Genomic DNA, 115,343 nt, shown 5'->3' with positions numbered 1-115,343 from the left:
CTCGCGCGCTGTGCCACAAGGTGGGCGGCTGCATCCAGCGCTGCATGGGGATCGACGCCACCAATGCCGTCTACAATGTCTCCTACGAGGCGGACAAGTTGAACAACGGCACCACTCAGTACCATGAGAACTTTAAGAAGTGGCTGGCCCGGTTTCAGACCGAAGACCTGGTGGGCTGTTGCGCTCAGACCGACGTCAAAGGCGATAGGATGCTGAGGCCCGCGGAGCAGCCTAACCCCGACGCTTATGTCCGGATCAAGGAGAGACGAAGCGACGGTATTGTGGTCAGCGGCTGCAAGCTGCACATTTCCGAGGCCTCTGTAGCCGACGAGGTGCTGGTGGTACCGACCCGCGCTCTGCGCCCCGAGGACAAGGACTATGCAGTGGCTTTCGCCATTCCGGGTGACTGGGACGGACTGAAGCAGGTGGTTACCATTCACAACCTGAGACCTAGAGAGCATTTCCCGCGCGGGTTCATGCAGGGCGCTACAGATTCCTACATGATTTTCGACGACTGCTTCGTTCCGTGGGATAGGGTGTTCCTGGCGGGCGAATGGCAACACGGAGGCGTGTTGGCTCTCCTCTTCGCTCTCTTCCACCGGCATTCCTATTCGGGCTGCAAGCCTGCAATCGGCGACATCCTTTTGGGGACAGCCGCTCTGGCCGCGGAAGTGAACAACGTTCACAAGGCGTCCCACGTCCGCGAAAAGCTTTCCGAGATCATTATGACCACCGAGTTGGGCTATGCGGCCGGATACACGGCTTCCGACCTGGGTAAACCGGAGGTCTACATTCCGGGCATGGGTTTTGTGCCTTACGGGCCCGGATCTTATATCCCGAATTCAATTTACTGTAATGTGGGCCGATGCCTTTCGGGAGAGGCGGTTTACAGGGAAGCCGAGATCCTTTGCGATATCGCGGGCGGCGTAGTAGCCACTTTCCCCCACGAAAAGGATTTCTGCAACCCGGAAGTTAAGGACCTTCTCGAGAAATACACCCAGCGGAATCCAAACATGCCAGTGGAAGACCAGTCTCAGTTCTGGCGGTACTTGGGTGACGTCCTATGCTCCGCTACAGGCGGCATAAGCAAAGTGGGCAATTACCATGGCGGCGGCTCACCGGTCATGGAGCAGATCGCCATCACTAGCCAGTATGACATTGAGTCCAGGAAAAAGCTGGTTAGATACATCGCGGGCATGAGCGGCGGGGACCGAGAAGCCTTGAGCAAGTTGACAAAGAAGTAAACCGAAGCTCCGCATGGACCGTTAAGTCATGGATTGACCGGTCTACGTGCCCCTTCCTGTCTCAGCGGGGAGGGGCACTTCGTTATTGACGCTGATTCTTCAAGTTTCAGGGGGACAAAACCATGGAAACCTTTCCCTGGTGGAACGAAGCACAGATTGAACTTGCCGAAGAAGCGAAGAAATTTACCGACGAGGTCTTAATTCCGATCGGCGAGCGCGATGCCCTCGCGAGAAAATTTCCGTGGGAAGCCGTGAAAGAGATGGGCCGCAAAGGCTGGTTCGGCGCGCTCATACCGAAGAAACACGGCGGCCGGGCTGAAGAGTGGGGCGTCACCGGCGCGGCTATCATCCTTGAAGAGACGTCACGTGCCGGGGAGGTCAGCGGGCCATTGGCAACCACGATGTTCGGCAGCGCCACCCAGCTCATTCACAACGGCAACGAAGAGCAGAAACAAAAGTGGCTGCCGGGGATTAACAAAGGCGAGCTTATCGGCTGCATCACTATGACCGAGCCGTACGCGGGCTCGGATATCGCGGGAATCGAGTCAACCGCCGTGCGCGACGGTGATTTCTATGTCATCAACGGAAAGAAGCGCTTCCAGACAATCGCCGCTGCCGCTGACCTGTATATGTGCTATTTCCTCACAAGCTCAAAGCCGGAGGATCGGAAGGCTTACACCCACCTCAGCGCCTTTGTAGTGGAGAAGGGGGCGCCTGGTTTCCACATTGAGCGAGTCAACGACACAATGGGCTATGACAGCTCTTACAACTGTTATTTGACCTTTGATGACGCCAGGATTCCCGCTTTCAGCCTCCTCGGACGGGAAGGGGAGGGTTGGAAGATCATGATGAGCGGCCTCAACGTCGAGCGGATTCTCAATGCCGCTCCCACGCTCGGCCCCATGCGGGAGTGCATCCGTTACACTCAGCAGCACCTTGAAAGACGCTTGCAGTTCGGTCGGCCGACCGGTGACATCGCCACCAACCAGTTCAAACTCGCGGACATGATCTGGAAGCTTTATCTCGGCAGGCTGGTGGTTTATTACGGCGCCTACTGCGCTGACCTCGGCCGCAACGTTCCGGTTGAAGCGGCAATCTCTAAGATGTTCACCAGCGATTCCGCAATGGAGACGGCCATTGAAGCAGTGCAATGCATGGGAGGCAACGGTATTCTGAAAATTTATCCCGTAGAGCGGATAATGCGTGATGCCAAGCATGCCCAGATAGCCGCGGGAACCTCTGAGGTCCTCAAGCTGCTCATCTACCGCCAGGGCGTGAAGGACCTGAAGCCTGACCTGAGGGTCCCGCAAAGGGTTGTCGATCCGGAACTCAAGACGCCTTTGCCGGTGGGCAAGCCGCTGCCCAAGAAACCGGTTCACGGTGAAGAGGACATACTCGGGGTACTGGCAGAGAACTATAGGGTGAACCCAGGTCTGCACATGACCATGGAGGATATCAAGGAATGGCTCGAGATCTCGGATGCAGATTTGGTCAAGCACCTGGAAAGTCTTGAAAAGCAGGGTCTGGCCGGGCTGTACCGAACCCGAAAGGGCATTTCCCTTGCCAGGGTAACTTACCCGGGCCTGCAAAAAGCCAATCCGCCCGAGTATTACCGTTATATTCCGACGTGGGCCGATCCCAAAGACGTGTTTTAGAGCGCGAAATGGCATCAGGCACCTGCTAATTTGGAGGCAGAATTATGAAGATGGACAAAACCGGCCGACTGGACGGCAAAGTTGCGGTCATTACAGGGGCTGCCAGCGGCATTGGCCGGGCAACGGCAATTCTTTTTTCCAGAGAAGGAGCCAAACTTGTTCTGTCGGATTGGAATGAAGAAGGGCTGAAGGAAACTCTCGAGCTTGTCCTCAAAGGGGGCGGAGAGGCCGTCATGCAGAGAACAAACGTGGCGAATGAAGAGGAGGTCAAGAAACTTATGGAACTGGCCTTCCGAAGCTACTCCGTCATAGACATCGTCTGCAACAATGCGGGAATCACCGGACACTTCGCCACTCTGGACCAACAAGACGGAAATGACTGGCGCGAGGTTTATGGAGTGAATGTTCTGGGTGCGGTCTTCACCACAAAATACGTGTCCGGGCACATGCAGGAGCGTAAGGCGGGCGCGATTGTAAATACGGCTTCGGTGGCCGGAATCCGCTCCGGTGCCGGAGGCAATGCGTACAGCGCAAGCAAGGCGGCCCTCATCAACTTTACCCAGACCGCCGCGTGCGATCTCGGCCTTTACAATATTCGGGTCAATGCAGTCTGCCCCGGGCTGATCGAAACTGGTATGACCAAGCCTGTGTTCGATTTGGCCCGGGAAAAAGGAAAGTTCGATAAACTAGGCAGCCGCTGCGAGTTGCGCCGCTACGGCCGACCCGAAGAAGTTGCCGCGGCCATCCTTTTTCTCGCCAGTGACGAAGCAAGCTATGTTACGGGTCAGGCTTTGCCGGTGGACGGAGGCAACACCGCTTCCCTCAACTTGCCGGGCATGAAATTTTGAAGCCAAGGACTCGATGGACCCGAAAAACGGAATGACTGTCGCACAATTCCGGTTTTGGACCCGCGGAAAGGATCTTCTATAGCCTTTCTCCAAACGTCTTGCCGAATGACGGGAATACAAGATCGGAAATGATTTTCACGAATCGCACCGGGCGCCACAGGCACAATAGGTCCAGACATGTGACATATGAACCGATCATCGGCCACGTAGGGTAGGGCGCGCACGGCCGTGCGCCCCTACAGTTTGCTATAGACATCGATGGGTCTGGTGTAGGGGCACGGCGTGCCGTGCCCTCAGCGCTCCATGAAGAGGTAACTAGCAATGGCAATGAAAGAGGCCGCGGAAGAGCTGAAGCGACGAAAGGCCAAGGCCCTGGAGATGGGCGGCCCTGAAAAAGTGGCTCGGAAACACGCTGAGGGACTTGGAACCGCCCGAGAGCGTGTGGAAAAGTTGCTGGATCCGGGCACCTTCTTCGAGATGGGGGCGCTCTGTCATTCGGACGTCCCCGGCATGGAAGACAAGACGCCGGCTGACGGTAAGATCGCGGGTTTTGGCACGATTGATGGCCGTACGGTTGCGGTTACCGCGGATGATGCCACGGTTCTTGCCGGGACCGGAGGTCGAGTAGGTGTCGAGAAGGAGCATCGCCTCACACGCTGGGCAGCCGAGAAAGGCTATCCTGTAATCAACTTGGGCGAAGGTGGAGGCGCTCGCATACCCGATATAATGGGTTCGGAAGGCCTCAGCTCCATGACCATGAGAAAAGAGATGGCTGTACGATGCCGTCAGGTGCCGTTTGTGGCGACGATCATGGGGGAGTGTTTCGGCGGGCCGTCCTGGTTGGCCGCGCTCGCCGATTTTGTGGTTCAGGTGAAGGGCTCCTGTATGGCTGTTTCCGGTCCCAGGGTACTGGAAGTCGCTACCAGCGAACAGGTTACGAACGAAGAACTTGGCGGATGGAAACTCCATGCTGAAATAACCGGCCAGGTGGACAGGGTAGCGGAAGGCGAAGAGGACTGCTTCCGGATTGTGCGCGAGTTCCTGGCCTATATGCCCTCCAACGCCGGGGAAGTACCTCCCGTCGTGCCCCCGACCGGAGATGACCAGGAAACAAGGCAAGAACGGCTGCTGTCCATAGTTCCGGCCGAGTCTCGTCGCGGTTATGACATGAGCCGGGTGATCAAGACCATTGTGGACGATGAGCGCGTATTCATGCTCAAGCCCGACTTCGACCGGAGCGTGATTACCTGTCTCGCGCGCATCGACGGCCGCAGCGTGGGAATCATTGCAAATCAGCCGATGCATACCGCCGGGGCCATGGGACCTGATGGCTGCGACAAATGCACAAGTTTTATCTGCTTATGTGATTCCTTCAATATTCCTCTGATTTTTCTGCATGACACGCCGGGGTTTTTGGTGGGCAAAGCTGCAGAATATAAGCGCATGCCCGGCAAGATCATCAATTTCATCGAGGCGGTTGCACTGTCCAGTGTTCCGAAGATCTCCCTGGTAATTCGCAAGTCCTATGGGATGGCATACTCCAACATGTGTGGGACAGGCATGGGCGCTGATTTCGTCCTGGCCTGGCCAAACGCGGAAATCAGCTTCATGGCCCCGGAAGTCGCTGCCAACGTTGTTTATCGCAGGAAAATAGACGAATCAGACGACATCAAGGCTGCACGGGATCAAGCCGAACAACAAATCAGGGCCGCGGGCGCTCCTTGGAAAGCAGCAGGTCTGGGCTTGTTGGAAGATGTTATCGATCCACGCGATACCCGAAAGGTCTTGAGCCAAATCCTCAAGTTGGCGAGGGGGCACGATGGAGAGTACCGCAGCAAGCGGCAGCTGGCCAACTGGCCTACGACCTTCTGATAGTGAAGCCAAGCTCCCCCGGGACAGAGTTCTCTTGGGGCTTGAGACCGGTTCGCGATTAAACCTGTAAATCTGAAGCGCTTTCCTAGAGGTGAACATGGCGGGCATGCCGCGTCCCGCGGGACCGCCACCGTATTCTGGTGGGGCCGGCGTCCCTGCCGGCCTTAAATAAAGTCACTGCTTCTTCTCTGGTTCCCAGGCGCTGCCTGGGAACCCATACCTTCCGGACAGAGCCCGGAAGCGAGTGTCATTGCCGCGCGGTTGCGGAGGCGGGGCCTTTCGATATGCGTTCCAAGACAGAACCTCACAACGAGAACCGGCCGGACCCGGGGTTGGTAGGGGCACGGCATGCCGTGCCCGTTTGAGCCATTCCGCGAAATTCAACGCGATTCACATTAACTATCAACGATTGCGCGTGGACAATATAGGCGAGAGTCATGACCAAAAAAAAGAGGATCCAAGTCCCGATACCGTTTCCGGTCAAGTCGGTTAATTGCTATTACATCCCGGGTTCGGTTCCAACCTTGATTGATACCGGGGTGAACCTGCAGGACACTCTGGAGGCCATAAAACGTGGAATAGAAGCTCAAGGCGGGAAACTCGAGGACGTGCGTAGGATAATAGCGACTCACGGCCACGCTGATCACATCGGATTGGCTGGAAGAATTGCCGAAATCAGTGGAGCAGAGGTGTTCGTCCACAAGTGGGATACCGTTCGATGGGCTGATCGTGGAGGCGAGCACGCCGGAGACAAACATGGTGATTTCCGAACGTTCTTCCTGGAAGCGGGATTACCGACGGACTCTATCGATGAACTCGTCGCATCGCTTATATCGGGTTTCAGGAAAATGTGCCACCCTGTATCCACAGAGAGGATGCTGGAACACGGGATGGTTTTCAAATTTGACGACTTCGATCTTGAGGCCATTCATACTCCCGGACACAGCCCCGGTTGTGTATGCCTTTGGAACCGGGCGGACCGCGAGTTGTTCACCGGGGACACTCTGTTGCCAGCCCTAATTTCCAACCCCACGATAGAAAAAACCGGCTCCACAGATTACAAAAGCCTGGTTGGCCACCAGGCCTCACTGGAACTCATCGGCGGCCTGGATGTGAAAAGGGTGTTTCCAGGGCACGGATTGCCTTTCGACAGTCTGGAAGCTCGGCTGAGAGACATCCGGGGATACCACGGTCGGCGCACCAAACAAATACTACGAATTCTCGGCCAAAAGGACGGCTCGGCCGGAAACCACGACGGAAAGACCCAATACATGGTGGCAACGGAGCTTTTCGGTTCAATCTCCGGACGAGAGTTGTTTTTTGCGGTGTCTTCTGCCAGGGCGTATCTGGATGCACTGGAAGAGCAAGGGCTTGCGACAAGGCTCAAAGAAGGCACTCGGCACTTTTACCGATCGAAAGCGTCATAGGCTTTTGCCCGAAAGCCGCGGTGTTTCTCCTTGCCGGAAAGGAAGCTCATGAACGGTGCGGAAATATTAGTCAAAACTGCTTTGGAAGCGGGGATTGAAATATGTTTTTCAAATCCCGGCACAACGGAACTGCCTTTAGTCGCTGCCATGGATTCTATGCCCGGTATTCGAGCGGTGTTGGGCCTGTTCGAGGGTGTCTGTACCGGGGCCGCTGACGGGTACGGGCGAATGAGCAACAAGCCGGCCATGACACTGTTGCACCTGGGCCCAGGGTTAGGTAATGGGCTTGCCAACTTGCATAATGCCAAGCGCGCATTTACACCGGTTTTCAACGTGATCGGCGAACATGCTTCCTGGCACCGTGCCGCTGACGCGCCTCTGACGATGGATATCGAAGCCCTGGCGAGGACCGTATCGGGGTGGCAATGTACGTGTGATTCTGCGGACTCACTGTCAAAAAACACCGCAGACGCAATTGCCGCGGCTATGAGAGGGCAGATTTCCACACTCATTGTTCCTAACGATTTCCAGTGGACCGAGTGCAGCGACACGACGATAAGCGTTCCTCAATCATCTTCAGAGGAAATTGATAAAGCAGCAATTGACGAACCTGCCAAGCTCTTGCGGGCTGGAGGGAAAGCCTTACTGATCGTGGGCGGAAAGGCACTTCGTAAAGCGGGTCTTCAAGCGGCTGCGCGTATTAGAGCTGCTACCGGTTGCGATTTGCTTTCGGAGAGGGTCTTTGCTCGCATGGAAAGAGGCCCCGGAATTCCATCCGTGAGCAGGCTCCCCTATTTTCCCGAACACGCTGTTGCTGTTCTATCCAAATATGAAGCGGTTGTCCTGGCGGGAACCAAAGAGCCGGTGGCTTTTTTTGGGTACAAAGGCATGCCCAGCCTGTTGTTGACGGACAGCCAGAGGACCTTCCGCATGGGTGGCGGGAACCAAGACTTGACCGAGGCCCTGGAGTGCCTGGCTGATTCCCTGAATGCTCCCCTGTACAGTGCTCTCAAAACCGAACCATCCGCGGAAGCCGGCAAGACAGACCTCCCTTCAGGTCCATTGACTGCTGACAAGGCCTCCCTGGTTCTGGCGAGGCTGCAGCCCGAAGGGGCCATAATTGTGGACGAATCCATCACCACTGCGGCTACTTATTATCCTTTGGCTGCGAACGCGGGACCCCACAGTCTGCTTACGATAACCGGCGGGGCAATCGGCCAGGGAATGCCGTGCGCTGTCGGGGCCGCGCTTGCGTGTCCGGATCGCCCGGTGATCAATTTCCAGGCCGACGGGAGTGCAATGTACACTTTGCAGGCTTTGTGGACTCAAGCGCGAGAGTCCCTCAACATAACCACGCTGATCTGCTCAAACAGGAAGTACAATATTTTGCGACTGGAACTTTCCCGGTCCGGTTACACGCCGCCGGGCAAGAATGCCCTTTCTCTTTCGGATCTTTCCGATCCGCCTATCGACTGGGTGAAAATCAGCCAGGGAATGGGTGTTCCCGCTGTGGCCGTAGATACTGCCGATCGGCTGGCCAAAGAATTGCTCAAGGCGATTGCCGAACCCGGACCCCATTTAATAGAAATGGAGCTTTGATACAGATACGCCTTCAAAGAAGTGACATTGGCAATGGCCGGCGGGGACGCCGGCCTCTACCACAACATGGCAGCGGCAGGCGTCTCGTTCGGCCTTCAATAATTAAACCTGATTGATCCCGACACAGTATCAGCCGACGGTAAAAAAGGATTCGTCAAACTCGGCCTTTCCCTCGTATCGTTTCGTGTAAGCTCCAACCACCTTGTCCCTGCCGGTCAAAATTTCCGGGTCCACTTGAATCCCGGCCTCATGCAACGCTTTCACGACCGCTTCAGGGGCCGGCGGGCACGTCTTCACCGCTATCATATGGTTTATGTCGGGATTGTTCTTATTTGCCTCGAACATGCACTTCCCTAAAAGGATGGTGTGCTTGCGCCCGGGTGTGGGCTTCATCATCTTGCCCGTCAGGATTTCGACATCGTCCCAAGCTTTGCCTCCCCACGCGCGACCTACGGCCGTCAACACAACGCCCGTGAGCCCGGAACAATAAGTACACAGACTTAAGTCGTACTTCGGATAAGAGAGTCCCTTTATCCCCATCTTTTCCATCGGCGCGGGCAGATCGCCGCTCGCGCTGTACGCGAAAGTGTACTCCAGATTCATTGCCACATCTTCGATCTTTTCGCCGACTATTTCGAGGTCCGACAGATCCGATGTCCTGCCCATGTCCTTGGCGGCATACGCGAGGTGAGGGATCTGGGAGGGCTTGTACCCTAGTATTGTGGCTCCCACCTTGTCCGCGGAGAGCACATCCCCGGACGCCACCAGTATGTTGCTTCTCCTTATTCTGCCGTCAAAAGAAGGTCCGCGCTCATTGGTATAAATGCCGTCAAGAATGGTGCACGACGGTGGAATTTTGTTGGCAAGCTTCGACACCATGTAATGCAGATCCTTTTCAGGGTCCGCAGAGTGGCATTTCTTGCGGGAGTTAACGTCTATCATCCCTTTGAGATTCTTGATTCCAAGGGTTACGATTGTTTGCGCGTGGGTTTTCAGCACCGGCACGTTCACTACAAAATCGCTATGGAGAATGTCAGTGTTGAAAGCGAGCGTCACCCCGCCGCCGAGGTCAACCTTTTCAAAGGGCCTCTCAAATACGTTTATGCATTTCACCCCGTAGCGCTTTTTGAGGGAACCGTAGCCCAGAGTCTCGAACGCGTGGGCCGCGGTTTCATAGTCCTTCGGGTTGTAAACCACGGTGCCTTCGCCAATGCTGATGTCGTCGATCCCCCGTTCCTTCAGCAAGTGGACCACATCAGCTATTACTCTGGATGTCGTTATCACGCCATATTTGGGAAACGGAACCAAACGTGTCCAGAAGACGATATTAGGTTTCACAAAGACCTTGGCTCCACTGGGGAGATGATCAAGCCCACCCGATAGATCGACAGCTTTCTTAACCGATTCCAGGGGCTTACCGTAGCGAACAATTGCCACTTTCGGCACGCTCATTTGGACAACCTCCATTTTGTTTGTAGTGCCACAGTTCGAGAATGAATCGTGAAACGAATTCACTCATAAGCATTCAGTCAGGCAAGGATGCTTCGTGCAGTAGAGCTGGGGGTCTACCACCGCAGAGATCGCGCAGAGCCATTATAGCATTTGCCGGAAATAATGTCCGTGGACGCCAACGGCTCGCACGTCGTTCCCGCGAAAGGGGTAATCCTGGCAATCCCGTGAGACGCGGAACTCGATGCTTGCCCCGGTTTTCACCGGAGCAAACTTGGGGATCGCAGGAATGACGGAATGTCGTCCTTCCGAATCTGACAAAATTTTTGGCAAATACTGTAGTTGTTCTGTATCTCCGGCATCTCCGCGGTATCTGCGGTGAAATGGTACTACCAGGATCGTCTGTCATACCAAGGCGCGTTCAAACACTGAAGGATCAGGTAAATCCCGCACGGACCTGAGAGACCTCAGGTCCGTGCTGATTTTGGATCAAACAATCTTCACCGTTTGAAATCGATTCCGCATTAGGCCTTCCGCTTCGCCTCTTCCTCGGCCCTCAGGATCTTGCGGAGGACCTTGCCGACCGCGGACTTGGGGAGGGCGTCCCGGAACTCCACTAACTTGGGCACCTTATAGGTGGCGAGTTTCTCCTTGCAAAAAGCGATGATTTCGTCACCGCTCGCGGTTTCTCCCGGCTTTAGCACGACGTAAGCCTTCATTGTCTCACCCCGGTACTCGTCCGCGATGCCTACGGATACAGCATCCAACACCTTGGGATGTTGGTAGAGCACCTCGTCGATCTCTCGGGGATATATGTTGAATCCACCGGCAATAACCATATCTTTCTTGCGATCCACAACGAATAGATAATCGTCTTCGTCACGGACCACAATGTCACCGGTACTCAGCCATCCGTCTTTGATCTGTCCGGCAGTCTCCTCCGGATTGCGATAGTACTCCCTCATGATCAGGGGGCTCTTTATTAGCAGCTCACCCGGCTCACCCGGCTTGACGTCTTCCACTCCTTGCTCCACGTCCACGATCCGGATATCGGTGTCCGGAAACGGTACGCCGATGCTGCCTACCTTCTTCATACCCATGATGGGGTTGGCGACTCCCAAGGAGGTTGTCTCGCTCATCCCCCAACCTTCGCTGAAGAAAATGCCCATGTCCTTGACCTGTTCGATGAGTTCCTGGGGCATTGGCGCCGCGCCCGAATTCAGGAGACCCAGCTTTTTGCCGAGATCCATCTCCGCGGCTTTGGGATGGTTGATAATCGCCGTAATCATAGTCGGGACAGCGGGAAAGAAAGTGATCTCTTTAAAGTTCTCGAGGGTGCCCATGATCTCGTCGATCTGGAACCGGGGGATAACTATTTGGGTGGCGCAGTTGAGCATGGCCCAATTCATGACGACGATGTTCCCGTAAACGTGAAAGTACGGGAGCACAGCCACCACAGAGCGACGTTCCGGAGGCGTGAGAGTAGTGGTTGAAGAGCCCCACAGCGCGCACTGGAAGGTGGCGGCGACGAGGTTGGCATGGGTGAGAACCGCGGCCTTGGGGACGCCCGTGGTTCCTCCGGTGAATTGAATCATGCAAGGGTCCTCGGGGTTCACTTGCACTCGCGGGCGCCGCGTCTCCGTGCAGCCGTCCAGCAACTCCGAGAAATGATACCACTTCGGTTCCAGTTCCAGACTTTCCTTTGTGCTCTGGCCGAGCCCGGTGATGTAGTCGGTCACCTTGGTCACTATCACTCGCTGGATTTCTACCTCTTGGCAAAGCGCGCGGATGTTGGGTAGGACCATGTCGAAGGTGAAGAGGGTTGTCATCCCGGTCTTGTCAGCAGCGTGCTTTAGTTCCGCCGTCGTGTACATGGGGTTCAGGTTCACCACCACAGCCCCTAAAGAGAGAGCCGCGTAGTTGGCGATGAGGTACTGGGGGCAGTTGGGCAGGTTCATCCCGACCTTGTCTCCCTTCTGCACGCCCAGCTTTGCCAGGGCGTTCGCCATGCGCAACACCAGTAGGCGTAGCTCCCAGAAGGTTATCTCGGTCCCGAAGAAGTTGAGGGCTGCTTTGTCGGGGTAAGAATTCGATGGGATACCGATCAAATCGTGGAGTGGGATCCGAGGGTATCGGATTGTGAAGGGGACGTTGTAGTCGTAGTGCCGCTGCCAGGGCCTGGACTCCATGAGCATTACCTCCCGCTTTTGATTTGAATTGGCGGAACGGCACCCGGAAAGGTGCCACGTCCATGATAGCGATAAGTATTACTACATGCTTTATGAAAAAGTCACGCAAAAATATCGCACTATCCCCTGCGCGCAAATTTTATGTTTGACAGCCCGACCCGAATGTTCTATAGAATGCCCTGATCACTAATCGGCCTGCCCTCTTGGAACGGACACGAATGCCTGAGCGGAAGCTCCATCTTCTACCTGGCAAGGAGGGAGAACGAGCGATTCACAAGGAGGGGTCTAGTGAAGATCAGCGAGCTGGTTAAACAGACCCAGGTGTCCAAGGAGACCATCCACTACTACATCCGCGAGGGCCTTCTCCCGCGACCCCGGAAACTGGGGAAGAACGTCGCCGACTATAACGAAAGCTATGTGGAGCGAATTCGCATTATCAAGGAATTCCAGGACCACTGCTTTCTCCCGCTATCTGTGATCAAAAAAATTCTCAAATACGAGAAGGGCTCCCCGGAAAGGGAATGGTACCTCCAACTTCACACCGACTACTTTCGCCCTGTGGACAAGCTTCTCCCCACCGAGATAGCGGGAGAACAAGATTTCCGGAAAGCCACGGGCTTGGGTCGGCGGTGGCTGGCCAAGATGGAGGAATGGCGTATCATAACCCCCCAGATCCGAAACGATCAAAAAATCTATTCCCAGGATGACCTCACGTTGGGGAAGGTCGTCGTGGACATGGACAGGATCGGACTGGGACCTAAGGACGGTTTTGACCCTGAGGCGTTAAAATTTTACAGCGATTTGTTCCGTGATATCGTGGTCATGAGCCATAGATATTACAGGCAAGCGGGGTCGGGGCAGCTTTCGGCTTCTGAATATGCCATGCGATCGGTACAAGCGAGGGAGATAATGAGTGTTTTCTTCTACCATCTCTATCGAAAACTCTCTCGCGAAGAACACGAGAAAATGCCTTTCTTGCCCGTGAATGGCAAAACGGAGGGGAGCGTACAGGCTAAAATATCATTCTCTTCCCGATAGGAAGGAGGTGGCGAGAGGCGGAAACGGGCCTGGAGTTCTGGAGATCGCGTCAGCCTTATCATGTTGTCATAAAGGGAGAAAAGCATGAAAACAATGTTTTGGAAGGTCTTTATTCCCGTAGTCGCTTTCGCTGTAATCCTGGGTTGGGGGCTGCCTCTTGCCGTAGCAGCGGACCTAACGAAGGCCAATGCATCCTTTGAAGTCAACAAAATGGGCGATATGTCCGACTTTGATCCGAACAAGCCCGTGATCCCTACAGGGGATACCATCAAGATCGCCCTTGTGGCTTCATTCTCCGGACCGGCCGCCTTAGTGGGACAGATATACTATATTTCAGTCCTATGGGCAGCCCACGACATCAACAAAAGAGGAGGCATCCTCGTTGATGGGAAAAAGAAGCTGGTCGAGGTCATCAAGGCCGATCACATGGGCAAGCCTGACCAGTGCAAGAAGATATGCGAGAGGATGGTCCTCCAGGACAAGGTCCACGTGCTATGGGGCACTGATGGCAGCCATCTGATGAAAATCATCAATGAAACCGCCAACAAATACAAAGTTATTGCCCATAACACCGCTTCTTTGACCGACGACCTTCAGGATGCCACAAATTTCTCTCGTTATGCCTTCATGTCCTCTTTTTCCACCGACCAGATCGGCCGCGGCCTGGCCAATTACTATGGCCAAAGGAAGAAGGAAAAGAAGTTTTACATCCTCTGCCAAGATTACATGTTCGGCCACGCGATGGCTGCCGGGTTCAAGAAAGGGCTGAAAGAATTCTATCCTGAGGCCGAGATCGTCGGAGAGGATTATCACAAACTGTTCCTCACCGATTTCGCTCCCTACCTGACCAAGATAAAGGCTGCCGGCGCCGAGGTAGTTTACACCGGCGACTGGATTCCCGACGCGGCCAACCTCCTCAAGCAGTCCAGGCAAATGGGGATTACGCTTCCCTTTGCGCATATCTTCCTGGACGAGCCCAACTTCCTGCATGAAGTAGGTGTTGACGGTACGAAAGGTTTGGTCCAGCTTAGCCAGATGTACACGGACAATCCTTACTTCAAGACACCGGAACAAATTAAATACTACAAAATGTGGAACGACCTGTGGAAGACCAAATGGCAGGCGCCTTTCAATACGAAGCTCTTCGAACACGGAGGGGGGAATATAGGCTCCTACAATCAGCAGACCTATTGGCTCCTGAGTGTCATTGAGCGGGCCGCCAGCACGGATCCTGAAAAGATCATCAAGGTCTGGGAAGGCGATACGTACCGTTTTGTGAATGGAAAGACGCTGAAAATGAGGCCTTGCGACCACAAGGCGATCCAGGACCTCTATGTGGCCGAATTTGTGGTACCTGACGAACAGAAAGTGGACTTCAACATTCCTCCTCACCATTGGTTTACGGGCTGTTCCTATGCCGGGCCTTCGGCGAAAATCCCGGCAGACAAAGTGCTCCCCCTCATGGACGAAAAACTCGATCGGTGCAAGGGGAAAAACGGTTGGGGAGAGTGAGTCGGGAGACGAGGAACAACGCATAGCGTAGAGACAACGTCGGAGTTTCTTCTCAAATTCAAGGTTCGGATAGCATGAAGATTGCGGTGGCTTTCGCCGTACGGTTTTCGGTCTGCGTACTCTTCCGCTAAGAGGGCGAAGTGATGGATCCAAAAACTGCAATGTATATTGCCCAGGGCATACACGGGTTAGCCTATGGCATGATCCTATTCCTGGTAGCCTCCGGCCTGAATATCATCTTCGGCATGATGGGGATTCTGAACCTCGCCCATGCGGCTTTCTTCATGCTTTCCGCGTATTTTTGCTTCCAGTTTGTGAGTTTGACCGGCAGTTTTTGGGCGGCTCTGCTCCTGGCGCCGGTTGCTACCGCTTTTTTTGGGATTCTCGTGGAGAGATTTCTTCTTAGACAAGTGCGCGGCCTTGGACATATGGCTGAGCTGATCCTGACAGTGGGCGTCTCTTTGGTTATTCTGGCCGCCGTCAAGATCTTCTGGGGCACAGAGAGTCTTCCGGTCAAGATCCCGCCGTTGCTGACGGGCTTGGTGTCCATTGCCGGCATGGACTACCCTGTGTACAGGCTGTTCGTCATCGGGATGGCCCTCACTGTCTTGGCGATCATGTCTTTACTCCTCTACAAAACCCGTTTGGGCAAAATCGTGCGCGCTGCCGTTTCCGACGCGGGTATGGTGAGTGCTCTCGGCATCAATATCCCCCTGGTCTTTATGTTGGTTTTCGGAATTGGCATATGGCTGGCCGGAATAGCCGGAGTTGCCGTTGCCCCGATACTGACCGTGTTCCCCGGATTGTCGGACCAGGTGGGAATGGATGCTTTCGTGGTGGTGGTTACCGGGGGACTTGGCAGCCTCTCGGGCGCGTTTATAGTAGCCATAATATTCGGCTTGCTGAGTTCCTATGGAGTTCAGTTCTTCTCCCAACTCGCGCCGGTCCTGATGTTTCTATTCATGGCCATAGTCCTGGCGATTAAGCCTACAGGCTTGTTTGGAGAACGGGAATGACGAACAAGGTCTCTAAATGGGTGTTTTGGCTGGTTCTCGTTGTGATCTTGGCCGCTTACCCGAAACTATTCGGGCTTTACTATACGAACCTGTTCGTAACCTTCGCCATCTTCGCCCTCTTTTCAGTCTCCTTTAATTTGCTGCTGGGCTACACGGGGCTTCTGAGTTTCGGACATGCCATGTTTTTTGGCGCCGGAGGTTACGGCACGGCTTTGGCTCTGAAGCATATCGAGGGCCTGGCACTGTTGCCGGCGGTCTTAATCGGTCTGTTATCCGCGGCTGCCCTTGCTCTCATATTGTGCCCACTCGTCGTCAGGGTCAGCGGCACGGCCTTTTCCATGCTACACCTGGCTTTTGGCGAACTCATGCACGTCCTTGCGCTGAAACTGCGAAACATAACAGGAGGTGAGGACGGTATCGGGGGCTTTCCCATCCCGCCGGTAAGTATTCCGGGCATTGTATCCATTGATATAAGACAACCGGAGAACTTCTATTATTTTGCCGTCGTCTGCCTGGGGATCAGCCTTCTCATCATTTGGTTCTTTACAAAGACGCCTTTTGGCCAGATCCAAATCGGCGTACGTGACAACGCTAAGAGGATCGATTACCTGGGGTTCAAGGTGCCCCAGACCAAGGCGGTGGTTTATGTCGTCTCGGCTGCTTTTGCCGGGGTGGCCGGCTCCATGTACGCATTGTTTCAAAACCTCATTTCGTCCGCCGCATTGAACGTCCTGACCTCCTTTGCTCCGATTACGATAACCATGATCGGAGGCGTCGGCAGCTTTTTCGGCCCCATAGTGGGCTCGGGCATCTTTCAGGTCATAGAGGAACTTACGAGCCGCTACACGGAACAGGTTGAGTTGGTGATAGGTCTTATCCTGATTCTGGTCATTATGTTCGCCCCCATGGGATTTATGGGCGCGATAAGCCTTTTGAAACAAACATGGTTTCCGTCCCGGACCGCCAGAGTTGCCTTGAAGGGGGCTTCATGAACATCCTGGAAACCAACGGACTGTATCATGATTTTAGCGGGCTAAAAGTCCTGTTCGACGTTAACCTGCAAGTGGAAAAAGGAGAGCGGCACGCGGTCATTGGGCCCAACGGGGCGGGAAAGACGACCCTGTTCAATATCATCACCGGAACTTACGTGCCAAGGCAAGGACAGGTGCTTTTCAAGAGCAAGAAGGTCACCGGCGCCAAGCCCCATGAGCTGACACGGCTCGGCCTGGGAAGGTCTTTTCAGATTACCAGCACCTTTGACCGAATGACCGCTTTTCAGAATATCCGCCTAGCCATCCTGTCCAAAAGAGGAATACGTTTCAACTTGTTCCGTATGGTGGACAAGATGAAGGACATTACCGAAGAGACCGAAGAGGTCCTGCGGAGGATCGGTCTGGACGGGGAACGGGATTTTCCCGCAGGGGCGTTATCGTACGGCAAACATCGTGCCCTGGAAATCAGCTTGGCCCTGGCGACCGATCCCGATTTGATCATGCTGGACGAGCCCACGGCCGGTATGTCGCGGGATGAAACGCACCATACGGTGGAACTGATCAAGAGGCTTACCGAAGGCAAGACCGTGGTCATAATAGAGCACGATATGGATGTGGTTTTTTCCCTCGCGGACCGAGTGACGGTTCTTGATTACGGGCGGATCATCGCTGTAGGGACCCCCGAGGAGATACAGGGGAACCAGGCGGTTAGGGATGCCTACCTGGGTGATCTGGAGGTCTGAGATGCTGCTCGAAGTCAAAGAACTCAATACCTATTACGGCTCCAGTCACGCGCTTCAAAGCTTCTCCCTGACCGTAGAGAAGGGCGAGATCGTCGGTCTCCTGGGGCGAAACGGCATGGGCAAGAGCACTTCGCTCAAGAGCATCATGGGGCTGGTAAAGCCTCGTTCAGGGACGGTTTCCTTCGAAGGCAAACCTCTCTTCGGGCTGCCGCCCTACAAGATAGCCATGTCGGGCATAGGTTACGTGCCGGAAGAAAGGCGAATTTTCCCCACGTTGTCGGTTTTGGACAATCTGCTTCTCGGAGTAAAGGGCGGGAAGGTGAATTCAAGCGATCCCAACGCCTGGACAGTGGAAAGGATATTCCACCATTTCCCCAGCCTCCAGAAAAGAGCCAACAGCAAAGGGGCCCATCTCTCCGGCGGAGAACAGCAGATGCTGGCCATCGGCCGTTCCCTCATGGGGAATCCGTCACTGCTGCTCGTGGATGAACCCACAGAAGGCTTAGCCCCGATCATGGTGAAAGAGGTCCGCAACGTACTGGCCGAGATCAATAACTTAGGGGTCTCCATCCTTCTGGTCGAACACAACCTCAAGGTCGCCATGTCTCTCGCTCATCGGGTTTACCTCATGGGCAAGGCGCACATCGGTTTCCAGGGGACGATGGATGAACTGAACGCCAACCCGGAGGCACGGGCCAAGTACCTGGAGGTTTAGCGACAAAACGCCGGCAGGTCAGTCAGGCAAAAGCGCAACCTGGCCGACCGTCGCAGGCATCGAGTTCTGGATAGGAAAACTTCACGGCAATTAAGCGAAAGGAGAAGATAGTGATGAGGTACTGGAAAGGTTTCACCGGTTTTGTTTTTTTCTTGGTGGTACTGCTGGCGTCGGTCTGGCTTGCCGCCGACGCCTCCGCACAGGCGGCCAAGGAAGTGGTAATAGGTTATTCCGGGCCCCTCAGCGGTGTGGCAGCGGAGTACAGCCAGGACTGTACGAACGGGCTGGAAATGGCCGTCAATGAAATCAACGCCGCGGGAGGCATCACCGTTGGCGGTGAGAAGCACCTTTTCAAACTCGTCAAGCTCGACGATCGAATTGATCCCACAGAAGCGGTCAGTAACTGCCGCAAGTTGCTGGATCAGTACAAAGCGCCGGCAGTGTTCAATCCGGTCTTTAACACCCTTGCAGCGATGGCCAGAATCAATGAGGAGAAGGGGCACGAGTTCCTTATCATGGCCTATACCAGCACGCCCAAAGTGATCGAAATGGGCAACAAGCTGCTGGCGGCCATACCGCCTCCATTCACGGTTTACGTGAGGAGCTTTTCCGATCTAGCGTGGAAAAAGGGATGGCGCAAGGTTGCCATGGTGGTGACCCTGGGAGCGTACGGGGACGAGTGGCGGTCCGCTTTCAAAGAGCACTGGCAAGCCAAAGGCGGCCAGATCACTGAAGACAAACCGGCCAACTACTACACTGAGACGGACTTCTCCGCTCAGTTGACCGCAGCCGTGGCCACCAAGCCCGATGCTATGCTCATCGGCGGGCCTTCCGGCACCACGGCGCTGGTCATTGAACAGGCCAGAGGTCTGGGGTACAAGGGCGGATTTATCCTCATCGATCAGGCCAAGATGGATTACATCGCCAACATTCTCAAGGGCACCCAACTGATGGGCAACACCATTGGCGTGGCCGCGGTGGCCATGTCGCCCACGGCAGCCGCGCCCGCTTTTGACAAGAAATACGTGAAGGACTACAAGCGCATGCAAACCTGGGAAGTGGCGCTCAACTACGATGCCATGCACGCTTTGGCGCGCGCCATGGCTGCGGCCGGAACCGTGAAGGATCCGGTCGCGATCCGAGCCGCCTTTCCCAAGGCATTCCCTCTGAGCGGGGACAAATACCCTGTGGAGTACTCGGGCATTACGCCGGGAGGCCGCATGGAGGTTGCGGGATCTGTGCAGACGATTGACGAAGCGGGAAAATATGGTCCGGTTCAAATGTGTGCGTGGTGGTTGAAAACGCAAGAGGAATTCAACAAATTTAAGTCCGAGGCCGCGCCGGTCGGCAACGCGACCTGGGAGTTCTACAAGTTCGAGAAGGAAGAGTAGGAAGCTCGGTGCCCCCGCTTCCAAGAGGTGGGGGCATGCTTCCAACGGGGATGACTCGCACGGTATCACCGCCGAAGTGTAAACGCCGGCGCGATCAAGAGTGAATCCCGATTTGACAGAATGAATTAGCAGGACCCCTCCGGAGCGTAGCTTTGGACGGGCCCTATGGACGAGAGGCCAATGGAACTTTTTCTGCAACAGGTATTCAATGGTATCATGCTGGGCAGCACCTATGCGATAGTGGCCTTAGGACTGACCCTGGTTTTCGGCATCCTTAATATCCCCAATTTTGCCCACGGCCATCTTTATATGCTGGGAGCGTACGTCAGTTTCTTCCTGATGACCCTCCACGGATTCGGGTTTTGGTCTGCCCTGGTAGCTTCTATGGTTATCCTGGCCCTCGTAGGCATGCTGGTGGAAAGGGTCGTCTTTCGGCCCTTACAGGACAAGCCTCACATTAACTCTTTTATCTCTGCGATCGGAGCGTTGATGATCCTGGAGACCGGGGTAATCTCTCTTTGGGGACCTCAGGGGCGGCGAATCCCTAATCCTTACCCCGGAATCGTGGAGGTGTTAGGCATCACCATGACCTACCAGCGCCTGCTGGTCATCGTGGCCGCGATCGTTCTCATTGTCCTGCTCCAGGTCTTTATCAAAAAAACCACTCCGGGGACGACCATTGAAGCGGTGGCCCAGAACCGTGAAGGGGCTATGCTGGTGGGGATCAACGTCAACCTGGTCTCCTCGCTGACCTTTGCCATTTCCACCGCCACGGCTGCTGCGGCAGCCTGTTTGGTGGCCCCCATCTTTATGATTTCCCCTACAATGGGCGCTCTTCTGGGGATGAAGGCCTTCATCATAGTTATCCTGGGCGGGCTTGGCAGCATTCCGGGCGCGATCTTGGGCGGCTATATTCTGGGGCTCCTCGAAGCCATCGGCGGCGGCTATCTGTCGGCTGCGTATAAGGATGTTTATGCTTTCGGCGCGCTGATCCTGATCCTGGCCATCAGGCCCACCGGTCTGTTCGGCAGGGGGGAGGTGCACTGATGGCGGAGAAGAACTTCTTGCGTGAGAATTGGCCTTATGTCCTTCTACTCGTGTTGGCGCTGATTCTTCCCTTTGTTATTACTAACCGCTACGCCTTCCAGATCGTAATTATGGGCTGCCTTTTCTCCATCTGCACTCTGAGCTTGAACCTCATTCTGGGCTATACCGGCCAGGCCTCACTGGCGCACGCCGCGTTCTTCGGCATAGGATCTTACGGTGTGGCCATCCTGACGAAGAGCGGTCTCTCTTTCTGGCTGGCCCTTCCGCTGTCAGCTCTGCTGGCGGCTCTGGTCGGCTTTCTGATAGGGCTGCCCACTCTTCGTACACGGGGTTCGTACTTTGCCATTGCCACGCTTTGCTTCGGAGTCATCGTCTCCATTGTGGCCGGCAATTGGATCGACCTTACTGGCGGGCATAACGGCATCGTGGGTATCTCCCTGCCGAACCCGCTCTCGATTCCTTGGGTCGGGACAATCGGTTTTCAAACCATGACTGCCCAATACTATCTGGTTCTTGGTTTCCTGCTCTTTACGCTACTGATCATGCACCGGCTGGTTTATTCTCTCCAGGGACTTAGTTTCATGGCCATTCGGAACAATGAAGTCCTGGCCGAATCGGTGGGGATCGACACCTTCGGGGGCAAGATCCTGTCTTTTGTGGTGGGCAACTTTTTCGCCGGGATGGCCGGTGGTATCTATGCGAGCCTGGTGGGCAGCATCAGCCCAAGCACGGCTTCCATCGAGCTGACCTTTAATTGGCTCGTATACCTCCTTTTGGGGGGAGCGGCTACTTTGGCCGGACCCATTGTCGGCGCGTTCGCTATTCCGGTGCTCATGGAGAACCTGCAGTTTCTGGAAGGATACCGCATGGTTATTTTTGGGGTACTATTGATAGCGGTAATCATTTACTTTCCCCGCGGGATCATGGGCGCAATCAGCGATTTGCGGCAAAGAGTGCGGGCATCTTAGGAGCCAAGGAAGGGAACGAAGAGTGCTGTTGCAGGTTGAGAATCTCACCAAGCATTTTGCCGGCCTCGCGGCTGTGGAGGGCGTGTCTCTGCATGTTCGCGAGGGAGAAATACTGGCCATTGTTGGACCCAACGGGGCAGGGAAGTCCGTTCTTTTCGGGCTGATCAGCGGCCTGATCAAGCCCACGTCAGGCCAAATACATCTTCAGGATCATGCGATTACCGGCTTGAAGCCGCATCGCATAGCCCGTAAAGGGATCGCCCGCACCTTTCAGACCACCGCCCTGTTCGACCAACTGCGGGTCGTGGACAATCTCGCAATCGGCTACCGGCTGCGGACCAAGAGCGGCTTCTGGTCCACTCTCTTTCACAGCCGTGGGTGGAGTGTGGACAAGGCCGAGACCACGGCTCGGGTCATGGAAACCCTGGGCTTCATCGGGTTGGAGCAAAAGGCGTTTCAGTTGGTCTCCACCCTTTCCCAGGCGGAGCAGAAGCGCCTGTCCATCGGGGTGGCCATGATCAGTCAACCCAAGGTGATCCTGCTGGACGAGCCCACCGGTGGTTTAGTCCTGGAGGATACCGAGGAAATCACCAACCTGATCCGGAAGATCCATCAGGTGGCCGGCATCACGGTCTGTCTCGTGGAACACAAGATGCGCATGGTGATGGGTTTGGCACATCGGATCGTAGTTTTGAATTTCGGCAGGGTGATCGCAGAAGGATCGCCTGAGGAAATTGGCAATAATTCTGAAGTGATCGAGGCATACCTGGGAGAAAAGTACGTTGCTTAAACTTACCAATGTCTCCACATTTATTGGTGGATTTGAGGCTGTTCGGGATATCTCCTTGGAGATCCCGCAGGGGGCGTGTTTCACCCTGCTGGGAAGTAACGGCGCCGGCAAAACCACGCTTTTCAGGACCATAGCGGGCGTGTTGAAGCCGTCTCACGGGACCATAGAGTTCAATGGCCGGCGTATCGACTCGATGCCGGCGAACAAAATCGTGGGTCTGGGCCTATCTTTGTGTCCGGAAGGACGGCAGCTTTTCCCGCAACTTTCGGTGTATAAGAACCTGACTCTCGGAGCGTACGCGCGTCGCAAGGATCGAAAAGGCGTGCAGCAATCTCTCGAACAGGTTTACGCTCTGTTTCCTCTCCTGGAGACGCGGAAAAATCAACTGGCCGGCACGTTCAGTGGCGGGCAACAGCAGATGTTGGCTATTGCGCGCGCACTTATGTCCAAACCGGACATGCTGCTGCTCGATGAGCCCTCGATGGGATTGGCGCCCCTTGTGGTCCGGCAGATCATAGGGGAAGTTATTAAAGCCATCCATGAAGCGGGAACCACGATATTCTTGTCCGAGCAAAACGCCAACATGGCCTTGATGGTCACCCAGCGAGGCTACGTGCTGGAAAGTGGAAGAATCGTGCTGGAAGGGCCGAGTTCCGAGTTGATGAACGACGACAAGGTGAAGAAGGCGTACATCGGAACGTGAGCCCCCGTCGGCTGTGCGCGAATGCAAAGCACTCCGCCACCGAACCCATTGGAGAGTGGCCTCAGCTGCACCACATAGAGGCCATGCGAAGCACCAACAGGACAAAATTCTCGCCAGGCCCTATCTCCTCGCTTGGCGTAGTCCGTGCCTCATCGTGCCGGGATCGGTTTGCTCCTTCATGGCTCTGGAGCTGCCCACCTGTAACGGCACACTAAAGTCCTAGTCGCATATAACTACCATTTGCGCCGGTGGTTGGTTGTAGGTAACCGGCAAGTTCGGAAAAAGGACGCCCAGTCAACTCCAACCTAAAGAAAGGGAGGGCAAATCCATGAGGCATTCGAAAGGATTCATCGGTTTTGTGTTTTTCCTGGCGGTAGCTCTGGCTTCGGCCTGGCTTGCCGCCGGCGCCTCGGCTCAGGCGACGAAAGAAGTTGTGATCGGGTTTTCCGGACCCCTCAGCGGTGTAGCTGCGGAATACGGCCAGGACTGCGCGAACGGCGTCGAAATGGCCATCAAGGAAATCAACGCGGCCGGAGGCATCACGGTCGGTGCGGACAAGTGCATGCTTAAACTTGTCAAGCTCGACGATCGAATCGATCCCACCGAGGCGGTCAACAACTCACGCAAGTTGATGGATCAGCACAAGGCGCCGGCGGTCTTCAACCCTGTCTTCAACACCCTTGCAGCGATGGCCAGAGTCAACCAGGAGAAGGGGCAGGAATTCATTCTCATGGCTTACACCAGCACGCCCAAAGCCATGGAAATGGGCAACAAACTGCTGACGGCCATTCCCCCGCCGTTCACAGTCTACGTGAAGGCCTTTTCCGATCTCGCTTGGAAAAAGGGATGGCGCAAGGTCGCAATGGTGGTGACCCTGGGGGCGTACGGGGACGAATGGAGGCATGCTTTCAAAGAATACTGGCAGGACAAGGGCGGCCAGATCTCCGCGGACAAGCCGGCCAACTATTACACTGAGACGGACTTTTCCTCCCAGTTGACCGCGGCCCTGGCGACCAAGCCCGATGCTTTGCTCATCGGCGGGCCCTCCGCCACCACGGCGCTGGTCATGGAGCAGGCCCGGGGCCTGGGGTACAAAGGAGGATTTATCCTGATCGACCAGGCCAAAATGGATTACATTGCCAATATTCTAAAGGGCACCAAACTGATGGGCGAGACCATTGGAGTGGCCGCGGTGGCCCAGTCTCCCACGGCAGCGTCAGCCGATTTCGACAAGAAATACGTTGGCGAGTACAAGCGAATGCTAACCTGGGAAGTAGCCCTCAACTACAGTGCTATGCACGCCCTGGCCCGGGCTATGGTCGCGGCCGGAACAGTGAAGGATCCCGTTGCAATCCAAGCCGCGTTTCCCAAAGCGTTTCCCCTCGAAGGGGACAAGTTCCCCTCGACCTTCTCGGGGATTACACCTGGAGGTCGTATGCAGGTTCCCGGGTCCGTGCAGATGATTGGCGCGGGAGGGAAATACAGCCCGGTCCGATTGGTCACGTGGTGGCTGAAGTCGCGCGGGGAGTTCAATGACAGCTTACAGCAAATGCAAGCCACCGGGCAGCTAGTAGGACAGGTCGTATGGATGTATTACAAATTCGAAGCAGACCTGTAAGAGAAACCGTGTCCCGGTTTGCACCTGATGCTCGGATCGGGTAGCGGTCAAAACATAGTGTATGGAGGTGGTCAGAATTCTTGCCACCTCCATACTTTTTTTGTTCGTATCGAAAAGGTCTCGCCTTGGGCAGGCACGGGGGCCTGCCCCTACGAAGTCAGTCGCAACCCATCATTCTGGTCGCCGGTATATGCATCACGAAGTTTGTGAGATAGACTGCGTAAGGACGAGGACGATAGGTGGGAAGGTCTCCGGCGGGCTTCGCAAATTCCGGAGACATGTCAAATAATTTCGGTCTTATGGAATTCACAAGGAGTAAACAACAAATGGACGACCATCAAATGATCTGGAATGAATTGGTGGCGAAGGAAATAATCCGAAATTTGGAGAAGCGCCGCATGGAAGGGAGCTACGCGCCTAATGTAGCTCAAGCCGTGGATGAAATCGTCGCCATGATACCAGACGGCGCCACGGTCTACCGCTGCGGTTCCATGACAACGGTTGGAATGGGCTTATGGGAGAAGATACGCGATCTGTCCGGCGTGCAGGTGATTGATCCTTTCCTTCCCGGGATTTCGCCTGAGGAGGCTTTTGAACTCCGACGCAAAGGCATGACCGCGGATTTCATGATCGCAAGTTCCAATGCCATCACGTCGGACGGGCAATTGGTGAACCTTGACGCTACGGGAAACCGGGTCGCGGCCATGTGCTTTGGGCCGAGAAGGGTTGTCCTGGTCGTGGGAATGAACAAGGTCGCTCCGGACTTGGACGCGGCCATGGCCAGGGTCAAGCACTATTCCGCCCCTGTTAACACGATCCGGTTGGGCCTCAAGAACCCCTGCAAAGAGAAAGGGTTTTGTGTTGACTGCAAGTCTTCTCAGCGAATCTGCAATATGTGGAGCATAATTGAAGGACACATGGTCAAAGACCGCATTCATGTTAAGTTGGTTGGCGAAAACCTCGGATACTAAACATGGTATGTGCCCGGAACAAACAAATTAACCGCCCACCGGGCATGGACCGGCAGGGACACCTAAACTTACCGGTTTTTTGGAGTGCGACTATTGAATAAGTTCAACAATTTGGGAATGGACGGTTTACTTAACTCCGCACGTTTTCCCTCAGGATGCCAGGCAGGATTGTCATTGCGAGGAGTGAAACGACGAGGCAATCTCATTTTCGGTGGGACCGGCATCTTGCCGGTCATTCTATAGCGGTTCTCGAAAGTAATCACGGATTAATCGAAGGGTGCCACTGCTGGCTCGTCCAGCAGTGCTCCTCCATTCAGGGATAACTTTTGAGAATCACTATAATAGACAGGCTGGAAGCCTGGCCCACCAATGGAGATTGCTTCGGGCTGCGCCCTCGCAATGACATATTATGGTATCCCGTGTCATCAGGCGGAGCTAAAGGAATAATCCATTTGGGAATTACTACAAAAGCGTGTGGAGGTCGCCCATGAAACTATATCGGATCGAGAAAGAATTTGGAATCGATGAGCTGAAACTTGTGGAAGACGAAGTACCGAAACCAGGGCACCAGCAAGTCGTGGTCAAGATGAAAGCAACTTCGATCAATTACCGGGACTTGCTGATGATCAACGGCTTATACAGCCGTAATCTGTCTCTGCCGCTCATCCCTTTCTCCGATGGAGCCGGTGAAGTGGTCGCTATAGGCGACGGTGTGACCCGCTGGAAACAGGGTGATCGGGTCATGAGCACCTTCTTTCAGAACTGGATTTCAGGGCCGATCACGGATGCGGCAGCAAAATCAGCTCTGGGAGGAGCGGTCGATGGGGTGCTGGCGGAAGACGTGGCCCTTCATGAAGATGGGCTGGTTGCAATTCCTGAGCATCTATCCTTCGAGGAAGGCGCAACGTTGCCCTGCGCCGCACTCGCCGCGTGGCACGCGCTCAACACTGGAGGATTCACCTGCGGCGAGACCGTGCTGACCCTCGGCACCGGAGGAGTGTCCGTCTTCGCGGTGCAGTTCGGCAAGGCTGCCGGAGCCAGGATCGTCGGCACATCCAGCAGCGATGAAAAACTCAAGCGGCTCAAAGAAATGGGTGTGGCCGAGGTAATCAATTATAGGACAGAGCCCGACTGGGATGAGAAGGTGCTCGAACTCACCGGTGGCAAGGGCGTGGATCGGGTAATCGAAGTCGGCGGCGCCGGCACGCTCGCCAAATCGCTCAGAGCCGTTCGAGTGGGCGGCCTTGTCAGCCTGATCGGAGTGCTCACCGGCCAGTCGGGTGAAGTCAATCCCCTGCCTGCGATCATGAAGAGCATCCGCATCCAGGGGATTTTCGTCGGTTCACGGGAAATGCAGGAGGCCATGGTCAGGGCCGTCTCGGTGCACCGGATCAGGCCGGTCATAGACAAGATCTTTCCATTCTCGGATGTGAAAGAGGCCCTCCGTTACATGGCGAGCGGCGCGCACTTCGGCAAAGTAGTTGTGCGGTTTTGAGACCCGGCGATGCGAGAAGCCTATCTCTATGAGCGATCGGAACTAGGTGAGGTCAGATGCAGCCTTTGCCACGCAAAGTAAATTGGAATCGGTGAAGGGCTCCACCACGTCTATATCAGGAACACGCCCGGGAGAGACGTAAATGCGACGCACTGTCCTGCATGTTCAATGAAATTGATCGAACGCGAAGGAGGTAAGATCACTGTATTTGACCTCCAGGAAGGTGCCTGTCCTTCCTGGGGTTATTCTCTGGAAGGGATAGAGATCACCGGGTTCGGCATCGCGGGTTAGTCCGGAGAGGCCCTGTGAAATTGCGATTGACGCGTCTACTTGGTGACCGACAACCCTTATTGAACGAGTCCGTTTTCAACTGTGCATGAAGGACAGATACTGGTGCGTTTCTCTCCTGGCATTTGGACGATTTGATCGAATGCACATGTTTCTTCTTGGGTTTCGTTGGCAAGAGCTTTGACCCACTGGTCAAATCGAGCTTTATCCAACGCGTACATGCCTCCTCGTGCCCCTTCAAAACAACAATTCAGGGCGGCCAAAGCCTGACCTAGTTGCAGAGCCTGAATGATCTCTTTCTCTGAACTAGCCCCCAAGCCCGCTGCACCTTCCTGGCCCAAGAAATGGATGATGCCCGCGGTGCACCAATCGCCCGCTCCTGCAGCATCACGCAACTTGCCCGCTTCGATTGCTGGCAAATGCCTCCACGCTGTTGGTAAACCGTTCCTCAGCGTCAATCGGTATCTAAGCCCTTCGGAGCCAAGAGTCTCGACCACCACGGGCACTTCCGATTTAAAGACTAGTGTTGAGATTCCCGCAAGCCGCTCCCGAGAGTACTTGACTATGTGAGCTACCTGCAGTGCCTTTATAAAATCATGCTCTTTTCCCATGCCCGACGGTTCGAACACTACCAAGGCCCCGTTAAACTTGAGGTGGAGGGCCAATTCGAGAATGCCAGACGAGATTCGGTCAAAGTAAAAGGTTCTCGCTTCTGGAAGTCCTGTTAGAATCTGTCTCACAGTCTCCCGTAAAACTGGCCTGAACCGGGGCAGCCATCCGCCACATCGTGGACATTTCCATTCGAAACGATGACTTGGGACCCCGCTCAGCCGTCTAATAATTCGCTCCACAATGATGGGCGTACTCACTCGCTCATCCACGTGAATGAAACGGTCCAATACATCAAATTGGCTCAAGTCTTCCAGAATGGCCGTTGCGGCTGGGTCGTCCCCCAGACGAGCCACTGGAAAAGACCGCCAACCCAAGTAAGAGAGAATGGTAAGGACATTGCCGCACGAGCCCCCTGCCCAGAATCGGAACGTCGAGTTGGCTTGATTGGAGATCACCACGTCGAGCGTTACTAGTCCACTTCCTATGCAAGCAGGCTGGCCGTGAGAAACGGTTTCGCTTATCAGCCTAAACATCCTCAAATTCTCCGGAGAGCCATAAAGTATGCAGCCTGTCCTGGTTGGCCAGACCAGACTCTTTCTTGTTCTTAGAATAGCCATGGGCCTCGACGGTCGCAATCCCGACTCGATAGTCCAAATCGAATTTGCACTCATATGCCGCCAGCAACGCTCCTATGGACAGCAGCTTACTCGATGTTGCTGATACCGCAGCTTTACATCCGCCCAGCCGTTCGAGTGCCTTATCGTATTGTACAATCGTGCGGCGAATTTGCCTATAAACTTCGAAAGGATTCCATTCACATGCGTAAATAATATTACTCGGTTCCACACGAAAAGTCTGGAAAAGTAATTCCCTGTGCTCACCAACAAGATTATCCGCCCGTCTTGGATTGACAGACGGGGATGGCAATACTGGACACACTTCGTCAGGGGCTACAAACCGATAAATCTTCTCCAGTTGCTCGCGCTTCCCCTCTCCAAGAATGGGAATCCACACCTTCGGCCGATCAGCATCCGCCTGCTGATCAAAATCACTTGAAAAACCCATGAGGTACACCGCTTGCAAGCCGGCGGGCTCCTCCTGAATTTGTATATCCAGTTCCACGTCTTCTGATACTAATATGTGAAGGTTGGCAGATCGGAGGTGTTGGTTTTTTCGGCGATCAATGAACCAAAGGATCTTTGTAATGATGGGCGAATAGATGCCTCTTGGCATGGCACTTATATCCACTATAATGTCCGTAAATTGGGACAAAATTGTTTCATCAATTTGATTCGCCGCTCTCCGTGAACCTACCCATCTATCCTCTTGATTCCAAACATCAAAGGACCTCTCTTCAATATCGTGTGGGTCACTCACAAGTCGATTGAGACGTTCTCGATTGTGGCGAACATCATCGTCATGCTTCCGGGAAATCGAGTCCTCTCCCTCTATATATCGAATCAGCAAGCATTTTCGCTTACCTTGGCCGCCAGCGCTGAGGATCATCTCGGGGCCGGTGCACATACGAGGATCAAAGCCCATTCCGACAATCATCAGAACATTTCGCTCTCCTGATAAGTAGTCTTTCCAAAACTTCTTGCACGGATCGTGTTCGTAATAAACATAGGTCTCCCAACGAGGTGGCTTGTATTCGGTGTTGCTCATGATACTGATCCCTTAGGCAGACTTTCGCCTGTCCGGACTTCTTTTGTCCATTCGACCAGTTCCTCAAGGCTCTTCTGTCTCCAACCACCTCGTTGCAAGGGCAATCCGAAATGGACACAGAGCAACCGATTTAGGTATAGTACCAACCAGTCGCGATCTTTACATCGTACATTTGGCTTGGCCTCTAGGATATTGTTGGCAACACATGAAGATATAACAAAAGCCAGCCGTCGCTGATCATCTCCTTTTGAATCTCGAATCGACCGTTGGAGCCTTTCGACATCATCCATTCGAATGCCTATTCCGGTGACCCCTGGGGCATAAGGGGCATTCGGCAAGGTGGACTGCCACCTAGAGAAATTACCAATCGATTCCAATAAATTCTTTGCCTCGCGCACGTGTCTGAGTCCACTGCAGGCATGATCCCAATATTGTTGGGCCTCGGATTTCACGATGCGTTCCTGATCTTCAGGTTCGAGAATGGGCGAACGTTTTAATAGAATGGAAGATATTACCTCCTCAAAAAGGGCACCAGCAATGCTAAGGAATTGCTCAATGCTGCCTGAAGCCATATCAGCAATCCTCTTGAGGCCGTAATAGTATGGCACGTGATATTCCAAAGAAAGGAATAGCTCGGCTGCCGCAGCCAAATTGGAATCTTTGAGTGGTTTTTCGAGAGTATCATTCGGAATGGGAAGATCGAATAATTCTGGTTGAACATTTTGATCGCGCCTTTCGATGAGTATTTCCAGCTTCCTCCACTCCAGGGCGCTCTCTCTTGGGGCAAGATCGTCCTCTTGGCTAATCTGAAAGGACATCCAGTCAGAGTACCGTTGTGACTTTTCCCTTTTTTTCTCCACGCGGTTTCGTATCTCCTCCGCGCAACTCTGAAACTTGCTGTCCCATGAAATCCCGTCAAGAGAGTCTCTGAGACACGTCACTAACGAACTCACCTCAACAACATCAGAACCCTTGACCCGACTATCTGACACATTCGACACAAATTTTTCAAAGGCTCTCCCGCTTTTGTTTCTCCAGTAATCCCCCAGATCGATCGGCTCACTATAATCTCTGCCCAATCTCGCTCCGGGCGATACAAGTTCATTGAAACGCATCGCGTCCATCCGCTCGGCGAACCACACACCGATTTTCGGTCGTGCTGTGATAACCGTCCGTACAAGATACTCACGCTGAGACGTTGTGAGCGTATGAACATCATCGAACATGAGCAAGACGTGAGGGGCAAGGGGCAAACCGCTAAAATTCACAGAATCAGGACCAAGAAAGCGGAGTGGATAGAATTCATCCGCCCCCTGAACATTTGATTCAGTGAACGGAGCAAAGCTGTCCAGTTCACGACATACACTCAGTTCCTGGTTCCGTGCCCATTCATAGAGAATTTCTCCATTGCTTGGAAAGGTAAGCCCTGGCCACTGAACCATGGGATCAGGGGGCACTAACTCGATTGCCCTGAGTTCCTCAATCTTTCTCTTGCCATGAAAAGACAGCACTGCCTTGAGAAAGGCTAACACAATTCGCGCGTTGAAAAGAGTTGTCAGAAAGCGTTTGTGCTTAACTGCTTCCAGTTCCAGATCTCCCAAAGCCGCGTAGCTGTGCGCACAGGAAATCAAGATGCCCAGGACTCTTGGTCCATTATCGTCAACTGCTCCCAGCCGCTTAAGGCGCTTAAACAGATCCTTCACATTATCTTCAGTCTTCCGTAAAACCTGGACGGCCTGAAGGGCTCCAGGGGTCATGAGTCTTAACAACGAAGTTTTGCCCTCACCCGGAGTGCTTCGGATGAGTCTAGGCCGCGCCCACTGATCGTCGTGGCCGAAAATATCAAGGACCTGTGGAGCGAAGAGCCTAACGAAGTCGTCGTCAGATTCCACATGTTCTGAAGCTCTCAAACGAAAAGGATTCCGTCGCGAGTTCATGGCTTTCCACCATGCCTGGGGATGCGGGGAAACAGTCCCCTTGGCTGTCCTTTTTCGTGTCGTCCTGGATCCGCCCAGAGCAGAAACACTGAGTTATTAGGAGTATTATGATTCAGCACCAGCGGCAGTGCACACCCGGCGAACCCCCGCTTGGCATTGGTGCCGCCTTTGCGCATATGCTCGTCCTCAACAGAGCTGTCATAATATCGATCCTGGTCACACAAATTCAGGAAGTCTTGATCGTCATTTCGGCCTCCCTGCAAAGGAACCTTTTCATCAAGCGGGTGCACGCATATTAATTTCCATTTTGCACCCTGGCCTCCCAACAATTCATCCGCCAAATTGTTAATATGGTTAATCGCCTTTTGAGTCGCAACATACAAAACAACGCATATGTGAAGATCTTCTAAGGAAATCAAGTCGGCCCAAGCGCCCTCAGAATTCCGTATCTCTTTATGTATCTTGGCCATTTTTCCCGAAAGTTCATTGGCGCCCCGCTTAATGATACTAGTGCCACTTCCCGAGAAATCATCCATCAAAAACACGATTTGAAAATAGCTGTCCGATGAGTTGCTTCGGCCATTTGATAACTCCGATAAATCCTTTTGAAGTTTTTCTCGGAGATCCCGGGCCTTCTCCTCCGAGATGTCATAGTACTGAAGTATTTGCTCGTGATCCAGCTCATGCTTATTCACTCGTCTGAACAGGTCGGTTCGCGCACCGTCACTCATGCCCAAGAACAAGCATCTTCTCTTCAACTGCTTGAAATCTGGACTCCTGGAGATGCTCGAAAGTTTCCACTCCGGAATCCCCAGTTTTGAGGCAGTCCGGCGAAGAAGCCAAGGTCGGATGGAGTCTTGATAAGCAAGAGAAACAACATGATTCATCTCGGCGTGAGAAATGAACACCAGTCTGTCTTTCACGAATTGATAGGCGATCTGCTTCTCTTCCATGGAAAACTGATCTAACCATAAGGCCAAGGTCTCAATAAAGCGCATACCTGGGGAATACTGTTGATAATCGTTGTATTTATATGTAGCCATGTTCAAGAGCCAGGGACGCTCACTAGCCAGTTCTTGAGGCGTCCAGTGCATGACCTCGCCCAACAATCGCTCTGCCAGATCATCTTTCATGTAATCGTCTCTTGACCCCCGAGAAGTCCAATCTGAATCCATCCTGTTCAAGAATCATACATCTGAAATAATATAGCATCGCTTGAACGCCTCGCGAGCCCAAAGGTGCGAGGTTCCAGCATGTGACCGGGTCGGCTGAAACTTCGTTAACACTCAGGGAATGAGGCTCGCGAAGAAGTTCGAAATCGTTTCCAGGCCAGGCCCCGCGATCACCAATGCACAAAATTTCTGCATCGTCTTCACCGAGGAGCAGGTTTTTGATTCCATGGACTACCGAGAGCTTGCTCACTCCCGGTGCTAGTATGTCGATTGAGTGGTCTGAGGTCAGTACCCTAGTTCCCACTGGACCATGTTGTTCAACAAGCGCACCGACCACCTCTCGGAATTTCTTACACGATGCTGCGGGCCCCGCGCTCAGGGTTATTTGATGCTTTCTCTTTTCAATATTCGAGAAAATAGAGGACCACCATGTCTTCTCTAGAGCAGCAGCGCAGGCGGCAAGCTCGTCACAAGTCGCTTCCGATTTTTGCGGTGAACCCTCATCTGCGAGGAGGGCACACTCTCCTCCATTATAGTATCCCACAACAATTTTGTCCCAGTGGGCTCGCTTCAGCGTTTGCTGGAGTGCTGTTCTGACCGATTTACCTCGCCCTGTGGCTATTCCAACGGCTATGTTATTCGCCAACAATTTCTCTATTTCTTCCCCTATAGACAGACTTAAAGGGCCAAACCGGTCGGAGACATCGCATAACGTTCCGTCATAGTCAAGAACCAAAGCATCGAATTTAATTTTCGTAAGTTTTCTGACAAACCCGCGATAATGGGTGAGCCAGGCATGCATATCCAGCTTCAAAAGAGAGGATTCTAGCAATGCTCCGGTCTTGCGGCGGATAGCTACAGCTGAGCCACTCGTACTCTCCCTGACCACTGAACTGGACTCCATTCGTAAGTTGTAAAGACGTTGCCCGAATTGCGGCACACCAGGCCTCCCAGGGTCAATTCCTTTTGTTTGTCCGGCCGAGGCGACAATGTAAATAACTGTGGTTATGGCAGCGAGAGACGCGATCGGGTCTGGCCCAGGAAAATCCAGTTCGACAATGGGAATGCCTTTCGGAATTAACCGGAGAGTTTTTTGAGCCAATTCTCTGTCCTCCGAACTCGTAAGGGCCAGGATTGCCGAGGAGTCGCCACGTTTTGCCAACCAATGATGACGACCGTGTGCAAAATTGCGATAGTCGGAAATGAGTACTGGGGCTAAAGCTGCTTCCACGCATTTGGATTCAAGGTCGTACGCCGCGGCTCGTGTCGCTCCCCCGTAGAGCACAATCAACGTACCGGCCTGCCAGAGCGGTCGACATCTCGACTGCAGTTTAGCCAGCGAGAACTGCCCGTCTTGGGTTGCGCTCATCAAGGTGGTGAGATCGGCGGGTAATGAACAGTCTTCTCCAAACGCGTTGACATATGCTCGGGTAAAAAGAGTTGAGAAAGCCAATAACGAATTGGTCGCTAGAAATCCATCTGTTCCTGCAGGCAGATCGAATTGAATAGTTTTCGCGTTGAGATTACCTTCAGCTAGTCTTGCCAGCGGACTGTGTTTCCTTGCGCAAGCAACGATAACCTTGTTTGCTTCGACGGACAAAGCGACTTGAAGCGCCTTCCTAATGTCCGAATTGCGTCCCCCCGCGCTCACACATAGGACGGCGGATTCCTTTCTGAATTGTCCGTCTTGGATAAATTGCAGCGGTGTGAGAGCCAAAGCCATACATCTGGTATGGCGATAATGAAGGTGAGCTGCTACCAGAGCCGAAGTAAAAGATCCTCCAGAGCCAATAGCGACCAGTGGAAGACAGTAACAGTCTTCCAACGTCTTTGTAAGGCCACTGATGTCCATCTTCATGCACGCCGCATAGGTCGAATGCAGCTGCTCAAGTTCTTGGGCGTAAGGTTTTCCCACTGGTGTCCTCTGTAAGCACCGTTTCTAGTACATCTGCCGACAATCTTCACTTCCTCGGAACCTTGAAGGCTCGTGTGAAGAATTTCAGCCACGGCAAGCTGCTCCGTACCTACTGATGCGAAACTATGAGATTGGTCGAGAAGACAGAAACACTCCCGAATGCGCGGAATCTTTTTCGGCCAAGTTGGCCCAATTGTCAAGCCTGAATAGGCAGTATTAGTCCGAAACATAATTGATGCGATAGAGTGGAGACGCAGACACGAGGACTTCTCTCATAAGATTTGCGCATCAGCTCGTCCGAACTCAGAATCGCGTGTCCCCCTCTTTCAGCCCTTCTATTTCTTTCTTAACAGGTTCAATTTACAAATTTCGCACGTCTCGGCAGCGACTCTGAATGGCAGCTCATGTGAAAAAAGGTTTGACATATGATTTAGTTTACTAGTAAATAAATTACATGTTCACTAATTTCTGGATGGCGCTCCCGACGCGATAGGAGGTGCATCATGCTCGTGAAGGCTTCCTTGCCAACCGGTAAACGACCAAAGGGCCCGGATCTGCGCCCACAAATTTCTCGACGGACAGGAGGCAGACCGTGAGGTTACCAAAATTCGATCACAATCAGCCGAAGAGCATCCAAGAGGCTTGTGCGATCCTGCTTGATCGCCCTGACGCAAAGGTTTTGGCAGGAGGGACAGATCTCTTGGTAAACATGAAACACGGGGTCGAGAAGCCGTCCATTGTGGTCAGCCTCAGAGGTTTGCCGGACCTCAATTACGTGCGCAAGGACAATGGCGCCCTACGGATTGGCGCACTCACGCCTCTGAAGAGGGTCTATAACGATCCGTATGTGGCGCAGAAGTTGCCGGCCCTGGCCATCGCTGCTTCCTCCGTGGGATCCTATCATCATCAAATCATGGGGACTATTGGAGGAAATCTGTGCCAACAAACCCGGTGCAAGTATTTCAATCAATCCAAGTGGTGGCGAAGCGCCAGGCCCATTTGTTTCAAAGCCGGCGGTGATCAGTGCCATGTCGCGAAGAAAGAGCATGTCTGCTACTCGACCTACTGTGGTGACGTGGCACCTGCGCTACTGGTGATGAATGCGGAGGCGGTTCTGACCCGAAAAGGGGGATCGAGGCAGGTTCCGCTGGAAGACATATTTTCGGGAGCGGGCAAAACACCAATTAAGCTTGAGCAGGGCGAGATCCTTACCGAGATAGTCGTGCCTGAGCAGGCTGCGGACGGGTTCGCCACGTACAAGAAATCCGCCAATCGTGGGAGCATTGATTTCCCAATTGTGGGAGCAGCTTTGTGGACGTCAAGTTCGACCGGAGAATCGAGGATAGCCTTGACCGCAGTCGATCGCAAACCAGTCAGGGCCCGCCAACTGGAGGATTTCCTGAGAGGCAAGCGGCTAGACGAGGAAACCCTCAAAGCCGTGGACAGCCTGGTTGCCAAGGAGGTCCAATTGATGATGTCGTCGATCGATTCCCTTTCATACAAGAGAAAACTAATGGGAGTGTTGGTCAAAGGCGCACTCAGCGAAGCCACGGGAGGTCGTTAAAGTGAAGCAAGCTATCGCTTTGAATGTAAACGGAGACATCTACGAGGTCCTTATTTCTCCCAACCAGACCCTTCTGGAAGTGCTCAGGGACAAGCTGGGACTGACAGGAACGAAGCGAGGATGCGACCTGGGTGCATGTGGCGCGTGCTCTGTCTTGCTCGATGGTGAGGCCTATCTCTCGTGCCTGATGCTGGCCGTGGACGCGGTCGGCAAAGAAATCGTGACAATAGAAGGCCTCGGTGAAGGCGGTGAGCTACACCCGATCCAAAAGTCCTTCGTTGAGGTGGGCGGATTGCAGTGCGGCTTCTGTACACCCGGAATTGTCATGACAGCCAAGGCCATACTCGACGAGGAACCCGAACCCACTGAAGAAAGCGTCAAGAAGAAGATGGCCGGCAACCTCTGCCGGTGCACCGGGTACAAGAAAGTTGTAGAGGCCGTCATGGATGCGTCCGGAAAGATGGGAGGTAAACGCTAGATGGAAAAGCAATTCAATGTGGTAGGCCGTAGATTGCCTATGGTGGATGCCGCGGCGAAGGTAACCGGTTCCGCGCAGTTTACCGACGACCTGGTCTTTCCGGGAATGCTCCACGGGAAGATTCTGAGGAGCCCGCATGCTCACGCTAGGATACTGAATGTTGACGTCTCAAAGGCAATGCGTCTTCCGGGCGTCAAGGGTGTGGTGACAGGCGCGGAAATCCCGGATCGCCAGTACGGAATAGTCCCCAAGGCAAGAGACGAATACGCTATCGCCAAAGGGAAGGTGCGCTACATCGGCGACGAAGTGGCCGCGGTGTGCGCGATTGATCAGGAAATAGCCGAAGAGGCGGTGGAACTCATTGAGGTTGAATACGAGGAACTGCCCGCGGTGTTCGACCCGCGAGACTCGATAAAAGAGGGGGCTCCGGTAATACACGAGGGAGTGACCAACAATACCTCATTCGCCATAAGAAAGGAATTCGGCGATGTGGAAAAGGCATTTGCCGAGAGTGCCTTGGTTTCCGAGGATTCGTTCTATTCTCAGGCCGTGAACCACGCGCCGATGGAGCCTCACGCTGCGGTGGCGCAGTACGATCCTATCAGGGGCCAGGTTGTTTTGTGGTCAAGCACCCAGATACCATTTTTCCTGAGAAGGAATTTGGCTGCCACTCTCCAAATACCTGAAAGCAGGGTTCGCGTCATCAAGCCCAAAGTCGGAGGGGGATTCGGTCAGAAGATCGACATGTTTGCAAAGGACTTCTGCGCTGCATGGTTCGCTATGAAACTTGGCCGGCCGGTCAAATTTGTTTACGAAAGGGACGAAGTCTTCATAGTTACTCGCCAGCGGCATCCGATGTACCTCACGGTCAAGACGGGAATGGCCAAGGATGGGAGAATCCTGGGCCAACAGTTTCTGGCATATGCCGACGGCGGTGCATATAACAGTACCGCGCCCACGATGATGGCTCTATCCTGCTTTTTCCTCATGGTTCCGTACCACGTACCCAATCTGCTCTACGAGGGCTACCACGTCTATACCAACAAGCCTGTCGGAGGCGCGATGCGCGGGCACGGGATTCCCCAGGCGCGTTTCGCTGTGGAACGGCAACTAGATCTGATGGCAGAGCGACTGAATTTGGACCCTGCCGAGATCCGCGTCAAAAATAGTATCAAAGCAGGGGAACCGCATCCCGGAGGATTCGTTATAAATACCTGCGGTTTCGCCGAGAGCGTGCAACAGGCTGCCGAAGGGATAGGATGGAAGGAAAAGCGCGGCAAGCTCCCCTTCGGCCGGGGAGTGGGAATGGGGGGTGCGTCGTTCCCCAGCGGAGTAACCAATATGAGCCATATCAGTTCCGGCGCCGTGGTCCAAGTCGGCCAGGACGGTGGGGTAAATGTGCTCACCGGGGCCGCGGATATCGGCCAGGGAGCCGAGACCGTGATAGCCCAGATTGTCGCGGAGGTCCTTGGCGTCCGATTTGAGGATGTCCGGGTTACAGCGGCTGACACCGGCATCACGCCTCTTGATCCCGGCACTTTTGGAAGCGGAGTAACGGTAAGGGCCGGCAACGCCGCTAAAATAGCCGCGGAATCAGTGAGGAAAAGGCTTTTCGAGTGCGTGGCCGACGAACTGGAAGCCAATCCTGACGATCTAGTGGCCAAGGACGGAGTCATATTTGTCACCGGGTCACCGGAAATCAACATTACTTTCCCCAAGGCCCTGAAAGCATATCAGTACAAGGACCTGCCAATGCCACTCGTGGGGAGAGCTTCCTGGATGGCTGACACCAGCGAGCCGACCACTCTGTTCAACCAGCCGGGGAACTTCTCTCCGAACTACTCCTTCATGACTCAGGCAGCGGAAGTGGAAGTAGACACTAGCACGGGCAAGGTAAAAGTGATCAAAATGGTGACCGCGCATGACTGCGGCCGGCCTATTAATCCCATGCTCGTCGAAGGACAACTGGAAGGCTCCATAGCCGGTGGAATGGGACAAGCCCTATATGAGAACGTAATTACCGAGAAGGGGCAGGTGATGAACCCGTCATTCCTTGATTATGGCTTCCCTACCACGATGGAAGTCCCGGAAATGGAGTCTTATGACATCGAGACCGATGATCCTGTGGGCCCATTCGGCGCGAAAGAGGCCGGCGAAGGCACACAACTGTCACCCGCTCCGGCCATCGTGAACGCCATCTACGACGCAATAGGCGTGAATTTCAATGAACTCCCGGTGACTCCGGAAAGAATCCTGAAAGCTCTGGAGGAAAAGAAGAAACAGGGCGCGTGATTCAAGGGGAAACGTAAGCTTGGGGACCGGTCCCGGTTCGCGTAGGATGTGATGGCCAGGAGCCCGGGAACCGCAACACATTTCAGAAAAAGGGATTTCATGCTGAAGGATAAGACAAAACGCGACATGGCCTTGGACGAAAGGGTCATGATTTTTATCGTCATGGCTTCGGAGATGTTCAAGAAGAAGTCTTCATCCATTTTTAAGCAGTACGGGCTTACTTTTTCACATTACAATGTCCTGAAGTACTTGGTTGCGTGTGAAGGAGGCCTGGACACTGTAGGCAATGTCAGCAGGCGTATGCTGGTGACAGGGGCAAATGTAACCGGACTTGCCAAACGCATGGAAAAGGCCGGCTTGATCGAAAGGAAGAACGACGCGAAGGACGAGCGCCTCACGATGCTGCAAATCACCCCCATGGCGCTGAAGTGTCTCGATGCAATCCGGGAGATCCAGGAACAACATGTGGCCCAATATCTCCAAACCTGCTCCCAGGAGCAGAAAGGGGAGGTCCTCTCGGTTCTTAAGAACATCGTTAGAAAAGGGAAGCAGCTGGGCAAATACAAATAATCAAGACCACGGGCCGGAATTCCACCGAGGCGCCAAAAGGCCCTGTGCCGCGATGGCAAACCGGCCGCGATGCAGGCTCGCTTCAGTAACCACCAACCTCACACATCCCACCAACTTCAAGACTTGCTAAATGTTTGACCTCCGGCTAACCTCAGTAAGGTAGTCAGGTAACCATTCAATCACGCGGGGAAGATCGCAGGTCAACTACTGCCGAAAATCGACCGGCAAGATCCTGGTGCCACTGTGCGGCCTGCCGGTGCCCTCGATTTCTCCCGCGTACCTGACCGGCGTTTGCAGTTCTTTGCGGCACAGTTATGAACTCCGGACGAGGCACTTCCTGCGGAGGCGTTTATCATGGCCGAGGGAAAAGAGCGGAAGTTAAAATTTCTGGATGTAATCAGGGAATTCATTGAGGGCGCGGTGGTTCGTGAACCGATGCTCGTGGCAATCAAGGAAAAAGCAAGTCTGGAGAACCTGCTCCTGCTTGTGATTTTCGGCGATACACTTGGCATTCCCATTCCGCGTTCGTACTATTCTCTCCGACTTTTGCCGTACGTAGTCCCGCGCCTGGAAGCGTGGAAACGCGGGTTGTTGAGGCAGAAAGATTGGACTGACATCGCCTTCGACTAGGCTTCACCCCCATTCTGTCATCGCCGCACCATTGTTTTCCTTTCCTGACCCAGCTTCTTCATTACGACAACGATTGTACAGTCCCGTCTGGGTAAATCGTGGTATATATGAATCAATGGATTCTTATACTGATGGCGAAAAAAAATAATGTCCGTTTGGCCACGGGATGAACAGTGTGGTCGGTGGATCGTAACCCTGCATCCCCGCAATACGCGCTTCTCACGCCCGTCGTTCCCGCGAAAGCGGGAACCTTGTAGGCACCGGCCTCCGTGCCGGTGCACATTTTGGCCGGCAGGGACGCCGGCCCTACGATTCCTGCTTTCGTAGGAATGACGCGAGATCGCCCAGGCAAATCGGAAAAAAAATCTGACAAACGGTACATATTCCCTGAATCGTGCGTCTGTGATCCGAGGTTCTCGAAATGGTCAAGGAACCGGTAATCATCATCGGCGGCGGAGTCGCCGGTTTGTCTGTTGCTAAAACGCTTATCGACAGTGGAATAGACTGCACGATAATTGAGAAAGGCGTCGGCCTCGGCGGCCACGCTCACGATTGGGCCTGCATGGCCACAGATCAATGCCAACGGTGCTTTTGCTGCGTTGCCGAGGACCTTGTTCGCGGCATATGCACATCTGAGAGGGCTCAGGTTCTAACCGGCCGGCAGGTGTCTTCCATCCTCAACGCAGATGGCAATGGGATAGAACTCCTGGTCAGAGAGGATAGCACCGGTACTGAAGTGCGCGCGGCAGCGACGGCTCTGGTCTTGGCCACAGGCTTCGAGCCTTATAACCCCGTTGAAAAGACGTTATGGGGTTATAAGCGGCTGGAGGGTGTGTACACCCTGGCCGAAGTAGACACGCTCCTGCGTGAGGACTTGTTGTCGCGGTTTACTCGCGGGGACAACGGCCTCAGCGTTGCCTTTTTCCAATGCGTCGGATCGAGGGACCCGAGTTCCGGAGCGAATTACTGCTCACAGTATTGTTGCAAAGCTGCGTTGCGGCTGGCCTTGAAAATGATCCACGAATGTCCGCGGACCGAAGTCACCGTCTTCTATATCGACCTGCAACTGGCGGGGAAGTACAGCGGCGAATTGTTGAGAAACGCGGAACAGAATAAGGTCCGCCTTCGCCAAGGTGTGCCAGGGGAAGTCACAGAGGGTCCCGAAGGCCTTCTGGACGTAATAGTGCAACAGGATGGCCGAAACGTGAAACAATCCTTCGACCGTATCGTCTTGTCAGTGGGCCAAAGGCCTGCCCACGCCTTATCCTCGCTGTCCGGACAATTGGGCCTCACCGTCAACGATTTCGGATTCATCGACCCATTAGGGGTAATGGAAAATAGTCGGACAGCGGTTCCACGCGTCTATGTCGCCGGAACTTGCTCCGGGCCAAAAGACATCGAGCAGACACTTGAGAATGCAGGCCAGACCGCTGCGGCAATTATCGAGGATTTTCGACGAGAGGGATTACTGTGATGATGAATCATGCCATCGGAGATGAAGCAAACCCGAAAGATTGCGCACGGTTGCCGCGAGTTCTTGTGGTTGGAAGCGGCATGGCCGCTGAGGTGGCTGCACGTTCCATGGCCGAGATGGGTATTGACGTCACTTTCGCCAGAGTCCGAGGCGCTCAACCTAACGTTTGTTTTGCGCACCCCGGCACCACTATGGAGGAAGCGTCGCAGTTCATGCAACACGACCCGCAAGGTGTCGAAGTGCTGGACGTGGACTCCGCGCCCGTTGTCAATCGAGCCCTGGGTGGCTTCAGAGCAGTATTCGAAGACCACGCGGATGCGCTCTTCGATTGCCTTTTTCTGGCGCCGGGAATTTCGCTGAAGCCCGTGCCGGCCATGCTGCCTGAATCCACGGAGCTGTTTAGCGCCCGGACGGTGGTTGGAACTAATGAGCGGGTAGCCTTCTTGCTGGATTTTCTGGAACCGTCTGATGCAGCGAACGGAATGGCCGCGATCGAACTTGCAGTTCAAAACGTCCTCAATGGCGGGTCATCGGCAGTTTGTTTCAGAAATGTCCCTGTGATGCACCTCTTTGGGGAAACTATATACCAAGGCGCCCGAAAAGCCGGTGTGCAGTTTGTTCGATTCGGGGATCAATTGCCGCATGTGGTCTTTTCGACCGGCGCCGAAGGTCCCGCTCGGTTCCGAGTTTCTGTCGTGGATGTGATTGACGAAGAAAACGAGTGGGCATGGGACTGCGACAGAGTAATCTCGGTTACCGGCCCTGATCCCTCGTCCATTCCGAAATGGGCTGTGGAAATGGCAAAAGGGGAGCTGGATTCCGGCGGTTTTCTTTTGGCGGATAGCGTGCACTGTGCATCGGGGTCTTCGTTTGGTTCCGGGGTCTTCCTGGTGGGTGAGGCTACGGGAAGCCTTGATATGCTCGGCTGTGTTGCCACTGCCAGGGCCGCGGCTGCGAAAGCTGTGGCCGGCATAAGAAGGTCCTCTTTGGAAACGGAAGACCAGGCCGTTTCCGTCAGCACGGCTTGCGCGAGATGTTTGACGTGTTATCGTATATGTCCGCATGAGGCGCTGCTATTGGGAACCGAGTCATCTCAGGGCCGTGTCCAGCCGTGGCTGCCATTCTGCCGAAAGTGTGGCATCTGCGAATCGGTATGCCCGACCATGGCGATTCGGTTGAAAGACAGTCCGGAGGAATCCCTGATCTCAACTATGAGAAGCTCAAGTCCATCCGAAATAGGGGAAACCACTTTCGTGTTCGGATGCCGGCGGTCCGCCGGAGTGATCGCCGAGTCTGCTCAGTTGCCGAAAGACGTTCGCTTTCAAGCCGTCCCGTGCGCAGGTAATGTCTCGGAATACATGATATGGTCCACTCTGGCGGCAGGGGCAAAAGCAGTTCTCCTGGTCGGATGCCACAACGGCAATTGCGCTTCCCGCACGGGCACGCACTGGGCTGCCGCGCGGGTGCAACGGGGTGTGGCCTCGGGGATATTGGGTCAGGAAACGCCGAGAATCGGTTACCTTACCGTCGCTGCTAACGAGCCGGCCCGTTTTCAACGGCTTTTGGGCGAGTTCATCGACCGATGTGCGGCGGCCGGCAATGGCCGGATTGGGCACACAGGAGACTATCATGATTGACCCGTCGTCCGCGCGGGGATGCGGACCTACCACGACGAACCCCTTAATTGCCGACGAGCAGGCGTATCGCGCGTGCATGACTTGTGGCCAGTGCATTTCCCGATGCTTCTTGACCTACGGTTACCCGGAGATGAATCCGAGGAAACTTGTCCACAGAATGGCAACAGGACATGACCAGGAACTGGCGGGTTCCGAGTTTATCTGGGCTTGCACTCTTTGTGCGCGGTGCACCACGGACTGCCCCCAAGGAATCGAAATGGACATCCTTGTGAGGCAATTGCGCCGGATCGCGTGGCAAAAGGGGAATGCGCCGGAGAGAATAGTCGAAGGCGTCAAGAAGGCCGTCGAATTCGGCAATAATTCAGGCCTGGAGGGGGAAGCATTTATTGATATGGCCGAGTGGCTTGCCGAAGAACTGGCCGACGAGATGGAAGATCTGCCTGAAGAGGGTCTCGCTGTTCCAATGGACAAGGAAGGAGCAGAGGTCCTATACGTTCCCAACCCTCGAGAGTACACGTCAAATCCCACCATGTTTCAGACGTATATGAAATTCTTCACGTACACAAACACTGACTGGACAATGTCTTCGCGGGTTTTTGACATTACCAATTGGGCCTACTACCTCGGAGACCACGAAGACGCTGTGGCCATCGTCCGAAACCTTGTTGAAGAAGCTCGGCGCCTCAAAGTGCGCACGCTCCTGTCTACCGAATGCGGGCATGGGTTCAAAATCCTGAGAAAAGATGCGGAACGCTGGCTCGGCGAACCTCTTGGGTTCGAGGTCCTGTCGGTGGTGGAACTCGCTCATCAATATCTGGAACAGGGCAGACTCGCGATAAAACCCGGCCTTATCGACGGACGGGTCACGTACCATGATCCTTGCAACGTGGGCCGCAAGCTGGGTGTGTTCGAAGAGCCCAGAGCGATTCTCAAAGCCATCGCCGCCGACTTCGTGGAATTGTGGCCGAACAGAAAATACAGTATCTGCTGCGGAGCGGGTGGCAGCGTAGGCCAAAACGCGGACATGGGGACGAAGCGCCTTGAACATGCTCGAGCAAAACATGACCAGATAATGAGGACCCAGGCAAATATTGTTACGACGTCGTGTCAGAATTGCCTAAGCCAACTCCAAGACTTGCAAAGTCGTTACGACATGCCGGTGACAGTCAAATCGGTAATAGAACTGCTGGTTGAGGCGATGGATAGTCCAATTTAGTACTGCCTGAAAATATTCTGAACAGGATTTCATAAACCGTCCTTTTCGATCATTGCCAGTGAAGCGGTTGTTGAAAGTTTTGACTGATTGCCGCGTCTGGCACTGATACCTAGCACGCTGCGGATTGATGCGACCCGCGTCTCGCCAGTCCAAAAAAGGACGGGCAATCCCGCTTTCTCCGCGTGGCCCTCCTTCCGGCCGTTTGGCCGATTTTGCGAATCTAACCAAGATCTTGTGCAACATTAATCTTGATCTAACTTTTCACCGCGAAAATCCGGTTCAAGGATAAACGTCGAATTGAAAGCAGGTGGAATGAAAATCAATCATCTGGAAGAGCTGGGGCATGGCGCACATAGGAACCACGATCACTACGGGCATGAACTTATTGAAGCCGCGCGGTCCGGAGACTTGAAGAGCGTGAAGCGCCTTCTGAGTACAGGTGTTCCCGTGGATTTCAAGGACCAAGACGATAAGACGGCCTTCATGTGGGCATGCATAGAAGGAAGGAGCCAGGTCATGAAACTTTTGATGGCAAACGCTGTTGACATTAACGGAATGGACAGGAACGGTTCCACCGCACTAATCGAAGCCGCCCTCTGGGGGCATGGTCGGGTGGTAAAACTGTTGCTGGAAAAAGGCGCGGACGTTCGAGCAAAGGAGCGCCTTCTGGAGGCCACGGCCTTGATTTTCACCTGCCTGGCCGGCCACTTGGAAATCGCCAAAGATCTCCTTGATGGGGGCGCGGAGATCGAGGCCCGAGACAAAGACGGCAGAACCGCCCTTCTGGAAGCAGCTTTTGCGGGCCACACGGAACTGGTGAAAATGCTGGTTCGTCGCGGGGCTAACGTAAATGTAACGAACAAGTACGGAACAACGCCCCTTATTGCTGCGGCAGTCACCGGAGAACCCGAGATCGTTGAGCTGCTCCTCGCAAAGGGGGCTGATGTGAATGCGGCCAACAAGTACGGGAAGACCCCGCTGATGGAAGCTTCACTCGCGGGCTGCCACCGAACCGTCGCGCTTCTATTGGCTCGCGGCGCGAACATACAAACCGGCGACAAGGACGGCCGCACAGCGCTGATTGGGGCAGCCTCTGCGGGTCAACGGGAAGTTGTTGAAATGCTCTTGGACCATGGTGCTAACATCCGGCAAAAAGACAAACAGGGCAACTCGGCCGTAAAAGAGGCCCTAAGGTTCGGCCGGACGGACGTGGCAAAGGTGCTGTTGGCAAGCCTGGAATCCGAGAGGCGTGATACCGCGGCTTAAAGAGTTTGTGCGCCGAGTCCGGAAGGCTGGGATAGCCGCTGTCAGCCCCACCAGACGCGAGCCCTCGCTCTTAATGGCAGAGTGAAATCAAGTCGCTATCCGGCCTCTGGATTTAACAATCTTCTAACAACCTCGTAACCCTTCTCCAATAATTTCGTTAGAGAATAGCAAAACCAAATCGGGGGCGACCGGCTTGTATGTGGCGCAAATCAAGCCCCTCGAAAATTGCAGGCGACTGTGAAACATCTGCCGGAGAATCGACTTTTCCGGAACTGACCTAACGATCAGAGACTGAGAGACCGCCATGGCTAAAGAAAAGATCCTCGTGGTTGATGACGAGCCAGACATTCTGGAGTTGGTTAAATACAACCTGGCGAAGGAAGGATATCGTGTCCACTGCCTACTTTCCGGTGAACAAGCTTTGAGAAAGGCAGCCGAAGAGCATCCTGATGCGATACTGCTTGATCTTATGCTACCTGATCTGGACGGATTGGATGTGTGTCGCCAATTAAAAAACAATCCGGCTACCAGGCACATACCGGTAATCATGCTAACTGCAAAGGGCGAGGACGCGGATGTCGTCACCGGCCTGGAGTTGGGTGCTGAGGACTACATCGTCAAGCCTTTCAGTCCACGAATTCTTCTGGCCAGACTAAGAGTAGTCTTTCGCCGGAAGGAACGTCTTGCCTCCGACGAAGACGCAGTGGTTCACATGCACGATTTGACTATCGACCCTAACCGTCACGAAGTCCTTTTAGAGGGAAGACCGATGGGACTCACGACTACTGAATTTCGGATTCTCCATTTTCTCGCACGCCGGCCCGGCCGGGTATTCAGCCGAGATCATATAATAAGCGGCGTAAGAGGAGAGGATTATGCGGTTACCGAGCGATCTGTCGATGTCCAGATCGTGAATCTACGAAAAAAACTCGGCAAATCGGGGGACGCGATCGAGACCGTCAGAGGCGTGGGGTACCGGTTCAAGGAACAATGAGAACACGGTTTCGGGCCGATAGACCTGTTCAGCCGGTGCTTCCGGCATATATGGCTCAGACGCGTTCTCAACCGGCGCAACCATGTCTTAATTTCTATCTGAATTCTAACGTCTCCCTAGCCATCCCTTAACAGCAATCTTCTTTAATGAGATCCGGCCCTGGAGGCCTTCTATTCCTTGCGCACGCAGGCAGGGCCGCAATGCCGTTGATCCTGTTGCACTTACGGCATCTGATAAGGACCCCTGTAGAGCCTAAAACTAAGCCAAAGAGGAGGATGCAAATGGGAAAATGTAGGAATTTGACAAAGCCGGCTCGGGTAAGACTTTCTTTGTGGCTTCCTTTGGCCTTGATGTTTCTTGTTGCCCTGCCGGGCGTTGTGAATGCAGGGCCGGACATCGAAAATGTTACTGGGGCCGGAGCTTCATTCCCGTACCCCGTCTATGCCAAGTGGGCTACAAAGTACAACCAATACACCGGCCTGAAGATCGCCTACCAGTCCATTGGGTCCGGTGGGGGAATAGCTCAAATCAAAGCAAAAACCGTTGACTTCGGAGCTTCCGATGAGCCTCTGAAAGCTGAAGACCTATCCAAGGACGGATTGATCCAGTTCCCCATGATCATGGGCGGAGTGGTGCCGGTAGCAAACATTGAAGGGGTGAGCAGAGGAAAACTCAAGCTTACGCCGGAACTGCTGGCGGACATATTCCTCGGTAAGATCAAGAAATGGAATGACCGAAGAATCGTGGCGGTTAATTCGGACGTGAAATTGCCCGACCAAGAAATAACTGTGGTGCACAGGGCGGATGGTTCCGGAACCACCTGGATCTTCACCAACTATCTGAGCAAAGTCTCCAGCGAATGGAAGGAAAAGATCGGCGGCGGCAAATCGGTTTCCTGGCCGACCGGTGTCGGTGGCAAGGGAAATGAAGGTGTCTCCGCTCTGGTGAAGAAGACGGCAGGAGGCATCGGCTATGTCGAGTATGCGTACGCTCTCAAGGAACGGCTAAAGTACGTTCAGCTTCAAAATAACGCGGGGAAATTCATCACTCCTACCATCGAGACATTTCAGACCGCGGCTGCGAACGCGGATTGGGAAAAGGCCCCAGGTTTCTACATTGTGCTTGTCGATCAGCCTGGCGAGAAAAGCTGGCCAATTACTGGAGCTTCATACATACTCATGCACAAAGACCAGGCAGATCCCGCAAAAGCCCATGCCGTTTTGAAATTTTTCGATTGGTGTTTTAAGAATGGCGCGGACGCAGCCAAAGAGCTTCACTATGTGCCCATGCCGACAAAAGTATTTACTCTCGTGGAGTCTGTGTGGGCAAAGGACATGAGTGCCGGCGGCTCACCGGTTTGGAAGTAGAATCTGTTCGGTCAGCTTCAGGAATAAAGGAGCTCATGCAGAGAGCCGTGGGCTCTCTGCATGTCCGGATTTCCTGCCTCGCATGAAGGCAGTGTCGGCGTGTCGGATTCAGCCTTGGAAAGAAACATCAGACCAGATGTTTCGCCGACGGAAGGCCCGTGGAGCTGCCGCTTCTGTCAGTTTACTTTTTCTACCGTTGCGCACAGCATGGATAGCTGGTCCCTTGCCACGTCCAAGCTTCCGGTCAAGGCGTCAACCTTGTGTCCAATGGACTTCACGTTTTCCTCGCTGGCTCTCAAATTGCGAAGTCCCTCGCAGAAACGTTCTACTTTCCGGTCCAAATCACTGACCCGCTGGGCAATTTGATCGATCCTCGTTGCCATTTCTTTTACAACTTCGGGAACGGGCAATACAGGCATTTCCTGATTCCTTCCTTTCTACGGAATTATGGGGGCACCCTAAGCGTCCCCTTCTTCGTGAATGTATTTCCTTCGCAGAGTCATCTCTTCACTTAAGAGCAGCGGTTCCAGGGGCCTCGGCATACTGGCGCCCAAGACCCCGCCGAACGCAGAAGTTGACGAATTGCTTGACTTCATGTGCTTCAGAGCGGACATCATAGTACAGGAAGAGTGGTGTAGACAGCGGGTACGATTGATTTCGAATTGTGTCCACAGACGGCATGACGGCCTGCGAACCCTCATCTTCCTTTATGCCTATTATCTTGACCATGCCCTTGATTCTGCCCCGGATCGCTTCCGTGTACCGCGCATCGGCTATGGAACCCTTTCGCGCTCGGACGGCCCTTACTATGTCGGGATCGAACAGCCGTACTGTTTGCTGCCACATTGGGAAGCCGCCGAGGACGAATTCCTTGAAGAACTTCTCTGTGCCCGAAACCGACTCATCACGGGACATCGTCACGATGGGCTCATCCGACCCGCCAACCTCTTTCCAATTCTGGTACTCGCCGAGAAATATTTTCCGCACTTGTTCCAACGTGAGATAGTCAACAGGGTTTGCAGGGTCAGTTACCATAACCACGGCGCCCCAACCCACCAATTGTTCGTGCAATTGCATCCCCAGTTCAGCAGCTTCGTTCTTCAGGTCGTCGTCCAATTTTCCCAAGGCCATGATTGCGTCGCTGGTTTTATCCGACATTGAGGTAAGAAAGGAATAAGGTTCCGCACAGGTTACCGACACGTTTGCTTCAGGCCGTCGTTCAGCGTAGTACTTGGCGAGATCCGTAAGGTTGAAATACATATATCTTGAGCCGCTAATTCGTACGATGTTGTTTTCCTGGGCGGAAACATTCAAGACCCATATGATCAACATAATCAGCATTGCCTTAATTGCACGGAATAGCACCTTGCGACACCTATTCATTGGCTGACTCCTTTTTAAGCCGTCGAAATTGTATACCCCGACATGCGGCAGGGGCGCTTACCGACGCTTCCCCATCAAAGCATTACAAAATGGTAGAAACCGGATTTGGCTGACGAACTTTATTGGTGTGTATAGTCTGCGTTGGTTAGGGCTGTATTAGGGGCAAACTAAATTCGCGTTTATTATGTTTTTGGATGTCTATCCGGAACAAAATCGTGGAAGGGCTATTGGCTGGTTATGAGTGGCACTTGAGAGGTTATTTTACTGTTGAGAGCAGAGTACTTAGGTAGGCGATTCGAGCCGATTCCTCCACGAGTTCCGCCAGGTTCTGGGCCTGGGAGATTACAGGGCCGGCTGCGATTATCCCGTGATCAAACAGAAGAGCTGCCTGAACAGATTTGTCCGAGAACGCTTTTGCAATGGATGCTGCCAGCGTCTCGCTGCCCTCCGCGTGGGGTGGGATGACCGGAATCTTGCCGAGGATGCGTTTCGCGTGAACCGTTTTCAAGGGGATTTCGTGCCTGCACACCGCAAAGGTAGTGGCAAAAGGCGGGTGGTAGTGAACAATGCCACCTACATCCGGCCGAACCAGGTAAATGCTCAAATGTGAATTGACCTCTTTGGTGGGTTTGCCTGCTCCCTCCACTGGACCGCCTGCGCTGTCAGTCACCAGGAGGTCTTCTTCTTGGAGGTCGAAGAGGGCTATACCGCTCGGCTTGACAAGGAAACGCTCTCCCTGAAGCCTCATGCTGAGATTTCCGCCGCTTGAGGTTTGCATGCCCATTTGAAGGGCCCTTCGGCATGTCCTGATGAACTCTTTTCGATCTGATGAAAATGAAAGCACAACGATGACCTTACAAGATCCTAAGGATATACACTTTTCTCGGACACGCCCGTGCCGTGCCCGGTCAAGATATGATCCGCCTTCTCGAAGATCTTCTCCATGCTGGAAAACATCTCGAAAACATTAACGTACCTCCCCATGGGCGTAAAAGGAAGGTTTCGATGCTTGTCCGGCTGAAGGTTCTCATCCGCGAACACCGCATCGCCCGCTATCACAAAAACTCCTTCGGCGGGCTTTACAGCCACCGACTGATGGCCCGGACAATGGCCGGGAGTAGGAAAAAGAGTAATGAAGTCATTGTATTGGTATTCCCCGTCCACGGTCCGAAAATCGACCCCGTCAAAAGGCGCGGTGACTCCAAGGTGTTTCGATTCATAGGACTTATGATAGAGGACATGCGGATTCAAGGCAAAAGCCAATTCCTTTGCATGAACGTAATAGTCCGCATTCTTGAACAATTTCATGTTAGAGCAGTGATCCCAGTGGAGATGGGTGAACAGGACCGCGTTTATGTCGTCAACCTTCACTCCCAGCTTTTCCAACTGTTCGTCGATGCGAAACCCTTCGGGTTGGTATGACCCCGGGTGATGCCAGTCAGCCCTTTTCGTGTCACTCATTCCCGTGTCAACCAGTATTTTCTCTGTTCCGCCGGTGATCAGAAATGCCCAGGTGGGGACCTCTACTTCTACTCCGTTTCCATGACCCGGTGTAATGTATGCGCCCTTGTCCAACTTGATGTAGCCGGTGTTTATCGGAATGATCTTCACATCCATTGCGTCGTTCCTCGCGTTCACATCTGTCGATCCAGCATCTTCATCATAAGCGCGACTCCTTCGCGAACAAATGAATCGTCATTAATATGTGCGTCGTATTCAATGATCCGTGACTTATCCTTCAAATGTTGCCGCAAGGTCTGAATGAACATTCTGTCGGTTTCCGGATCGTAAAAAGGCCTCCCTTCGGCGTTCGGTTCTGAAAAGCCCCTGAGAGGCACAAGTATTTTCACAGGCACAGTCGCCTTGTTGATCTTCTTGGCCATGAATTTCGCGGCCTTGATCATCTCATGGCCCGTGCCGCGCACAAGGGTAATATTTCGATTGTGGATGATGTGTTTTCTTTTTTTCCATGCAGCGGGAAGACCGTCGAAAGGACCTTTGCAGATGTAGTCTATGGCGCCGGGAGCCATGACACAGGGTATTTTGGCTTTGGACAGGACATCCAATCGAGCCTTACCTGAAGCGAAGATCCCCTTGCCGACCTCGTCCAAAATCTCATGCGTCGTCCAGTCCATGATCCCGTCGAAATACCCCGCCTGGGCCATATGCTCCATGGCCGTCCCGCCGATTCCCGTTGCATGGAAAAGGATCATCTCATAGCCATTTTCATTGAAGATCTTTTTCATCCTCATCAGTCCGGGAGTGGTTACGCCGAAAGCGGTGGCGCCAATGACTTGCCGATTCCCCTTTTCAATGGGGCGATAGTTGTTCACCATGCCGATTAGGGCGCTGACCGCGTTCTCAAGGATTCTCACAAAAACGTAATTGAGCCCGAACACATCAGTGACAGAAGGAAAGACGGCTATGTCTTGCGTTTGCAAGAACGGCCGCATATCCCCGGCCGCGATGGTGGACACCATGACCTTTGGAAATCCAAGCGGGAGTGCTTGCATGGCCGCGGTTCCCATGGCCGTGCCTTGTCCGCCCCCGAGTGCGATGACACCGTGAATCTTTCCCTCACGATGCAAATCCGAAAGGCAGGCTGTCAGGCCTTTGGTCATGGCCTGGATGATCTTCCCTTTGTCGCGAGTCCCTACGAGTTCCGTTAATTTAAAACCTGCCCTTGCGGCCACTTCTTCTCTCGGAATGTCTCCGCGGGCGATCGGCTTGCCCATGGGCCCCGGATCCACAAGGAGGCTTTTGATCCCGTGTTTTCCCAAGAAATCCCTAATATACAGGCATTCTTCGCCCTTGGTATCGAGCGTGCCGATGATGAGAACTGTTTTTTCTTCAGATGCGTTCATGGGCGGCGCAACTTAGAATGGGCGCGGGCATTGCATGTCGCAGAACCCTGAACAAGTGATTCGCCGTGCGTGGGGGTAGGGGCAGGCCCCCGCGCCTACCCCTTGGCGGGAATCACGGCAGCCCGGGCGCGGCGACAGAGGTCCGCACCCACAACGCATGACCCGGTTGTTTAAGCGGGGGCATATTTTCATGCTCTTGCCTCCGGATTCCCTTTCGAATTTGTAATAGTTTCTCTGGCGCAAAGCCGCCTCAAGCCCGGTGAACGGTTACTCAAATCTTTGCTCCCAAGCATTGAACCACTTCGTCCATGCAGCAACTTAGCTCTTCCAAATTGCCGGTCATCCGGATTTGGCCCTTTTCCATGATGTAGGCCCTTTGGTTCTCGCTAAGCCTCATGGCCATTTCCACGTGCTGCTCCACCAGCAGGATCGTGACTCCGTCATTCTGAAGCTTCTTTATAATTTCCATGATCTCGTGAACTATCTTGGGGGCCAAGCCCTCACTGGGCTCATCAATGAGCATAAGTTTCGGTTGGGCCATCAATCCTCTGGCGATGGTCAGCATTTGTTGCTCGCCGCCGGAGAGTTTCCCTCCATCTTGCTTCAACCGCTCCTTGAGCTTGGGGAAATAGTCAAAGACCATCTCAAAGAGCCGATCACGATCGTTTGTTTTGCCACGGACCAACGAACCCAGCTTGAGGTTCTCATATACCGTTAGATTGGGGATGATTCGTCTATCCTCGGGGATCAACGAGATGCCCATTTTTGCAATCTTGTGCGGCGGCAGGCCCGCTATGTCTTCCCCAAAGAAGAGGACCTTGCCTGTCTTGGGAGGCTGAATGCCCATTATGGTCTTCATCGTGGTGGTCTTCCCCACACCGTTTCGACCGAGGAGGACCACGATCTCCCCTTCTCGGACTTCAAGGGAAACACCCTGCAAAATGTGACTGTAACCATAATAGGTATTCACGTCTTCGAGACGAAGCATGGCTTATTTCTCCCCAAGGTAGACACTTTGGACGTCCTCGTTGTCGCTGACCTCTTGCGGGGTCCCGACTGCCAAGACACGGCCTTCATTTAGCACCACGACCTCGTCGGAAATGTTCATCACAACGCTCATGTCGTGTTCGACCAGAACGATTGAGAGTCTCAGACTGACATTGAGTTCTTTTATCAGGTCCGAGCACAGGAACGTCTCGGCGCAGCTCATGCCCGCGGTAGGCTCGTCGAGGAGCAAGACTTCCGGCTCGGTCGCCAAGGCTATTCCAATCTCCAGGTACCTTCTTTCGCCATGAGACAGCGTCGAAGCAAGGTGATTCCTTTTTTCAGCCAGTTGCACTCGTTCAAGAACTCTTTCCGCCATCTCGTTGACTTTTTTGTACGAGGCGGCCGTTTTCCAGAAGTTGAACGAGGTTTCCTTCGATTGAGCGGAAATGCGAATATTCTCGAAGACCGTCAGGTTGGGAAAGATGTGATTGATCTGATACGTCTTTGTTATCCCCAGCCGAGACACTTGATGCAATGGCAGATCGGTAATGTCTCTATCTTTGAAAATCACCTGCCCCGCGGTGGGTTGATAGACTCCCGCTATCAGGTTGAAAAGCGTGGTCTTTCCGGCTCCGTTGGGACCTATAATGGAAGTGAGCTGCCCTGTTTTCAGGACAAAATCCACTCCATCCACCGCCCTAAGGCCACCGAAGTGCTTCGAGACCTTTTCTGTTCGTATGACCATGGAATCAGCCTTCAATCTTTCAACGGTTGACGTTCGGCAAATCTCAGGTCTTTTGTCTGGCAATCCGGTACGCGGAGAACTTCTCCTGGATTGTGCCAACTATCCCGGCCGGGAACAAAAGGATGATGACGACAAAGATTGCACCGACAAAAAGCTCCCAGCGAGGCGTAAGAACGCTGATGGTGTTCTGGAGAAAAAGGAAAACGCCGGCGCCCACCAACGGCCCCAAGAGAGTTCCTCTGCCTCCCAGAATGGTCATCATGACAATAGTTCCGGATGTGAGCCAAAACAGTGTGCTCAATGGAACATAACCGAGAAAGATAGTGTATAGCGCCCCGGCAAGGCCCGCATAGAACGCGGAGAGCACCAGAGAGAAGAACTTCACCAGCGTAGTGTTGAAGCCGCAGGCTTTGGCACGCTCTTCATTCTCACGAAAAGCTTGAAGCAGCTTGCCAAAAGGCGACTGAAGTATTCGCCAGGTCAGGAAAAGCATGACGGCCGTGACAATCAGGATAAAATAATACATAGGCGCAGGCTTGTTCAGGGAAATGGAAAAGACCTCCATCACCGGGATGTGCGTCAGGCCGTCTTCACCTCGCGTGATGTCCTTCAAAGGAGAGAGTGCAAGAAAATAAAGCATCTGGCCAAAGGCAAGAGAAATCATGGCAAAATAGACGCCTCGTTTTCGGATGGCTATTGCCCCGATAAAGCAGGCCAGAAGCATGGGTGCCAGGATACCCAAAGCGATGCCGGTCCAAATGCTCGCGTGCCAGTATCTGAATGCCAAACCCGCGCTGTACGCACCCAGACCGAAATATGCCGCATGCCCGAATGAGAGCACACCCGTATAGCCCAGCAACAGGTTGAATCCTAATCCGAAAATGGTCCAGATAAGGATTTCAGTCGCCAATGGTGTCGAAGTGACCCAAGGGAGAAACGCAAGAATCACCAGAGCTATCACGACAACAGTGGGCCTCGGTATGGGCTCGGTATTTCGTGGAATCATCGGTTCGCTTGGTTGTTCCATCAATGCCGCTCCTATTCTCTGCCCAATTCTCCAAACAGTCCCCTGGGGCGAACCAGAAGGATCACGGCCATGCAAAAGTACATGGCGACATTGGCATACTCGCCCGCGATGAAACTGGCTACCGCGACAACCAACCCGATGAACAGGCCGCCCACGATAGCCCCTCCCAGACTTCCCAGGCCTCCGACCACGGTGACTACAAAAGCGACCATAGTCATATCAACTCCCATGTCGGGTGTCGCTGACATCATGGGCACCGATATAGCGCCGGCCAAAGCGGCCAGCCCGATTCCCATGGCAAAACCGATCGTCCAAATTCGTGAAACGTTCACGCCCAATACTTGCACCATCAGGCTGTCCCGCGTGGAAGCTCGAATAATCATGCCTAGATCGCTCTTCTTGAGAAAGAGCCACAGCGAGATCATGATGACCAAGGTGAAGAGGACAATGAACAACCGGTAATTGGGAAAAATCATAGGTCCCAGAAGGGTTGCCCCGCTCAGGGCGCTGGGATAGTTCACAGGCTTGCCGATGAGCCCGAAGATGATCTTCATCCCGTCCGGGATGGCAACAGATAGTCCGAAGGTGAGCAAAAGAGGTAAGAGAGGGTCCTTTCCGTACAAGGGCTTCAGAAGGAAGATCTCGGTGACCGCGCCTATGAGGCCTACGATAACAACCGCACTCAGAATGCCTATGAAGAAACTTCCCGACATGGAAACCGCCACGAAGACGGCATACGCTCCCAGCATCGCAAACGTGCCGTGCGCGAAGTTGACGACGTCCAGAAGGCCATAGATGATCGACAGACCGCTGGCCAACAGAACATACACGCAACCCAGCGCCACCCCGAAGAAGAGCTGTAGAGCTATAACGTTCCAGGGCAGATCCGCAAACATAGGATACCCTCTCTCGGATGAAGGTCCAGGCTCCGGTCAGCCTCTTTACCCACCTGCGACGGTTCTACTTGGGTAGCTTGATATTCGAGAACGGAAGCTTCTTTGCATTGTCCTCGCAAGACATAATAATGTCTTTACCAGGGATTTCAGCGATGATGTCTGCGATATCCCAGTCTTTCGCCTTGGCTCCCTTGCCTCTGACCAGCAGATAGCTCTGGACCCTCTGGCGATCGCAAGCACGGACCTCTTCAGGGCCTTTGGTAAGCTCGTACTTGAGCCCTTCCATGGCCTTCATGATCTTTTCCTTGTCAGTAACCGTACCGGCTTTTTCCATGGCCATAAAAAGGACATTTGTCGCTACGTACCCGGATTCACCGTCCTGCTCGACAGGATCGCCGAATTTCTTCATATAATTCTCGACGAATTTTTTGCTGGTCGCGTACTTGTCTTGCAACTTCCAGAAAAAGGTCATTCCTCCCATGACGTTCTCGTCATAGACCGGGCCAAGCTCTTTGATCGTGTGCATAGCGGTCTTGGAGCATACTATCTTCATCTTCTTGGTAAGCCCGAGTTCGCTTGCCTGCTTGATCGCGGCTGTTTGATCGGCTCCCAGGTTGTTCATGACTATGAAATCAGGGTTGGCAGCCATAATCTTGGCATAGTATGTGGAAAAATCCGAGGTGCCCAGCGGTACATACACGTTGCCGAGGAATTTCCCTCCCATCTGCTCACTTTGCCACATCCAGCCTTCCAACAGGCTGTGTCCCCACCGATAATCCGCAGTGATTGCAAACCATTTCTTGCCGAGGTTCTCAAACGCGTACTTAGAGACAGCCAGGGCCGCCGAGGAGGGGATAACCATAAAAGCAGCGCCAAACTTGCATTGATCGGGTCCGGTCACCATGTCCGACTGGCAGTACGCGACGTAAGGGACCTTGTTTTTGCAGGCAAACTCGTTGATGGCCAGGGAGATAGCGCCTGAAAGGGTGCCGCCGATAAAATCGCACTTTTCCTCTTCAACAAGCTCTTTGGCTCTTCGAAGTGCTACGGCGCCATTGAGTTGGTCGTCTCGGCTGACCCAAACTATTTTGTGCCCCAGAACTCCACCCTTGGCATTCCATTCATTCACCGCCAGCTCGGTGGCCCGTTGCTGGTCCCGGCCCAGGACCGAATACGCACCGGTAAGCGGGTGCATGGTGCCGTACTTGATGACCTTCTCCTGTGCCTCAGCCGGAGCGACCACAAAGAGGCTTACAGCCAACAGACCGAGCCCCAGCAGCGCCAGCGCGACAAACCCAAACGATCCTCGCGATCTCATGATTTTTCCTCCTGTGTGTGATCTAACAAAAGGGGCCTTCCCCGGTTTACGGTAACGCTCACTGGACGGTCCATCCGCCATCCACAGTGAGGATATGGCCTGTAATCATGTTGGCAAGGTCGGAGGCGAGAAAGAGTGTCGCATAGGCGATCTCTTCAGGCTCAGCCATCCGGCCGAGAGGAATGCTTCCCAGGACATAGTCCAAGAAAGCCTTGTTTTCGAACATCCCCTTGGTCAAGGGAGTGACCACAAAAGTTGGTGCAACCGCGTTCACGAGAATATTGTCTTTGGCCCATTCTACGGCCAGCGTACGGGTCAATTGGTTTACGCCGCCTTTGCTCGAACAGTAAGCCGCTCGGAGGGGCAGGGCGATCAAACCGGCTTGCGACGAAATATTTACGATCTTTCCGCCGCCTTTTTTCATCATTTCCTTTGCCGCTGCCTGGCACAGAAAGAAAGTGGCCTTTAGATTGATGTCCAGGATCGCGTCCCAATTCTCCTCGGTCACGTCTTCCGATTTCTGAGGCCTGTTGATACCGGCTGAATTGACCAAAATGTCTAGAGAGCCCATGGTTTGAACAGCGGCATCCACGAGTTCCCTGCAACCTCCGACCGCTCTGACATCAACCGCTTTGTACGCAGCCTCGACCCCCTCGGCCCGCAATTCAGCCGACAGATCTTTGAGCTTTTCCTCATTGGTGCCGCTGAGAAAGACCCGTGCGCCCGCGGCCCCGAACGCCAAGGAAATAGCCTTGCCGATCCCACCGGCAGCGCCGGTGATCAGAGCCACCTTGTTATCGAGCGACATCTCAGGCTTTTTCACTTTGAATACTTTTCCTTTCTCACCTTGCAGGAGATCCCGTGGGCTAACATGTTTTCATAGTTGCAGGCTCGTTCGCAGACATCGGCGATCTTGTACGATGCCTCCTTGGTGGCGTACTGGTACGTGACCGTTTTGACAAACTTGCCCACGGAAAGCCCCCCGGTGTAACGAGCGGCTTTCATGGTGGGCAGGACATGATTGGTTCCTATGGTCTTGTCGCCATAGGCTACAGTTGTCTCTTCGCCCAAGAATACGGAGCCGTAATTCCTGCAATGATCGAGGTAATACTTCCAATCATTGGTTTGGACCTCCAGGTGCTCAGGGGCCCATTCGTCGCTGACCCTTACCGCTTCGTCAGCCGTATCGACCACAATGACTTCCCCGTTGTCCCGCCACGCCACCGCTGCGACATCCTTAGTGGGGAGATCGACCAATTGGCGGTCAACTTCCTTCATGGTTTCTTCGGCGGTCTTTGCGGAAAGGGAAATTAGGGCCTGTCTCGCGTTGGGATCATGCTCGGCCTGTCCGAGTAGATCCGCTGCCAGGATAAAGGGATCAGCGGTTTCATCGGCAATGATCAGAATCTCGGTGGGCCCTGCCAGAAGATCGATTCCCACTGTTCCGAAGATCTGACGTTTTGCCTCGGCCACGTACTTGTTGCCGGCTCCCACAACCATGTCCACGGGTTCCAGCCCTTCTATGCCGTAGGCCATCGCTGCCAAAGCGTGGACACCGCCCATGCAGTAGATCTCGTCAGCACCCGCGGCCACCATGGAGTAAAGAGTTGCAGGCCACAGCCCCTGCCCTTTGACCGGCGGCGAACAGGCCACAACCCTCGAGACGCCCGCGACTTTGGGAGTGATCACGGTCATGTGGGCGGACGCGAGCATGGGATAACGCCCACCCGGAACATAGGAGCCGCTCGATGCCACAGGGATGATTTTCTGACCCAGGTGAACTCCAGGGAAGGTCTCGACCTCAAAGTTGACCAGGCGTTTCATTTGCTCGCTCGCAAAATTGCGGATCTGGGCCTGACAGAAGTCGATGTCCTCTATCTCGGTTGCGGGCAAGCCCTTTTTGGCTGCCAGGATTTCATCATCCGTCACGCGAAAGCTTTTCGGCGACCAGTTGTCGAACTTCTCAGAGTAGTATCGAAGCCCCGCTTCGCCCTCTTCCTTGATTTTTTCGAGGATCCCTCGTACGGTCTCCCGGACCTCGGTAAGGTCCTCTTTCGGCTTTTCAACTGCCCTTTTCAAGTATCTTATCATTCCGATCCGCCCCTTTGATTTCTGTAATGCCGCAGGTTGAGGTTCGCAGTTTCTCATAGAGACATCCCGCGTTGCGCAGGACCGCACCCTAAATCCGCATCCCGGAATCAACCGATAAATAACCTTTTATTCGTCAAGGATGGCGACTGCTCGGATAGGAGAGCCCGTGCCTTCCCGTATCTTCAAGGGGAGCCCGATGAACGTGAATCGCTTGCCGACCACCTTATCCAGATTGCACAGGTTCTCGATGTGGGTGATTCCCCGTTCCGCGCAAACGCTGTGACAAGGGTATGTTTTGTCGTACCACATGTCCGGGCTTGCTGAATCGACTCCGAAATTAACGCAACCCTGGTCGATGATGAATTCGGTACCTTCGCGGTCCAGGCCTGGATAGTCGGTCATATACTCGGGTTTCCCGTAGTACCGGTCATATTGAGCCGTGTAGAACAGAACTGTGTCGCCCTTCCGAATATCCAGTCGCCATTTAGTCAGTTCTTCTTCGATCTTTTTCCGCCCAAACTGGGTCTTTTGGGGAATGTCGCTGACATCCAGGCAAATGGCCGAAGTGATACACTTCTCTAAAGCGAGTCGATCCACCGATTCCGCATCCGGATTCCTGGAAAGATGGCTCACGGCATCAATATGAGTTGGGCCATGATCGCAAAACATGATCCCACGTGTCTCATAGGAAAAGCCTGTGCCCAAAAGCCTCTGGCATTCTTCGTGAGACATGTGGGTCCAGATCACGGTCTTCAGATGCCCGGGATAGACAGGCATGCCTTGGTAGATTTCCTGTGTGAGATCAATTATTTTGCCTTTAAACATGATAAGTCTCCTTACACACACGAATATGTCTATATCTGACGCTTCTCGCTCGGCGGGAGCACGTATTTGGAGGAAACGGAAAAGCCGCAGCTCTTTCTTACGATCAGTCGAGGCTCCAGCACAACATGGTACGGTTTTGTGTAACCACGGTTCTTTTCTATCTTGTCGATCAGCCGCTTGAGTCCCAGGCGCCCCATCTCCTGTTTCTGCTGGGAAACGGTCGTAATTTCTATGGACCGAATGGCGGTCGTCGCCACGTTATTAAATCCGACCAGGGCCATATCTTCGGGCACCTTCAAACCTGCGTCCCATATGGCCTCAAAGGCACCAAGGGCCATTTCGTCGTTGCAAGCAAAGATCGCGGTCGGCCTCTTCGTCGACGGGAGATCGAGGAACCGTTGGGTCCCCACGTAACCGCTTTCCTTGAAGAAGTCGCCCAGGTGAACAAGGTCGTCTTCAAGAGCAATGCCGTAGTCCTTAAAGGCCCCTATGGAGCCCTCCGCTCGCTCTATACCGGTAGATGTGTTGAGGGGTCCCTTGATGATCCCTATCCTGGTATGCCCCAATCGAATGAGATGCTCCACCGCCAAATAGGCTCCCCTGAAGCAGTCTACAACCACGAAATCGAGTTCGGCGCAGTCGTAAACGCGCCTCAGGATCGAGACCACAGGATAACCGGACCTGGCCAATTGTTTAAGAGTCCCGCTGTCAATGAGCGCATCGGAGGTTATGATGCCATCGATGCCTCTGGCCCGGATTTTCTGGATCTCAGTGGCTTCAACCCCCTGGTCCCCGTGGATTGAAATTATGCTGAGGGAATAACCGTGCTTTCTTAGAACTTCGTCCATGCCCGCGGCCATTTCCGGGAAAATGGGGTTCAAGGTGCTGGTGATCAGCAGCGCAATGGCATGAGACCGGCCCTTCACAAGAGATCTGGCCACCAGGTTTGGCCTGTAGTTGAGGGCTTCGGCGATCTTGTGAACCCTGTACCGGGTTTCCTGGTGGACGCCGGGCTTGTTATTCAAGACTAGGGAAACCGTGGACGGCGAAACCTTGGCGATTCGTGCAACGTCCTTGATGGTAACTCCCTCGTCTTTCATGCTCTTGCTCGCGGTCTGATCTGGTTGAAACAGGAAGGTGCAGTGAAAGCCACAAAGAAGATTTCTAAAACAATTTATTAAAACGTAGCAATGCCCCTGTCAAGGATTTTTTTTGTGCACCAAGTAATAAGCCTATTACATCCGAGAACCGAAGAAAGGGGTTATGCTGAGAAGGTATTTTTTAAAACGTTTTAGTAAATCATTCTGATCGCCCGCCGAGTGCTAGAGTTTGCCACGAAAAAACCATCTCCTCATTTCTAGCAACTTCCATGGCGCAAAGCGCCACAAAGAAGCATGAAAACGCCGGTAGCGCCGTCCCGCGCTGAACGCGGGATTGCCGGTTGCCTTCGGGGCGTTTTCATAGGAAGTGCAGAAACAGCATCCAATTACGAAAAGTGCCTCTGGGAAATTGGTAGGTGCCGGCCTCCGTGCCGGCACATCTTCCCAATATAAATCAACTATTTCGGACCGGCAGAGACGCCGGTCCCTACCAGCCTTCTTGGAGCTTGGGCTGTGCAAAAGATCAAAACTTGTGGCAACTGGTATAGCCGACCGATTACCGCTTCCAAAGACAGGGGAGCTTTCCCGAACACACCAGGAGCGGGGTCGCAAGGCCAAAACGCACTCTGATCCGCGAACAATGCGCCGGCATGCCGGCTGGCCAACGCTCCGAGGTGTGGATCGCACCAGTTACGCCGTTTCGCGCATTTTCGTGTCCGACATTAGGACATTTTCAAGCTGTTGGAATGACATGCAAGTTAGCCGGAAGCCCTTACGCGTGTTCGGTATTAAGACGCGCCCTCGCCGAATTACCGTCCTTTGGATGTGGATGGCCGGCGATACCATGAGGACGTACGCTGCCGACTCGACATAAATCAAAAAAACGCGCGTTGGACTGGGCCTTAATCAGGCCTATCTGCGTTGCCGGGCACAGATGGAACCGGTTTCTCGTGATACCGTGAAGCCAGTTGGCACATTTTATGCTCATCCAACGAGCAGACAAACCATGCGGGGAGAACGGACGGCGCCATCGGAGCAGCCGCCCATTCTTTATTCAAATCTGAAATCCAGGGCTATGACCAAGGAGCGGTTATCAGGCGACCGCGTATCTGCTTTTGTGGAACTGCTCAAGAACTCGAAAGCGTCAGGGACTTAGGGCCGTGCTAGAACCATCCATAATCATTAATGAATTGCTGAGTACGGAGAATTGAAAATGAAGACAATTGCCTTTCTTGCGTCCGCCTTTTTGTTGGGGGTAATGGTTCTGCTCACCATGGGGTCAGCACAACATTCTATAATAGGGGATGATTGGGGCAAGGCAGCGACTGCAAGCAATATTCAGGCCGTCGATCGCGTTAGCCCTCAGGCGAAACATGTTTTGGTCTTAGCATCGCAAGCAACCAGGTCCGCGGGTCTCTCTTCGCTGCCATCTGCCTTGTATGGGGCCCCTGCATTGCCCGCGCCACCTAGATAAGGCCACGGAGGGTGGAAAGCGCGGATCCTGTGATTTCGGCTTGTACGGCCACAGCCGCAACTGATGATGAGAAGCCCCCTGCACGGGGAAACCGTCAAGCTTTTGCCGAGGACCTATTGCCACTCAATTCCCGGAAGCGGAAACAATCGGTCGTGTGATCGTTGACCATCCCGATTGTCTGCATGAATGCGTAGCAGATCGTCGGCCCCACGAACTTGAAACCTCGTCTCTTCATGTCCTTGCTCATGGCTTCCGCTTCGCGGGTTTTGGCCGGAATTTGACCAATGCTTTTCCGACTATTCCGGATGGTTTTGCCGTCAACCAATCCCCAGATATACTTGGCAAAAGAGCCGAATTCTTTCTGAATGTCCAGAAACGCAATTGCGTTTGTCACAGCGGAACGCACTTTGGCGGAATTGCGAATAATACCTGAGTCTTGCAGCAACAGAAGGATTTTGTCTTCATCATAGGCCGCTATTTTGGCCGGATCGAAGTTATCAAACGCGGCTCGATAGTTTTCTCGTTTCTTGAGGATCGTTGCCCAGCTTAACCCCGCTTGGGCACCTTCCAACACCAGGAACTCGAATAAGAGTCTATCGTCGTGGACAGGCACGCCCCATTCGTGGTCGTGGTAGGCAACCATCATAGGATCATCGCCCGTCCAGCTGCAACGTTCCTTTGTCTTCACATGTCCCCCATTCCCGTCGGCTTTGAACCGCGTGGCATGCAGTATCCCTTGTTCTTGGTGGGACAGGCATCTTGCCTGTCTGTCTCGGGCAGGGGGACCTCCGTTCCGCCATTCATTGCCTGTGAATGTCACCTGGGTGATAATGGATTGGCACTACTTGCACATTTCAAGGGCATAGTCGACTTCCTCTGCTACCACGCCCTCGCTTCGCGGCCGGATGGATTCCAGGACGCTGCGGGCCGCGGGGCCACCGATCCGGCCTATTGCCCAGGCACACATGGCTCGCACCCTCTCGTCATCATTCTCTTCAAACGCGCGGGCCAGCTCCGGCACGTACTTCGTGTCCCGCGTATTGCCCATGGACCGGGCCACGTTCATCTTCCAGCGCCAGATATCGCTCGAAGGCATATAGAACATATGCGGCCAGATGCGCTGCTCGAAATAAGGCGGGTCCATGTGAAGCAGCTTTTCCAGTTGGAACGCGGAGCTTTTATTGGTGACTCGTTCATTCTCCACAAGATCCGCGGCAAGCCACGGGGCATTCCGCGGGCACACGTTTTGGCAGCGGTCGCAGCCGTAAACGTACAATCCCATCGGTTCCCTGAACTCGCGCGGGGTGAGGCCTGAGCCGAAGTAGGTGAGATAAGATATGCAGCGCCGAGGGTCGATCTTGCGAGGCCCCTTAAGAGCGCCCGTAGGACACGACACGATGCACGAACTCTTGCACCAGTCGGGACAGCCCACCTCCAGAGTCGGCTGGCCGGGCTCAAACTCTGCGTCCACCACCACAGCGATAGGCAAGACCCAGGAGCCTTGTCGCGCCACCGCATTGGAATAGAACAGGCAGTTCTTCCCGAACGTGCCCATGCCGGCTCGCGCCGCGGCCAAGCGGTGCGGAATGTGAAAGGGTATTTTGGCGTTAATGCCGTGCTCGCGTAAAAAAGAGCGGAAAGCTTTGACGCGCACGGCCAGTCCGTCCTTGGTAATTCGATCGTCGTCCAGATAACACCGGCCGAAAAAAGCCTCCATGTTTCGAGGGTACGCCTTGCGAAAGTACACCTCCATGAGCACTATGATGGTCCGCGCCTCCGGCAGCACGTTCTTGGGATCAGTTCCGGCCATGAGATCGAGGCCGCCCGCTTTGGTCCAAGCGTACTCGGCCTCGCGTTCCTTTAGTATTTCCCTTTGCGATTCAAAGGGTTCCGCACTGGTGAAACCTATGTCTTCGAAGTCCAACTCATGGGCCTTCTTTATGATATCGTCGCGGGATAACATGTGATGCTCCGTTGGGAAGTGAGAATTCTTGCATACCGGCGCGCGGTCTTGACGCGGATGCAGGTGCAATTACGTAATATAGCCGAATGAAGTGATTCCGCCAACACTTAACGGTTCTAAAAAATTCTGGTTCTTTTCACCAGCAATCTGACAAATAAGGATCATGGTTTGGGTGTCCCGCCAACGCGGGACTGGCTTGTCCAGCTGTGCTTCCATCGCAGGCACTGCTGGGCAAGCCAGCAGTGGCACCCGTCGGGGGGAAACCACTTAATTTGGGGGCGTTGAGTAGGTTACCGGTTCCCGCAGGCAATCGGAAATTACTTTTGGGAATCGGTGCAGAGGGTGTCGCCTGAGGTACGCTGGCAGGCCTTCTTGCATCAAGCATCATTGTCGAATGGTCTGGATCGCCTTGGCCAGCCGTTGATCGCTCAAACCCAAAACCTCCCGGTTCAGTCTCCCTTGCTGGTCGGCTTTCAGCAGAGCGTACATCACAAAGTAGTATTGATCGGGGTCCCAACTTATCAGGACCAAGTCGACGCCTGCATTTAGAGCTTCAATGCTTCCGTTTTGGATACCTGCGCTGCTGTGATAAATGGCACGCATGCCGAAGTCGTCGGTAATCAACACCCCGTCATGCTTCCAAGCCTCGCGTAGGATGCCCGTGATTACCCGCTGCGAGATGGAAGCCGGAAGATCACTGTCTACCGCTGTCAACCTTACATGGCCGAGCATGGTGAAGGCCCCGGTCTGATTCATCAGCGTACGGAACGGCACCCAGTCCGTTGTACTTAGTTCCGCAGGGGAGGCTCTCAGGTTTGCATGGTTCAGGTGGGTGTCTTCCAACACCCTGCCCAGGCCGGGAAAGTGCTTTAGGGTGCAGCGCACGCCGGCCTCCTCAAGGGCGGCACAGTACCACGCGGCTACCCGCGTCACCACAGCAGGATCGCTCGATATGGCGCGTTGAGAAATGCGTGTGTACTTGTCGTCAGGATTGTTAAGCTCATGGTTCAAATCCACCACCGGAGCGAAATTCAGGTTCACCCCAACGTCCGCGAGTTCGCGTCCCTGTGTGCCCGCGAATCGCCTGACAGCTTCCTCACGCTGAGCCGTGTCCGAAGCGCCTTCCACGATCTCGGATAGCGCGGGCATGCTACTCAGCGGCGGGGACAACCGCGAGACAATACCGCCTTCCTGGTCTGTGGCGATCCACAGACGCGGCAGACCTTGCTCCTTCCGTATTCGCTGGAGCGATTGGATTTGTTTCCGGATCTCGCCAGCGCTCTTGCCGCGAACGTTGTGACCCGAAAGGAAGATGCCCGCGACAGCGCGGAGCCTGACCAGCTCACGAACTTCCCCGAGGCTGCGGTAACCCACAATCACATGGCGCCCCAACTTTTCCAGTTGGTTGGGCTCTGCATGCAGGACCTGGTATCGAGCCCAGTTGAAGCGGGCTTCCAGATACAGAGTGCTACCCAAGGCCACTGAAGCTACGAGCAGCCCCAGGACATTGATTGCCCTAACCGCCCGCTGCTCAGGGCGGGAAGATCGTAGCGCCCAGATTTCGGCAAGGATCAGAAGTAACGTTGAGGCGATCAATCCCGCCAGCGCCCACACGCGGACATCCACCAGGAGGGGAGATCTCCAGTCCAAAGCGACAGGGAGCAGCGCCAGGGCTATTAGAAGTTTCAAAACAGCAAATGAGAGTCTCATCGGTCATACCTTAAACCCGCGTCGCGGAGTCGTCGTGTCGCGTCTGAATTCAAGTGCTATCCCACCATCCCCGGATAGGATTATTCCTGAGAGGCATACCAGTCCACCTTTCTTGTCATGAACATGATGACGGCCAAAACCACGAACAATCCGGCTGAACCTACCAGCAAGGCATAGTCCTGGTCTCTCAGTAGCACATACAGGTAGCTGTACAAAATGGTCACCACGGTTCCAACAATGATGGCCCGCGATGCCCTCTTCAACACAGCAATACAGTAGGAGAAAGTAAGCGCAACAATCGCAAAGCTCGCAATAGCGTAGGCCACGGTAAATCCGATGTGTTCAGCCAGAGATAGTTCCAGGAGGTAGAACAGACACATGCCCGCGCCGACAAGAAGATACTGGACCGCGTGGATACGGATCTTGGCGAGTACTTCAAAAAGCCAGAGAGTGATGAAGGTGAGAGAAAGGAAGAGCGTCATGTACTTGGTGCTTCGTTCGGCCATTCGGTAATGGTCCACAGGTGATATCAGACTGACGCCAAACAGGGAAGCCGTAATGGCCTTGTCCATAGGTTCCGCGGAGGTCCATTTCTGGGGGTAGTTTCTTCCCAGAAAGGGGATGGTCCAATTTGCCTTGAAGCCTTGTTGATTAACCGTGCGTTGTGAAGGGAGCCAGGACCCTTGAAAGCTAGGATCGCTCCAGTTTGACTCCAAATCCACCCGCGTTTCCTTTCCGAAAGGTGCAAAGAGCGCTTTCTCACTCCCATTGAGATTAAGAGTGAAAGAGAACTTAAGGCTATCTGCACGCAATAGGCCTGTCAAATCCGCGTGAATTCCCGGATTTTGCGGGCTGGCTTCACCTGCGCCGGGCAGGAACTCCATTTTCTTGTCATTCCAGTTCAGGATTGCCTTGTTCGCGATAGCTCGCACGTCCGAGACGCGTGTCGACAGATAGGCACGGTCCCACAGGATGTCCTGTGACGCCACTTTCCATTGTGACAAGTCAGGCCGAGCGAACTGGCCGGTACACGTCAGAGCCATGCGGTATATGGGAACTTTGAAAATCCCGCGGTACCTTACTTCGCTGTCCAGTTTTCCCGACCAGTGCAGACTTTCGGGCAGGAAAGTGGCGTATCTAATCTCGGAACGGGTCTTGGTCTCGCCCGTCTTAGTTTGCTCTGTCCATTTCCTTACGAATGGGACCGTAATTGAGGGACCGACGACGATCTGGCTTCGCCCCCATTTGCCCGTCACTTCTTCCACCGCCTCGTGCCGCGTGGACTGGCGCTCCCGTATCACATCCTTGATCATCGCGGCCGGTACGTGCAGCAACAACACCAAGAATCCCAGCAACAGAATTCGCGCAAAAGGGGACTTCTTGAGAGACGCCAAGAAGTTGATGCCTCGACGATTTTCCATACCTAGCTTCCTTTCTTGGACCCGCGAGACGGTGCCGAATCCGGAGATTTTTGTTCCATGTGGGAGGCGCTCACTCCTCGTACACTGTCTTCGGCCGGCAACGCCTCTGTTTAATAATGGTGTGTTTCGGCTGGATTCCTCGTATTACGCCCTGAAGTTTGGTCAGAGACTTTCAGATTGAGGCGCATTCCGGCAGCCCATAGCTTCCTATAAGGCCGGCTGCGCGTCGCCAGGATTGTCTCGTGGGGAGGGTGGGCTCTCCTTGCTGAATAAAGCATCCCAATCAAGGCGGGCCGTGATTTGCATTATCAGGAACAGAGTGGCAATGCAGAGGACTGTTATTGCCAACCCGGTATATCCCTTGAAGAAGAAGCTGTACGAGAAAAGCACCAGAAACACGAATTGGGAGATTCCGACCTCGAGAAAGGCAAATCGTTTCCCGACGACAAGGCGCATGTAAGAAATTACTAGGGCCACAGAAACGACCGAAGCGATGACGAAGGCAGCGTGGATGGAAATGTGGTCTACCAGATATGCCAACAGCAGGTGAAAGCTGAAGAAGGACGCTCCGATAAAGAAATAGTTTATCGGATGAATTCTGACTTGCTTAACCGTAGATATGAGAAAAAGGACGAAAAAGAAGAGAAAAAGAGAGATCGGAGCCGCGAAACTCACCTGGCTTACCCACGGTCCGGGGTTCAGCTTGTGCGGCATCTCCATGCCTATCTTGACGCTGCTCAAAAGGTTCGTGTACGTCCACTGAAGTTGCCACCCCTTGTCGGTCTTCTTTTTACTGGTAGGTGAAATGCTGTTTTCGGGGAAATCGACTTGAGCGAAGTCAGTATTCATGGTCAGCGAGAAGTTCTTGATCTGATTAACGCTGGAACCGAAATCGTACCACCATTCATCCATTCCGCTTGTCACATAGCCGACCTCAACGGACTCCGTCTGCCCCGGCGCCAACGATAGTTCTCTAGTCAATTTGCCATTTTGGATGGGAAGGTCCGGAATTGCCTGCCCGCCCACAAGCAATCTGACATCGTCGTAAATGGCTTTTTGGGAGGGGAGTTCAAATTTGAAGGTGACCGATATGGGCGATTCCGTCGGGTTGATCACTTGATATCTCCCTCCGAATTTCACACGATAGGTTGAATACCAGAGCAATCCTTTCTGTCGAGGTTCGAAGCTCAGGTCGACATCAAGGTTGCTTGCCTGAAGATAGGGCCGGCTCCTACTATCATTGGTGCAGATCGCCGGCGCCTCTTGCTTTAGCTTCGTACCCCAGAGTTCTCCGACAGCCCCGCGGAGCTTCTTGTCGTAATCCTCAGTGCGCTTGTCAACCGTAGTGCCCAGAGCAATCCAGGTCGCAGCCGTACAAAGATAAATGAAAACGATTGCATAAATTCTCTTCATCATGATGCACCCCCTGTTTGATATTACCTCAGCGGCAGCCGCTATCGAGGCTCTTCCTGTGGTGAACATGCCACCCGAATGTGCAACGGTGATGACAAGGATATGGAGAGTTCGTGGAAATTTTGTGCAAATTTGGTGCAAGAAAGGAGTGAGCAGCCATCGGCGGAAAAGCAGTTCACCGCAGCGGACGCAGAGAGCGCGGAGATGTAGGGGCGGGGTTTATCCCCGCCCGCTATACCGGGCCTCACAGGACGGGCGGGGATAAACCCCGCCCCTACAGGCCGTCGTCCCACCATTGGAGGTCGTAGGGTACTTTTGAGACAGCCTTCATGCCGTGTCCTTACGCAGCAACGTCTGGAATGGCTCCGTGCGGAACGCGGAGGTTGCTCTTCCGGGTGATTCGTCCCCGCCGAAACAATCAATGCAGGAAACGATTGTTGTTCCACGCCCGCGCAGGGTAATATAGTGAAAAGAAGTCGACTCACCCAAGGAATGTCCCAGCACCGTTGAACGGAACTTTGTATGAGCAAACCCAGTTTGATTCTCATCGCGGACGATGATCCCCACATTCGTGAAGTGGTCCGTTTCGCGCTGGAAAGCGCGGGCTTCGGAACAGCTCAAGCTTCCAACGGCCGGGAAGCGGTGGAGCGATTCCTCTCCTTGAGCCCCGATCTCGTGGTTCTGGACATCCTCATGCCGGAGATGGATGGGACTGAAGTGTGCCGCCAAATCCGCTTGCAGTCCGTGACGCCGATCATTTTTCTCTCGTCGCGAGACGAAGAAGTGGATCGCATCCTTGGTCTGGAATTGGGCGGTGACGATTATGTCACCAAGCCTTTCAGTCCCAGGGAACTTGTGGCCCGAGTGAAAGCGGTTCTTAGACGGGCTGAAAACATTCAGCCGTCCGCGGATTCTGACGAGAAACCGGGTACGAAAAACATCCTGTCTCATGGCAGCCTGGAACTCGACCTGGACCGATTCGAGGCTCACTGGGACGGGAAACCAGTGGTGCTCACGGTCACGGAATTTGGCATAATCCGTACGCTCCTGAGCTATCCGGGCAAGGTGTTCACGCGCGACGAGTTGATTTCCGCGGCGTACACGTACGACAATATAGTGACTGACCGAACCATTGACAGCCACGTTCGCAGAGTTCGCGGGAAATTCGCCCAGGCTGGAGCGGACCCCATAGAAACCGTCCACGGACTGGGCTACCGTCTCGGGCCCTGTGTGAAAGCTGGCAAATGATGCGTTGGCGTCCCCGCCTTGCGAGTGTCTTGTTCGTAGTCAATCTGCTCATATTCCTTTTGCCGCTCGGCGGAATCGCTGTTCTGCGACTCTACGAAAGCGAACTGATACGTCGCACCGAAACGGAACTGAACGCGCAGGGGGCTTTCGTAGCATCCATTTACCGTACGGAACTCTTGAGGTCCCTGAGTTCAGGAGAAGCCGCGGGCGTAGTGAGTTCCGGCCTCTCCAACTACGGCATCGCTCTCCCTCCAAAGCCGGCCGATCCGAAGGACCCCGATGGTCCCTGGACGCCGATTGATGCCTTGCTGGACATGGCCAAGGACCGTATCTATCCTCGAGCCCCCGACGCCAGAGAACCGGAAGCGCCCGCAGACCCTGTGGCTCAATTGGTGGGGAAACGGCTCACGCCCGTGTTGTTGACCGCGCACAGAGTCACCCTCAGCGGAATCAGGGTCACTGATTTTCGAGGTGTGGTGGTGGCATCCACGCGGGGGGACCTGGGAAAATCATTGATGGGCCAGGAGGAACTCCGAGGAGCGATTTCGGGACGCCATGTCAGTGTGCTCAGGGCTCGGGTTGGCGAAGGGCCCAGTCCTCCCGTCGAGTCGATCAGTCGTCGCAGCGGAGTGAGGGTTTTTGTGGCCATGCCAGTTATCGAACGCGACAGGCTGGTTGGTGCGGTATTGTTGTCGAGGACTCCGTTGGGCTTGTCCCAGGCACTCCATGTCAACAGATCTTATCTCGTGGGTGGTGGTGCGGTCATTCTTCTGGTGGTATTCGCTGTGACCGCTCTGACTACTCTTCTGATCACGAGGCCGGTGAAAGCCCTCATTCGCCAAGCTGAAGAGGTTACTCTAAGTCATAAGGCCGTGGTGACGGTTCCCCTGAGCAGCCCCGGCACGCACGAAGTGGCCCAATTATCGAAGGCACTGGCTCAGATGTCTGCCACGCAGGAAAAGCGGGCGGACTATATACGCACATTTGCCTCCAACGTGTCTCACGAGTTCAAGACCCCTCTCACTTCTATTCGGGGGACAGTGGAGCTGCTCAAGGATCACTTCGCGGACATGTCTCACGAGGATCGCGACCGCTTCCTCCATATACTGGAACAGGACGCAGATCGTTTGGCAAGGCTGGTCGGACGACTCCTGGATCTCGCCAAAGCCGATGTGGTGCAACCGGGCGCGGAACAGGCCCCGGTGCCTGAAGTTTTCGACCGGGTTGCTCACAGGTTCTGCTGCGACGGTCTTAACGTGACGTTTAATTCGCCGCCACAACTGCCACCTGTGGCAATGGCACCAGAGGTGTTGGAGTCCATCCTGTCAAACCTGGTAGATAATGCCAGGCAGCATGGCAGTCCGGCGGCTCACGTTCATGTTTCAGCGCATCACGAAACAGATGCGGGGAAAGATCAGGTTGAAATCACGGTTCAGGATAACGGCCCGGGAGTGTCGGCGTCAGATGCGCACAGGATCTTCACTCCGTTTTTCACCACAGCGAGGCAGTCCGGCGGCACCGGCCTGGGCCTTTCCATAGTTCAGGCGCTCGCGGTTGCTCACCACGGAAGCATTACTCTTGAGGAAAGCCCGTCGGGCGCTCGATTCCGCATCGTCCTCCCAGTGAATCCCGGTCATCCTGCACAACGAAAGAAGGCCTGAAGGTGAGGCGCGCGGGCGTTGGCCTGAGGCACTAGGGCTCCAGATCCCTTGAACCCTACCGACTATAGTGGTTGCCACAATTTTTGTCCGATTTGCCAGCACCCCATTCCGTCATTCCTGCGGAAGCAGGAATCCAGTCCCGCGGCACGCGGGATTTCCTGGGTTCCCGCTTTCGCGGGAACGACGGGCGTTACAACGCTCTGGCAAAGTAGGTCCCGTCGATACGGTCTGAAAACCAGACTGATCATCTCGTGGCCAAACGGACATTACTTTTGGCAACCAGTATAGCAGCGTCAATCCTCCACTGTCTTCGCACTTCGCGTCGCGCGTCTCCGCTGAAACAGATACACCCCCACCACGATTCCGGCCCCCAAGAAGTCGGTCAGCACGCCTGGATCTATCAGTAGAAGGCCCCCAGCCCCAAGAGCCAGCCGCTCCGTGCGCCAGAGGCTGACGGTCCAATAGCCTGCCACCCCCGCGCTCAGGGCAGTCATGCCGAGAACGGAGGTCAACAGCATTTGCGCAACGTGGAGTGGTGTAGCTCCTATCAGGACCATTACGGGCGACAGGGCAAAGATGTACGGTACCAGGAAAGCGCCCAGTGAGAGCTTCACCGCCTCGATCCCGGTCTTCCACGGATTGGAGTTCGCGATGGCAGCCCCGGCATATACTGCAAGGGCTACAGGCGGAGTGATGTCGGCCACGACCCCGAAGTAGAACACGAACAGATGCGCTGCAAGAGGCGCCACGCCCAGCTTTTCCAAGGCAGGCGCTGCCATGGTGGCAAGGACTATATACGTGGCCGTGGTAGGAATACCCATTCCCAGGACCAGGGACGCGAACATGGTGAACACAAGGGCCAGGAGCAGTCGGTCACCTGCAAGGTCCACCATGTTGGCCGACAGCTTGAGACCGATACCCGTCAAGGTCACCACCCCGACAATGATCCCCGCAGCCGCGCACGCGGCGATAACCGGCAAAGCGGACCGCGCGGCCGATTCCATGATCCGGAAAAGGTCCCGCAGCCCCATCCGGGTGTCTCGCCTGAAGAATCCCAGCACCAAGGCCAGAGCCATGGACCAGACCGCAGCCTTCGCGGCACTGAAACCGGAATCCAGCAGCCAGAAGATCAGCACCAGCGGCAAAATAAGGTAACCCCGTCTGAGCATGACTTCCGTCAGCTTCGGCAGACTTTGGCTCGGTAATCCCTTCAGCCCCTCTCGAAGCGCCTCGAAATGCACCATGAGAAAAACGCCGGTGAAGTAAAGGACAGCCGGAATTGCCGCAGCCTTGGCAATGTCGATGTACGACATGTTCAGGAACTCAACCATGACAAAGGCAGCCGCTCCCATGACCGGTGGCATGATCTGGCCGCCCGTCGATGCGGAGGCTTCCACAGCCGCTGCAAACTCCGGACGATAACCCAGGCTCTTCATCATGGGAATGGTGAAAGAGCCGGAGCCCGCGGTATTGGCAATGGACGAGCCTGAAATGGTCCCCTCGAAAGCGCTGGAAACCACCGCCGCTTTGGCCGGACCTCCAGGGCTCCTTCCAGTCAGCGCCATGGCGATATCTATAAAAAATTGACGAATGCCCGTTTTCTCCAGCACCTGGGCAAAAAGAAGATAGATGAATATCACGGTGGCCGACACTCCAAGGGGAATCCCCATGATTCCCTCCAGGCCGAGGTACGAATGCTCCAACACGCGCTGTAGAGACAGGCCCCGGTGTGCGAACAGTCCCGGGAGGTAGTTGCCCCAAAGGGCATAGGCCAGAAAGGCTGAAGCTACAATGATCATGGGCCAACCGGCCACTCGGCGGGTCGCTTCCAGCACCAGCATTACCGCAATCCCCGCCACAACAAAGTCCGCGGTGGTGTTGACTCCGGCTCTGGCCAGGAGTTCATGATAGAAGATCACGTGATAGAAGCCTGCTCCCAAGCCCGCGAGAGCGAGCAGCACGTCATACCAGGGCGGTGCCTCGCGATGAAAATCTCGGCTGCGGACGGGATACAGGAGGAATATGAGCCCCAGCCCCAGGGCCAGATGGATCGAGCGCTGTAATTGCGGCGCAAGTGGGAGTGTGGCAGCGGTGAATAGTTGGAACGAGGCCAGGCCAACGCTGGCGAGCAGGACGATTATCGCCCACGGACCTCGCAACCGCCGGAATGCGGATTCGCGATCCAGTGCCTGGAGCACGTCTGGATTAGGTTTCAGGATCTGCTCAGGCTGTGCCGCCACTGCCAAACCTCGGCAAAGACAATCAAGATCAGCGGAACCCGTTCAAACGCCAGGCGTGCCAGGCGATCAGGGCCTACCTCGCTCACCAGGTTGCAGTCCCGAAGGCCGGTCTCCAGGCGATGGCCGAACGGCGAGACCCCGAGGTTCAGTTCCTCCAGGCATCGAGAGTACCCTGTAACGCTCACCCTCCCGTCTTGCATTCGCCATATGGTTCCCGGTTCCGGGTTGGACGGCAAGCCGGGGCCTTCGTGGTCAAAAACCATCTCCGTCAAGCAGATCCGGCCGTCCCCATCAATTACGTAAGTTTCAGCGACCGCTCGTTTGCTAACCGTATGAATCCACGTGAGGCTAAACTTTGCGCCCACGGAAGCAGGAATAGCCCAGAGGGGACAGCTCTCTCCGGCTCGGTGGATAGTGAGCGATGTTACGGGGTAGCATAAGACGGCTAGAGACAGAATCCCCGCACCCACAAGCACACGGTTACGGTAATTTGGTCTCGATTCCTTTCTCCTTGAAATACTGGGCTGCTCCCGGATGAAAGGGTATTGTGACGCCCTGGGCTGCGAGCTTCGCGTCGAACTCCTTGGCCTTGGCATGGCCGATAGAACCGGCTTTTTCGAATAGGGCCTTGGTCATTTCGTATACCAATTGACTATTGATCTCGTCTCGTACCACGAGCATCGCCTTGAGCGCGACCACCGCCACGTCCGAGTCCAAACCTTTGTACGTGCCCGCGGGCACCGGAAATTCAACGTAAAATGGATGTTCCTTGCGGAGTTTGTTTACGTCAATAGGCAGCAGGCGGATCGGTGTAACTGTCTGGACATCGGCCAGAGCCGCGTTTGGAATTCCGGCCACTATCACCAGGGCGTCCGCGGAATTTTCTCTCAAGGCCGTGGCGCCTTCGGCAAACCCCAAGAAGAGCGGCTTGATGTCCTTCTTCTCCCCGTAGGTCAGCCCGTAGGCATTCAGTATCTGCCGCGAAGCCAGCTCTGTGCCGGAAGCCGCAGCGCCTACCACCACGGTCTTACCCTTGAGGTCCTCGATTCCGCGGATGGGGCTGTTGGAGCGCACCACGATTTGCACCGCTTCCGGATAGAGCGCCCCAATGGCCACGTAATTGGTATATTTCTCTTTCTTGTCGGCAAAGGATTCCGTGCCGGTTCGACCGTACTCGGCGATATCATTCTGAATTAGCGCGAAATCCACCTCGTTCTTCCCGAGTAGCCTGACGTTGGCTACGGAAGCCCCTGTAGCCTGTACGGTTACATTCGCTCCCGGTATGGCGTCCTTCCAGAGCTTGGCAATTCCTCCGGCCAAGGGGTAGTACGTGCCGCCGGTGCCGCCGCTGGCCATTATCAATTCGATGCTTTCACCGGGTTTCCAGGGCTTCTCTTTTGACACGTTTCCGGGAGCCGCTCCTACACTTAGTGGAAACGCCAAGCAAACGAGAAAAACCAGTGTCCACTCGATTAGTTTACGCATGTTGGAATCTCCGGTCATGTTCTTATTGAGCCCCAATACCACACTTCCAGCCAATGAAAAAGAAGTTCTTGGGTAAGTGTTTTATCATTCACTTAAACCGATGCGCTTTCATACGAGGAACATTGCGAGACCGACTTAACCCGATGTCGAATCTTTGAACGCGCATCGGCATCAATGATTTGGCACACATGGCATTTGGCCGGGTTTCGTAGGGCCGGCGTCCCTGCCGGCCATCGTTGATGTCACTTCTTGGAAAGGGCATCGGTATCACAGCAGTTGCCTGCCCGGCGAAGGGCCGAGATACCGTACTTGCGCGACCTGATGGGGGCGGCAATTTTACAGCGTTTGGTTTGCTCGGTTCAATGGTATATTCGAGTTCAAAGGTAATCAGGAATTCAGGGGCGAGTTTGATTCCGGCCAATACCTCTGTGCCCGGCGCGACGCTTTCGATCAATACCCAATCCGACCCGTGTCTTTAAGAAAGAGGCCGTTCACATGGACTGGAAACACGTTGAAATCAACAGATCAGGCCCGGTGGCCGTTGTGAAATTCGATCGTTCGGACAACCTCAATGCCCTGTCTTTAGACCTAATGAGAGAACTTACCGAGGCGGCCCGATCTTTCGAGGACGACCTCGACACCACCGTGGTGGTTCTGACCGGTTCCCCAACAGCTTTCAGCGCGGGACTGGACCTGCGGGATCCTAAAGTGATCGAGGCCACGCAGGCCCCGTTGGGAGAAAGGCGAAGGCTGGTGGGGTTCGGGCCTAAAATGTGCCGCGCGTGGGAAGAAATGCAGCAGGTTACCATAGCGGCCATCGAGGGCCATTGCATTGGCGGAGGCGTCTCACTTGCCGTTTCATGCGACTTCAGGGTGATGGCTGACGGTGCTTTTTTCAGGGTGCCGGAATTGGGTCTGGGCATGAATATGAGCTGGCAGACGCTCCCCCGCCTCGTGCACCTGGTGGGCCCCGCGAGGGCCAAACAAATAGTTATCCTGGCCGAGAAGATCGGTAACGAGACGGCCTTCAATTGGGGGCTGGCCGATTTTCCGGCGAGAAAAGGCGAGGCCTCGTCACAAGCCATGAACGTGGCCAATAAGGTCTCGGAAATGCCTCCTTTGCCGGTGAAAATGACCAAGCAGGCGGTCAACGCGGTTACCAATGCGCTGGATAGCGTGGCCAGTTACATGGAGACCGACCAGTTTATCCTGTGCCAGACAACTCAAGACCACAGTGAGGCGGTCTCTGCCTATTTCGAGAAACGCAAAGGCACATTCAAAGGGAATTGATCGAATGCCATGGAGCGCCACGACACTTTAAGGCAGCGCCCATCAGGCTGAGAGTTGGAGGTCGGATGATAGACATTATTATTCTATTGGTTGCACTGGGTCTGATGGCGGGACTTCTGATCGCGGAGAAGAGAGAAAGCCCGCGATCGATCCTTCTTTTCAAAACGCCGCTTTCTGTCCTCTTCGTAGCCGTTGCTCTGATTCAGCCTCACCCTGATCAGTCATATTATCACTGGATACTTGCGGGACTTGTTTGGGGCCTGATAGGGGACGTGTGTCTGGCCCTACCGGGCAACAAGGCGTTCAAAGCCGGGCTGGTGGCGTTTCTGGTCGGCCACATCCTGTACATAGTCGCTTTTGCTCGCCTTTCCGAGCCGGCGGCATGGGTTACACCGGCACACTTGCTGATAGCCGCTGCCAGCGTTGGGGTTTTCTGGTGGCTTCGCCCGCACCTGGGAGCTATGCTGGTCCCCGTCCTATTCTATGTGATAGTGATCAGCGTGATGTTGGCCGCAGCATGGGTTGCTTTCCTCAATCCTGCGGTGAAAGCCGGAGGAGCCTGGACATTGTTAATCGGGGCATTGTGCTTTTACTTTTCCGATGTCTTTGTGGCCAGGGACAGGTTCGTGAAGAATCAATTCGCAAACCGACTCCTGGGATTGCCGCTCTATTATGCAGGGCAGTTTCTACTTGCATTCTCTGTGGGATTGATCAGGTAGGCCCTGCCTGCCAGGCCGAAAGGATTCGCTTAGCTTAGCGAGATATTCGAAGTCGGAATTGTTCACTTTACAAAGAATGCTCCACTTCCGTGGAAATTATCGCTTCGATCACAGGGTATCCGCGCTTGTTCTCGTTTCTTGCTCCTGTAGGGGCGACCGGTGGTCGCCCCAATGCGGGCGCACGCCATGCGCCCCTACAGGAGTAGAAGATGCAGGTCTGGATGATGAAAAGCTAAGCAGTCTCTTCTTTGCCCAGTGCATAATTCCGTTCGAGGTTAATTAGCACCATTGCGCTGCCCTTGAAACATGGGGCATGCTGGAATAAGGTATCCTTTTACAGAGAGCCGGAGATTACCGGCTCGTGTCAGGTTCATTGGAGGCTTGAATGCTGGACGATCGCATTACAATTGTGAACCCGGGAGATGAATACCGCAACGGCATGATCGTAAAGATCTCCGTATCCACCGGCCGCGATATTTTTGCACTTGCCACGAAGAATGTGTACTCGGGCGACTGGGACGTGGGCCCCACTTGGAACTACCTAATCGCATCGGATAGGCCTTTTCTCGTGGACGCGGGAAGGCGGGGGATGGCTTCAAGTCTGATGGAAATGATGGAATTCGTGGGCATCCCGGCCAACAAACTCGATTCCGTGGTACTTAGCCACGGGCACGAAGATCATGACGGCGGCCTGTTCGCTTTGACTCAGGCAGCCGGGGTGGAAATCAAAGCTCACGAAACGTATCAGACCCTTGCTGCTGTTGCGCCCTCCCAAGCGCCCTTGCCCGAAGTATCCAATTACCCCGCTTCGTGCTGGCGCTGCCCCATGCCCAACAGCTTTACTCAGAAAAACTGCCATGACTACCACAGAGAGCGGGAGACGCTTAATGTTACCCCCATTTGTGACGAGAATTACGATCTTGGTCAGGGGATATCTGTCCTCCACGTTCCCGGGCACTCGCCGGACTGCCTTGCCTTTGTCATCGACGATGAAGTGATGTTGACCGGCGACATGATTCTCCCCGAGATTACGCCACACCCCACGAGAGAGCAGCACTTCGAGGCCGCACAAAGGGTGCTGCCTTCCCGCTATGATGAAGCAGCCCAGCTCTATGGTCTGCGCGCGTACATCCGGTCAGTGAAAAGATTGCGTGAAGTTTCGAGAAGAGTTCCCGGACTGGTGGGGTTGCCGGCCCACAGATTGTTTTCCAATGGCCGGTGCAATGTGCTGACCCTTAGTGTCCGGTGCGATGAATTGATCCAACACCACATACAGCGGTGCTCGGACATCCTGGGCCTTGTAGGCTCCCAGCCCATGACACCTGTTGAGATCGCGCACGGACATTTCCAGCCTCAGTTGCTAAACGGCTTCGGCATCAACCTGGCGCTGGACGAAGTGTTGAGCCACTGCGAAATCCTTGAGCACAGCGGAGACATCACGTGGGTGGACGGGAAAGTGGTTTCCACGGGCAAACGAGGATTCGAGACTTTCATCAACGACATTCACTAGGTCATCAATCTGGAGGCATGGTAAGGGACTTCACTACCGGTCTTCTCAGGAACGGGGCCGCCCAGAATAGCGCGTTGAGAAGATAAGTGGAAATACCCATCTTGCGATGGAGCCTTTTGCCGTGAACCGCTTTCCAGACTGTTTTTGCCACTGTTTCGGGTTCAATTTTCACGCCCATTTTCTCAATACTGTAGACCGTATCCGGAACATCCAATAGAGGAGTTCTCACGTACGGCGCCAGGATGTCACTGACCGTCACGTCGTATTGCTCAAATTCGATGTCCCAGGCTTCGGTCAAGGCGCACATGGCATGCTTGGTCGCTGAATATACGGAGAGATCGGGAACACCGTACATGGCCGACGTGGATGCCATGTTTATTATCCTGGCACCGGGTGTCGCCTTTAGATATCTCAAGGCCATATACGTGCAGTTGAGCACGCCCTTCAGGTTAACGTCCACGGTTCTGAGTTGCTTTGCTATGTCGACGTTGTCAAAGCGCCCGAAACTGATGACTCCAGCGTTGTTGAACAGTACGTGCATCGAGCCGCCGGTGAGCTGCGCAAAGGCATCCACCGCCTCTTGAACGCTGACGGGATCGGCCACATCCATATATTGAGCGTGACAATTGCAATCACCGATTTCGGCCCGAAGTGATTTCAATCCCTCTTCACTTATATCCAATAACCCCACAAACCAGCCTTTCCGGGCGAACAGAAGGGCGGTTTCACGTCCAATGCCCGAGGCCGCACCCGTGATGAGAATGGTTTTCTTGTCCTTCATCAATGTCTCCTATTACGAAAAGAAACAATGCAGGTCAGAGGTCGCCGGACAATTCGCTTTCATTCAAGTAGTCGTCTCATGCCAGTTCGCGGTCAAGGGAATGATCTAGGTGAGAGTAGATTTATGGTCGACCGTCAAAATCCCCCTCACTCCTCTTTGAAAGAGGGGGGAAGTCAGGCGCAACCCCTCTCACACTTTCTGCAGAATGTGGACGCACATGGCCGCTTCTTCCAAGCCTATGTTGCCGCCGCCGTTCTCCGCTAGAGCTGTCTTCGCTCCCGGCACCTGACGCTTTCCGGCGTCCCCTCGAAGCTGAGCCGCCAACTCGAAAATCTGGGCCAGGCCTGAAGCTCCTATGGGATGGCCTCGGCATTCCAGACCGCCGGATGTGTTGATGGGCTTCTTACCGCCCAATTTCGTGGCCCCGGACTCGGCGAAAGGTCCGCCTTCTCCGGGAGGACAGAATCCCATGACCTCTGTCTGGTGGAGTTCACCGTAAGCGGTCGCGTCATGCAATTCTGCCAGGTCAATATCTTCCGGGCCCACTCCTGCAAATTCATACGCTTCTTTGGACAGGCGTTCGCCAATGTCCACGCCGTCCAGATCCCTGTCGCTGCCCTGTCCCAGTATCGACGCAAGTATTTTGACCGGTCGGGCTTTGTCGAGCCTCCTCAGGACATCCTCGGAACAGACTATGGCAGCGGCCGCGCCGTCGCCCACCGGTGCACACATGGCCCTGGTCAGAGGATACGCGACAGAAGGGTCCGCGAGCACCTCTTCAACGGTCATGGCCTTCTGATACTGAGCAAGGGGATTAAGCGAACCGTGGAAGTGGTTTTTCGCTGCAATCACAGCCAGTTGCCGTTGAGTGGAGCCGAAACGGTCCATGTGCCAGCGAGCGCCCATTGCATACGCGTCCATGAAGATGCTCCTGCCCTGGCCCGGTGCGGAATCGTCCTGAGGCAGCTCGATGGCGAACGACTTGCCCACCTCCAGGATCATCTGGACGTGCGACTGGAAGTTCTCCATGTCCATGCACGAAGCATAAGCCTGCAAAGACTGAAGCTTGTTAGGACAGGTGATCTTCTCTGAGCCGACTGCAAGCGCTACATCAAAGATCCCGGCCCTGACGCCCATATATGCCAGATGCAGAGCTGTAGAAGCGCCCGCACAGGCGTTTTCCACGTTGGTGACCGGTATCTTGTCTATGCCCATTCCCCGGAGCACAACCTGACCTCGGATCGAGTGTTGGTTGGTGAACATCCCCCAGAACGTATTGGAGAAGAAAGCTGCCTTCAGGTCCCGCTTTTGCAGCCCCGAGTCTTCAAGTGCCAGGTGAATGGCCTTTTCGGCCATGGTTCGAACCGTTTCGTCTTTGTACTTGCCGAATCGGATCATTCCCGTGCCAACAATGAACACATCACGCATTAAACTACCTCCTGCCAGGGATGAGCCTCTTCCTAGAGTTTGTGTGCCCCTGTGATCATCAAGCTGTCATTGGCTCCATCTTCTATGAGCGCTGCTCTGGCGTCTCGAAAGATCTTCTCGATCGCGTACTCCTTGCTCATACCGTAGCCACCGAAAATTTGAACAGCCTCGTTGGCGACTTCAAATGCTGTATTCGTGCAAAACACTTTTGAAGCAATGGAATACTCTATAGAAGGCGGTGTGTTGTTGTAATTATAGACCAAGGCCGCACGAGAAAGGGCTCGAGCCGCTTCCACCTTCATAAACATATTGAACAGTTTGTGCTTGATGATCTGATGTTCGAAAAGCGGCTTTCCGCCCTGAATCCGCTCCTTGGAATAGGCCAACGCTTCCTCGTACGCGGCTCTGGCCGTGCCCGTGAAGACAGCGCCCATTGCGGCGTTGGCAGTGGAGAGAGTGACATCGAGCATCGCTTCATAGCTCTCCTGATCCACCAGCATGAAATCGCGCGGAACTCTGACATCGTCGAAGTAGATCTCACCTTGGGACAGGGCCCGCTGGCCGAGCTTGTTCAGAGCGCGGCCTCTGCTAACTCCCGGTCTGTCCAAGGGTATGATGCAGATGCCGCCACCCGCCAGCCCCATGGATGGGTCGATATTCAGGTACGCCAGTGCGTGAGTAGCGATCGGTCCATTGGATACCCATGCGGACTTCTGTCCGTTGATCACCCACTCGTCTCCCTCAAGCTTTGCTCTGAGCTGCCCTTTGATCTTCGGGTCGCGAAATAACTCGGTTCCGGGGCACAATTGATCGTTGCCGTGGTTCGGCTCGGTTATGGCCCAGCATCCTATAATTGTGGCGTCCCGGTTTTGGCAGAACGGGGAGATGATTGTCTCTTCCAGGAGGTCGTTTGGCAGCATGCACGCAAAAAAAGCCGGGAAACACGACACCCCGATGCCGATGGCGAAATCCGCGCTGCCCCATCCCATCTCTTCAAGGACCATGTGGACTTCCAGAGGGTCAAGCCCCAGGCCGCCGTACGTATCGGTCATGAGAACGTTGTGGTAGCCCAATTCAAAGCCCTTTCTCATGGTGTCCTTGAATACCGGGCTTTTGATCATGTCTTCGGGATCGGCAATCTTGTCCAGTTCTATGCTCGCGGGCCGGAGAATTTCCCCTGCGAACTTGTGCGCCTGCTCTTTCAGAGCGTTTTGCTCGTCGGTGAGTTCGATGTTCAGGTCGAGATATGTCACTTTTTCACCTCCCTGGTCCTTTCACCTGTAGTGGTCGTAAGAGTGGACGCCATCTCCGTCCGGCGAGAACCGGCTTTTAAGGACCCTGTCCAACGCCTTTTCAGAGATGCTCTTGGGAATTTCAGCCACAATTTGCAGATACGATGGAATGTAGTTCGGTTCCAGTTCCTTCTTGCACAGTTCATAAACGGATGCGGGATCGATCGACATGCCTTCGAAGGGCGCCAGTGCGGCCACCAGGTCGCTTTCTCCGGGTGCGCCCGAAGCAGCGGGAATTCCGTACACGCAGGCCTCGCTTACTGCCGGGTGTTTTCCGAGGATCGCCTCCACGTAATCGGGTTGGATGAAATCCCCGGCCCGGCGCAGTTCGGTGCCCTTCCGATAATCAAAGAAATACCATCCCTGATCGTCTTTGTGGACCAGATCTCCGGAACGAAGCCAACCGCCTTTGGTCTTCTCTTCGGAGGCATCAGGCAGGCCCAGATAGTCTACTTTCGTCTCTCCGCGCACCATGCGCGAGATCAGTTCGCCGGTTTGCCCCGGAGGAAGCTCGTTGTCATTTTCATCCACCACTTTGAACTCCATGACTCCCGGCACAGGCTTGCCGAAAGAGCCGATCGGCCCTTTTCCCGGAGGCTTGAAAGCGAACCCGCCTTCCACAGCGCCATACCATTCGAGGATCTTGACCCCGAACCGATTCTCGAACCCTTCCCAGATGGACACAGGTGTTCCTGCGCTGAGCACCATTTGGACAGGATTCTCGGCATCGTTCTGTTTTTCGGGCTCGTTGTATATTCCGGACATCATGCCTCCCAAGAGGGAGAAAGTGGTGCAACCGTATTTCCGGCAGATGTCCCAAATCCTGCTTTTGGTGAACCTGGGGCTGAAAACAGCCTTGATTCCCATGTTGAGCGCGGGAAAGAGCGTCACGGCCTGGGCATTGCCGTGGGTCAGCGAAAGCCCGTTGTAAAGGCAGTCGGTTTTGGAGTACTTCCAGCATAGTTTGGTCAGAATATTGAACACACCGAGCCGGTTATTGCGGATCGTCACCCCTTTAGGATCACCGGTGGTGCCGGAAGTGTAGATGATCTGCATTGGATGGCGAACATCCATGATCTGCTGGTCCACGATCCGCCACGAATCCGCGGCAAGTGTTTCGTTGAGCGCGTGGAAAGCCGACGAGACCGGCACTTGCTGGTCTCGCTGGTACGCGATGGAAACGAATTTGAGATTCGGCAGGTCTTTGGCGACTTCTGCAATCTGCTCCAGGCATTCACCCGACGCGATGACCGCTTTTGCATTACTGTTGCTGAGGAGAAACCTCAAACGATCCCCACGGGACCGCGGGTCCACCGGCACGACGATTGCTCCGATGGTTGTGGCTGCCAGGATACAGAATGCGAACTCGGGATAGTTCCGCATGAAGACCGCGAAAACGTCTCCCTTTCCGATTCCGTTGTCGAGCAGCAGTCGAGCGATCTTATTGGAATTCTCGAACAAGTCCTTGTAGGTGAGCACGTCATCCCCGTACTCGCCTCGCTCAAACACGAATATCTCTCGATCGGGCATCTCATCGGCCCTGATTTCGACAAGATGAGACGCGATTACTTGATTGAGGTGTGTTTTCGACCCCATTGATCCCTCCGAACGCTTCCTGATTTACTCTTCGATGGCCCCAATAAAGCCCCGAGTGAATGTCGGGAATTCCTTGTTGAAGATCTCGTCCCAGTGTTCCTGGGTCCAGTATTTGTGTCTGTCGAAGAATGGGTCCTGTTTTGCAACGCTCACAGAGACGCTCACCACAATGTCCACATCTTCAATGATTTGCATGGCCTTGGCGGCAAATGCGAAAGAGCTGAACACCCGGCAGTGCAATCCTAATCGCCAGGCAACGGCTGCTGCGGCATTCGCTGCTATGTTGAGATTGATGTTCCTGAACTGACAACTGGGCCCGTTCGCAGTAAGTGATTCCACTTCCTCGGCAGCGTTCATTTCCGCACAGCTCCGGTAACCGCACGCGCCGCAATTGTAATTGAACGGTGACCGTCGCTTATCGCCGATGACCATCAAAGCAGCGGGTTCCTTCATCAATTCGATCAGGTGGCGGCCGTCCCTGGCTCCTAATGGAGACATGTCCCCCAAGGACAAACAGTATTCGGCGATTTCTTGCATGTCGTCCTTGCCGGCGGTAACGATCCGGATCGTATTCTTTCCACCGAACCTGAAGCTGTTGTGAGCCGCCACAGCCATCAGCTCGACCCCCCGATCCAGTCCGCCGAGAAGAAGATCGTCCATTTCCCTTCTTTGCATCGCTTCCTCCCTTTCCCTGAGCCTAGCTGTAGATTGACCTGAACTGCGGCCAAAGCCTCTTTATGATCCGGTCGTTCATGGTGCGTTCGTTCATTTCATCGTATTTGAGGGGGATATCTCTGAACGGGGACTTCTCCGTGACCGAGATTGCCACGGCCAGAGCAAATCCGGTGTCCCTTGGCAGGATTCGCATCCTCATCGCGGCCGCTCCCGCGGACCAATAAACGCCGTAGTCGATCCCGAGGTTCCGAGCCTGTGAGACTATTCCGTCCACGGCGAACGCGACATTGTCCGCGCGGAAAGTGCACAACGGCCCCGTGAACGCCACTCCGGGCTCTTTGGGAAGACGTTCCGCTTCCCGCATGTATTCGCACGTGAGCTTGCCGCACATGTTGCAGTTGATGTCCGAAGGATCGGTCAAGCTCCGCAGCGAAGTGACGATCAATACCGCGTCCGCGTCACGCAACATGGCCGCGTCTCTTTTGAAGAATCCCCACCCCTTATTTTCGCCGGCCATGCCTTCGATCTGTTGGCATAAGTCCTCGATATCACACTCGTCGTCTATTATGTGGATGGTACATTCTCCGACCCCCCCGACTCTCGGCGCAGTCGTTCCCGAAGCCAACAGAAGCCTCGCTGCGAGCCGGGCAGCTTGCTTCCTGTCTTCTTCAAACTGCTTCAGACTTCGTTCCATGGTCATGTTTCGTCTCCTCGATGTACTGCCGTGGTTCTCCCGGACCCTGTCTCCGCCGTGAGAGGGCGGTGTCCTAGGCTTCTGGACTGCGTTCATGCTTTTGGCACGAGACGCGTACGCAGCCCTTAGCGCCCGCGCAGACGAGTAGCTTGCGTGACGCTCGGTAATCTTGGCTAAGTGTTAAGTCCGTATTTGCGGGCGTGATCCGGGTACGCCTTGTATGCGGGTTTGAGTAAAGGGAGCAGCTTCAATACCTTTGGCATGGGGCCTTTAACCTTGATCAAACCCTTGGCCAAAGCTATAGGCATGGAGACCTCTTTTAGCCAGAACTTGTGGCAGGTGTCTCCGCTCAAGGTCATGGACACGGTCGGCTTCAGATCGGCAGGGCCACAGATTACCTCCCCGTTTCTGTTAACCCAGATTTCACCATCCGGGTCGGTTATGTTGAAATAGATAACAAGGTCCGATTCCATGAATTTGGGGCCGAAATCAGGGCTCTCCATGAGCATTCTAAAGAGATTGCCCAGCACATCGTACATCTGGTCCGCGCTTCCAAAGACTGCCATTTCTTGAACCTCCGTTGCTCGAGACGTAAGAGTTCTCCGAAGAGAGGTCTATCTCAACCGGTCCTACCTGGCACCGGTTTCAAACTGGGGTTTCTTGGCTTTCTATTAGTGGGGGTCGGCGTCCCTGCCGGCCCCACGACAATGCGGTGGTGGTTCCGCGGGACGCCCGCCAGGATCGTTGAAATGAGGACGAATTGGCACAAAGCGTCCGCGGCCGGGTATCTACGGCAGATCTAGGTTTCCTTCAGCCCCACGAGCCCCGTGATGGCAAGCCGAAGGAAACTTTCCGCCCAGTCCGTCGAATGGGTTTCCGGGTCCAGGAACCAACGGGTCGCGATACCTTGGTAGATCGCAGAAATGGCCCGAGCCGTCCCATCCGTATCCGCCACTGAAAAACGTCCCGCATCGTTGCCTTGTTTCAAAGCTACTTTGAGCATGACAACCCAGCTCTCGAACCAATCGCGGAACAGTGAGCCGTATTCCGGGTCATGCGCGGCCAGGGCCATGCCGTCAAACAGTAGAGGATAAGCCACCTGGACCTCAGGATCATCTCGATCGAAAATCCAGATGAAAGACAGCAGCTTGTCCATTGCGTCTGCATGTTGGTCCATGGTCTCTCTGCCACGAGTAAAAATACGGTTGAAGAACTCTCTGAAACTCTCCCTAAACAGAACCTCTTTGCTTGGAAAGTAGTGAACCAGGCCTCCTTTGGACAGGCCGGAAGCCTTGGCCACGTGTTCCAGGGTGACGCTGTTAGAGCCCTGTTCGGACATGATTCGTAATGAAGCATCGAGTATCTGAGATTTTCTGATCTTCTCTAAAGTGGGATTTGGGGGCATTTACGACATCCATACCGTCATGTGTCTGTTGGGTTAGCGGGAGCAGGGGACACAGACGAGTGTTCATGACATAACGACCGGTCGGACTACAAACCGACTGGTCGGATTATCAAATTTCCTACATCAAACAATCAGGCAACGCAAGTTTTTTCTTGAGTTTCATGTGAACATTCAGTTACGCGGGGAGGGTGCAGAAAACCATTTCACCGCAGAGAACGCAGAGGGCACGGAGAAGAGGTACATCGCACACTGCGGATGCCGGTTCAAACTGGGAAGATCTCCTGCCGGTGTTGTAGGGGCGGTTCGTGAACCGCCCGCAATCAGGGCGCTTCTCGAAGCGCCCCTACACGAGCCCCTTGCAGTTAAAGGTTTGGAGACAGTCTCGGCGGTGCGCCCGTACACTAGGCGCACTCCGCGATCTCTGCGGTGAAAGATCCGTTACTGAGCGAACAATTTTCGTCCCGAAGTCCTGACTATTTTCGGAGGCGCTTACGTGGAACGAGTTCTTATGGTCGGCCCCATACCTCCACCCTTTGGAGGAATTGCCTCCATAATGGACGATCTTGTCCACTCGTCCCTTCAGGAAGATTATGACATCAAAATTTTTGAGAGAATCCCCAGCGAAAGCTTCCCGCCTTACGCTCGCGGGTTGATAAGAGCAAATATCTTCAGGTTTAAGAGGTTTTGGCGGTTCTTCAAGGAATTGCGCAGAGGCAATTACAGGCTGGTGCACATCCATTCTTCCGACACCGCGGAATTCCTCGGCACTACCATCTTTATGATTCTGGCCCGGGTCGCACGCGTAAGGGTCTTGCTTCACATTCAAGGAGGGGACTGGGACGAATTCTATACGTACAACTCTCTGTTCAGAAAGCTGTACACGAGGGTAGGGCTCTACGTCCCCGAGGCAATAGTCGTGCTCTGGTCAATGTGGGTCGATAAAATAAAGGAAATGTATCCTGCAGCGAATGTCCGAGTAATCAGAAACCTCCTGCATGACCAGGAACCTCCCGATGCGTCGGAGGTTGAGCGACTTCGGGGAGACCTGGGACTTTCCAAGGAAGATTTCGTGGTGGTCTCGGTTGGAGCGGTTGGCTGGCGCAAAGGGACCTTCGAGATTCTCAAGGCGATTCCTCAAATTGTATCAGAGGAAGATTCCATAAGGTTCGTTCTTGTGGGAGGGGAGGGCAAGCCGGGAGAAATGGCCCAGTTGAAGCAGATCATTGAAAGCGAAAAACTGGAACGCTGGGTTCATCTGACAGGGGAGGTCGAACGCGACACAGTTCCGCTGTACCTGGCGCTGGCGGACTTATTTATCCTGCCGTCTTTCATAGAAGCGATGCCGGTGTCGATCATCGAGGCCATGCGCAGCGGCCTGCCGGTGATTTCCACGCGAGTCCAGGGAATTCCGGACACGGTGACAGACCGCGTCACAGGAATACTAATAGACCCCGGAAATCCTCAGCAAATAGCGGAAAACGTGCTGCTGCTCAAAGGGGACGATGAATTGCGCATGAAAATGGCCGAGGAAGGAAAAAGGCTTTTCTGCGAACGGTTCGAGTTTTCAAGAGGCATAGAAGAACTCAGAGGCTTGTATAAAGAAATGATTAGTTCGAGTGCGAAATAGGGAGCCGGAATACAGCTATGCTCACCGCACACCACCGGGCGAGGTTATTGTTCAGTCCCAAAGCACCACTTGACAATTCGTACGTGGAAGCGTACGGTTTCGATAGGTGAAGGAGCAGACTATGACCGTTATCAAAGCAAGTGAGGCCCGAGCCAGGCTGTACGGATTGATAGATGAAACTGCGTCTTCTCACGAGCCGATTCTCATCACTGGAAAGAGAGGCAATGCCGTCCTGGTGAGCGAGGAAGACTGGCGGTCCGTTCAGGAAACGCTATTCCTGCTTTCGGTTCCAGGCATGAGAGAATCCATCGTTGATGGGCTCAAGACCCCTGTCGAGAAATGCACCAAGGAACTTGATTGGTGACGTGGGAACTCGTCTTTACGCACCAGGCTCGAAAGGATGCCAAGCAACTCGCTGCCGCCGGATTGAAGGAAAAGGCAAAAGAGCTATTGAAGCTTATTGAGAGGGATCCTTTTGAGGCCCCACCGCCATACGAAAAGCTTCTGGGCGATTTGAGCGGCGCCTATTCTCGAAGGATCAATATCCAACACCGATTGGTTTACCAGGTGATTGAGGAGGACAAGGTAGTAAAAGTGATCCGTCTGTGGTCTCACTACGAGTGATGGAGCGCCTATTGTCTCAGCCCCTGAACCTGCTCGTCCGGCCTGCTCTTGGGTCGCCTGGATGCCGTCGTGATGACCCGCAATAGTGCGTAGGATGCGGTGACCAACGGGAACCGCATCGTCCGAATTCTTTTCGCGAGCGATGCGGTTCGCTTCGCTCACCACATCCTACGCTGCTAGCCATGGCAAGCGGTTTCGAGCCATCAATATATGCTGCAACCGGCCCTTTGAATTACTTCCACGTCCTTGAAACGTGCATGCTCACCACCGGAACACCTGAACCCCACTCTCCCCAACGGAAAGCCCCGTAACAGCTCTGGGTCAGAAAATACCTGGCGTTCATTTATGAAAACTCTTATTGCATATCCTCGGACTTCCGTTTTTGCCGTGTTCCATTCCTTCAATGATAGCCCGTGTGCCATGTCCGTTACTAGTTCAAAACCTCTCTCGGGATCAGGATCGCGTAGCGCACTGAGGCGTTTCCGAGTGTGTGGGCGCAGTCGACTTGAGGTACATTGAATCATGACACACGGGCCAAAGTGCTCACCCCGTACTATCCAGCCTGCGCATTGGTCGACGATCCGGAAACTGAAGATCAGGTCGTAATTCTCCCATGCTGATCCCCATTTTAGCAGCCCGCCCTCATCCGAATTGGTGACGGCAAGCTCCTGTCCATCCAAAGACCACTCACCCCTGTAGTCCCAGCTCGCCAGATCTGCAGCTCGAGATTTGTCCAGCAGAATAATAGTCTGCCTCTCCAGACTATCAAGCCGCGCTCCAAGCCTTCGCATTTCTTCCGTTCCCCGGACGACCTCTACGATATTTTTCTCCAGACTGCCGAGCCGCCAGCCCACGGTTCGCAAACGCAATAATAGGCCCATCAATATTAGACCAAGACCGCTCCAGACCCCTATTTCAGAGTACTCTCTCGCAACAACCAAAAGCGTCGAAGCAAATGTAATGAATGAAGCCAGCTTTGCCAAAAGCCAAGGTCCTACCGCACTGGTGACGGCAACCACTACTCCAATTGCGGTAAGGACTAGAGCCGCCAGCTTGATCAAACCTGAATGATTATTTGCCCAGTTATTTATTCGTTTGAATTTCTCTGAAGCTGGCATTTAAGTGTCCCGTGGGTATTTCTGTTCGAACTATATTGAGCTTTCGCAAGTGGTCAAGAAAAAACGACTGGGCAAGTAGTTGATCACCGCATCCTACGCGCCATGCCGCGGATTTGGCCTCAGCCCTTGCCTCCCCAGAGGCAAGGGCGACAAATCATAGGAGTTTTTGGGGAGGGGTCTGGGGAGGGCCTTTTTGCAAAAAGGCCCTCCCCAGTGGTCCTTCACACATCTAGCTTTATCTCGCAGCCGGTTTTCGCGCTTTTATAGCAGGCAAGGGCCATCCAGGTGGCCACTAGTCCGGCGCGGGCATCGGCTCCTCGAATGGGAAACTTCTCCCCGCGGATAGCGGCCGCGAATTCTTCGAGTTCCTTTGCGTGGCCCTTGTTCCCTCGCTCTCCCCACCCTACGGATTGGGAGGCGCCGTATGAAGAGAAATTCCTGAAGTCGTCGCTCCGAGCGGCTCGCCCGTTGCCGAACGCCTCGAAGTATTCCTTGCCCATTTGAGCGCTGCCGAGGGTCGTGTACAGGACCTGTCCCGCGGACCCGCCCGGATACTTGATCTGCACCATCAGGTCCGGGTCAATTACCGTTTCTTCGCCCGCGAACATTGCCAGAACCGAGACCGGTTCAGCCGCCATGAACCAGTTGCTGAGATCGAAGAAGTGTACAGCTTCGCCGAGAACTCGGCCCCCTTCTTCTTCGGTGTTGCTCCAATCTCCAGCGACTATTCCGGTGTTGACGCGGGAAGAAAATATTCTCAGGCCGTCGGTGCCGATGGCATTCCTTGTTGCATTGATCCAGGGAGAGAAGCGCCGGTTAAAACCTACGCGAACAATCAGCCCCTTTTCTGAGGATTTCTCGACTATTTCCTGAGCGTCCTCCAAAGTGAGCGTCATGGGTTTTTCCACGAATACATGCTTCCCTGCATCGAGCGCCTCCTTAACAAACCTTGCATGAGTGGTGTGGCGGGTGGCGATCAGCACAGCGTCGATATCCGGGGACGCGAGGAGTTCCCGATGGTCGCTGGTGGCAATTGCCGCGGCGTGTCGAATGGCCGCGATCCCGGCAGTGGCCCCGGATCGGCTCGCGATCCCTTGAATGGCGAACGTGTCCCTCATCTTCTTCAGATTGGGGACATGTACGTCCTTTGCATGCCGGCCCACACCGATGAGGCCCAACCGAATTCTTCCATGTGATATAGCTTTAATTGGCTGAGGGTACCGTACGGTTCGTGCAATCTTGAGAACCTCGGCCGCGGGCTCTTCCGGCTGGCGGCCGTAATCAAAGAGCACGCCGTACGTGTCGGGATCGGCTTGCTTCACTCGCGCATAGGCCTGAGGAGCTTCGTCAGGGGTGTAACGGACGCTGACAAGAGACCGGAGGCTGAGACGCCCCGTTGCCATGAGGTCCAAAAAGAACTCCAAGTTCCGGCGTTCGGTCCATCTAACGTACGCGGCCGGATAGTCGCGACCCCTCAGTTCGTACTCCGGATCATACCGACCCGGCCCGTAGGAGCAGGACATGCGAAGTTCGAGTTCTTTCGCGTACATTTTCTCCCGTTCAAGGGCCAGCCCGACTTCTCCAACCATAGAAACACGACCACGCTTCCGGCACAGATCAAATGCCAGGTTGACGGGTTCACTGAGACTGGTGGCCGCACAGACTATCACGCCATCCAGCCCTTGGCCGTTAGTCAGGTCCATGACCTTGGTCACGGAATCCGTGCCATCCAGAGCCCAGGCTTGAACACCAGGGGTCTCCCGCGCCTTTGCAGCGCGCTGCTCGCTCACATCCATTCCGAAGGCATGGTGTCCCAACGCATGCAACATTCTGACGCAAATCTGCCCGATAAGGCCAAGTCCCAGCACACCGATACGCTCGCCGGGGGTGGGGTCCAGCCGTCGGATTCCTTGAAGCGCGATACAACCGAGCGAAGCGAAGGATGCCTCCTCCAATGAAATGCCCTCAGGGATTGGAACAAAGAGGTTCTTCGGTATTACAACGTACTCGGCGTGATTAGCGAGCCCGGAACCCATGCAAGCCACCGGTTGGCCATGTTTGAAGGGCATTCGGTCATTATCGGATTCAACTACCCAGCCCGCGCAACTATACCCCATATGGTCGTAGTCACCGATCTTGTCCCAAATCCGGTCCCATGCTTGTTTGTAGCCCTTGGTTTCAATCAGTTTCCAGACTTTTTCTGCTGAGCCTTTTGAGGACCGTGCCCTTTCGTACAACCCTAGAAGGCCGCCCCTCCCGCTCACATATGAGCCTTCCGTGCCGCTGCTGATGACGGAAAAGGCGTTGCGGACAAGCACGGAATCGCGCAGCCGTCCCGGGATCGGCACGTCAAAGACCGTCACTTCTCCGGCGCCGGAAAGGAACACTTGCTTCATTTGATGCCTCTGTGCATGGCCGTTTTCCCAGAGTCCTTACTTTGAGTAGCATGTGTCGATTCTTGATAAAAGTACTAAATTTAATCGGGATCACAAACTGCGCAATTGCTCCACCGCAAGACCTTAGTATGACTGGACCGCGTAGAAAAGGCCAACAAAAAAATCCTCTGACGGTCCCCGTGTTTTTGCAACATTGTCAAGAATGCTGCCATGCCGATTGGTTATCGTGGGTCCGTTCACCGGGTTCGGATCGGCGTGCCTTCGGCACCCGGAGGCCGTAACCTCCAATCTAACCTAAACCTGCGGTCGCCGCCCCGTTTGTGTTATAACTGCCGGATGGGACAGATCAAGGCGACCGGGAGTATCGGATGTGTGGCATCGTAGGAGCATTCACCTTCAAACATGGCGGCTTCCAGGTCACAGAGAAATACATTACTCGGATGCGGGACACCATGGCTCATCGCGGACCCGATGGAGCCAGCACATGGGTGTCCGACGACGGCCGCGTCGGCCTGGGTCATAGAAGGCTGGCAATAATTGACCTCTCGGAGACCGCAAATCAGCCGATGTCCAACAAAGAGGGCAGCCTGTGGCTGGTCTTCAATGGCGAAATCTATAACCATGCCGAGATCCGCTCCGAACTGGAGAGCCTGGGCGACCATCAATGGAAGACAGATCATTCGGACACGGAAGTCATTGTCCACTCGTTCGAACGCTGGGGAATAGATTGCGTTGAGAAATTTCGAGGAATGTTTGCCATCGCGGTCTGGGATGCGACGAAACGCGAACTATGGCTCCTCAGAGATCGAATAGGTGTCAAGCCGCTCTATTACTCCGTCCACGACGGCCGAATAGTCTTTGCCTCGGAGATCAAAGCTCTACTGCAAGATCCTGATCAAAAAACAGGCGTCAATGAGGAAGCCCTTTTTCATTATCTTTCCTTCCTGACTACACCGGCGCCCGAGACACTGTTTGAAGGGATCATGAAGTTGCCGTCCGGTTCATGGCTGAGGATTTCCGAGGACGGCACTGTCAGGGAGAAACGTTATTGGGATGTTTGGGACCGCACCGAGCCCATGACGGGCGTGTCGGAAGAAGACATCGCGCACCGACTTCTGGACGAACTTCGCACTTCGGTGAAGCTTCGCAAGGTGAGTGACGTGCCGGTGGGCGTCTTTCTTTCAGGAGGCGTGGATTCGGTCACAAACGCCTATCTCTTTTCCGAGGATGCCACCGAGCGTGTGAAGACCTTTACCATCGGTTACGAGGGTGTGTACAAGAGTTATGCGAGCGAGGTCGATCAGGCGAGAAATGTGTCTGAAACAATAGGTTCGGACCATCACGAACTGCTTCTCACCATTGACGATCTCCTCGAATTCTTACCTGAGATGGTAAGGTTGCAAGACGAACCGATTGCCGACCCGGTCTGCGTCCCCATTTACTACGTGTGCAAGTTGGCCAGAGACAACGGGATCATCGTGGCCCAGGTTGGAGAAGGCTCCGACGAACTCTTCTGCGGGTACGATCAATGGAAACGCATGCTCACACTGGAGCGGCTCAACGAACTGCCCGCGTCTTCAGTCCTCAATCGCATAGGTGGCATGGTCCTGAAGCTTCTTGGCCAGGATGGCCGGCTCCCCTATGAATGGTTCCAGCGGGGCGCCAAGGGCAGCCCTCTTTATTGGGGAGGGTTTGACGTTTTTTTCGAGCATCAGAAGCGCCAGCTACTTTCCGAGCGCATGTTAAGAAAATTCCGCGATTTAAGCTCTTGGGACGCGATTGCCCCAATTCACCAGCGCTTCAAGGACAAGGCTTGGGAAAGGTCGCACGCCAACTGGATGACCTATGTGGACCTGAATCTGCGGCTTCCCGAACTGCTCCTCATGCGGGTGGACAAGATGAGCATGGCAGTGGCGCTTGAAGCTCGCGTTCCATTTCTCGATCACAAGTTTGTAGAGCTAGTCATGAGTATTCCTTCCGCGATAAGGGTCAAGAATCGGCAACAAAAGTATATTCTCAAGAAATCCGTGCGCGGCCTAATCCCCGATGAGATAATCGACCGCAAGAAACAAGGGTTTTGGTTGCCGATTCATGAATGGTATCTGGACAGACTCGGCACCAGGACCCGCGATGTGATGGCTGACTTCTGCCGGCAGACTGACTTTTTTGCACCTGAATGGTGTTCGCGTTATTTGGACGGGTTCGTGGACACCCGCGGGCCGGTTCGGGCCTGGAGCTTGCTGAACCTTGCACTCTGGTGGAAACAGTATATTCGATGACTCTTTAATCAGGTAAGCGATCTCCGAGACAATGTTGTCGTGAGCCCTATTGTAGGGGCGAGGCATGCCTCGCCCGAGGGCGACACATGTGTCGCCCCTACAGAAAATGCGCCTCTCGTGGAGTTTGCATATGCCACCGCGCCAGTTCCGATGTGCAGTTACGCAATCAGAAATACAGAATGCCGACACATGCCGCACCCCAAACCGCGACGCACATGAGTTTCAGGTATGATTTCAGGGATTTCCTTGTTCTGCTACTTTCAGTCACTTAATCAATCTTCCGCGACTTATGATAACGAATATCCCATAATTGCTGGAATTCATCGGGCGTAATTTTAAAAACCACAAAGGGTTTTTCCGTTTCCTTGAAGTCCGTAAACTTCGTTTTCGTTTCCGTACTAAATAGCTTTTCCCCCGGCATGCTTTGCAACATGGGCTCAGGGACATCTAATACAATAAACCGAACTGAATATTCGTCAATCACGTCCCTGTAGTCCCCTTGTTTTATCATGGCTGCAAGCTTGAAATCGCCGATAAGACCGTTCAAGGCTATAAAATTACGCTGCGAAAAATATGATACGATACCCGAATCGTACATAGCATACATGACGTTGGCGGGCAGATTCTTGTTTATATATTCGGCTACTTCGAGCTTGGCTTTGGTCATAGTTTTTCTCTTTACGAAATGCGGATAAAAAAAGGCCTGACCTATAAGCAAAATGATGATGACAAGAGGCAGCGCTTTCACTTTGTATATCTTTGTGTCAGGAATCGTCACACCTGCGATCAAGCTTATCGCTACCAGCTCAGGGACCCAATACCAAGCCGATGCAGCGGCGTCGTCCTGCGCAAATAGGCAGATGAATACAGTGTGAAGGCACGCGAAAGCCATGAAATCCGCAATGGGTGGGAGCGTGCGCCTCATGCGTGTCAGACGGTCTCCGCTGAATAAGTATATGATAATAATAAGCAGCGCCAACAGGGCTGCTGCCACGAAGAACCATGAGGGCAGGGCCTGCAATCCCAAAACATACTTAACCCTGGGGATGTATTGTTCGTAAAGGACTGTATGAAAGCTGGATACTTTCTGGATTTTCTGCCACGCTGAAACCGACGACAAATGTCCAAAATAGAAATAATTCACAGCCAAATAGGGCAAAGCCAAGATCAGGGTTCCACTTGCGGCACAAACCCCGGCCTTGACAAATGAAGCACGGGACTGCTTTCCCTGCCAAGTTCTCGTGACAAGGATCGCTCCATACGCTAACGCCAGTAAGAATGAGTCTAACCGCGCGAGAAAAGCGATCCCGATGATCAAGCCGTTGAAGCAAGCTAATTTGCCCGACGTGAAGCGCTTTTCCTCCGTCGAAAGCGAGAACAGCACGTACGTCAAATAAGCTAGTAATACTAAATGACATTCCAAGAGGCTGAAGAATATGGTGAAAGATCGTATATTCAACAATAGAATGAACAGAGAAACAAACAGGCCGCTGGTTGAAAAATGCAGCTTTCGGGATATTATCAGAAATAAAATCATCGCCGCAGTGAGAATCATGACCGCCAACACATATACGGCCTTCAGCGCGATCATCGGATCGGTGAAGAAGGAGTAGATTGGAAGCAGGAAAAACAGGTAGAGAGGGTGAAACCCGTTCGTGATTGTTACCCCGTCATAAGACACGATCCCGTGGTTAATGATGTTGTAGGCGATCTTCGGATAATACATCGCGTCGTCAATCACGGTGAACATGACAGCCATTTTGAGCGGCCGGCAAATAACCATGCCGAAAGCCATCGCTTCGAAGATTAGCAATAAGAAAAATGGCCAAAAGTAGGGTTTGGAAGAGGTAGTTTCTGTCACATCAGTCCCCGCCTTCTGTGCTTCACGGCGCTTGCCTATGTCCATTGTATCAGGTATGGTGTTTTTGCTCAAATCCGGAGGACCGTGTCACCGGGATTGGTCGCAGAATTGAATCGGGCTCGCATTACTTTGTGCATGCGCGAACTACATCAATAATGAACCCAGAGGATGAATTATGGGCTTGCGGCTGAGCATATTCAAAAACACTCTTGCTCTGTCCGTACCCAATATGCTGAACCCACTTATTTCGTTCGCTTTGGTGCTGGTGATTTCTCGGTACCTGGGCGTCAACGGACTGGGCCAGTACTCTCTCATCCTTTCTTTTATGTGGATATTCAACACTCTCGCCTCACTGGGCCTTGGCTCGCTGGTCGTCAGGGAAGTGGCCAAAAGGCCGGCTGATGCCCACATGTTTTTGTTCAATGCATGCATTTTCGGAACCATATCTTCGCTGGTGTCTCTGCTGGCAATGGATGCCGCAGTGTTTGTAATGGGATATGAAAGGGACTTGGTGCATGCCGCTTTGGTCTGCTCACTGACGATTGTGATTACCACCACAACGAATTATATGGAGGCGATTTTCAGGTCGTTGGAAAAGGCCCAGTATATAGCCCTGACCTACGTGTTGGAAAACGTTGTAAGGGTCGCGGCGTGTGTGTCACTGTTATTGTATGGTTATGGAATTGTAGCTCTATTCACTGCGATTCTCGTCAGTCGCTTTCTCGGTTTTCTGCTGCTGTCTTACCTTTATGTGAAAGTCTTTGGTATGCCCCGTGGCAAATACAATAGGGAGGTGTGGCAGATCCTGAGAAAGGAAGCGCCAACCTTCACCAGTATTGCAATCTTTTCGACCATCCACCTCAGCGTGGCTCAAATACTGCTTTCCAAGCTTCAATCTGTCGAAGCCGTAGGAATTTTCAGTGCGGCGGACAGGCTGCTCTCCATTTGCAAAACCATTCCGGAGGCCGCCTCAGCTGCTCTTCTACCGTTTTTTACGAGGCATTTTGCCTCCGGATCCGACGATCTCCGCAGGCTGTCCACCGATTGTCTGCGCTGGCTGTTCCTTGCGATTCTTCCTGTAGTGGTCGGCACCTTCATTCTGGCCGACAACATCATAACAATGATATATGGGCAAAAATTTGTTTCGGCAGGCCAGGTGCTGAGGTTTCACATTCTGTCGCTGTTGCCTTTTGCTATGGTTATCGTCCTGGCCCATGTTCTTATTGCCACAAACAATCAGAAAGTGGATTTGATGATCAATATTGCAGCGGCAATTATAAATTTTGTGTTGTGCCTCCTACTCATTCCTTACTTTGCAGAGATGGGCGCGGTGTGGGCCACGCTATTGACCGTTATTGTCTTCAATCAGCTCCAGAATGCGTACATCCGAAGGAACCTGTTCAGAATCCGATTTCGGGAAATTGTTGCGAAGGCGCTTATCGCCTCTTTGGGAATGGGCGCGGTCACGTATGTCTTGAGAGAATGGAATATCTTTCTGAACATCGCCATATCTGGAGTGGTGTACATGTTGCTCGTATTATTGGTCCAAGGGATTTCGCGTGAGGAAATCCAATCCCTTCGCAATTTGGTGCCACGGAGGGCGAGAAAGACTGATGGATAAAAGGTTCATTCCGGGAACCCGGCGACATTTCTGTGGCGATTTGATCCGACCAAGAATTCGTGGCTGTTTGAAACTGCACGGAGGATCGCTTCTTGGGAGGCCATTATGCGGCGCGTTCTCGTAGTAGGCCCCGTTCCTCCGCCTCGAGGCGGGATCTTCTCAGTGATGCAGAATATCGCCCATTCGGACCTTGCAAGAGATTATGTTTTTGAGACTTTCGCGAGGTCGGACGTTCCCCCGGATTCACAAGGATTGATGAGTAGGAACCTTTTCCGAGCGCGACGGTTTATCCGGTTCTTCAATCAGGTCAGGAAGGGTGACTATAACTTTGTGCACATTCACTCGCCTGACGCGGTCTTTTTGGGTAGCGCCGCGTTCATGTTGCTAAGTCGCCTTGCGGGCGTGAAAGTTCTGCTTCATATGCACGGAACGGACTGGGACGGTTTCTATCGCAAGGCCTCCTGGTCTCAGAGGCTGTACAAGAGGATGGGGCTTGCCTTGCCCCGCAAGATAGTCGTCCTCTACCAGAGGTGGGTTGATGAAATAAGTAAGCTCAGGCCCAAAGCGGACGTTCGGGTGCTCAGGAATTTCGTTCATTCAATGAATCCGCCTGATCCCGCGGAGGTTGAGGCTCTCAGACAGAGTCTCGGCATAACCAGGGACAATTTCGTTGTCCTCACCGTCGGCTGGTTGGGACCGAATAAAGGGAGTTACGAAATCCTGAACGCGGTCCACAAAGTGGTCTCCCAAGAGGCTTCAGTCAGATTTGTTTTGGTCGGAGCGGAGGAGTTGCCGGGCCAAATGGCTCTACTCCGCGCTATGGTGGAAAAAGACAACCTTGGGGCTTGGGTACGCCTGAAGGGGGAGGTCGAGCGAGACAGGGTCCCGCTTTTCTACGGGCTTGCCGATATATTTCTGCTCCCCTCTTTCTCGGAGGGGATGCCCATGACGATAATTGAGGCTATGAGAAGCGGCCTGCCAATAATCTCTACACCTGTGTCCGCCATTCCCGAGATGATTGAACATGGTGTGTCAGGATGGCTAATCAATCCGGGCTCGCCGGACGAGATAGCGGAAAGCGTGCTCTTACTTAAACGAGACAAGGCGCTGCGGCAAGAGTTGGGGCAAGCCGCCAAGAAAACTTTCGAGGACAAATTCGACTTCTCCAAGGGTGTGGACGAGATAAGAAGCCTATATGACAGCATGTGAGGCGGCCCGACTGATGCCCCCTTAGTGATCGGGAGGGACCTGGTTGGGTGATGCCATCCTTTCTTCCGGCTGGTGGCCCAGTGATTCGATGAGGCGACTCCATTTAGCCCCCCCAGTGGAGGTCACAAATCCTCAGATGTGGGGAGATAACTCCACATGAAGGTCATTCAGAATCCAAGACGTCCCGAACTGCTCGAAGTATCTCCTTCATGGTATATGGCTTGCCGACAAAGGCCGTGGCTACCGAATCGAAGGTCTCTTTCGTGGGTCCACTCACAGGATAGCCGCTGATTATCAAAATCTTTACATTGGGATCAACCTTGCGAAGTGCCGCCAGGCACTCCCTACCTCCCATTTCCGGCATGATAAGATCGAGAATTACCAGGGAAACTCTATCTCCCTCTTTCTCGTACAGGTCCAAGGCTTCTTTCCCATTCGCTGCGGTAAGCACTGTGTAGCCGGATCCCTCCAAAAACCTTTTTGTCAGGTCGCTTACCAGATCTTCATCTTCGACCAGCAGAATGGTCTCCGTCTCTCCTTGTTTCGAGCAATTCTTCATTGTGTTAGACGCCATCCCGGGGCCTCGGCTAAAGGCGGAAACTGAAATACCTTCGGCAGACCTGGTTTCCCATCAATCACTAGTAATTATCCTACGGTGTAGGATAACCTAAAGGAAACGGAAGTTAAACGAAAAAGTGCAGTGAGAGGGACTTTCAAGCGTATCCGGCCGTCCGACGCCGTATGACACCATATGATAAAGTTCAGATATGTAACCGAGAAGAAGGTCTAGATTAGAGGAGGGGATCTTTCTTGTGGGTCGTTGAGGCTGTTTCCAAGGCGAGGCCTTTGCTGTCCATCAGGAGTAAGTACAACTTGATGGCCCTTTCCACATGGTGGGACCTGGCATTTCCTAAGCTGTCCAAACGCTTTACTACGTCTGCAGGCAGGCTACAGCTTATCCTTGCCGTTTCTCTCACCTGTTGTCTTCCCCGCGCCGTATAAGAGCGAGGGGAGAGTTGAACTTCCTGCAGCAACGTCCATGCTGCTTTCATTTGCTCTTCCCTTGTCATCTGACCTCCGCCGGGATTTCTATTCCTATTCCTACTTTCAACATACGTGCCAATCGCGGTTTCTGGACGTAGTCGAGAATTCAGCTTGCGGGAAGTCCCCAAGAAATCTGCTAGGCAGTGTAAGAACGGCTTGCAGCCAAGGATGTTGTGGGACGGGGATGGCATCAAGGTCGTGATATCGCTAAGGGGTTTTTGGACAAGGCCGGCCTGATGTAAGCCCAACATGGGAGATTCAAGCCGCTTGATACCGAGAAGACCTGGGTAATTCTTGTAGGATCTATCCGATGGGCTATGTTTCGATTCCAATTCTACCCCCACCGACTTATAGCAGTTGCCGAAATTACTATCCTATTTGTCTCTCGACACTGCGTGGGAGGCAGTTCTTAGGTTCAAAGAGAAGCTCCGGCCTCCGTACTATGGAGCGGACTCCCGCGTCCATCCTTGTCCGAGCATTTCGTTGGGCTTAGGGCAGGCACGAGGCCTGCCCCTACCTATACCCACCGCATTCGGACAAAAAATTTGGCGCCCGGTATAACAGGGTCTCTTCAACTTACGTTCCGTCGCCGTGGCCGTCATCTCGTGTCCACGCTCCTTCATGAGTAACGTAGATAAGCCGGTTCCCGGCTGGCGTCGGGAAATCCTGTCCGTTGCGAGCAGTCGCGGTCTGACATCACTTCGCAGATCTGCCAGGGCCGGGTTCACCCAATGTCACTTCGTTGAACGCGGCCGGCTATCCAGCCCCGTAGCCTTCTTTGCTTATCGAACAAGAAAGCTCCCACGTGGCGTGACATCGGCATCAACTGGTGCTAACCTCTCCATTGGCTTTTCCACGCTGAGTTTCTCGATGGCCCCCCTGCAAATTCTGTAGTTTTTGATGGGATTCTTCCCAAAGCCTCGTCTAATGTGGGGAAGTCCACGGAGCCTTCCTAAGCCTGCAACGTCGACCCGGTGAACCGTGGTCCTTTGAATTCCGAGCGTTAGGGTTTTGTGCGATCATTCAAAAAAACCTCGATAGTGTCAACTATCTTCTCCGCTGCGTGGCCGTCGCCAAACGGACTTTCCTTTACCATCATTGATTTGTAATGATCAATGTTTTCAAGCAAGCGTGCGGATTCTCTTACTATTGTTTCCCGGTCGGTGCCCACCAGCATAGCCGCGCCGCATTCTACCGCTTCCGGCCTTTCGGTTACGTTCCTGACAATCAACACCGGCTTCTTCAGCGATGGCGCCTCTTCCTGAATGCCGCCCGAATCCGTGATAATGAGATATGACATATTCATAAGAGCCACAAATCGAATATAGTCCGGCGGCGGTATGACTCTTATCCTCTCATGAGAGCCCAATATTCGTTCCACCGGTCCCCTCACGTTGGGGTTAGGATGGACCGAATATACAACGGTAACATCATCAAATCTTTCCACCAGGTCGACCAACGCGTGAGACAAATTGGCCAGTCCCGGACCGAAATTCTCCCTTCGATGGCCGGTTACAAGGATCATCCTCCCCTGGCCAAGGCGGAGTTCGGAAAGGTAGTCCGCTGAATGAGGGTCGTCGCTCAGGAGTTTCACCGTATGGAGCAAGGCGTCGATAACCGTATTACCGGTAATATGGATTGAGTCGGGCTCTATCTTCTCATTGAGCAGGTTTTCCGCTGCCCGTTTGGTGGGACAGAAGTTCAGGTCGGCCATATGGGAGATAAAAGTCCTGTTTATTTCTTCCGGGAAGGGTTGAAAACGATCGTACGACCTTAAACCGGCCTCCACGTGGGCGACTGGTATTTTCGAATAGAAAGCGGCCAGCGCAGCAGCGAAAGCGGAGGACGTATCTCCTTGGACCACGAGGATGTCCGGCTTTTCCTGCAACAAAACGTCCCGCATTTTTTCCAGAACGCTTGCCGTAATATGAAAAAGCGTCTGATCCACTTCGAGGATACGAAGATCGTGGTCCGCACGCATGCCGAAGACCTTCAACATCTGGTCGAGCAGTTCTCGATGCTGCCCTGTGACGCAGCAGACCAGCCGAAGGCGGTCCGAACGCCTCGCGATTTCCTTGTACACAGGGGCAAGTTTTATGGCTTCCGGCCTGGTCCCAAACGCTAATAATACGGTAAACATTTTTGTGATCTCCGACCGTTATCTCACGGCCCAACCCGGCTCTTTGCACGGCGGAAACGGGCAACCACCGAGCGGACCAATTCCGCGTAAGCGTCTCCGATCTTCTCCCACGAAAAGTTCTCTTCAGCCATCAGTCTGGCGCGACGTCCCATGTCAACAAGAGTGTGGATAGGCAGTTTCGCCACGTGCTCCATCGTTTGGGCCATGGCCTCCGGAGAAGGATCGGACACGAACCCGCACTTGTATTTCCTTACAAAATCCGCTGTTTCGTCTATATCGTTGACCATTATCGGTCTTCCCATAGCTGCGTATTCGGCGAATTTTGTCGGGAATGCGTGCAGCAGGGCCTGGTGGGGACTTCGCGGAATAATGAGGACCGAGACGGAGGACAGAAGCTTCATCATGGATGGCCGGTCGGTTTTGTCCACCAGCCGGACCCGGGAGCCGAACTTATCCTTGAACTGTTGCTTAATAGAACGATCATCGTCCCCGAAACCGATCATCAACAAGCGGATGTTCGGATTGCCGACCCTTTCAAATGCCTCGATGAGGTTGTCCATGCGTTGCCAATATTGAAAAGCACCGGCATATCCAAAGGTGAACTCGGGGCGTTCAGGGAACGGAAGCTCTTGGAACAGATTCAGGTCAACTCCGTTGCGTATGATCCCCACACGGTCTTCCGGCCAGCCTTCCCGTATCAGTGATTCCAGGTGTGGCTTGCATACGGTAATAAGGTAATCAGCGCATGCCATGGCCATGCGAGAGACCATTCTCACTCTCAGGGACGGACTCGTTGTTCGACCCTCGGACTCAATCTGCCGTTCAAGGGCTGATTGTGCCGGAGAATCGCCGTGCATGTCGTATATTATCGGGCCGTTGATAAAGGGTCGGCAGAAGTACATCGCCTGGCCGGCGCCTTCGCATCCCGTATAGATGAAGTCATAATTCCCGAGGGTTCTCGCCCAAAGAGGCATGAAGAGTGAGGCTGTAGTTTGTTTGTAGAGAAGTAAAGTATCCCTCATGTACAAGAAGTCACAGTCGATGGATCGCTCGGCGAGGCATTCGGCCAAATGCATCACACGGTGGGTGTACGCCGACGTGTCCTGCGAGTCTCCTTGGTGTATCACAAGGCCCTTGAGATTCATCAACCGTCCTTCCGAAGGGCTGGTTAAGCGATTGTCGAAGGTATCTTACGATCCTGTGTCCAGTCAATGGTTTTCTGCTCCGCTGCAGGTCATGCAAAGAACCTCAAATGGTCGTTAACCCAATGGAGATGCTACGAAACGTGGACAATACAACCGGCCGCGTGATACGATGCTTCCATTCTGAGCGGTCTTTTCGGTTCCGCTCCCTGGCCGAAAAGGGAACGGTGCGACCCGGACAGAAATCTTACGATTCGTGTGAAAATCTTGCGCAGACTTTTTCAAGATCGAGAGTTGCTTGTCGGAGCTTTTCTAACGGCTCTGCTATGCTTGTCCGCGCCTGAAAGCAGCTCAGGCACTTACCTCGTTTTTACAACAGATGTTTGTTGGACCTGCGGAGATGATTTTCAAGGCACTTGGGAAGGCAAGGACTATGGAGTGCCCCTGATAGTGGAAAAACTGGAGCAGTACGGCCTGAAGGGCACCTTTTTCGTCAGCACTTTGTGCCCGCCACAGCTCACTGATAAGATGTTCTCCAATCTGAGCTTCTTGGTATCGCGAGGCCATGATCTTGAATTGCACCCGCATCCGAATGCAATAGACGTGTCGCGTCCGCTCCCCACTATGTATTCCATTGAAGAGCGCAGGAAAATGTTCGATCTGGCCATCGCGAACATTGAACGGGCCGGTGGTCCACGGCCCGTTGCCCACAGGGCGGCCGCGTGGGCAATCGACCGGGAGACACTTGATCTATTGCCTGAATTCGGGATTCGCATGGATTCTTCCATATTTCCGATTGACCCGAGGAGCCTGGTACCGTTGCCCGAAGACCTGATAAACAAATTCGGGAAAATCCGCGGCGTATATGAGCTTCCAATCACGCTAATTAGAAGGGTCCCATTCATTGGATATGCAGGAATGACCGGTCTGGACATCGACCGAACTATCTGGGAGGAACAGGAGGAGGCCCTCAACCAGATCGCGGACCACGGCCTTCCTGTAGCCACGGTCTTTATGCATTTCTACAATTTTTTTCACTACACTCGTGCTGACGTTCCGTACGAGCCGCTGAAAGTAACGGGCCCGCGGATGGAAAACATCCAAAAACTGGACAAAGTCCTCAAACTGGTAACATCAGACAAGCGATTCAAAGTGGTTACAGCCAGGGAGCTTTGGCAAATATTTCAGGAGAGACCGCAGGAACTACAGGGACCTTCCTTTGTGCCATATACGGGAATATGGCTGACTTATGTTAAGGCCTGGACCGATTTTTTCGGTCATGGCATAAAAAACAAAATAGTTGTCATGGTTCCCGTAGTATTGGCGCTTGCGGTTTTGGCCGGCGTCGTCCATTGTCTGAGAATGAGAGGTCTCGCCAAGGGTGCCGGTGATGGCCGCTAGCCGTCCGGAAAGGCGCCGACTCACCGTCGGAGAATAACACATGCAGGGCGCGTCTTCATCGGTCCGAAATCTTGCGACTATCCTGGCCGCGTCCCTTCTGGCGTTTATCCTGGGCTATATCTATGTGCAGGCGTTCAGCGTGGGTTGGAGAGCCATTGTTGCGCTGCATCTGGGGGTCTTTTTCTTCCTTGGTTGCGCCCTTTTCATAAGCGATTTGAGGTCATTCCTTCTCTTTATTATGATTTTCGCCGTGCCCCTGGAATACGGCTATCACCTGACGTACCAACTGCTCGGCGCGGAAACTTCCCCCTTTTCCATAGGGCTTCGCATAGATGTTGTGGATGTGGTCTTGGTGCTCCTTTACCTCCATTGGGCTTTTTCACTGGCCCAAGAGCCGCTGGGTCGCGTACGAATAACCGTAGGAAGCTCAATCGGCAAATTGTTTTTCGCGTGGGTAGCGTGGGTCACGGTGGCGGGAATTTTGAGGTCCGAGCATTGGAATTACACTTTCTTCGAACTAGTGGCTCTGTTCAAAGGTTTGCTGCTCTATTTCTATCTCGTGAACAACCTGCGGTCAGAGAGGGACCTTCGAGTCATAATATATGCGTTCTTTGCTGTCACCGTTGCTCAGGGTCTTTACATCCTCATGCAGTACGTTACGGGATACAATTACACGTTGCATGGTGAGACTTCTCTGGATCTGGCAGAGCCGGGCCAGGTATTTCGGGCCATCGGTTTTACCGGTTGGGATGGGGGAGCGGCAATCATGAATTACGTTCTCCCGATAATGTTGATTTACTATTTGGCCATTGCAGACAGGTTCAAACGCTGGGCGATGGTGATGGGCATCGGCTTGGTGTTGGTGGGCTTGCTGCTCACCAAGCTGAGGACGGCATACCTTGCTGCGCTGGTATCGACCATAACGGTGGTCGGTGTTAGCTATCTAAGGGGTTGGATATCCCCGCGTCGGATCTTAATGGTAATGGTGGCGGGTCTCGCCTGCCTGGTCGCTGCCACTCCTTTTGTTTTGCAGCGATTTGAGACCGGGGGCACGGGATTGGAGCGCATCCCGCTTATGCTCACGGCCCTTAATATGATCAAAGATAACTTTCTGCTCGGGGTAGGGGCCAACAACTACTTTTTCTACATGGATCAATATTTGCCTGTGAGTCAGAGGCACACCTGGCAATACACAGTGCATAACGAATACCTCCTGAGGGCCGCTGAAACAGGCATCCCCGGCTTCCTCCTATACTATTCCCTGCTGCTGGTAATGATGAAGAAACTCTGGATCGCCGGCCGTTCGTCCAATCCCTGGATTTATGCAGCTTCGCTGGGGTTGTTTGCCGGACTATTGGGCTCAATACCTTATCGCCTGACCTCTTTTTTTCATACCGCGCCCCTTCTCTCCGAGTTTTGTGTCGTTCTGGCCCTGACCTATCTATTGGAGAATCTTGAAAAAAGGCGTCTATCACAAGAAGGTTCGGACCCTCGATTATCGCGAGGAAATCGGTTGGGCCAGGCTAAGGGCATGGTGGCTTCGTTGTCCGCTACTATTCTGCTATTGGCAGTCTTTCCAGCCCAATCAGCGGCTACAACCTATCATGTGTCCGCTGCGACGGGGAACGATATGGCCGCGGGCACCGAAACCGAACCGTTCAAGACCATCACCCGAGCTTCCAAGGCTCTCGAACCCGGGGACACGGTCCTGATCCATGAAGGTGTGTACCACGAGCAGATCATGGGCGGGAAATCGGGTTTGCAAGGGGCGCCCATTACTTATCAGGGGATAGACCGATCCAAAGTCATCCTTCAAGGAAGCGTCCTGGTCAAAGACTGGAGCCGGGACCAAAATCTCTGGGTACGCAGAGGCCTTGCTCCGATCACTGCGATAAATGCCTTTGTCATGGTAGATCAGAAGCGCATGCTCAGGGAAGTACGGTCGAAAGCAGACATGCCCGAGGGAAGCTTTCATCTGGCAACGGACGGAACGTATAGTATCAGATTGTGGCATGATGCAGACCCCAATCGCGACCACCAGGTGGAAGTGTATGAACTCGATTTGGCCTTCAATTCAGGAGATCGTTGGGGAGGGACCGCCAAAAAATGGATTACCCTTAGAAATATGACCCTGGAAAAGTACGGCAGCTTTGGGGTCTCCACGGATTTCTCGCGGCCCGCGGATAATGCCCACTGGGAGCTGGACAACATTATCGTCAGATATAACAGAGCAGAAGGCGTGTTCCAGTGTCTCGACGACTGGTACGTTCACGATTGCGTTTTCATGCGGAACGGCAGGCACGGGTGCCAGATCAACGGCGCCCGCGTCATGTTCGTTAACAACCTTGCCGCGGAGAATGAGTGGTTCGGAGAATCCGGTATAGGCGGTTGCGGGATCTTGATCGGACCTGATGAGTCTGCTCACTCAACGGTTATCAGAAATAATATCTTCCGGGACAACGGCGACTATCCTGACGGTTACGGTTGCGGAATTTATCTGGAAGGACGCTCCCGCGACAACCTCATAGAGAACAATCTGATCGAAGGCGGAACATCCTCGGGCATCGGGTTTTTCGGCTCCTCGCACAACAAAGTGATCAACAATTTGCTGGTGAATGTCGCACCCAAGGGCAACTGGGACAAATCAGGGGCGTTCGTGGTGTACCGCAGCTTTGAAGGAGCACCCACCCAATCCGTTGGCAACCTGGTGGCACACAATACTGTCTGGCGATGTTCAGCCCCGCTGGTCGTAATGGACCCCGAAAACAAGATACAAAGAGACGATCTGAACAGATTCGTCAATAATCTCTTTGCTCAATGCCGTTATTTGTCTCCGCCTCCGAAGTCGTTGGCAATCACATTGGAGGGTAACGGCTTCTTTTACTGCCCACCGAGCAAGACAGCCACGGAAATGGCCTGGTGGCTGAAAGGCATGGTCGGAAAAGACGAAGGGGGTTTGTCCGACAATGTCCTAGGCAAAGCCCCCGGCCTGAATGATCCTGCCGCGGGAGATTTTCACTTGAAACCCGAATCACCGGCCCGTGGAGCTGGGGTCCGCCTCGATCATGCCCCTACGGACAGGGCGGGGAATCCTCGACCTTCAGACAAACGGCCGGACATCGGAGCATACCAATACTGAGGCTGGATAAATCAATTCTGCCGCGGCACGAAGTGAATGCAAGTAGAGTTCACCTTTTTATCCAATCGGTTATGGAATATTGTGAAAGCTGAGCATGTAATATTCTGAAACTATTCGGGTTTTGCCCAATTTTGGCTTGAAATCTCAGCATTTTTGTGATAACAATCTCTAAAGAACACGCATAGTAAGATGCGATGCGGCCAATGGCTGCATCTCAGCGGTGGGCAGAGAGTCATCTTCTTGTCGTCGCCGAGAGACCAGGGGGATTCGTCAATGCAGTGCCTTGACGCGAGGCGGGCAGAGCATTATCGTTCGCGTGACGCTTTGTGCGTGCTGCAATAGTTATGGGGACAAACAAGAAGTATTTGAGACCGAGGTTCTGGGACGATTCCCAGGGGTAAGGGTGCACTAGTGGTGGTGAATCCGGGAGAGACCAGGGAAGAGCAAGCTGTATCCTTGCGAGACACCCTGAGCATGTTTTATCGCCGCATCCGTCTGTTCAAGGCAATTGTTATAGTCTTGCCTTTGGGTACTCTCGTCGCATGTTTGGTTATGGATCCGGTCTACGAATCAACCGCAAAAGTGCTTGTCACGGCAAAGAGGGAAACCTCCAGCCTGCTTCAATATCCGAAGGAGCAGGGCGCGCAAATGTCGTTCAACCTGAACGTTGACGAGACCGACCTGAATAGCGAGATGGAGCTGCTGAAAAGCCCGGACCTTTGGATGCGGACGGTAAATAAGCTTGGCGTCGCAGCCTTTAAGCATGAAGACAGCGGAATCGTCGGTGGGGAACTCAGGAAGCTCAAAAAGACGGTCCGCGAGCTGCTGGGACTCACGAAGTCCCAGATCGGGGACTCCCAAGGCGAATCTCCGGAGGTCCAGAAAATAGCCGAAGGCCTGATCAAAAAATTCAAGGCGACCCCGGCAATTAAATCCAAGATAATAGACCTTTCCTTTAGGTATTCTGATCCGGTCATGGGTCAAAAGATCCTTGCCACGTTGCTGGACCTGTACATTCCTTATCATCTCGAAGTCTATTCGCTACCTGGGGCAGAGCAGTTTTTTGCCGGACAGGCCGATCTGTACAAGCAGAAATATGAGAATGCCGACCGAGAGTTAGTCGAATTCAAGCAAAAATGGGGCTTGTCTCTTACTGAGCGGCAAATGGCTGAGCTGATTACCGCCATAAAACAAATTGACGACGCTCTGGTTGAAGTGAACGCCAGTTTGAGCCAGTACGAGGTTATGTTGGCATCCGCGAAAAAAGGAGTGCTCCCTTCAGGCCAAATAACTGGCGGAGGGCAAAGAAGCGGTGAGAGCACATTCATAAACGTGTTGTCCACTCAGCTGCTCAGGGCCGCTCAAAAGGAGTGGCAAACGGCCGAGATTTACCAGCCGGGCACACGGGATTATCAAGTCACCGCTGACATGGTCCGCAGCCTGACCAAAAGGTTCCGAGAAGCGCTCCAGGGAGAAATGGATATTGTCGCGGCCAAGAAGAAAAGCCTTGAGGAGAGCCTGAAAGAGAAAGCGCAACAACTGGAATTGCTCCAGCAGAAGAGCGATGAAGCCCGTAGGATGCAGCTCGAAGTTACGGTTGCCAAGGAACGATACGTGCAGTACATGGCCAAAGAGGAAGAGGCCCGGCTGGAGAATATGAAAGGCGGCACGCAACTTAGGGATGTGGCCGTGGTCGGCAAACCGTTGACTCCTGCCGTGCCGGTTTTTCCAAAGACCCTGCTTTTTGTGCTGGGAGCGTTTTTCCTTGCGATTCCCGTAGGCATTGCCGTGATACTCACCGCTCACTTCCTGGACCACACGTTTGATAATCCCAGAACTCTGGCAGCTCACACCGGCTACCCGGTGTTGGCTTCGATCGGAAAAGCTTAGACAGGTCCTGTCCACAGGCAGGGAGCCCCGGGAGGTCAAGGAGGCCATTTCACCGCACGGACCGCAGGGGGCCCAGAGCTTTAGGGGCACGGCACGCCGTGCCCTTAATCGGCAATCATCGCAGTCTCTCCGTTACGAGATCCCTTGCTTTCAGCTAGCCTTACTCTTTTCAGAATGGACAACAAACCATGAGAGCCGGCCGCGGTATCATGACCGCCACATTGTTCTTCATCCTGCTTTGCTACCAACCCGTGTACAGCCAAAATCATGATGTCGGCGTCATTGAGAGCATGAGCGAAGGGGACATTTATGTGCGAGGAAACTACGGCCTCCATCAGTTGGAGCTGCTGGGAACCTGCTTATGGTGCGAAGTTGGCCTGGAAGTGCTTGTTACATTTCGAGGCTTCACCCGCGCGACATTAAGGCCATCTGTCAAGACCCCTTTGGCCAAGCCGGTTGGGGCCTTCATAATCAAGGACGGCCGCGAGCAAGCCGAAATGCGATAAAGAGTAGCCCGCTTGAGAATGGGGAGTCACCTCCGCTCGCAGCTCATATCTTGGTGTCGCAACGGCCATGGAGCCCCAAAGATGAGCCAAGGGCATGCCCCTTTATCCCCAAGTCTTGCACAATGGCGACATGAGATGTCACTTTTCTTACGCACTTAGCCGTTCTGGGAAAACATCATCGGTCATTCACCACTATGTTCACACAAAACGCGTAGGAGACCGGAGAAGTCAGGCCCTAACAGGGTCTCGGGAAGGTCACGGGGAAGAGTAAGCTTGCCGCCAGATGGTTTAATCGCGGTCAGCAGATTGGTCGGGAGCCGGACTTTCATCCCCACGCTCACTGTTGGCGACGGCACTTTGTGGCCGTAATAGCGCGAGTACCATCCTGCCAACGGGTCCATTGATCCTTGTAAAATGGCGGTATCGAAAGGATGGCCGCTTAGTAAGCCAATATCCAGTTTACTTGTCCCGGATTCAGCGGTGAAAGACCTGCACGGGCAGTCCGGATTGCGGCTTTCGCTGGAATGACGGGACAAGCAGGGCTTTTGCGGATGGGACCTTTTCGCAAGAGCGGGGTCTCCGTGCATCTCTGCAAAACCTTCCCTATCTTGTTCGCCGTGCGGCCTGTCGCACGGCGAACATGACAGAGAGTTTTTTGAGGGGGGCACGGAGACCCCGCGGGACGCGGGACTGCACAAAAAAGTTCCCCCCGTATTTTCTTTCACTTCCCAGCGAGGGTCGAAGTGGAACCGCCATTCCAGGCCGTGTTCGCCGGTTCCGTCCACTCGGTCCAGAATAATGACACCCTCATCAATGAGATGGATCAGATGACGGCAATGCACGGTCTGCCCCCAGTGAACCGCGGCGTGTAGCAGCCGCCAACCGTCTCCAATAATCGGCTGGCCCTGCTCGATCTTCAGGGGACCGGACCATTGAAAGGTCTCAATCGGGTCCATAGGATCTTTGTGGTCGATTCGCACAGTGTTGTGCGCGGCAGCGGAACGAAAATAATGGCGCCAGGAAGGCGGTCCATTGTACACGAAGGTTCCCGGGTCTATGATGGCAGGTTTACCGCGGTAATGCAGAATAAACGATAGCCCGTCAGCGTGTCCGTGGCCATAGGCAGGCGCTATGCCGAGCGGCCCAGCGTCGAAGATGACGCTGAAGCGCTCGTCTCTACTCAAGTGGTAGCCTCCGTCAGCAAAGACCAGGAGGGGCGTCGAGGAGGCCGCGTCTTGGACGGCCGGCTCGGTATTCTTGTGTGACTCGAACGATTGGAGCCCGTTTTCTCCAAGCATCAGGAAAGATTCAGCCGGAAAGCTCGGAAGGCCTTTGGCAAGCGCGGGTTCCCGCAGCAACACCGATCCGATGCCCAGCAGCGGGGTGAAATCCCAGAAGTCGGAAAGCCTCCAGCCCAGCGCCAAGCCGGTGTCGGAATCTCCGATCATCGGCACATCCGCGGGATCAGGGGCCAAGTTTTTTATGAAATACAATCCCTTGGCGAGACTCTCAGCCACCACATCGGAAATTTGCGACGCTCCTCCACTCCCGACCAATAATACCTGAAATAGAAACTCCGCTATGAAACGAAAATATCCGGTAGCCTGCTCGGCATATACCCCATCGGGCAGGATAACACGAGGAACCAGCCGGTTAAGGATCTGCACGGTTCGCCTACGCCACCGGGGGGCGTCCAAGAACAAAGGATAGAGCGTAGAAATGCAATATAAGGCCGAAGACTCTCCCAGTAGGTGGTTGCCTTCGGTGTGATGGACTGTGAGTTCTTTCTCCAGGTGACTCGCATGGAGATACATACACGGTATGAAGCGCGAGAGAAACCCTTCATCCCAGGCTGGACTATTCAAACAGAGCACGTGGCACCACATGAATGAGAGTGATCGGAGCGCCACTTCCAAATTGCTGGTCCATTGAACTCCGAAGGGATAATGCACGCTGCTCAGCCAGCTTTCCAGGTGCTCCCTTGCGGCACCGGCAAAACGTTCCCGGCCCGTAAGCCTCCAGGATGCGCCCAACCACAAAAGGTGCTGGAATCTATTGAGTTCCCAGCACCATTTGACATCACGCTCAGAGTGATGCGGGTCGTGGGAAACATCAATATCGGAATAGTAACGAGCCGGCCAGACAGTGGAAGAGTTCTCCGGTTCAAGAGTCTCGGACCATGTTATCGGCTCGGCCCTTTGGACTTCTTTCCACTGAAAAAGCAAAAAATGTCCGTCCAGGATTTTCTCGGCCAGAACAATGAGGCGATTCTTTTCTTCGGGGTAACGCCGTGCGAAGTTATCCCAAAAGGATTCGTCTTGCCACCAGCCGGCGGGAAGCGCCTCCAACAGAGCCAGGTTGACTTCTCTTGCGGCCTCTACACCCGGACTTGTCCGCAGCCAGTTACCACGTTCGGCCCACAGGCGCTCCGGTGACAAGGCCTCGGGGTCTAAGCGGTATTTGCGCTTTTCAATCCCGTGGCGAATCCACGACCTTATCCGGTAAAAGGGCTCGTCAGCACGAAGCGTCCTTAACCGGCGAGCGTAATAGGACCATTTTGCGTTTTTCATCGCATAGATTGTCAGGACCGGATTGTGAGGCTACCACTTTGAAGGCGAAATCGAAATGCCGTACGGTCAAATCAAGTGCATGTCAGGATCGTCACAGGAACCGGTATATTCGTTTGGGAATGTGGAATTCACGTTTGTTCAGGATGATTCCCAATATTTCTGCCCCCGCAGACCTCAATTTTTGAATCGTGTGATCCACCACCTCGGAACGGGTCTGCTCCGATTCAACCAGTAGAACAACCCCATCGGCCATTCGACAAATCGTGGTGGCATCAACAAACGGGACAACAGGCGGGCTGTCCACGAGGACATAACGATACTTCTTCTTTAGGACGGCCAGGACATCGTCAACGCGCTCGAGGTCCAAGTCGTACGAGATAAATGTGTCGGTAACGTGCGGTCTACCCGCGGGTATGACCGAAAAACCGTAGTCTGGCAGCTTATGTATCGCATGCCTCAGAGATCCTGAATTCCGAAGGACATCGAACAGTGACCCTTCGGCCTTGAAGGCCAAAAGCTGCTCAAAACAGGGTTCTCGCAGATTGGCTTCCACAACCATTACTTCCTCGGAAGGATGTTGGCGGGCCAGGAATGTCGCCAGAGCCAGGGTGGTGGACGTGACCCCTTCGCCCGAGTGGGAGGAAGTGATTTGGACTACGTGGGATTCCTTCGAGTCGGACTTACCGAAAAGAGCCCGTTCCAGTTGGTAGAATTCATCTTTGAAGCGGGAGGCAAGCTCTTTGATCATGGTTTTCCGCCATCCTTCGAAACACTGGGCCACAACCAGTCCTTAACCCCGGCGATATTGAAAGTCAAGTAAGTTCAAGCCTAAGAGGTGCACGCCAGGCGCTGACTTTGTTGTCGCGTCTCAAACCAGTTCGCTATTATTTTCGTGAAATACGTTTGTGAGCTGTCATTGCGAGGAGCGAAGCGACGAAGTAATCTCTCGCTTCTGAGATTGCTTCGGGCTTGAGGCCCTCGCAATTGTAGATGTTAGATAATTCGTGGACGAGGTATCCTCAGACAGGGGTAATGAGTCCATGAGAATCAACAGCCAAGATCAGACGATAAAGAGGAACTACATCCAGAAGTACCGGTTCTTGATCAGGGAATATGAGGATGTCAAGAAAGGAAGGCACGCAACATTTCGATATGCACAGGAATTTTACAGCGCGC

At 53.9% G+C, this 115,343-nt stretch carries 92 protein-coding genes (1 of these 92 running past the window's edge); 46 read left to right on the top strand and 46 right to left on the bottom strand.

All coding sequences use genetic code 11. The features are described 5' to 3' along the window. The 6 genes from HY913_07945 to HY913_07920 all read left to right on the top strand — a co-directional run. Positions 1–1,244, top strand: the 3' portion of a protein-coding gene (locus HY913_07945) for an aromatic ring hydroxylase (GenBank protein ID MBI4963192.1). Its footprint begins 256 nt before the window's first position; the window shows 1,244 of its 1,500 coding nt (coding positions 257–1,500); its start codon lies off the left edge, out of view; its stop codon occupies positions 1,242–1,244. Positions 1,245–1,366: 122 nt separating this feature from the next. After that, positions 1,367–2,899, top strand: coding sequence for an acyl-CoA/acyl-ACP dehydrogenase (locus HY913_07940; protein ID MBI4963191.1), 1,533 nt, complete (start codon positions 1,367–1,369; stop codon positions 2,897–2,899). 50 nt (positions 2,900–2,949) lie between these two features. Then, positions 2,950–3,747 carry an SDR family oxidoreductase gene (locus tag HY913_07935; protein ID MBI4963190.1) on the top strand — a complete coding sequence of 266 codons (798 nt, stop codon included), beginning with the start codon at positions 2,950–2,952 and terminating at the stop codon, positions 3,745–3,747. A 321-nt stretch (positions 3,748–4,068) separates the two neighbouring features. After that, positions 4,069–5,619, top strand: coding sequence for a carboxyl transferase (locus HY913_07930; GenBank protein MBI4963189.1), 1,551 nt, complete (start codon positions 4,069–4,071; stop codon positions 5,617–5,619). Between the two features lie 437 nt (positions 5,620–6,056). Further along, on the top strand, positions 6,057–7,046 hold the full coding sequence (locus HY913_07925; GenBank protein MBI4963188.1) for an MBL fold metallo-hydrolase: 990 nt from the start codon (positions 6,057–6,059) through the stop codon (positions 7,044–7,046). Positions 7,047–7,094: 48 nt separating this feature from the next. Then, positions 7,095–8,645: an acetolactate synthase large subunit gene (locus HY913_07920; GenBank protein ID MBI4963187.1), complete on the top strand. Its 1,551-nt coding sequence runs from the start codon at positions 7,095–7,097 to the stop codon at positions 8,643–8,645. A gap of 129 nt (positions 8,646–8,774) precedes the next feature. Here HY913_07920 and HY913_07915 read toward each other — a convergent pair whose 3' ends face one another. Further along, a complete protein-coding gene (locus HY913_07915) occupies positions 8,775–10,097 on the bottom strand; it encodes a DUF362 domain-containing protein (protein MBI4963186.1) in 1,323 nt (440 codons plus the stop codon). A 521-nt stretch (positions 10,098–10,618) separates the two neighbouring features. After that, positions 10,619–12,283 carry a long-chain fatty acid--CoA ligase gene (locus HY913_07910; GenBank protein ID MBI4963185.1) on the bottom strand — a complete coding sequence of 555 codons (1,665 nt, stop codon included), beginning with the start codon at positions 12,281–12,283 and terminating at the stop codon, positions 10,619–10,621. A 288-nt stretch (positions 12,284–12,571) separates the two neighbouring features. On the opposite strand from HY913_07910, the gene HY913_07905 reads away from it, so the two are divergent. From HY913_07905 to HY913_07840, 14 genes are all read left to right on the top strand, one after another. Continuing rightward, positions 12,572–13,321 (top strand): MerR family transcriptional regulator, encoded by a 750-nt coding sequence (locus tag HY913_07905; GenBank protein ID MBI4963184.1) that lies wholly within the window; start codon positions 12,572–12,574, stop codon positions 13,319–13,321. 93 nt (positions 13,322–13,414) lie between these two features. After that, positions 13,415–14,833 carry an ABC transporter substrate-binding protein gene (locus HY913_07900; GenBank protein ID MBI4963183.1) on the top strand — a complete coding sequence of 473 codons (1,419 nt, stop codon included), beginning with the start codon at positions 13,415–13,417 and terminating at the stop codon, positions 14,831–14,833. A 143-nt stretch (positions 14,834–14,976) separates the two neighbouring features. After that, positions 14,977–15,849: a branched-chain amino acid ABC transporter permease gene (locus tag HY913_07895; GenBank protein ID MBI4963182.1), complete on the top strand. Its 873-nt coding sequence runs from the start codon at positions 14,977–14,979 to the stop codon at positions 15,847–15,849. After that, positions 15,846–16,841 (top strand): branched-chain amino acid ABC transporter permease, encoded by a 996-nt coding sequence (locus HY913_07890; protein ID MBI4963181.1) that lies wholly within the window; start codon positions 15,846–15,848, stop codon positions 16,839–16,841. Before HY913_07895 ends, HY913_07890 begins: the two co-directional genes overlap by 4 nt. Beyond that, the gene (locus HY913_07885) at positions 16,838–17,584 is read left to right on the top strand and encodes an ABC transporter ATP-binding protein (GenBank protein MBI4963180.1); all 747 of its coding nucleotides are present in this window, start codon (positions 16,838–16,840) and stop codon (positions 17,582–17,584) included. Before HY913_07890 ends, HY913_07885 begins: the two co-directional genes overlap by 4 nt. A 1-nt stretch (position 17,585) precedes the next feature. After that, on the top strand, positions 17,586–18,299 hold the full coding sequence (locus HY913_07880; protein MBI4963179.1) for an ABC transporter ATP-binding protein: 714 nt from the start codon (positions 17,586–17,588) through the stop codon (positions 18,297–18,299). A gap of 113 nt (positions 18,300–18,412) precedes the next feature. Continuing rightward, complete coding sequence (locus HY913_07875) at positions 18,413–19,690, top strand: ABC transporter substrate-binding protein (GenBank protein ID MBI4963178.1); 1,278 nt, start codon at positions 18,413–18,415, stop codon at positions 19,688–19,690. Between the two features lie 180 nt (positions 19,691–19,870). Further along, on the top strand, positions 19,871–20,737 hold the full coding sequence (locus HY913_07870) for a branched-chain amino acid ABC transporter permease (GenBank protein MBI4963177.1): 867 nt from the start codon (positions 19,871–19,873) through the stop codon (positions 20,735–20,737). After that, positions 20,737–21,705: a branched-chain amino acid ABC transporter permease gene (locus HY913_07865; GenBank protein MBI4963176.1), complete on the top strand. Its 969-nt coding sequence runs from the start codon at positions 20,737–20,739 to the stop codon at positions 21,703–21,705. The genes HY913_07870 and HY913_07865 overlap by 1 nt, the downstream gene beginning before the upstream one ends. 25 nt (positions 21,706–21,730) lie before the next feature. Further along, entirely contained in the window at positions 21,731–22,495 is a 765-nt protein-coding gene (locus HY913_07860) for an ABC transporter ATP-binding protein (GenBank protein ID MBI4963175.1), read from the top strand. Continuing rightward, the gene (locus HY913_07855) at positions 22,488–23,198 is read left to right on the top strand and encodes an ABC transporter ATP-binding protein (GenBank protein ID MBI4963174.1); all 711 of its coding nucleotides are present in this window, start codon (positions 22,488–22,490) and stop codon (positions 23,196–23,198) included. Before HY913_07860 ends, HY913_07855 begins: the two co-directional genes overlap by 8 nt. A gap of 328 nt (positions 23,199–23,526) precedes the next feature. Continuing rightward, positions 23,527–24,816: an ABC transporter substrate-binding protein gene (locus HY913_07850; GenBank protein MBI4963173.1), complete on the top strand. Its 1,290-nt coding sequence runs from the start codon at positions 23,527–23,529 to the stop codon at positions 24,814–24,816. A 326-nt stretch (positions 24,817–25,142) separates the two neighbouring features. Beyond that, positions 25,143–25,787, top strand: a complete 645-nt coding sequence (locus HY913_07845; protein ID MBI4963172.1) for a lactate utilization protein — start codon at positions 25,143–25,145, stop codon at positions 25,785–25,787. A 487-nt stretch (positions 25,788–26,274) separates the two neighbouring features. Beyond that, positions 26,275–27,282 carry an NAD(P)-dependent alcohol dehydrogenase gene (locus HY913_07840; GenBank protein MBI4963171.1) on the top strand — a complete coding sequence of 336 codons (1,008 nt, stop codon included), beginning with the start codon at positions 26,275–26,277 and terminating at the stop codon, positions 27,280–27,282. Between the two features lie 347 nt (positions 27,283–27,629). On the opposite strand, the gene HY913_07835 is transcribed toward HY913_07840, so the two are convergent. The 5 genes from HY913_07835 to HY913_07815 are packed head-to-tail and all read right to left on the bottom strand — an operon-like array spanning position 27,630 to position 34,058. After that, positions 27,630–28,715, bottom strand: a complete 1,086-nt coding sequence (locus HY913_07835; protein MBI4963170.1) for a carbohydrate kinase — start codon at positions 28,713–28,715, stop codon at positions 27,630–27,632. Beyond that, positions 28,708–29,847, bottom strand: coding sequence for a hypothetical protein (locus HY913_07830; protein ID MBI4963169.1), 1,140 nt, complete (start codon positions 29,845–29,847; stop codon positions 28,708–28,710). The genes HY913_07835 and HY913_07830 overlap by 8 nt, the downstream gene beginning before the upstream one ends. Next, positions 29,844–31,784: a hypothetical protein gene (locus HY913_07825; protein ID MBI4963168.1), complete on the bottom strand. Its 1,941-nt coding sequence runs from the start codon at positions 31,782–31,784 to the stop codon at positions 29,844–29,846. Before HY913_07825 ends, HY913_07830 begins: the two co-directional genes overlap by 4 nt. After that, entirely contained in the window at positions 31,781–32,917 is a 1,137-nt protein-coding gene (locus tag HY913_07820) for a hypothetical protein (GenBank protein ID MBI4963167.1), read from the bottom strand. The genes HY913_07825 and HY913_07820 overlap by 4 nt, the downstream gene beginning before the upstream one ends. After that, complete coding sequence (locus tag HY913_07815) at positions 32,907–34,058, bottom strand: hypothetical protein (protein ID MBI4963166.1); 1,152 nt, start codon at positions 34,056–34,058, stop codon at positions 32,907–32,909. The genes HY913_07820 and HY913_07815 overlap by 11 nt, the downstream gene beginning before the upstream one ends. Before the next feature lie 1,405 nt (positions 34,059–35,463). Here HY913_07815 and HY913_07810 point away from each other — a divergent pair. From HY913_07810 to pstS, 11 genes are all read left to right on the top strand, one after another. Beyond that, positions 35,464–36,435, top strand: a complete 972-nt coding sequence (locus tag HY913_07810) for an FAD binding domain-containing protein (GenBank protein ID MBI4963165.1) — start codon at positions 35,464–35,466, stop codon at positions 36,433–36,435. Between the two features lies 1 nt (position 36,436). After that, a complete protein-coding gene (locus HY913_07805) occupies positions 36,437–36,913 on the top strand; it encodes a (2Fe-2S)-binding protein (protein MBI4963164.1) in 477 nt (158 codons plus the stop codon). After that, entirely contained in the window at positions 36,914–39,205 is a 2,292-nt protein-coding gene (locus HY913_07800; GenBank protein ID MBI4963163.1) for a molybdopterin-dependent oxidoreductase, read from the top strand. Between the two features lie 99 nt (positions 39,206–39,304). After that, the gene (locus HY913_07795) at positions 39,305–39,775 is read left to right on the top strand and encodes a MarR family transcriptional regulator (GenBank protein MBI4963162.1); all 471 of its coding nucleotides are present in this window, start codon (positions 39,305–39,307) and stop codon (positions 39,773–39,775) included. A 354-nt stretch (positions 39,776–40,129) separates the two neighbouring features. Further along, positions 40,130–40,405, top strand: coding sequence for a hypothetical protein (locus HY913_07790; GenBank protein MBI4963161.1), 276 nt, complete (start codon positions 40,130–40,132; stop codon positions 40,403–40,405). 421 nt (positions 40,406–40,826) lie between these two features. Next, positions 40,827–41,879: a CoB--CoM heterodisulfide reductase iron-sulfur subunit A family protein gene (locus tag HY913_07785; protein ID MBI4963160.1), complete on the top strand. Its 1,053-nt coding sequence runs from the start codon at positions 40,827–40,829 to the stop codon at positions 41,877–41,879. Beyond that, positions 41,879–43,516, top strand: a complete 1,638-nt coding sequence (locus HY913_07780) for a hydrogenase iron-sulfur subunit (protein ID MBI4963159.1) — start codon at positions 41,879–41,881, stop codon at positions 43,514–43,516. The genes HY913_07785 and HY913_07780 overlap by 1 nt, the downstream gene beginning before the upstream one ends. Further along, positions 43,509–44,732, top strand: coding sequence for a (Fe-S)-binding protein (locus HY913_07775; GenBank protein MBI4963158.1), 1,224 nt, complete (start codon positions 43,509–43,511; stop codon positions 44,730–44,732). The genes HY913_07780 and HY913_07775 overlap by 8 nt, the downstream gene beginning before the upstream one ends. A gap of 312 nt (positions 44,733–45,044) precedes the next feature. Beyond that, positions 45,045–45,998, top strand: coding sequence for an ankyrin repeat domain-containing protein (locus HY913_07770; GenBank protein MBI4963157.1), 954 nt, complete (start codon positions 45,045–45,047; stop codon positions 45,996–45,998). A gap of 304 nt (positions 45,999–46,302) precedes the next feature. Next, complete coding sequence (locus HY913_07765; GenBank protein MBI4963156.1) at positions 46,303–46,992, top strand: response regulator; 690 nt, start codon at positions 46,303–46,305, stop codon at positions 46,990–46,992. A 350-nt stretch (positions 46,993–47,342) separates the two neighbouring features. Then, entirely contained in the window at positions 47,343–48,359 is a 1,017-nt protein-coding gene (gene pstS / locus HY913_07760; GenBank protein MBI4963155.1) for a phosphate ABC transporter substrate-binding protein PstS, read from the top strand. 176 nt (positions 48,360–48,535) lie between these two features. Here the strand turns inward: pstS and HY913_07755 are convergent, their stop codons facing one another. The 19 genes from HY913_07755 to HY913_07665 form a co-directional block, all read right to left on the bottom strand. Then, positions 48,536–48,778: a hypothetical protein gene (locus HY913_07755; GenBank protein MBI4963154.1), complete on the bottom strand. Its 243-nt coding sequence runs from the start codon at positions 48,776–48,778 to the stop codon at positions 48,536–48,538. Between the two features lie 88 nt (positions 48,779–48,866). After that, positions 48,867–49,742: a substrate-binding domain-containing protein gene (locus tag HY913_07750; protein MBI4963153.1), complete on the bottom strand. Its 876-nt coding sequence runs from the start codon at positions 49,740–49,742 to the stop codon at positions 48,867–48,869. 256 nt (positions 49,743–49,998) lie between these two features. Continuing rightward, the gene (locus HY913_07745) at positions 49,999–50,526 is read right to left on the bottom strand and encodes a class II aldolase/adducin family protein (protein ID MBI4963152.1); all 528 of its coding nucleotides are present in this window, start codon (positions 50,524–50,526) and stop codon (positions 49,999–50,001) included. 80 nt (positions 50,527–50,606) lie between these two features. Then, the gene (locus HY913_07740; GenBank protein MBI4963151.1) at positions 50,607–51,359 is read right to left on the bottom strand and encodes an N-acyl homoserine lactonase family protein; all 753 of its coding nucleotides are present in this window, start codon (positions 51,357–51,359) and stop codon (positions 50,607–50,609) included. 17 nt (positions 51,360–51,376) lie between these two features. Beyond that, entirely contained in the window at positions 51,377–52,606 is a 1,230-nt protein-coding gene (locus HY913_07735) for a Tm-1-like ATP-binding domain-containing protein (GenBank protein ID MBI4963150.1), read from the bottom strand. A 271-nt stretch (positions 52,607–52,877) separates the two neighbouring features. Then, entirely contained in the window at positions 52,878–53,594 is a 717-nt protein-coding gene (locus HY913_07730) for an ABC transporter ATP-binding protein (protein MBI4963149.1), read from the bottom strand. A 3-nt stretch (positions 53,595–53,597) separates the two neighbouring features. Further along, entirely contained in the window at positions 53,598–54,338 is a 741-nt protein-coding gene (locus HY913_07725; GenBank protein ID MBI4963148.1) for an ABC transporter ATP-binding protein, read from the bottom strand. Positions 54,339–54,381: 43 nt separating this feature from the next. Then, a complete protein-coding gene (locus HY913_07720; GenBank protein ID MBI4963147.1) occupies positions 54,382–55,365 on the bottom strand; it encodes a branched-chain amino acid ABC transporter permease in 984 nt (327 codons plus the stop codon). Positions 55,366–55,376: 11 nt separating this feature from the next. After that, positions 55,377–56,261, bottom strand: a complete 885-nt coding sequence (locus HY913_07715; protein MBI4963146.1) for a branched-chain amino acid ABC transporter permease — start codon at positions 56,259–56,261, stop codon at positions 55,377–55,379. 64 nt (positions 56,262–56,325) lie between these two features. Then, the gene (locus HY913_07710) at positions 56,326–57,579 is read right to left on the bottom strand and encodes an ABC transporter substrate-binding protein (GenBank protein ID MBI4963145.1); all 1,254 of its coding nucleotides are present in this window, start codon (positions 57,577–57,579) and stop codon (positions 56,326–56,328) included. 58 nt (positions 57,580–57,637) lie between these two features. Then, positions 57,638–58,387, bottom strand: coding sequence for an SDR family oxidoreductase (locus HY913_07705; GenBank protein MBI4963144.1), 750 nt, complete (start codon positions 58,385–58,387; stop codon positions 57,638–57,640). Positions 58,388–58,398: 11 nt separating this feature from the next. Continuing rightward, complete coding sequence (gene hisD / locus HY913_07700) at positions 58,399–59,670, bottom strand: histidinol dehydrogenase (protein MBI4963143.1); 1,272 nt, start codon at positions 59,668–59,670, stop codon at positions 58,399–58,401. Between the two features lie 126 nt (positions 59,671–59,796). Then, positions 59,797–60,495: a cyclase family protein gene (locus HY913_07695; GenBank protein ID MBI4963142.1), complete on the bottom strand. Its 699-nt coding sequence runs from the start codon at positions 60,493–60,495 to the stop codon at positions 59,797–59,799. A 29-nt stretch (positions 60,496–60,524) separates the two neighbouring features. Next, a complete protein-coding gene (locus HY913_07690; protein MBI4963141.1) occupies positions 60,525–61,595 on the bottom strand; it encodes a LacI family DNA-binding transcriptional regulator in 1,071 nt (356 codons plus the stop codon). A gap of 1,568 nt (positions 61,596–63,163) precedes the next feature. Continuing rightward, a complete protein-coding gene (locus HY913_07685; protein ID MBI4963140.1) occupies positions 63,164–63,715 on the bottom strand; it encodes a DNA-3-methyladenine glycosylase I in 552 nt (183 codons plus the stop codon). A gap of 195 nt (positions 63,716–63,910) precedes the next feature. Then, positions 63,911–65,032: an epoxyqueuosine reductase gene (locus tag HY913_07680; GenBank protein ID MBI4963139.1), complete on the bottom strand. Its 1,122-nt coding sequence runs from the start codon at positions 65,030–65,032 to the stop codon at positions 63,911–63,913. Positions 65,033–65,416: 384 nt separating this feature from the next. Further along, on the bottom strand, positions 65,417–66,742 hold the full coding sequence (locus HY913_07675) for a glycoside hydrolase family 3 protein (protein ID MBI4963138.1): 1,326 nt from the start codon (positions 66,740–66,742) through the stop codon (positions 65,417–65,419). Positions 66,743–66,822: 80 nt separating this feature from the next. After that, positions 66,823–68,163 carry a cell envelope integrity protein CreD gene (creD, locus tag HY913_07670; protein MBI4963137.1) on the bottom strand — a complete coding sequence of 447 codons (1,341 nt, stop codon included), beginning with the start codon at positions 68,161–68,163 and terminating at the stop codon, positions 66,823–66,825. A 207-nt stretch (positions 68,164–68,370) separates the two neighbouring features. Further along, a complete protein-coding gene (locus HY913_07665; protein ID MBI4963136.1) occupies positions 68,371–69,579 on the bottom strand; it encodes an inner membrane CreD family protein in 1,209 nt (402 codons plus the stop codon). A 519-nt stretch (positions 69,580–70,098) separates the two neighbouring features. Here HY913_07665 and HY913_07660 point away from each other — a divergent pair. After that, entirely contained in the window at positions 70,099–70,824 is a 726-nt protein-coding gene (locus HY913_07660) for a response regulator transcription factor (GenBank protein ID MBI4963135.1), read from the top strand. Next, positions 70,821–72,485, top strand: a complete 1,665-nt coding sequence (locus HY913_07655) for a HAMP domain-containing histidine kinase (GenBank protein ID MBI4963134.1) — start codon at positions 70,821–70,823, stop codon at positions 72,483–72,485. The genes HY913_07660 and HY913_07655 overlap by 4 nt, the downstream gene beginning before the upstream one ends. A gap of 293 nt (positions 72,486–72,778) precedes the next feature. On the opposite strand, the gene HY913_07650 is transcribed toward HY913_07655, so the two are convergent. The 3 genes from HY913_07650 to HY913_07640 form a co-directional block, all read right to left on the bottom strand. Further along, on the bottom strand, positions 72,779–74,683 hold the full coding sequence (locus tag HY913_07650; protein ID MBI4963133.1) for a TRAP transporter permease: 1,905 nt from the start codon (positions 74,681–74,683) through the stop codon (positions 72,779–72,781). A 14-nt stretch (positions 74,684–74,697) separates the two neighbouring features. After that, positions 74,698–75,090, bottom strand: a complete 393-nt coding sequence (locus tag HY913_07645) for a DUF1850 domain-containing protein (protein ID MBI4963132.1) — start codon at positions 75,088–75,090, stop codon at positions 74,698–74,700. 115 nt (positions 75,091–75,205) lie between these two features. Continuing rightward, on the bottom strand, positions 75,206–76,210 hold the full coding sequence (locus HY913_07640; GenBank protein MBI4963131.1) for a TAXI family TRAP transporter solute-binding subunit: 1,005 nt from the start codon (positions 76,208–76,210) through the stop codon (positions 75,206–75,208). Between the two features lie 495 nt (positions 76,211–76,705). On the opposite strand from HY913_07640, the gene HY913_07635 reads away from it, so the two are divergent. From HY913_07635 to HY913_07625, 3 genes are all read left to right on the top strand, one after another. Further along, on the top strand, positions 76,706–77,500 hold the full coding sequence (locus tag HY913_07635) for an enoyl-CoA hydratase/isomerase family protein (GenBank protein ID MBI4963130.1): 795 nt from the start codon (positions 76,706–76,708) through the stop codon (positions 77,498–77,500). A 65-nt stretch (positions 77,501–77,565) separates the two neighbouring features. Continuing rightward, positions 77,566–78,219 (top strand): lysoplasmalogenase, encoded by a 654-nt coding sequence (locus HY913_07630; protein MBI4963129.1) that lies wholly within the window; start codon positions 77,566–77,568, stop codon positions 78,217–78,219. A gap of 385 nt (positions 78,220–78,604) precedes the next feature. After that, positions 78,605–79,729 carry an MBL fold metallo-hydrolase gene (locus HY913_07625; protein ID MBI4963128.1) on the top strand — a complete coding sequence of 375 codons (1,125 nt, stop codon included), beginning with the start codon at positions 78,605–78,607 and terminating at the stop codon, positions 79,727–79,729. 4 nt (positions 79,730–79,733) lie between these two features. Here the strand turns inward: HY913_07625 and HY913_07620 are convergent, their stop codons facing one another. From HY913_07620 to HY913_07585, 8 genes are all read right to left on the bottom strand, one after another. Next, the gene (locus HY913_07620) at positions 79,734–80,510 is read right to left on the bottom strand and encodes an SDR family oxidoreductase (GenBank protein MBI4963127.1); all 777 of its coding nucleotides are present in this window, start codon (positions 80,508–80,510) and stop codon (positions 79,734–79,736) included. 189 nt (positions 80,511–80,699) lie between these two features. Continuing rightward, positions 80,700–81,938 carry a thiolase family protein gene (locus tag HY913_07615; protein ID MBI4963126.1) on the bottom strand — a complete coding sequence of 413 codons (1,239 nt, stop codon included), beginning with the start codon at positions 81,936–81,938 and terminating at the stop codon, positions 80,700–80,702. 32 nt (positions 81,939–81,970) lie between these two features. Beyond that, positions 81,971–83,191: an acyl-CoA/acyl-ACP dehydrogenase gene (locus HY913_07610; GenBank protein ID MBI4963125.1), complete on the bottom strand. Its 1,221-nt coding sequence runs from the start codon at positions 83,189–83,191 to the stop codon at positions 81,971–81,973. Between the two features lie 21 nt (positions 83,192–83,212). Beyond that, complete coding sequence (locus tag HY913_07605; GenBank protein MBI4963124.1) at positions 83,213–84,826, bottom strand: AMP-binding protein; 1,614 nt, start codon at positions 84,824–84,826, stop codon at positions 83,213–83,215. A 24-nt stretch (positions 84,827–84,850) separates the two neighbouring features. Next, a complete protein-coding gene (locus tag HY913_07600) occupies positions 84,851–85,501 on the bottom strand; it encodes a hypothetical protein (protein MBI4963123.1) in 651 nt (216 codons plus the stop codon). A 22-nt stretch (positions 85,502–85,523) separates the two neighbouring features. Further along, positions 85,524–86,201: a hypothetical protein gene (locus HY913_07595; protein ID MBI4963122.1), complete on the bottom strand. Its 678-nt coding sequence runs from the start codon at positions 86,199–86,201 to the stop codon at positions 85,524–85,526. Between the two features lie 167 nt (positions 86,202–86,368). Continuing rightward, entirely contained in the window at positions 86,369–86,761 is a 393-nt protein-coding gene (locus HY913_07590; protein ID MBI4963121.1) for an SCP2 sterol-binding domain-containing protein, read from the bottom strand. 233 nt (positions 86,762–86,994) lie between these two features. Then, positions 86,995–87,600, bottom strand: a complete 606-nt coding sequence (locus HY913_07585; protein MBI4963120.1) for a TetR/AcrR family transcriptional regulator — start codon at positions 87,598–87,600, stop codon at positions 86,995–86,997. 493 nt (positions 87,601–88,093) lie between these two features. Between HY913_07585 and HY913_07580 the strand changes: the two genes are divergently transcribed. From HY913_07580 to HY913_07570, 3 genes are all read left to right on the top strand, one after another. Beyond that, positions 88,094–89,227 (top strand): glycosyltransferase family 4 protein, encoded by a 1,134-nt coding sequence (locus tag HY913_07580; GenBank protein MBI4963119.1) that lies wholly within the window; start codon positions 88,094–88,096, stop codon positions 89,225–89,227. A gap of 121 nt (positions 89,228–89,348) precedes the next feature. Then, positions 89,349–89,591: a type II toxin-antitoxin system Phd/YefM family antitoxin gene (locus HY913_07575; GenBank protein ID MBI4963118.1), complete on the top strand. Its 243-nt coding sequence runs from the start codon at positions 89,349–89,351 to the stop codon at positions 89,589–89,591. After that, a complete protein-coding gene (locus HY913_07570) occupies positions 89,588–89,851 on the top strand; it encodes a Txe/YoeB family addiction module toxin (protein MBI4963117.1) in 264 nt (87 codons plus the stop codon). Before HY913_07575 ends, HY913_07570 begins: the two co-directional genes overlap by 4 nt. Positions 89,852–90,054: 203 nt before the next feature. Here HY913_07570 and HY913_07565 read toward each other — a convergent pair whose 3' ends face one another. Together HY913_07565 and HY913_07560 are read right to left on the bottom strand one after the other, a co-directional pair. Next, entirely contained in the window at positions 90,055–90,969 is a 915-nt protein-coding gene (locus HY913_07565) for a hypothetical protein (protein ID MBI4963116.1), read from the bottom strand. Between the two features lie 221 nt (positions 90,970–91,190). After that, entirely contained in the window at positions 91,191–93,365 is a 2,175-nt protein-coding gene (locus HY913_07560; GenBank protein MBI4963115.1) for a Gfo/Idh/MocA family oxidoreductase, read from the bottom strand. Between the two features lie 368 nt (positions 93,366–93,733). Between HY913_07560 and asnB the strand changes: the two genes are divergently transcribed. Beyond that, the gene (gene asnB, locus HY913_07555; GenBank protein MBI4963114.1) at positions 93,734–95,644 is read left to right on the top strand and encodes an asparagine synthase (glutamine-hydrolyzing); all 1,911 of its coding nucleotides are present in this window, start codon (positions 93,734–93,736) and stop codon (positions 95,642–95,644) included. Positions 95,645–95,912: 268 nt separating this feature from the next. Here the strand turns inward: asnB and HY913_07550 are convergent, their stop codons facing one another. Continuing rightward, positions 95,913–97,505 (bottom strand): hypothetical protein, encoded by a 1,593-nt coding sequence (locus HY913_07550; GenBank protein MBI4963113.1) that lies wholly within the window; start codon positions 97,503–97,505, stop codon positions 95,913–95,915. A gap of 175 nt (positions 97,506–97,680) precedes the next feature. Between HY913_07550 and HY913_07545 the strand changes: the two genes are divergently transcribed. Continuing rightward, a complete protein-coding gene (locus HY913_07545) occupies positions 97,681–99,126 on the top strand; it encodes a flippase (protein MBI4963112.1) in 1,446 nt (481 codons plus the stop codon). Positions 99,127–99,231: 105 nt separating this feature from the next. Beyond that, a complete protein-coding gene (locus HY913_07540) occupies positions 99,232–100,335 on the top strand; it encodes a glycosyltransferase family 4 protein (GenBank protein MBI4963111.1) in 1,104 nt (367 codons plus the stop codon). Positions 100,336–100,498: 163 nt separating this feature from the next. Here HY913_07540 and HY913_07535 read toward each other — a convergent pair whose 3' ends face one another. The 4 genes from HY913_07535 to HY913_07520 all read right to left on the bottom strand — a co-directional run bounded on the left by HY913_07535 (position 100,499) and on the right by HY913_07520 (position 104,664). Then, entirely contained in the window at positions 100,499–100,909 is a 411-nt protein-coding gene (locus tag HY913_07535) for a response regulator (GenBank protein ID MBI4963110.1), read from the bottom strand. Between the two features lie 217 nt (positions 100,910–101,126). After that, entirely contained in the window at positions 101,127–101,387 is a 261-nt protein-coding gene (locus HY913_07530; GenBank protein MBI4963109.1) for a hypothetical protein, read from the bottom strand. A 995-nt stretch (positions 101,388–102,382) separates the two neighbouring features. Further along, positions 102,383–103,519 carry a UDP-N-acetylglucosamine 2-epimerase (non-hydrolyzing) gene (wecB, locus tag HY913_07525; protein MBI4963108.1) on the bottom strand — a complete coding sequence of 379 codons (1,137 nt, stop codon included), beginning with the start codon at positions 103,517–103,519 and terminating at the stop codon, positions 102,383–102,385. A gap of 23 nt (positions 103,520–103,542) precedes the next feature. Beyond that, positions 103,543–104,664, bottom strand: coding sequence for a glycosyltransferase family 4 protein (locus tag HY913_07520; protein ID MBI4963107.1), 1,122 nt, complete (start codon positions 104,662–104,664; stop codon positions 103,543–103,545). A 264-nt stretch (positions 104,665–104,928) separates the two neighbouring features. Between HY913_07520 and HY913_07515 the strand changes: the two genes are divergently transcribed. The 4 genes from HY913_07515 (at position 104,929) to HY913_07500 (ending at position 111,597) form a co-directional block, all read left to right on the top strand. After that, a complete protein-coding gene (locus HY913_07515; GenBank protein MBI4963106.1) occupies positions 104,929–106,062 on the top strand; it encodes a hypothetical protein in 1,134 nt (377 codons plus the stop codon). A 40-nt stretch (positions 106,063–106,102) separates the two neighbouring features. Further along, positions 106,103–109,201 carry a right-handed parallel beta-helix repeat-containing protein gene (locus tag HY913_07510; protein MBI4963105.1) on the top strand — a complete coding sequence of 1,033 codons (3,099 nt, stop codon included), beginning with the start codon at positions 106,103–106,105 and terminating at the stop codon, positions 109,199–109,201. A gap of 411 nt (positions 109,202–109,612) precedes the next feature. Beyond that, a complete protein-coding gene (locus HY913_07505) occupies positions 109,613–111,091 on the top strand; it encodes a hypothetical protein (GenBank protein ID MBI4963104.1) in 1,479 nt (492 codons plus the stop codon). 188 nt (positions 111,092–111,279) lie between these two features. Beyond that, positions 111,280–111,597 (top strand): hypothetical protein, encoded by a 318-nt coding sequence (locus HY913_07500; protein MBI4963103.1) that lies wholly within the window; start codon positions 111,280–111,282, stop codon positions 111,595–111,597. Between the two features lie 182 nt (positions 111,598–111,779). Here the strand turns inward: HY913_07500 and HY913_07495 are convergent, their stop codons facing one another. Both HY913_07495 and HY913_07490 read right to left on the bottom strand, forming a co-directional pair. Further along, positions 111,780–114,167, bottom strand: a complete 2,388-nt coding sequence (locus HY913_07495) for an alginate lyase family protein (GenBank protein ID MBI4963102.1) — start codon at positions 114,165–114,167, stop codon at positions 111,780–111,782. 91 nt (positions 114,168–114,258) lie between these two features. Beyond that, entirely contained in the window at positions 114,259–114,915 is a 657-nt protein-coding gene (locus tag HY913_07490; protein MBI4963101.1) for a CpsD/CapB family tyrosine-protein kinase, read from the bottom strand. Positions 114,916–115,343: the final 428 nt, after the last annotated feature.

The sequence above is a fragment of the Desulfomonile tiedjei genome (assembly GCA_016212925.1).
In the GTDB taxonomy this organism is placed as follows: domain Bacteria; phylum Desulfobacterota; class Desulfomonilia; order Desulfomonilales; family Desulfomonilaceae; genus JACRDF01.
The sequence above is the reverse complement of the archived record's forward strand: the minus strand, read 5'-3'. Positions and strand labels throughout refer to the sequence as shown.

Bases quoted from the DNA above. Each gene is read 5' to 3' on its own strand.
- HY913_07940 (MBI4963191.1), top strand. From the start codon at position 1,367: ATGGAAACCTTTCCCTGGTGGAACGAAGCACAGATTGAACTTGCCGAA.
- HY913_07935 (MBI4963190.1), top strand. From the start codon at position 2,950: ATGGACAAAACCGGCCGACTGGACGGCAAAGTTGCGGTCATTACAGGG.
- HY913_07930 (MBI4963189.1), top strand. From the start codon at position 4,069: ATGGCAATGAAAGAGGCCGCGGAAGAGCTGAAGCGACGAAAGGCCAAG.
- HY913_07925 (MBI4963188.1), top strand. From the start codon at position 6,057: ATGACCAAAAAAAAGAGGATCCAAGTCCCGATACCGTTTCCGGTCAAG.
- HY913_07920 (MBI4963187.1), top strand. From the start codon at position 7,095: ATGAACGGTGCGGAAATATTAGTCAAAACTGCTTTGGAAGCGGGGATT.
- HY913_07915 (MBI4963186.1), bottom strand. From the start codon at position 10,097: ATGAGCGTGCCGAAAGTGGCAATTGTTCGCTACGGTAAGCCCCTGGAA.
- HY913_07910 (MBI4963185.1), bottom strand. From the start codon at position 12,283: ATGGAGTCCAGGCCCTGGCAGCGGCACTACGACTACAACGTCCCCTTC.
- HY913_07900 (MBI4963183.1), top strand. From the start codon at position 13,415: ATGTTTTGGAAGGTCTTTATTCCCGTAGTCGCTTTCGCTGTAATCCTG.
- HY913_07895 (MBI4963182.1), top strand. From the start codon at position 14,977: ATGGATCCAAAAACTGCAATGTATATTGCCCAGGGCATACACGGGTTA.
- HY913_07890 (MBI4963181.1), top strand. From the start codon at position 15,846: ATGACGAACAAGGTCTCTAAATGGGTGTTTTGGCTGGTTCTCGTTGTG.
- HY913_07885 (MBI4963180.1), top strand. From the start codon at position 16,838: ATGAACATCCTGGAAACCAACGGACTGTATCATGATTTTAGCGGGCTA.
- HY913_07880 (MBI4963179.1), top strand. From the start codon at position 17,586: ATGCTGCTCGAAGTCAAAGAACTCAATACCTATTACGGCTCCAGTCAC.
- HY913_07875 (MBI4963178.1), top strand. From the start codon at position 18,413: ATGAGGTACTGGAAAGGTTTCACCGGTTTTGTTTTTTTCTTGGTGGTA.
- HY913_07870 (MBI4963177.1), top strand. From the start codon at position 19,871: ATGGAACTTTTTCTGCAACAGGTATTCAATGGTATCATGCTGGGCAGC.
- HY913_07865 (MBI4963176.1), top strand. From the start codon at position 20,737: ATGGCGGAGAAGAACTTCTTGCGTGAGAATTGGCCTTATGTCCTTCTA.
- HY913_07850 (MBI4963173.1), top strand. From the start codon at position 23,527: ATGAGGCATTCGAAAGGATTCATCGGTTTTGTGTTTTTCCTGGCGGTA.
- HY913_07845 (MBI4963172.1), top strand. From the start codon at position 25,143: ATGGACGACCATCAAATGATCTGGAATGAATTGGTGGCGAAGGAAATA.
- HY913_07840 (MBI4963171.1), top strand. From the start codon at position 26,275: ATGAAACTATATCGGATCGAGAAAGAATTTGGAATCGATGAGCTGAAA.
- HY913_07835 (MBI4963170.1), bottom strand. From the start codon at position 28,715: ATGTTTAGGCTGATAAGCGAAACCGTTTCTCACGGCCAGCCTGCTTGC.
- HY913_07830 (MBI4963169.1), bottom strand. From the start codon at position 29,847: ATGAGCAACACCGAATACAAGCCACCTCGTTGGGAGACCTATGTTTAT.
- HY913_07825 (MBI4963168.1), bottom strand. From the start codon at position 31,784: ATGAACTCGCGACGGAATCCTTTTCGTTTGAGAGCTTCAGAACATGTG.
- HY913_07820 (MBI4963167.1), bottom strand. From the start codon at position 32,917: ATGAAAGATGATCTGGCAGAGCGATTGTTGGGCGAGGTCATGCACTGG.
- HY913_07800 (MBI4963163.1), top strand. From the start codon at position 36,914: ATGGAAAAGCAATTCAATGTGGTAGGCCGTAGATTGCCTATGGTGGAT.
- HY913_07795 (MBI4963162.1), top strand. From the start codon at position 39,305: ATGCTGAAGGATAAGACAAAACGCGACATGGCCTTGGACGAAAGGGTC.
- HY913_07790 (MBI4963161.1), top strand. From the start codon at position 40,130: ATGGCCGAGGGAAAAGAGCGGAAGTTAAAATTTCTGGATGTAATCAGG.
- HY913_07785 (MBI4963160.1), top strand. From the start codon at position 40,827: ATGGTCAAGGAACCGGTAATCATCATCGGCGGCGGAGTCGCCGGTTTG.
- HY913_07780 (MBI4963159.1), top strand. From the start codon at position 41,879: ATGATGAATCATGCCATCGGAGATGAAGCAAACCCGAAAGATTGCGCA.
- HY913_07775 (MBI4963158.1), top strand. From the start codon at position 43,509: ATGATTGACCCGTCGTCCGCGCGGGGATGCGGACCTACCACGACGAAC.
- HY913_07770 (MBI4963157.1), top strand. From the start codon at position 45,045: ATGAAAATCAATCATCTGGAAGAGCTGGGGCATGGCGCACATAGGAAC.
- HY913_07765 (MBI4963156.1), top strand. From the start codon at position 46,303: ATGGCTAAAGAAAAGATCCTCGTGGTTGATGACGAGCCAGACATTCTG.
- pstS (MBI4963155.1), top strand. From the start codon at position 47,343: ATGTTTCTTGTTGCCCTGCCGGGCGTTGTGAATGCAGGGCCGGACATC.
- HY913_07755 (MBI4963154.1), bottom strand. From the start codon at position 48,778: ATGCCTGTATTGCCCGTTCCCGAAGTTGTAAAAGAAATGGCAACGAGG.
- HY913_07750 (MBI4963153.1), bottom strand. From the start codon at position 49,742: ATGAATAGGTGTCGCAAGGTGCTATTCCGTGCAATTAAGGCAATGCTG.
- HY913_07745 (MBI4963152.1), bottom strand. From the start codon at position 50,526: ATGGGCATGCAAACCTCAAGCGGCGGAAATCTCAGCATGAGGCTTCAG.
- HY913_07740 (MBI4963151.1), bottom strand. From the start codon at position 51,359: ATGGATGTGAAGATCATTCCGATAAACACCGGCTACATCAAGTTGGAC.
- HY913_07735 (MBI4963150.1), bottom strand. From the start codon at position 52,606: ATGAACGCATCTGAAGAAAAAACAGTTCTCATCATCGGCACGCTCGAT.
- HY913_07730 (MBI4963149.1), bottom strand. From the start codon at position 53,594: ATGCTTCGTCTCGAAGACGTGAATACCTATTATGGTTACAGTCACATT.
- HY913_07725 (MBI4963148.1), bottom strand. From the start codon at position 54,338: ATGGTCATACGAACAGAAAAGGTCTCGAAGCACTTCGGTGGCCTTAGG.
- HY913_07720 (MBI4963147.1), bottom strand. From the start codon at position 55,365: ATGGAACAACCAAGCGAACCGATGATTCCACGAAATACCGAGCCCATA.
- HY913_07715 (MBI4963146.1), bottom strand. From the start codon at position 56,261: ATGTTTGCGGATCTGCCCTGGAACGTTATAGCTCTACAGCTCTTCTTC.
- HY913_07710 (MBI4963145.1), bottom strand. From the start codon at position 57,579: ATGAGATCGCGAGGATCGTTTGGGTTTGTCGCGCTGGCGCTGCTGGGG.
- HY913_07705 (MBI4963144.1), bottom strand. From the start codon at position 58,387: ATGTCGCTCGATAACAAGGTGGCTCTGATCACCGGCGCTGCCGGTGGG.
- hisD (MBI4963143.1), bottom strand. From the start codon at position 59,670: ATGATAAGATACTTGAAAAGGGCAGTTGAAAAGCCGAAAGAGGACCTT.
- HY913_07695 (MBI4963142.1), bottom strand. From the start codon at position 60,495: ATGTTTAAAGGCAAAATAATTGATCTCACACAGGAAATCTACCAAGGC.
- HY913_07690 (MBI4963141.1), bottom strand. From the start codon at position 61,595: ATGAAAGACGAGGGAGTTACCATCAAGGACGTTGCACGAATCGCCAAG.
- HY913_07685 (MBI4963140.1), bottom strand. From the start codon at position 63,715: ATGATGGTTGCCTACCACGACCACGAATGGGGCGTGCCTGTCCACGAC.
- HY913_07680 (MBI4963139.1), bottom strand. From the start codon at position 65,032: ATGTTATCCCGCGACGATATCATAAAGAAGGCCCATGAGTTGGACTTC.
- HY913_07675 (MBI4963138.1), bottom strand. From the start codon at position 66,742: ATGAGACTCTCATTTGCTGTTTTGAAACTTCTAATAGCCCTGGCGCTG.
- creD (MBI4963137.1), bottom strand. From the start codon at position 68,163: ATGGAAAATCGTCGAGGCATCAACTTCTTGGCGTCTCTCAAGAAGTCC.
- HY913_07665 (MBI4963136.1), bottom strand. From the start codon at position 69,579: ATGATGAAGAGAATTTATGCAATCGTTTTCATTTATCTTTGTACGGCT.
- HY913_07660 (MBI4963135.1), top strand. From the start codon at position 70,099: ATGAGCAAACCCAGTTTGATTCTCATCGCGGACGATGATCCCCACATT.
- HY913_07655 (MBI4963134.1), top strand. From the start codon at position 70,821: ATGATGCGTTGGCGTCCCCGCCTTGCGAGTGTCTTGTTCGTAGTCAAT.
- HY913_07640 (MBI4963131.1), bottom strand. From the start codon at position 76,210: ATGCGTAAACTAATCGAGTGGACACTGGTTTTTCTCGTTTGCTTGGCG.
- HY913_07635 (MBI4963130.1), top strand. From the start codon at position 76,706: ATGGACTGGAAACACGTTGAAATCAACAGATCAGGCCCGGTGGCCGTT.
- HY913_07630 (MBI4963129.1), top strand. From the start codon at position 77,566: ATGATAGACATTATTATTCTATTGGTTGCACTGGGTCTGATGGCGGGA.
- HY913_07625 (MBI4963128.1), top strand. From the start codon at position 78,605: ATGCTGGACGATCGCATTACAATTGTGAACCCGGGAGATGAATACCGC.
- HY913_07620 (MBI4963127.1), bottom strand. From the start codon at position 80,510: ATGAAGGACAAGAAAACCATTCTCATCACGGGTGCGGCCTCGGGCATT.
- HY913_07615 (MBI4963126.1), bottom strand. From the start codon at position 81,938: ATGCGTGATGTGTTCATTGTTGGCACGGGAATGATCCGATTCGGCAAG.
- HY913_07605 (MBI4963124.1), bottom strand. From the start codon at position 84,826: ATGGGGTCGAAAACACACCTCAATCAAGTAATCGCGTCTCATCTTGTC.
- HY913_07600 (MBI4963123.1), bottom strand. From the start codon at position 85,501: ATGCAAAGAAGGGAAATGGACGATCTTCTTCTCGGCGGACTGGATCGG.
- HY913_07595 (MBI4963122.1), bottom strand. From the start codon at position 86,201: ATGACCATGGAACGAAGTCTGAAGCAGTTTGAAGAAGACAGGAAGCAA.
- HY913_07590 (MBI4963121.1), bottom strand. From the start codon at position 86,761: ATGGCAGTCTTTGGAAGCGCGGACCAGATGTACGATGTGCTGGGCAAT.
- HY913_07585 (MBI4963120.1), bottom strand. From the start codon at position 87,600: ATGCCCCCAAATCCCACTTTAGAGAAGATCAGAAAATCTCAGATACTC.
- HY913_07575 (MBI4963118.1), top strand. From the start codon at position 89,349: ATGACCGTTATCAAAGCAAGTGAGGCCCGAGCCAGGCTGTACGGATTG.
- HY913_07565 (MBI4963116.1), bottom strand. From the start codon at position 90,969: ATGCCAGCTTCAGAGAAATTCAAACGAATAAATAACTGGGCAAATAAT.
- HY913_07560 (MBI4963115.1), bottom strand. From the start codon at position 93,365: ATGAAGCAAGTGTTCCTTTCCGGCGCCGGAGAAGTGACGGTCTTTGAC.
- asnB (MBI4963114.1), top strand. From the start codon at position 93,734: ATGTGTGGCATCGTAGGAGCATTCACCTTCAAACATGGCGGCTTCCAG.
- HY913_07545 (MBI4963112.1), top strand. From the start codon at position 97,681: ATGGGCTTGCGGCTGAGCATATTCAAAAACACTCTTGCTCTGTCCGTA.
- HY913_07540 (MBI4963111.1), top strand. From the start codon at position 99,232: ATGCGGCGCGTTCTCGTAGTAGGCCCCGTTCCTCCGCCTCGAGGCGGG.
- HY913_07535 (MBI4963110.1), bottom strand. From the start codon at position 100,909: ATGGCGTCTAACACAATGAAGAATTGCTCGAAACAAGGAGAGACGGAG.
- HY913_07530 (MBI4963109.1), bottom strand. From the start codon at position 101,387: ATGAAAGCAGCATGGACGTTGCTGCAGGAAGTTCAACTCTCCCCTCGC.
- wecB (MBI4963108.1), bottom strand. From the start codon at position 103,519: ATGTTTACCGTATTATTAGCGTTTGGGACCAGGCCGGAAGCCATAAAA.
- HY913_07520 (MBI4963107.1), bottom strand. From the start codon at position 104,664: ATGAATCTCAAGGGCCTTGTGATACACCAAGGAGACTCGCAGGACACG.
- HY913_07510 (MBI4963105.1), top strand. From the start codon at position 106,103: ATGCAGGGCGCGTCTTCATCGGTCCGAAATCTTGCGACTATCCTGGCC.
- HY913_07500 (MBI4963103.1), top strand. From the start codon at position 111,280: ATGAGAGCCGGCCGCGGTATCATGACCGCCACATTGTTCTTCATCCTG.
- HY913_07495 (MBI4963102.1), bottom strand. From the start codon at position 114,167: ATGAAAAACGCAAAATGGTCCTATTACGCTCGCCGGTTAAGGACGCTT.
- HY913_07490 (MBI4963101.1), bottom strand. From the start codon at position 114,915: ATGATCAAAGAGCTTGCCTCCCGCTTCAAAGATGAATTCTACCAACTG.